This is a genomic window from Oribacterium sp. P9 (assembly GCF_046365365.1).
Classification (GTDB): Bacteria; Bacillota; Clostridia; order Lachnospirales; family Lachnospiraceae; genus Oribacterium.
This window is the reverse complement of record NZ_JBKEIS010000001.1, coordinates 57,672-173,014: the sequence shown is the minus strand read 5'-3', so window position 1 is coordinate 173,014 and position 115,343 is coordinate 57,672. Positions and strand designations below refer to the sequence as shown.

The following is a 115,343-nucleotide window of genomic DNA, read 5'->3' as shown; positions in this document are numbered from 1 at the left end:
CGTTGACGATCGACTCGATGATCTTCTTCGCCTTCTCGAGCGCGTTCTTATCGATGCCGGAGATGGAAACCATACCGCTGTCGTCGATGTCGATCTTTGCACCGGTCTCGTCGATGATGCCGTTGATGGTCTTACCCTGCTTACCGATGACATCACCGATCTTCTGCGGATCGATCTGCATGGTGATGATCTTCGGAGCGTACTCGGAAAGCTCGGCACGCGGAGCGGCGATGGCATCCTTCATAACGCCATCCATGATGACGAGACGTGCCTCGTGAGCTCTGTGGATCGCCTCGGTCACGATGTCTCTGGTGAGACCGTGAATCTTGATATCCATCTGGATCGCGGTGATGCCCTCATGTGTACCGGTTACCTTGAAGTCCATGTCGCCGAAGAAGTCCTCGAGACCCTGGATATCGGTCAGTACGATGTAGTCATCATCGGTGTCACCGGTTACGAGACCGCAGCTGATACCGGCTACCGGCTCCTTGATCGGAACACCGGCTGCCATCAGAGACAGGCAGGATGCACAGGTCGAACCCATCGAAGTCGAACCGTTGGACTCCATGGTCTCGGATACGGCACGGATCGCATATGGGAACTCCTCAACGGAAGGAAGAACCGGAAGCAGTGCCCTCTCAGCGAGTGCGCCATGACCGATCTCACGACGTCCCGGTCCACGGCTGGCCTTCGCCTCACCGACAGAGTAGCCAGGGAAGTTATACTGGTGAAGGTAACGCTTCTCGGTGATGTACTCATTGAGTCCCTCCACCTTCTGAACCTCGGAAAGAGGTGCCAAGGTGACGATATCGAGGATCTGGGTCTGGCCACGCTTGAACATCGCGGAGCCATGGACTCTCGGAATCAGATCCACCTCTGCCTCGAGCGGACGGATCTCCTCGATCTTACGACCATCCGGTCTCTTATGATCCTTCAGGATCATCTTACGAACGGTCTTCTTCTCATACTGATATACAGCATCTGGAAGCTGCTGAAGGGCATCCTCGTCATCCGCGAGTGCCTCCTCGAGCTTTCTGGTCACCTCGGCCATGTTGGCATCACGCTGCTGCTTATCATCGGTGAATACCGCGTTCTCCATCTCCGCCTCTGGAACGATGGACTTGATCTTATCGAAGAGCGCCTGCGGAACCGCATAGCTCTCATACGGAGTCTTCTCCTTACCACACTCGGCGATGATGGAATCGAAGAAGCTGATGATCTGCTTGTTGATCTCATCTGCCTTGTAGATGGCCTCGATCATCTGATCATCGGAGATGCAGTTTGCACCGGCCTCGATCATGATCACCTTATCACGGGTGGAAGCAACGGTCAGGTTAAGATCGGATACGGTCTTCTCTGCGTTGGTCGGGTTGATGATGAACTCACCGTTGATCATGCCGACCTGTGTGGAAGCGCATGGACCATCCCATGGAACGTTGGAAATCGCGGTTGCCAGGGAAGAACCAAGCATCGCAAGAAGCTCTGGTGAGCAGTCCTGATCGACGGACATCACGAGGTTGTCGAGCAGAACATCGTTACGGAAATCCTTCGGGAAGAGTGGTCTCATCGGACGATCGATGACACGGGAGGTGAGGATCGCATTATCGCTTGCGCGGCCCTCTCTCTTCTTAAATCCACCCGGGAACTGTCCTACGGCATACATCTTCTCCTCATACTCCACCTGGAGCGGGAAGAAATCGATACCGTCACGTGGCTGTGCCGATGCGGTACAGGTGGACAGAACGGTCGTATCACCATAGTGCATCAGTGCTGCACCATTTGCCTGGGCACATACACGGCCGATATCGACGGTCAGTGTTCTGCCGGCGAGTTCCATTGAATAACTCTTGTACATTCGTACCTCCTTTTATATAGACAGGGAGGTCCAAAAACACTGATCAGGCTCCCTTTTCGTGCGGGTCGGGCTCCTGCTGAAAACCGGGCCTCATCAGTGGTCTCGGATACTTCCCTGTCGATGATTTCGATAAATCCATGTGCACGATCGCAGAAAGGCACATAGTCCATACGATTATAGTATAAAAAAAGGACGGAGAAAAGTATCTCCGCCCTTTTTCTTTATGAGTTTTAGATTACTTTCTGATGCCGAGCTTCTCGATGAGGGATCTGTAGCTGTCCAGATCGTTCTTCTGAAGGTAAGCAAGAAGGCCTCTTCTCTGACCAACCATCATGAGAAGACCACGTCTTGAGTGGTGATCCTTCGGGTTCTTCTTAAGGTGCTCAGTGAGCTCGTTGATACGTGCAGTCAGAATGGCGATCTGAACCTCTGGTGAACCTGTGTCACCAGCCTTACGGCCGTACTGCTCGATGATCGCTGTCTTTTTCTCCTTGGAAATCATGGTAAATCCTCCTGATGTTAAACTATGTCACGCATGGTGACGACTTACGTTAACAGAGCTGCCGGATGGAGTTCCGCGCAACCATGCCAACGCGCATACGAATGTACTTTAACAGAAGTGCCACGGCTTGTCAATCGCCCATTGAGCGAAATACCGTCTTTTTTCGTGTTATTTCAGCCTGCCCGGGTCGAGCTCCATCGGCCAGGCTGCCGTGGCTGCGACATCCCTCTGAAGCTGCGCCTTCAGCTCGTCGATCGAGGCGAACTTATGCTGGTCACGAAGCCGGGTCATAAACTCGACGCGGATCTTCTTTCCATACAGGTCGCCATGGTAATCGAGGATATAGGTCTCGATGGAGGTCGGATTATCGTCGGCGATGGTCGGGTTATTTCCGACGTTCGTCATGCCACGATACAGCTGTTGCCCGATCAGGACACGGGTGATGTAGACGCCCGGCTTCGGATTCAGCTTTCCTTCCTTCGGGAGGATATTCGCGGTTGGGAAGCCGATCGACGCGCCGATCTCCTTTCCGCGCATCACGGTGCCGCTCAGCGCTACATGACGGCCGAGCAGTTCGGCGGCCTTTTCGACATTGCCCTTCTCGATCTCCTCGCGGATGAAGCTGCTGGAGATCTCGCGCTCCTGTCCGTTCTCATCGAGGACTTCCTTTTTCTGAATCACATGGACCGCGTAGCCGTACTTCGGTGCACGTGCTTCGAGGAGCGCGGCAGTACCCTGCGCCTTATACCCGAAGGAACAGTCCGTGCCCACGACGATATCCGACGCGTGCATCCCCTCGACCAGGACGGTGCGCAGGAAATCCTCCGCAGAGACACCCATGGTCTCCTGGTTCACAGGATAGGAAAAGACATAGTCGAAGCCGAGGTTCCGAAGGCGTGTCAGGTGCTCTTCGCTGCTCGAAATCGTATCCTGACGGACGCCGGTGAGGACGTCCGTCGGATTTGCGCTGAAGGTCAGGAGCGCCGTCTTCCGGTGCTTTTCCTTCGCGATACGGAACATGTTTTCGAAGATGAGCTGGTGCCCGAGATGGCTGCCGTCGAACTTTCCGAAGGAAACGACCGCCGCCTCCGGGACGTACATCGGTGGCTTCACGATACGGATCAGCTCGCCCCGCGCCTCATAACCGGCGATCTCCTCGATGGTCCGGCTGTCGGAGATCGAGAACTGACCGACACGTGTACGCTTCAGTGCAGACATCGCGGCACCACAGCCGAGCTTCTCCCCGATATCCTTGATCAGTGTACGGATATAGGTGCCCTTCGAGCAGGTGACGGTCATCCGTACGTATGGGAGGTCAATGCTGTCGACCGTGATGTCGTGGATGGTGATGCGGTTCGGCTTCCGCTCGATGACCTTTCCCTGCCGGGCGAGGTCGTAGAGCTTCTGTCCGTTCACCTTTTTCGCACTGTACATCGGCGGAATCTGGTCATAAGAGCCGACGAAGCTCTGCGCGGCTGCGCGGAGCTCCTCTTCGCTGATATCGACCGGATGCTCGCTGAGAATCGTTCCGGTCGTATCCTCGGTATCGGTCAGGATGCCGAGCTTCATCTCCGCCTCATAGACCTTTTCCGTCGCTTCGATCGAGGAGACCAGCTTCGTCGCCGTGCCGGCACAGATCACCAGTACACCCTCGGCCATCGGGTCGAGGGTGCCGGTATGTCCTATTTTCTTTTCATGAAGGATGGCACGAAGCTTCTTCGTGACGTCGAAGCTCGTCCAGCCCTTCTCTTTATAAACATTGATAATTCCGTCCATAGTTCCCTTAAAGCCGATTGGATACGAAATCCGGTGCATCCATCTGCTTCGAAAGCTCCTTCGTAATGTTGTTCATCACATCATGGTAGGAGCCCTGAAGTGTACAGCCGGCGGCCATTTTGTGGCCACCACCACCGAAGGTCATCGCCACCTTCGCTACATCCAGCTGGTTATTATTACTCCGGAGACTGACCTTGAAGTTCTGATTGCTCATTTCATACATGAACATCGCACAGTCGATGCCTCTCGTCTCCCGCATGGTGCTGACGACACTGTCTACATCCCGGGAGGTGACCTGGTAGAACTTCATATCCGTACAGGTCAGCCAGCCGGCGATACAGCGATGATCCATCAGCATCAGGCTTTCCATCAGTACGCGACCAAGTACCTGCTGCTGTGCATAGGTTTTCGTATAGTAGCTGTCGTCGACGATCCGGCAGAAATCGATGCCCTTCGCCATCAGGAAGCCGGCGATTTCCATCGTATGCTGCGAAGTGCAGCTGTACTTGAAGATGCCGGTATCATGTGCGATGCCGAGATAGAGGCACTCGGCTACCTTTGCATCGATGTAGCTCGTATCCATCAGATCATAGACGACCTCGGAGGCACTCGAAGCATCCGGGCGGATGGAGCCATGCGGGAACTGCTGTGCGCCCGGAACGTGATGATCCGCCACAAACAGCTCCTTCGCATTCTCTGCGAGGCTTCGGAAATCGCCGACACGATCATAGCCGTTACAGTCACAGATAATACAGAGATCATACTTCCGATCGGAAGGTGTATGCACGATGGTATCGATGCCCGGAAGGAAATCATACTTTTCGTTTGCAATCTGCAGGTAAACATTCACCTTCTTATCAGGATACTGATTCAGAATATAATGCTTCGTGCCCAGGGTTGAGCCGAGACAGTCCCCGTCCGGGTTCGTATGGCCCAGGATGCAGATACTGTCTGCCCTATTAATCATCTGCTGAAATTCATTCATCAATCGTACCTTCTCCATATATCAACATATCAAGCGTGATTACGCTTCGTCCGACGGCGCTTCCGAAGAATCCTCTGTATCCTCTGCGGATACCGAAGCGTCCGCCTCCAGACTGCGCTTCGCTGCATCCTCTTCATTCACCTTACGGATCAGCTCGTCCATATGCGCTCCATACATGATGGAGTGATCAGCGACGAACTGAAGCTCTGGTGTGTGCCGGAGATTGACGGTCTGTGCAAGCTCACGGCGCAGGAAGCCACTGGCGGCCTTCAGGCCCTCCATGGTCTTCGCAAGCGATTCCTCACTGCCGAGCACAGAGATATATACCTTACAGTACTGGAGGTCCGGTGTGACCTCGGCGTCGGTGACCGACGTCATCGGGGACACACGCGGATCCTTCAGGTCACGGATCGCTACGGAAAGCTCTCGCATGACCTCTGCGTTAATTCTTGTATTTTTTACAGAACCTTTTTTCAACGCTTAACCTCTTCCATTACATATGCTTCAACATAATCCTCAAGCTCGATCTCATTGAAGCCCTCGAATACAAGACCACACTCGTAGCCGGCCTTGACTTCCTTTACATCATCCTTGAAGCGCTTTACAGATGCGATTGCGCCCTCCCAGATCTTATCCTGCTTCGGGCCGCGGAAGATGCGGGCCTTGGCACCTCTCTGTACGAGACCGTCCTTGACCATACATCCTGCGATGTTGCCGACACCGGACGCCTTGAAGATCTGACGGATCTCGGCGTGGCCGATCACCTTCTCCTCGAAGACAGGGGCCAGCATGCCCTTCATCGCATTCTCGATATCCTCGGTTGCCTTATAGATGATGTCATAGAGACGAACATCGACATGCTCACGCTCTGCGATTTCACGTGCGGTCGCATCCGGCTTGACATCGAAACCGATGACGATGGCGTTCGACGCACTTGCGAGTACGACATCGGACTCGTTGATCGCACCGACACCGGAGTGGATAACCTTTACGGCTACCTCCTCGTTTCGGATCTTCTCAAGCGCATCCTTGACGGCCTCTACAGAACCCTGAACGTCGGCCTTGACCACGAGCGGAAGCTCCTTGATCTCGCCGGCCTTGATCTGATCGAAGAGTGCATCGAGGGATACCTTCTTCTTGGACTCCTCGACCATCTTCTGCTTGCTCTCCGTGACGAAGGCGGCAGCATAGGCCTTGGCCTCCTTCTCGTTGTCCTTCACCTGGAAGATCTCGCCCGCATTTGGAACAGAGCTGAGACCGAGGATCTCACACGGCTGTGAAGGTACGGCCTTCTTGATGCGCTTACCCTTATCGTCGGTCATCGCACGAACCTTACCGTATGCAGAACCGACGGCGACGACATCGCCCTGGTGAAGCGTTCCCTTCTGCACGAGGAGACGTGCAACCGGGCCCTTGCCGCGGTCGAGCTCTGCCTCGATGACAACGCCATACGCTGCACGGTTCGGGTTTGCCTTCAGCTCCATCACATCCGCCTGGAGAATGATATTCTCGAGCAGGTCATCGATGCCCATACCGGTCTTCGCAGATACCGGAACACAGATGACATCTCCGCCATACTCCTCCGGGATGAGGTCATACTTCATCAGCTCCTGCTTTACCTTATCCGGGTTTGCCGTCGGCTTATCCATCTTATTGATGGCTACGATGATCGGTGTGTTGGCGGCCTTTGCGTGGTTGATTGCTTCCACGGTCTGCGGCATGACACCATCATCCGATGCGACGACGAGTACAGCGATATCGGTCGACTGTGCACCACGCATACGCATCGCGGTGAAGGCTTCGTGGCCCGGTGTATCGAGGAAGGTGATGACTCTGTCTTCGTCATTTACATTGACCTTTACCTGGTAAGCACCGATGGACTGTGTGATACCACCGGCCTCGCGTGAGGTCACATTTGTATTACGGATGGCATCGAGGATGGAGGTTTTACCATGATCGACGTGACCCATAACGCAGACGACAGGCGGTCTGGTGACCATCTCGTCATCGGAGTCCTCGACTTCATCCTTTACGAGCTCGGCGATGACATCGACCTTCTCCTCCTTCTCGCAGAGGATCTCATAATCAACCGCGATGTTCTCTGCATCCTCGTAGGAGATCTCTGTGTTCAGGGTAACCATCTTACCCTGCATAAAGAGCTTCTTGATGATTTCAGCCGCCTTGATGCGCATCTTGTCCGCAAGATCCTTGATGGTGATCACCTCAGGAATCGTGATGGACTTGATCTCCTCCTCTACCGGCTTCACAACCTCCGGCTTGATGAACGCGCCCTTGCCGGTCTTCTTCTTGTAGGAGACCTCATCGGCTCTCTCGTAGGACTGCTCTGCCGTATACTTGTTCTGCTTACGGTTGTTCCGGTTCCGCTTTGCTGCCTCTGCCTTCTCGTTATCGAAATTCTTATTTCCGAAGGTCTTTCCGGCCACCGGCTTATGCGCTACGCGGTTCTGAGTCGGCTTCGAAGCGACATCGACGGCTGGTGCAGCACCTGCGCCTGCCGGACGTCTCGTACCGAAACCGGCACCTGCCGGACGCTGACCCGGTCTCTGCTGACCATTGCGGTCGCCGAATGGACGGCTGCCCTGCGGACGATCACCGCTTCTCTGGCCATTACGATCACCGAATGGTCGCTGCTGACCATTGCGATCACCGAAGGAAGGGCCATCCTGCGGACGATCACCGCTTCTCTGACCGTTACGGTCACCGAAGGAGCGTGTCCCCTGCGGGCGATCACCGAAGCTGCGGCCACCCTGTGGGCGCTCTGCCGGACGTGCCGGGCGCTCTGCGGCTGGCTTCGCCTGCGCTTCCTTCGCATGCTCTGCGAGGGCCTTCGCGGCTGCGGCTGCCTTTGCAGCTTCTTCCGCCGCCTTCCGTGCGGCCTCTTCCTCTGCAGACTTCCGTGCCGCCTCTGCTCTTGCCTCCTCGGCCTCCTGACGCTTCTGGATCTCATTGAGCTCCTTCAGCGGTGTTACGCGTGCGGTTCCAGGTGGCAGCGGACGACCATTCGGGCTGGCCTTCCGTGCCGGCTTCTCTGCCTCCTGCGACTTCCGTGCGCCCTGAGATGCAGCGGTGCCGAACTTCGAGCCCAGTGGGCGATTTTTATGATTTGCGGAATTCTGCGAATGGAAAACAACAGCAAGTTTCTTTTTCTTAGGCGCATCTCCTGCCTTCGACTTATCCTTACTTCCTTCCCTGCTGTTCATTCCCAAATCTTTCTGGTTATCATCTGACATTCACATTACCTCCGTCAATATATTTGATCATCGCCTGGGCGAAGCCCTGATCTTCAATGCTTATCGACGATCGTTCGGATCGTCCCAGCTGGTGCCCCAGCGTTTCCTTGGTGCCCAGTTCCTGATATGGCACACTGCGATAGGTGGTCATATTTTTAAACTTCTTTTTCGTATTATCGGATGCATCCTCCGGGATGATCACGAGAAATGATTTGCCACTTTTGATGGACTTCTCCACGGCGAACTCACCGCTTTTACATTTCCCGGCCCGCTGACACAGTCCGAGCAATCCATAGATTTTATCTGTCAAGCTGCTCCAGTTCCTCTCTCAGTGTATCCAGGGTCTCCTTCGTGATCGCTTCCTTAAAGGACCGCTCCAGAGCCTTCCGCCGGAATGCCTTCTCGAGGCACTCCGGATTCTTACAGATGTATGCGCCACGACCATTCTTCCGGCCGCTCGGATCGATCGAGAAGCTGCCCTCCGGCTCATGTACGATCCGGATCAGCTCCTTCTTCTCTTTCTTTTCACCACAACCGATACAGGTTCTCTCAGGTACCTTCTTCATCTTCGTTACTCGTTCTCATCCTCCGAAGTCGTCTCGTCGTATGCGATATCGTCCTCATACTCGCCCTCGGCGCCCTCACTCTGATAGTCGATACCCATCTCGTCGAAGATGCCCTGCTCCTGTGCCTGGGACTCCGACTTGATATCGATCTTATAGCCGGTCAGCTTCGCGCTGAGACGTGCGTTCTGACCCTCCTTACCGATGGCCAGGCTCAGCTGATTATCCGGCACGATAACCATCGCCTCGTTGTTATCCTGATCGGCGATGACCGCGATCACCTTCGCCGGTGACAGTGCGTTCTCGATCAGGTACGCCGGGTTCTCATCATAGTTGATGATATCGATCTTCTCACCGTGAAGCTCATCGACGATGGCGTTTACACGGGAACCGTTCAGACCGACGCATGCACCTACCGGATCGACATCCGGATCGTGGGACATGACCGCCATCTTCGTTCTGGAGCCGGCCTCACGTGCGATTGCCTTGATCTCGACGGTACCGTCACGAACCTCGGCGACCTCATCCTCGAACAGACGCTTTACAAGCTCCGGATGCGTTCTCGAGATCATGACACGCGGACCACGCGGCATATCTCTTACCTCGACCACATACACCTTGATGCGCTCGTTCGTCACGAGGGTCTCGCCCTTGATCTGCTCGTTCTCTGCGAGATAGCCATCGACCTTGCCGAGATTTACGATGACAGAACGTCCGGTATCCCGCTCGACGGTACCAGTCACGACCTCCTTCTCCATGGAGTAGTACTCCTTATAGAGCACCTTACGCTCCTCCTCACGGATCTTCTGTACGATCACGCCCTTTGCGTTCTGGGTCGCGATACGTCCGAAGCTCTTGGAATCCACCTTCACCGGAACGATGGAGCCCAGCGTGTAGGCCGGATTGATCAGTCTGGCATCGGCGAGTGAGATTTCTGTGTTCTTATCGAAAACTTCCTCTACGACGGTCTTATCCGCGATGACGGAATAATCACAGGTGTCCGGATCTACGTTGACACGCACATTATCGGCAGAACCGAAATGGTTCTTGCATGCAGTCTGGAGTGACAGCTCGATCGCCTCGATGAGAGACTGCTTCGAGATTCCTTTCTCCTTTTCCAGTAAATCGAGTGCTTCGCTGAGTTCAGTGTTCATTAGTTTTTACCCCTCCCGGTAAGTGTATCTTCATTTGTATCTTCATGGCTGTCTTCGGAATCTGCAGCGGCGCCTTCATCGACCGCCGCTTCCTCCTCTTCGACATCCTCTGGAATCACATCTTCATTGCCAGGCTGATCCTTGAATCCGAGCGAACATACCTCCAGCATGTACTGCTCATCGATGAAATCCTCCTGGTCCAGCCATTTGGAAAGCCGTCTGGATACCTTCGCACAGTCGTTTACGGTCATGTCCACCTCGTCGAGACGATAGATGAACGCACGCAGATACCACTCATTATTCTCATAAGTGAAGGTAACGCTGTCGACTCCGTAGCCCTCCTTTGGACAGAAGCTGTCGAGGTACGTTTTTACTCTTTCAGTATAGTTGCCCTTTGCCTGCATTGAATTTTCCTCTAAACTTAAGTTAAAGGAGCGGGCGAAACGCCTGCTCCTTTAACTAGTCAACAAATACTCTATATTTATAGCACGGTCCTCAGGACAATGCAAGGCTTTTCGTGTGATTCAGCGAACAGCTCAGAGCAGTCCCTGGATCAGAATGATCAGAATCAGTACCGGAAGGACGAACTGGAAGTACGGCCGGATGGCGGCCGGCAGCTTCGGGCCCTCCCCCTTGTTGCACTCTGCGAGGTAGTGATCGAAGCCCCAGCCCCAGCGGCTCACACAGAACAGAAGGTAGATGAGCGAACCGGCCGGAAGCAGGATGTTTGATACGATAAAATCCTCGGAATCCAGGACGCCACGGGCACCGATGATATGGAGATCTGACCAGAGATTAAAGCCCAGAACGCACGGCACACTGGCGAGCAGCACGAAGATGCAGTTCAGGTAGACAGCCTTCTTTCGCTCCCATCCGAAGTTGTCGATGGAGGTCGAGAGCAGATTCTCGAAGACGGTGATGACGGTGCTGAAGCTTGCGAAGCTCATGAACAGGAAAAACATGGCGCCCCAGAGGCGTCCACCCGCCATATTCATAAACACCTTCGGCAGGGTCAGGAAAATCAGACTCGGACCGGCATCCGGCTGCACGTTAAAGGCGAAGCAGGCCGGGAAGATGATCAGACCGGACATGATCGCGACGAAGGTATCAAGCACGCAGATACGCGCAGACTCGCCGACCAGTGTATAATCGTCCGACATATAGGAACCGAAGATCTCGATGCATGCGATGCCGAGGCTCAGTGTGAAGAAGGCCTGATTCATCGCGGCGGAGATCACGGAGCCGAGTCCCTTCAGCATACTGCCGCCGCCCTGCTCTGCGACACGCGCGAGGCTCGGAACCAGGTAGAAGCGTGTGCCCTCCGCCGAGTTCGGAAGCGTCAGGCTGTGGAAGGCCAGTACGACGATGAGTGCGAGCAATGCCGTCATCATAACCGTCGTCACCTTCTCGAGACCCTTCTGAAGGCCGAAGGAGCAGACCAGGAAGCCGACCAGTACGGTCACGGCCATGCTCAGCATCATCTCTTCCGGAGCGTTCATCAGCTTCGCAAAGACCTCATCAGCGGCTTCCGTGCGGATGCCATCGAAGACGCCCAGGATGAACTTGAAGAAGTAGGACAGCATCCAGCCGGATACCGTCGTGTAGTACATCATCAAAAGATAGGAACCAGCGGTCGCAAACCAGCCATGAATATGCCACTTACTTCCCTTCGGTTCCAGTGCCTCATAGGCGCGCACGGCACTCTTATGCGATGCCCGTCCGACGGCGAGCTCCATCGTGAGCACCGGGATCCCCATGATGACCAGAAAAATCAGATAGAACAGCACGAAGATACCGCCGCCGTTCTGTCCGACGAGATAAGGAAACTTCCATACGTTTCCGATGCCGATGGCACATCCGGCACTGACCAGGATGAAGCCGATGCGGGACTTAAAGCCTTCCCGTTTACCCATAGTGTTTTCCCCCATAAAAAAAGTGTATCTGTCATTCCATATCTGAAACATCGAAGGTAAAGCGATATTTCAGATAAACTCAGACAGATACACTATTTTATACAGTTTCTGATTATTTTGCACTAACCATTTTCAACATTTTTCGTTTTGTCCAGGACAGCCGGGATCTCAGCGAGCGATACGATGCGATAGCGAAGCTCTGCGCGTGGTCCGGTCAGCTCCTTCAGCTTCCGTGCGAGGCGCTGATAGATGATGCTGCAGTCCTCCTTTTTCGTACCGATCAGCAGGAGCAGATACTGGCTCGAGCTGTACTTCGTAAACACATCGCCCTGACGCAGTCCTTCATACAGTGCCTGCTTCAGCGCCTCAGAGCGTGCGTTCAGCTTTTCCGGATTCTGAATCGGCTTTCCCTCGTAATCGACGAGGGTACAGAGCATCATGAAGATGCTGCTGCCACGGCGGGACATATTCCGACGAAGCACATTATAGACATCGATGAAGCTTGCGTACGCACAGTAGTAGGAACCGGTCCGCGGCTCCGTATCCTCACCGCTCTTCAGTGCCGCATCCCGCTTCAGAATATCCGCCTGGATATCTCCGATGTTCTCCGACACGACCTTCAGCTCCTCATAGATGCGGGCGTAGCACTGCACGAGCTCATCCGGAAGTGGAACCTCCAGCTCGTCCAGATAGTAGTGGGCGGTTTTATTATACAGCTCATAGGCTTCCTTCGTCTGTTTCTTCAGAATCATCGCATCGATCAGCTGAATCTGCCAGCCGCTCTCCGGGTAAATCCGGGCCGCCTGGGCATACAGCTGGTATAAATGATCATAATCCTGCTTTTTACGGTAAAAATCACCGAGGAAGCGTACCAGCTCATCATAGCTTTCCTTCAGTCGGATAGACTCGACGATGACCCAGTTTTCGGTCGCAAAATCCGGCAGAAGCTCGCCCTGGTACAGCGCACCAGCCTGCTCGTAGAGGGCCGCCTTCTCTTCCGGTGCGACGGCCTCCTGGGCCCTCTGACAGAGTCGTCGGAAGTCTGCGAAATCATACGAAAAGCGATAGCCCTCCGGCCGCTCTGGTGTATATATGCCCTTCTTGCCTTCGATATAGCGCTTCCCTGGCATCCCGCTTTTTTTCAGCTGCGTCCGTGCCTGATGAAGCAGATTATTCAGGCTGTTGTTTTCATCCAGCAGCTCCTTATAAGCGAATACATAGTCGATCAGCTCCCGCTTCGCGATTCCGGTCTCATGATGTAAGAAAATCACCTGGATCAGCTTCAGAAAATTCGCCTTACTGTTTTCTCCGAAGTAGAGCTGCTGCCCATCTACCGAAACAGCAAACTGCCCCAGCATCTGTATAACGATACGCTTTTCATCTGTCGGCATACGTCTTCCCGCCCTTCTCTTTCTGATTGAAAGTTCTTATATTTATAGTAGTCGGCTGGAATCAAAAAGTAAACGAAAAAATTAAAAGCGCATCCGTATTTAAGATTTTTACGTATCCGTCATCAGAATACGATGCCCAGATACTCGATCACGAGCCCCCAGAAGACACCGAGCCCATACAGCATGATCGTAATCCGGAGATTCTCATTCGGATGATCATTCGTACGGAACAGAACGAGCAGTCCGACACCGGCACCGACCAGGAGACCGGCCATCATCTGCCCGGCGTTCAGTATCCCCATCAGGTACAGCTGGGTGATGCTGACGGACGCAGCACAGTTCGGGATCAGACCGACGACGCCGGCCAGGAAGACACCGACGATCGGCTTTCCGGAGAGGAAGTGACCGAGGGCCTCGGCACCGATGCCCTCGACGAGGAGCGTGATGATCAGGGTGATGAAGAAGATGAAGCCGGTGATCTGAACCGTATGATGGAGTGCCGGCATGGCGATGCCCATGAAGCCCTTCTGATGATGGTGATGATGATGTCCTGCATGGGCGTGGGCAGCTGCATGCTCGTGGCTTTGGTGCTCCTCTGCGACATGACGATGTGTGTGGTCGTCTGCATTGGCCTCGTGCGTATGCGCCGCCTCTGTATGAAGCTCTTCCTCTTCATCATCGTCGCAGTCACAGTGCTCATGCACACAGAGATCGTGAATATGCTTCTCCGGTGCCTTCGTATGGCGGCCATGCCGCATGAAGACGTCGAGCAGGAAACCACTGATGAGACCCAGGATCGCCTTCGTCGCCAGAATCCGCAGCATCGTCGCCGGATGCACACCCTCCGAGATAAAAATCGGCAGCATCTCATCGGAGGTCGACAGGAAGACGGCGATCAGGGTGCCGACCGAGATCACGCCGCCCGCAAACAGACTGGAGGCTGCCGCCGAGAAGCCACACTGCGGCAGGATACCCACAGCCGCTCCGATCAGCGGACCGAAGTGACCGGCCTTCTCCAGCATCCCCGTCGTATGCTTCTCTGCCTTATGCTCGAGGTACTCCATCCCCATATAGGTGATCAAAAGGAACGGAATCAGCTTCGCTGTATCCAGTACCGCATCGAACAACGCGTCTAAAATCATTTCCATCTAATGTTTACTCTCCTTTATGTCATTCTTTATCGCGTTCTCTAGAATAACACAGGTGTCAACACGTAAATCATCATATGAACACACGTAAATATAAAAAGGGCCCCGAAGGGCCCTGAGTGAAAATTATCTACGAAGAGACGCCTCGATGAGACCGCGGAACAGCGGATGCGCGTTGTTCGGGCGGGACTTGAACTCCGGGTGCGCCTGGGTAGCGACGAAGTACGGATGATCCGAAAGCTCGATCATCTCTACGATATGGCCGTCCGGTGACTGACCGACGAGCTGCATACCGGCTTCCTCGAGCTCTGCGCGGAAGTCATTATTGACCTCATAACGGTGACGGTGACGCTCGGAGATCTGTGTCGTACCATAGAGGGCATGGGCCTTCGAACCGTCGCTCAGTACGCACGGATATGCGCCGAGACGCATCGTGCCGCCGAGATCCGTGACGCTCTTCTGCTCCGGCATCAGGTCGATCACCGGATGCTCGGTGTTCGGATCGAACTCCGTCGAGTTGGCATCTGCCCAGCCGAGCACATCCCGCGCGAACTCGATGATCGCAATCTGCATACCGAGGCAGATGCCGAGGTACGGAATCTTATGCTCACGCGCGTACTGTGCTGCCATGATCATGCCCTCGATGCCACGGGAGCCGAAACCGCCCGGAACCAGAATACCATTGACTCCGGCGAGCAGCGTCTCTGCGCCGGACTTCTCGAGCTCTTCAGAATCCACCCAGCGGATCTTCACCTTCGCACGATTGGCGATGCCACCATGCTTCAGGGCCTCCACGACACTGAGGTAGGCATCATGCAGCTGCGTATACTTGCCGACGATGGCGATGACCGTCTCACGGCTCGGATGACGCAGATTCTCGACCATATGTGTCCAGTCGGAGAGATCCGGCTCCGGGCACGGCAGGTGGAGACACTCGAGGACCGACTGCGCGAGATGCTCGTGCTCCATCATGAGCGGCACCTCGTAGATGAACTCCGCGTTCGTGTTCTGCAGTACATGGTTCGCCGGCACATTACAGAAGAGGCCGATCTTCTCACGAATCTCCTGTGGAATCGGATACTCGGTACGGCAGACGAGGATGTCCGCCTGGAGGCCGAGTCGCTGGAGCTCACGTACGCTCATCTGCGTCGGCTTCGTCTTCAGCTCCTCCGACGCATGCAGGTACGGAATCAGCGTCACATGAATCATGATGGCATTCTCATGACCGACCTCCTGCTGGAACTGACGGATCGCCTCGAGGAACGGCTGGGACTCGATATCACCGACGGTACCACCGACCTCGATGATGGCGATGCGATCCTCGTTCTTGTCATCTGAATGATAGAAATCACTCTTGATCTCGTTCGTGATGTGCGGGATGACCTGCACGGTGTGTCCCTCATACTCGCCGTGGCGCTCCTTGTTGAGGACCGACCAGTAGACCTTACCGGAGGTGACATTGCTTCTGTGATCCAGAGACTCGTCGATGAAACGCTCGTAGTGACCCAGATCGAGGTCCGTCTCCGTACCATCATCCGTGACGAAAACCTCACCATGCTGAATCGGGTTCATCGTACCCGGATCGATATTGATATACGGGTCGAACTTCTGCATGGTAACCTTATAGCCACGGGCCTTCAGAAGACGACCGAGCGAAGCGGCTGTGATACCCTTTCCGAGTCCGGAAACGACGCCACCGGTGACAAATACGTACTTGATCATATGCTCCCCTTTCATGATCCCCCATGAAGCAGGCCAATGCCTCATGCGCCATGCAATCACCACCCACAGTAACGCCGGCAGCGATGCACAAAAAAAGAGGTGACCTAACGCAGGGACACTCTTCCTTGCCCCTGTGACGCCATTGCCACCTCACATCATATTAAATATAGATTCGTTTTCCGGCATCTGCATCCATGCATCGCTCAGAAAATAAAAACACAAAAATAATACCACCGCTCCCCCCGAATTGCAAACAGAAACTTCACGAAAAACGGCCAGTACCGGCCTCTCGTCAATGAAAGGGGTCTGACCCCGTTTATCGGGGTCAGACCCCCTTGTGTACCGGAACGTCGTGAAAGAGGCGCACAGAATACGTGTGCATCAATCCGAGCGGAGCGCGTCGATCGGGTTCAGCGCCGCGGCACGACGGGCCGGAAGATAGCCGAAGATGAGACCGATCATCACAGAGACCATGAAGGAGACCAGCACCGAAAGGAAGGTCGGCGAGGCATCGATCCCCATGATTTTTCCGGCAGCACTCGTGCCGACGAAGCCGACGGCGATGCCGATGAAGCCACCCAGGGAGCTCGTGACGGCGGCCTCGATGACGAACTGCGAGAGAATCGTCCGACGCTTCGCACCGAGGGCCAGCGCTTTATCGTGCGTGATCATGACGACGGTCGTTCCGTCCTGATTGATATCCTGTAAAAAGCCCATGACCTGGCGGGAGGTTTTCGTGTCCAGCGCACCGGTCGGCTCATCCGCGAGGATGAGCTCCGGATCACCGGCGAGGGCACGCGCGATAGACACACACTGCTGCTGACCGCCGGAGAGCTGGGCCGGATGCTGCATCCACTTGTCCGCGAGGCCGACCCGCTCGAGCTGCTTCATCGCACGCTTCCGCTGATCCGACTTCGAGAGTCCGGCATAGAGGAGCGGCAGGGAGACATTGTCCACGAGATTATCCTTCGGAAGCAGGTTGTACTGCTGGAAGATGAAGCCGATCTTATGATTCCGGATGGCGGCGAGCTCGTCGTCTGCCATGTGGGAGGTGTCGACCCCCTGAATCAGATACTCTCCCTTCGTCGGCACATCGAGGGCACCGATGATGTTCATGAGGGTCGACTTGCCAGAACCGGACTTGCCGACGATGGCGACGAATTCCCCATGGTAGATGTTTACGCTGATACCGTCGTTCGCATGCACCTCCTCGGAACCCATCTGGTAGATTTTGTAAATGTCTTCGAGCTGCAGGAAAGGCACCTCCCCGTCATGCTCCGGCGGGATATAGGGACCGGCTGCACCATCGACGCCCTGGGCCGCCTGCGCGGCCCGCAGCTTCGCGATTTCCTCGTGATTTTCGGCGTATTCGTCGACTTTATTGATCACACTCATAGCATCACCTCCGTTTAACCCATCGGAGCGCCGCCACCTGGGTTAGCGCCACCCATGCCGCCGCGATTACTACTGCCGCCAGCGTTAGCACCACCCATGCTGCCACCACCTGGGTTACCACCACCCATGCCGCCGCCCATGCCTGGCATCATCGTGTCAGTTGAGCTGCTGACGCTGGACTGTGAAATATAGACTTCATCGCCTTCGGAGAGATCACCGGACAGGATCTCGACGTACTCGTCGGAGGTGAGACCCGTGGTGACCGCAACTTCGTGGAAGCCCTCCGGCACATTGCTGCTCTTCGTATTTTGATCGCCGGACGTTTCACTCTTACCGGAGCTCTTTGTATCCGTCGACTTCTCGGCATTCGTCGGCTTCTCGCCCGCTGCATTTCCTTCCGGCTGGCCATCTGCTGTACCTTCCGGCTTTCCATCACCTGCAGCAGCGGTACCCTGAGTGGAAGGCTCGGCCTTCTTCGACGTCGTGGAATCCTTTACATAGACCTTGTTGCCACGCTGGAGTGCATCCACCGGAATCGCGAGTGCATCCTCCGCCTCATCGAGGTTGATGACGCCGGTGACGTTCATGCCCGGGAGCAGATCACCGTACTCCGTCATCGTGACGGTGACCGGATAGTAGGTGACACCGTTCGCCGCCGTACCCTCCATGGACACCTTCGTGACGGTGCCCTCGAAGGTCTGATCCTCGAAGGCATCTGCCGTGACCTCGACCTTCTGTCCGACCTTCACGTTCGAGATATCGAGCTCATCGATGTTCATCTCGAAGGTGACCTCGGAAAGGTCATAGATGACGGCCAGTGCGGTCGCAGAGTTTCCGTTCTGCACATTCTCGCCGACATTGACGTTCTTCGTCGTGACGGTACCGGAAATCGGTGCGGTGATCGTATAGTTTTCGTAATTGTCGGTCGTCGTGTCGAGGTTCGACTGTGCATTCTCGAGGGAGGACTTCGCATCGGAGACCTTGTTCTTGTAGGTCTTCAGGATGTCGCTCGCATCCTCGGCGTCCATCGAGAAGATAGCCGTACCGACGCTCACATAGTCACCGGCACGGACGAGCAGCTTCTTGACGCTCACGGAGCAAGACGATGAACATACTGCTTCCGTTCTTCCGTGTACTGATCGACGCGGATGGGAAGATCGTCGACATGGATGGCGACTACTATGATCTGACGCGGGAAGGCTCGGAAGCCGTCCTCGAGGAGCTCGTCAGCGCGGCGACCGCCAGTGAAGAAAAGGTCGGCGACCTCCGCGACTATAATCTCCGCTACTATCGAAGCGGCGCGAGGAAGTGGTCTTACGGAAAAACGCCGGACAGAAATCCGGTGCCGGAGACGGCGCCGACCGCCGAAGCGACCTCGTCGTCTGCCGGTGAAGACGCCCCTGCAGACAGCGACGGCGGAGCTGAAGTTCACGTGCCGGACAGACCGGCGGAGGCCGAACCTGCGTCCACGGATGGCCAGATCATCATCTTCATGGATATCTCCTCCGAGATCGCGACGATGCAGAACCTCTACCGGACCTGCGTCATCATCGGCCTCGGCAGCTTCGCCAGCTTCCTCGTCATCAGCATCTTCTTCGCGCGCTGGGCGGTACGCCCGGTCGACGAAGCCCGTGCGATGAATCACAGCTACGGCCTCGGCCTCTCCATCGCCGAGAACATCGTAAAAAATCATAAAGGCCGTATCTGGGCCGAATCTGCCGAGGGCATCAACACCTTCCGCGTCGAGCTCCCGATGGCCTGATAGACAGAACCTCCGGCGACCAGCCTTTTAGGGGCTGCCGCCGGAGGTTCTGTTTCTTCAGGCTTCCTCGAACGCGCAGAGGATATCGTTGTTCACCGGGGTGTAGAAGCCCTTTCGGATCTGTGTGTAATCCTTCGGATAGCGTGCCATCAGGTACATGAGCTTCGTGATCGTCGCCTCGAGGGTCATATCGTAGGCCTCGATGAGATTGAAATCCTTCTTCACCTTCTGACCGACCTGGTAGATCTCCATGTTGGAGCCCTCATTCACGACCTGCGTCGCCATCACGATGAACTTCCCCTTCGCTGCCCACTTCTCCATCTCGGCATAGAACTTGTCGAGCAGCTGGTCCGGGATACCGCCGACGCCGAAGGACTCGATGACGATGCAGTCATAATTATCGAAGAGGTACGCCAGCAGCTCCGGCCGCGAGCCCGGGATCAGCTTCATGATGCAGATCGCATCCGACACTGTCTCCTGAAACTCGACCGGCTTCCGGATCGGCTCATACGGGATATAGCGGATGATATGTCCATCCTGAATCCGCGCCAGCACCGGGAAATTCACACTGTGAAACGCGTTAAACGAGCGCGCCATCATCTTCTTCGCCCGCGTACCGGCGATGACATTGCCGTCGAACACGAGTGACACGTTCTGAGAGTAGCTGTCGCAGGCATAGACGATACTGTCCCGCAGATTATCCTTCGCGTCGGTGCCGTCGATGTTGATCGGCTTCTGAGAGCCCGTAATCACAATCGGCTTCCGCGCATTCTGAATCATATAGCTGAGCGCCGCCGAGCTGTAGGCCATGGTATCCGTGCCGTGCGTGATGACGAAGCCATCGTAGCGGTCGTAGTTTTCATTGACCGCATGCACGATCTGTCCCCAGACCTCTGGTGCCATGTTGGTCGAGTCAATGTTGCAGACCTGGAGCACATCCACGTCGCAGAAGCGCTTCACCTCCGGTACGTAGCTCAGCAGCTCCTCCGCGGTCAGCGCCGGCTTCAGGCCGTCCTCTGTCTTCACCGAGGCGATCGTGCCCCCGGTACATAAAAGCAGTATCTTCTTCACGCTCTCGGCTCCTTTCCGTCCTTAAAGAGACACATCATCTCATTCGTCAGACTGAAATCATCCGGCTGCAGGACGATCTCCTCCCGCTTAAACCAGGAGGCCAGCTTCAGCTCGCTCTGATCCATCGTGATCGTCGGATCGCCATCCACATCACAGAAAAAGCCCATCAGGATATCATCGACGATGCCCCACGGCTGTGACTTATAGTAGCGGATGTTCTTCACCTTGAGCCCCACCTCTTCCATCACCTCCCGCTGCACGGTTTCCTCGAGGGTCTCCCCGATCTCCGTAAAGCCGGCGACGAGCGCGTAGTGCGCGAAGCCGCGCGCATACTTCGTGAGGATGATCTCATCTCCGTGGGTGATGCCGACGATGACCGCCGGCACGATACGCGGATAGATGATGCGTCCGCACTCCGGGCAGCGGATCGCACGCTCGATCTTTCCGAGCTTCGTCCGGGAACCGCAGCTGCCACAGAAACGGTTCTGATGATACCAGTTGCTGAGCTGCAGTGCCGTGCTGTTGATGAACTGGCGCCACTTCGGACCGGCCAGGGACTCGCGCAGATCATGCAGGGTCGCCCGCGTATAGCCCGGAAGACTCAGCTCGACCTCTGGCAGGAGGAAGTAATCATCCTCGTCCACCGTGAACAGATAGATCAGATGACTCGTCTCGACCGGGATGTTTCCCTGCGCCTGCACCTCCTGAAAGGTCGGGAAGGTGAAGCTCGTCGTATCCAGCATACGCAGTAAGACGGCATCCCGGCGTGCACCGGCGAAGTTCAGTACGAAGCTCTCCGGCTTCGCCGTCTTCGATGGATCGTAGTGATTGATCAGCTTATGTGGGTAAATATCCTGAATCATAGGGCTCCTCCAAATATATACATAGTTATAGAGATGACGAGATACGATCGCATCCCAGTGCGCAGCAGGGCAATGCTTCTGCCGACACCCGGTGGCCTCACGCCTAGCTGTGTTCTTCTGCCGGATGCTCGATCACCGAGTGTGACAGCCACTTCCCACTCATGAAACGATACAGGAAGAAGGCACCACGTACACACCAGTCGCTCGCCATACCGATCCAGACGGCGATCGGACCCATCCCGCATACACGGATGAGATAGGTCACCATCGCGACTCTCGTGATCCACATGGACAGTGAAGATACGATCATCGTAAATCGTACATCACCTGCGGCGCGTAGTCCATAGGAAGGAAGAAAACTCGGTACCCAGATGAAGATTTTCGAGATCGTGATGAAGATGACCATATCGTAACAGATCTTCGCGGCCGCCGGCTCCATCCCGGCGAGCCACATCACCGGCTTGCAGGCGACGAAGGTGATGGCACAGGAGAAGATGATGATCCAGTTCGAGATATCCATGAGGTGGACGATGTAGTACTTCGCCTCCTCCTTCCGCCCGGCACCGAGTGTCTGCCCCACCATCGTCATGAGGCCGATGCCGACCGCGAGTCCGCCGATCCCGTTGATGTTCTCGAAGATGATGGCCATGGCCTGTGCCGCGATGGCGGTCGTGCCGAGGGTCGATACCGAGGACTGGATGGCGAGCTTACCGAACTGGAACATGCTGTTCTCGATACCGGACGGGATACCGATGGCGAGGATACGCGCGATCATATCGAAATCCGGTTGGATCCGGTAATCCCGCAGCACGATGACCTGCTTCGGCTTCCGCAGGAACACGAAGAGGATGATCGCCGCCAGGATACGGCTCAGCAGGGTCGAGAGCGCTGCACCGGCGACACCCCAGCCAAAGCCGAAGATGAAGATGGCGTTTCCGATGATGTTCATCACGTTCGAAATCACCGAAACCTTCATCGGGAAGCGGCTGTTTCCACCGGCACGGTAAAAGGCGGCACCGATCTGATAGAGCCCGAGGAACGGGAAGGAGGCTGCGGTAAAGCGGAAGTAGGTTTCCGCCGCGGACAGTACCGCCGGCTCCACGCTGCCGAACACGAGTCGGAGGATCTGCGTGTTCAGGGCCTCCGAAAAGAGCGTGATGACGATGGCGATCGACGTCATCGATAACACGACCTGGCGGGCAGCTGCATTGGCCTTCTTCGGGTCACCGCTGCCGATGTACTGCGAGCAGAGAATCGTGCCACCGGTCGCCATCGCGGAAAAAAGCTGGATGACGAGGTTGTTGATGGAATCTGTGAGGGAAACGGCCGAGATCGCTGCACTGCCGATTCGGGTGACCATCATGGAATCCGCCATACCCATGAAGCTCGCGAGCAGATTTTCGATCATCAGCGGGATCAGCAGCTTCCAGATCGCCGAACGGTCGAACATCATATGGTCCCAGTCGATCTTAGCTGCATCATAAACACGGTTTTTCAGTTTCAGTAATTTATAGTACATGGCCTGCCCCATTCCCTGTAAGCGTTTTCATAGCGTTCATTATAGCGGATTCGAACGCGCATTTCCATAGTCCGGGCAGGGATTTACAGAGCCGCGTCGAGAGCGGGGAGCGTAACCGCTTCCCCGACATCCCATGTCCCCATGACAATAGAAAACCGCCCGGCACACCACAAAAGTGCCGGGCGGTTTTTATATGCGGCAGTGTCCTGGCTGCTTATACCTGACAGCTGCCATCACGAGCGGAAACGTAGCTAGTGCTTCCACCCGCATAGCTAAAGTTTCTGTAGGTTGGAGAGAAAGGGAATCCCACTGTGAGGGGGTCACAGTGTTGATTCACTCCAATGTACAGAGCACTTAAGCGTCTCATGAGACTTCTCCTCGTATTTCTCCTCGATCTGATCGATGAGGATTTCGGCGGCCTTCTGTCCCTCCTCGTAGGCAGGTTGGACGATGGTCGTGATTCTCGGGCTGGAGAAGGAAGCCCATTCGGTATTATCGAAACCGATGATGCCGAGCTTCTGCGGAATCCGATCACGGAGCGGCTGTAATGCATCACAGACCTCCGGAAGTGCCCAGCAGTTCGGAACATACACCAGGGTTGCATCTGTATCCTTCAGATTTCTCTGCACGAAGGAGAGAATATCTGCATGGTTGATCGCGCCATCGCGGATCTCCAGACTCTGGAAGCTGAGACCGCTCTCCGTGATACAGTCGATGAAGCCGGAGGAACGCTCGATACGTGTACTCAGCTTCGACGGATCGGCACCGATCATCAGGAAGTTCCGATAACCGCGCGCGATCAGCTCCTGCATCGCCTTATGGGTCGCCGTATAGTTATCGGTCTTCACCCAGAAGGAATCATCCTCATACACCTTACTGTCGAAGTAGACGAACGGTTTCTTAAGATCCGTGATCAGCTTCGAGGTCTCATGGAAGCCCGGGGTCGGCTGGATGATGAAGCCATCCGCACCGAGGGTCAGCATACGATTCACGTAGCTGGACTCCCGCCTCGGATCATAGCCTGAATTTCCGATCAGCGTCTGGTAGCCATGCTTTCGAGCGGTATCCTCGATCCCCTTCACGATTTTATTTGAGAAGGTGTTCGTGATATCACCGATGATGACACCGATGAGGTTCGTTTTCTTCTGGTTCAGTGTACGGGCAGCAACATTCGGACGGTAGTTGGTTCGGAGGATGATCTCCTGAATCTTCATACGGGTTTCCTCAGACATCTTCTCGGTTTTCCCGTTCAGATAGAACGAAACCGTCGTCTTCGAAACCCCAGCCATCTCGGCGATGTCCTTAATGGTTATTTTTCCATCACGTCCCATCGTCTTCCCCCATTCGACATGCTGCTACAGTTAACTGGTTTAATCAACTGAATATATTTTACTAGTATTTTAACGAAAGTCAACAAAGCAATCAAGCCCTGGCCGTGCTTTTCTGTCATGTCTGTCCATCTTTCACCAGATAACGCCCCTCTGCGTTTAGAGCTTCGATACGGACATATTCACTATCGCTTATCCCGGTCGATGAACTCGAGACTGATGATACCGACCACGATGGCGACGAGGCCGATCAGCAGGATGACGCCCCAGCTCTTCAGGATGTTCTCCACGGTGCCGGCATAGAGCGGATTCTGCATCTGCTTCGCGCAGAGGATATCCATCTTCATGCGGAGATCCGAGGACTGGATGTAATCGACGATCTTCTGCACCTCCGGAATGCTCCGAAACTGATAGATCGAGGCGAAAAGCGCATGGCTCGGCAACGCGTTGTAATCGGCGATAGAGCAGATCGCGACGGTGCCCCAGTGGCTGATGGTCAGCTTCTCAACGAGCTCTGCGGCGCCTCCGTCAAACGGGAAGATGATACCGGCAAACACGAGCTGCACGATGAGCAGGAACGGCATGACGGTCATCGCTGAGGTCGTAGTGCGCACGATGCAGGACACCATCAGTGCGACGAGGTCAGCGGCATAGGTGATGATCCAGAGCGTCATCGCGAAGTCGACCAGGAAGTTTCCTGTGACAATGCTGCCGACCGGGAAGCGGATGCCGTACCAGACATAGATGCCGACGGAAATCAGAACCTGCAGGAGGCAGATCAGCGCCTGGTACAGCATGTGTGCCATGATATACGCACTGATATGGAGTCCCGCGCGGTGCTCCCGCTTGATGATCGCACGCTCCCGGCAGACGACCTGGATGGAATTGAAGAAGCCGTTCCAGATGCAGACGCAGACGAGGGCAAAGGCACCCGCCTGCAGGCGCTCCATATTGGCAAACAGGCTCTTCCCGACGACGAAAGCCACCATGAGTGAGATGATGGCCGACAGCGGGAGCAGTACCCAGTCGTGCTCATGGATGAAGAGACGGAACAGCTTCCCGAGGTAGATCTTCACCTGGGCCGGACGGCGGGTATGCGTCGGTCGATAGGTATCCGCGATGCCCTCCTGCCGTGCCGTCGTGGTCGTGCTTTTCGTCTCCTTCGCGGCTTCCGCCTCACGATAGGCCCGGAAGGCCTCGATATAGTGATCCGCGAGTCCCTCGCCGCCTTCGTTTTCCGGATTGATGGCGAGGATGATGTCCTCCATGGTGTCGCGCCCGAAGAACTGACGCGCCTCCGGAATCGTTCCATAGAAGGCGAGCTGTCCGGTATGCTGACTGTTCTTTGCGAGGACGATGACCTTATCGAAGAGATCGATGACACGGTCCGGCGTATGGGTGATCACCATGACGATCTTCTGCTGATTCGCGATCTTCCGAAGCTGCTCCATGAGATCACGTGCCATGACACCGTCGAGACCGGAATCCGGCTCGTCGAGCACGAAGAGACTTGGGTTTGAGATGAATTCAACGCAGATACTTAAGCGCTTCCGCTGCCCGCCGGAGAGTTTATCGACCAGCTCATCCTTCACCGGCGTTAGGCCGAAGAGCGCGAGAACTTCCTCAACCCGCTTTTTCCGCTCCGCCGTCGGTGTGCCCTCCGGGAGGCGCATCTGCGCTGCATTTGTCAGGGTCATGATGACGGTATCATCGCCACGCAGAAGCTCCTGCTGCGGCACCATACCGATCTCATATTTCATTCGGGAATAGTCCTCATAGACGTCGAGGTCGCCCTGCTTTATCTCCGCATGGGCCTTTTCATAGCCGGTGACGGCATTGATGAAGGTCGTCTTCCCGGAGCCGGAACCGCCGAGGATCAGCACCATGCTGCCCGGCTCGATGCTGAGCTTGATATCCTTCAGGAGCAGTCGCCGCTTCAGAAAGCTGCCGACCGAGCGATTATCGATGTGGATCTGGAGATCGTGGTTCCGGAAGGTTGTGTGGTTGTACGCGAGATAATCGCCGGCGAAATAAAAGACGGTGTCACCGATGTTGATGACGTCGTTCGGCGAGAGGACCATGACGCCATCGACACGCTTCTGGTTGACATAGACGCCACGTTCGGTCTTAACATCCTCCACCTGCCAGTGACCGTAGATGTAGCGGATCAGCGCATGGTGCTCATCCGGCTTCTCCAGGCTGTCCACTTCAGGAGATGAGAGGCCTCGCCCGACATGGCTGTAGATATGGTAAACCGACTGCTCCTTCCGGAGCGGCAGCTTCTTCCAGACGAGCTCACCGTCGAAACGGAGCAGGAACACGAGAATCAGCTGCTCGCCCGCCTTCTGGATGCGGATGATGTCGCCGTTCTGAAGCAGACGGTCCTCTCCCTTTGGCAGCGCAACACCGTTGATGCTCGTCGTGTTGGCATTCGTCAGATTCTCGTAGTGCCACTCGCCGAGATAGTGGGCGAGCTTTCCCTGCGTATGTGCGAGGAAAGGATACTCAAGCGCGATCTCGGCCTGGCTTCTGCGACCGAACAGACGTCGCCGCCCGAGGGTCAGGCCCCTTTCCACCTTAAACTGAACCGATTCGCCGCCGACGCTGATCGCGACGAGCTCTGCCGGCTCCACGAGATCCCGTAAAATATCGCTCATAGCTGCCTCCCGGACATTTCGTCCATCCCTCACTCTATTGTATTTTTATTCACGATTGCAAAATATTTCATATATAATTTTTCGCAAGCTACACTTAATCCGGTTTCGTGCAAAGGATAATAGGCTTCACCCAAAAGTTCCGGTGGGAGAATTCGAACCAGCACCGCCGATGAAAGGCGATAACGCCACTGCATATAGGTGTACACATCTGCCATCCAGTCTGACAGAATCCCATCCATATAATTATTTGTGTTTGGAGGTACCGTTTCTATATCTACCGAATGATAGAGCTGCCTGATTCCTTTATTTAACGCCGACCAGCTACCCTGATCCATCTTCAGGCGAATCGGAGACTTCTCCATGTACAGTTTCACGGCTCCATGAAAATCATGACCGGATTTTATAAATTCATGAAACAAAAAGCGTGTTAATTTCATGACACCGCTTAAGTAAAATCTGTCATAAGCATAGTTTTCTGTTTTTTGCTCAGGCTTCAGGCTTCTGTTCACCCGATATTTCATCGGTTTATTTTCGTTGAGATGATAGTACTTATATGCTTGATCATATACGTATTTATTCTTTAAAACATCCTGCACGGTCATGCCACTTGGTTGGAAGCCTTCAAGCTGAATCGCCTTTCTGCGTTTATTAAGAAAAGATTCTACTTCTCTTCTTGCCTGTGCATCATAATCCTGATACTGAATCGTCTCCACTACAGGTTCATATCCTATAAATTTTATAGACTGAAAAGCTCTTTGACTTTTTATAAAAACCTGCTCTCCCAACTCTGCTTTTCTAAAGAAACGTTCAACTTCATCTGCCGTCAGCTGATTTTTCAAAAAGGAATCGATGACTTTGATATAGCTGTCGTCTGCACGATACCCTATGATGACATCATATTCTGCGGTGTCAATTTTATACATATCAACCAGCTTTTCAGCGATATAAAATGTATCTTCATCGATCACTCCGCGATGCGCTGTCACTTCCGCAATCCATGTCAGAACGCCATAGTCATCCAGATGGAGTACATTCAGTTCCTTCATCGGAAGTTCATATGCGTTACAGTATGCATTTTCAGTTCCATTTACCACTGCCCATGCATTCGCTTTATCTTTATCTTCTGTCAAATAGAAACCTGTCCCATAATCATTATCTTCTTTGCCTGCACCAAACACAGGCTGCTCCACGATCTGATCACTGCCATGATAAACAATCATTATTTCACCTCCAATCTGCTATCGCTATTTCACGGTTTCAAGATTCATAATTATATTATAAGCCCTGGTTCAGCGAATGAACCAGGGCTTATAATATAAAAGTATTTTTGTATCTATTTCAATATGCTATTTCGCGTACTGGCTGTACAGGGCGGCATGAGCGGATACGACGTTCCATGCGCCGGAGGTTTTTCCGGTGACGCAGATGTAGTGGCGTCCGGAGGCGGCGGTAAAGTAGGAAACCGCGCAGTTGCCGGCCTTCGCGACGTAGCCGGTCTTCGCGAAGTTCACCTGCCCGCCGGTCGTCTGTGTATCGATCCGCTTCAGGAAGAGGTTCGAGAAGCTGAGACCAGTGGTTCGCTTATTGTTCGCCTGTGTCGTGTAGCTTCGTGTCGTGAGGATCGTGGCAGCGACACTGTTCTGCGCTGCAGCCCGCATGATGATGGCCATATCTTCTGCTGTCGAGTAGTGGTTATCGTTATACAGTCCGGTGCAGTTTGTGAAGTGCGTCGTGGCGGATATACCAAGCTGCTGTGCCTTCTGATTCATGAGCGCCACGAACTGCTCCTCGGAGCCGGCGATGCGGCGCACGAGGGCGAGGGCGGCATCCGCACCACTCGGGAGGATGAGGCCATAGAGGAGATCCAGCATCGTCACCTGCTCGCCCGCCTTGAAGCCACAGTTTGATGCCCCCTCCTTCTTGACATAGTCGACGATGTCCTGGGTGATCTCGAGCTTTTCACTGAGATCCGTGATGTGCTCACAGGCCACCAGCAGGGTCATGACCTTCGTCATGGACGCCGGATACATTTTCGCGTTGCCGTTCTTCTCAGCAACCACTAGGCCGGCATCTGCATCGACGAGGATCGCGAAGTTCGCGTTCACCTCCGGCTTCAGGGTCATCGCGGTCCGCAGGAAGCCCTTAGACGGCTGCTGGAAATAATTCGTCGTCTGCTGTGTTGCCGCGGCGATGGTCTGTGTGCTCTGCTGCGCGGAGGCCGCTGCCTGTGCAGTAGCTGAACTCTGCGCGGTCTGATTTGTGGCTGCCGTACTGCTCTGCTGTGCAGAAGCCGCTGCCTGGTTGGCGGCAGCCGCCAGGGCGGCACTGTCTGCGGTCGTCGACGTCGTCTGGTTCGCTGTGTCTACCGCGGTGCCTGTCGGGCCGGTGAGGCCGGTCAGAGTGCTCATGGCATCGGTGCCCTGCACGACCTGTGCGCCTGCGCTGCTGACTGACGCAGCGGTTTCCGTCGTCGTGGCGGTTTCTGCACCTCTGTTCTGAACGCCGGCAGCGGCCGACGCTGCGAGCGGCCCCTCATCTGTGATTTCCACGAAGGTACTGCTGTCGGCCAGCGCGGTGGTGGACAGACTGGTCGCACTGAGCGCGGCGATCAGGAGTCCGGCGACGATACGATTTCTATAAAAATGATGTCTCATAAAGCTCTCCCGGATAAAATGTATCCTTATCTTACCACAGGAAGCCCCGTGATTTTCTTACTAAAACTTTACAGTTTGTTACGATTCAGGCAGGGCCCCGGAGTGACTACCGTTTCCTCTCACCGCGTCGTCTATTATGACCGGAGGAGGCGGTTTTCGTGGTGGTCTTCCGTGGGCGGATGAGGCAGCTCGGGTCGAAGCCGATGAGGTCTTCACGGTGCTCCCGGAGGAGCGCTTCCTTTACGAGCTCGTAGTTCTCCGGATTCCGGTACTGGATGAGAGCACGCTGCATCGCCTTTTCATGCGGATTTCGCGGCACATAGACCTTCTCCATCGTGAGTGGGTTGAGGCCGGTGTAGTACATGGTCGTCGAAACGGTGCCAGGGGTCGGGTAGAAATCCTGCACCTGCTCCGGGATGTAGCCCATGTCGCGGATGTACTCCGCGAGCTTGATCGCATCCTTCAGTGTGGAGCCCGGGTGACTGGACATGAGGTACGGCACGATATACTGCTTGAGTCCCAGCTCGCGGTTGATTTTCTCAAATTCCTTCACGAAGCTGTTATAGACCTCGACCTTCGGCTTGCCCATCTCCTTCAGTACGCCGTCGGAGACGTGCTCCGGTGCCACACGCATCTGACCGGAGACGTGATACTGGCAGATCTCGCGGAGAAACTCCTTATTCGGGTCTGCCATGAGGTAATCAAAGCGGAAGCCGGATCGGATGAAGACCTTCTTCACCCCCGGCAACGAACGCACTTCGCGGAGCAGCTTCACATAGTCGCTGTGATCGACCTTCAGGTTCTTACACGGCTCTGGCCAGAGACATTTGCGACCGACACAGGTGCCCTTCGTGAGCTGCTTCTCGCAGGATGGTCCACGGAACTCGGCGGTCGGACCACCGACGTCAAAGATGTAGCCCTTGAATTCCTTATCCTGCGTGATCTCCTTCGCCTCCGCGAGGACGCTTTCGTGGGAGCGGCACTGCACGATACGCCCCTGATGCATGGTGAGGGCACAGAAATTACACTCGCCGAAGCAACCGCGGGCCTGGGTGATGCTTTCCTTGATCTCACCGAAGGCCGGGATGCCGCCTGCCGCATCGTACATCGGATGCCATGCACGCATGAACGGAAGCGAGTAGACATCATCCATCTCCATCTGTGAAAGCGGTGCTGCCGGCGGGTTCTGAACGACAAACATCGCGCCGTCATAGCACTCGTAGATACGCTTCGCGATGATCGGATCCGTGTTCCGGTACTGGATGGCAAAGCTCTCCGCGTACTTCCGCTTATCGGCGGTGATCTCCTCATAGTCCGGGAGGCGGATGGCATCGTAGATTTCATCCTCGTAGCGCGTCTTATAGACCGTACCGGAGATCCAGGTGATGTCCTTCACCTCGAGGCCGGAATTCAGGGCATCTGCGATCTCGACGATACTGTGCTCGCCCATGCCGTAGGACAGAAGGTCGGCACCACTGTCGAGGAGCACGGAACGGCGTACGCGGTCGGACCAGTAGTCATAGTGTGCGAGCCGACGCAGACTCGCCTCGATACCGCCGATGATGATCGGAGTATGCTTATAGCTTTTCCGTATCAGGTTACAGTAAACCGTCACCGCGCGGTCTGGACGCTTGCCCATGACACCGCCCGGTGTGTAGGAGTCGGTCTTCCGATGATGCTTCGCGACGGTGTAGTGATTCACCATGGAATCCATGTTGCCGCCAGACACGAGGAAGCCGAGCCTCGGCTCCCCGAACTCCATGACGGACGAAGGATCGTTCCAGTCCGGCTGCGGCAGCATCGCGACCTTATAACCGTGTGCCTCGAGCACACGGGAGATGATGGCGGGCCCGAAACTGGAGTGGTCCACATAGGCGTCACCCATCACATAGACGAAATCCGGCTGTGTCCAGCCACGCTCCAGCATATCCTCCCGGTTGACCGGTAAAAATCCTTCGTACATAGAAATCTCCGTTAAATCAAATGGTAATCGGCTTTGCGCCCTCTTCGATCGGGCATACGTAGCCGCTCTCGGTGCGCTTCTCAAACTCTGCTCTCGCTTCCTTCAGCAGCTCCGGCTTCTCATAGAGGTCGATAGCGCTGAGCGCGAGGACCTTACCGGCGAGAAGCAGGGCCTTGTGGCCGATGCTCGAACCGCCGCAGGAAACATTCTGCCAGCTGTGGCCTGGTGCGCCGCTGACGAAGCCTGCGCATTGGATCTGAGCCGTCGGTGTCTGCCAGGAAACATCCCCGACATCCGTGGAGCCGGCGCAGAACGCCGTGCTGTGGTAGAGCGGCATGAGGTAGTTGTTGATCGGTATCGTACCGTGCTGTGACTTCTCCTCACTGTATGCCCGAATCTCCTCGTCGAGGGTCGGTGCGAAGCCCGGTGCAGTATTGACCGGACAGGTCGCATGCACCTTTCCGGCAAATGCGAGCTCCTCCTCGGTATAGGTCGGAAGCTCTACCTGCGCGAAATTATCGTAGAGTACCTTCTCCAGTGCGAAGTTCGGCACCAGATCCGCCGTACCATCGATGAAGGTACGCTCGAAGGTTGTCTCGGTCATCAGGGCTGCGCCCTCCGCGATCTTATCCACACGCTTCTGAAGCTCCACACAATTCCGTACCTTACCGGCACGCACCATATAGAGCACCGTCGCATGATCCTGCACGACATTCGGTGAGATTCCCCCGGCATCCGTGATGGCATAGTGCACGCGGCACTCGGACTTCATGTGCTCACGCAGGTACTGCACGCCCGTGTTCATGAGCTCCACCGCATCCAGTGCCGAGCGGCCATTCTCCGGATCGCCGGCCGCATGCGCGGAGCGTCCGTGGAAGGTATACATAACCTGAATCGTCGAGTTGTTCGTACCGGTCTTCACCTCATTGACATCCTCCGGATGCCAGCAGAACGCCGCATCGAGGGCGCGCCACATGTTGTCACGCGCCATGAAGGCCTTCGCCGCACCGCCCTCTTCACCCGGGCAGCCATAGAAGATTACTGTGCCCTCGTGACCACTCGTCTCGAGGTAGTTCTTCACCGCAAACGCCGCGGCCAATGCACCTGCACCTAACATATTGTGGCCACAGCCGTGCCCAGCGCCACCCTCTACGAGCGGCTGATGCTCCGTCGCACCACACGCCTGACTGAGACCGGACAGTGCATCGAACTCACCGAGGATACCGATGACCGGATGACCCGAACCATAGCTTCCCGTGAATGCCGTCTCGATCCCATCGACACCCTTCTCCACCGTGAAGCCACCCTCCTCGAGCACCTTCTCATAGTACGCCGCACACTGGAACTCCTTCAGACTGAGCTCCGGATGCGCCCAGACGTAATCCGCCACACCAGTAAATATATCCTTATGCTGCTCGATAAACGAAAGAGCAGCCCTCTTCTGATCCTCCATGATGAAACCCTCCTTATAAATTTTCATATAGTAGTATATACAAAAGCGACGCCTGCGAAAACAATGCAAACGCCGCTTTGTTATAAAATCAAACCTCGAGGACCTTCCCGAGGAAGTCCTTCAGACGCGGGCTCTCCGGATGCTCGAAAATCTGCTCCGGTGTCCCCTGCTCGACGAGCTTACCATCTGCCATAAAGACCACGCGGTTGCCCACCTCACGGGCGAAGCCCATCTCATGGGTGACGCAGACCATCGTCATGCCTTCGTGTGCAAGTTCCTTCATAACCTCGAGCACCTCGCCGACCATCTCCGGGTCGAGCGCACTCGTCGGCTCATCGAAGAGCATCACCTCCGGGTTCATGCAGAGTGCACGCACGATCGCGACACGCTGCTTCTGACCACCGGATAACTGCACCGGGTAGGCCGCCGCACGATCGCGGAGACCAACACGCTCCAGGAGCTCCAGGGCCTTCTTCTCGGCCGCCTCCTTCGACTCGTGCTTCACGATCATCGGTGCGAGGGTCAGATTCTCGAGGATCGTCTTGTGTGGAAAGAGATTGAAGTGCTGGAACACCATCCCCATCTTCTGACGGTATTGATCAAGATTGATCTTCTCGTTCACGATGTCCTTATCTTCGAAGATGATACTTCCATCGGTCGGCGACTCGAGGAGGTTCAGGCTCCGGAGGAAGGTGGACTTACCGGAACCGGACGGTCCGATCACGACCATGACGTCGCCCCGGTTGATATCGATGTCCAAGCCATCAAGGGCCTTGATCTTTCCGTAGTTATAGTACATTTTCAGGCCACGGACCTGAATCATTGGCTTATCGGTTGTCACTTTGACGCATCCTCCTCTCGATGTACTCGATGATCTTACTGGTCGGGAAGCACAGGCAGAAGTACAGTAAGGTCGCCATAATGAGCGGCTCTGCGATGATGAAGGTCGCGGACTGTACACTCTTTACGTTAAACATGATGTCCTGTACACCGATGGTGTAGCAGACAGACGACTCCTTGATGATCGTCACGAATTCGTTCGCAACGGCCGGCAGGATGTTCTTCACCGCCTGTGGCAGGATGATATGGAACATAGTCTGGGACTTCGTCATGCCGAGGGAACGAGCCGCCTCGGTCTGTCCAGCATCGACGCCCTCGATACCACCACGGATGACCGCACTCATATATCCACCGGAGTTGAGTGCCATCGCGACGGCTGCCGGGAAGAAACGCTCGAACTGGATGAAGCCGAAGAATGTGAATTTCGGCAGGGTGACGAATCCGAAGATGATGTAGTACACGAGGAAGATCTGAACCAGCATCGGGGTGCAACGTACGAATTGGACGTAAGCATTAGCCAGCAGATGTACCGGATTGAACGCGGCGATGCGGTCATAGCGCTTTTTCTTCTGAATATCCTCCGTCTTGATCTTCTCGAGATGACGGAACGGACGTACATCCGACAGCAGCATCAATGCAAGTAAAAATGCAAGGATGAAGCCGAAGAATACGGTACAGGCTGCCAGAAGGATGGTGACGATCATTCCCTGCTGGAACATGGTGCCGTATTGAAATAACTTCTCAAAATTGGCCCAGCTAATGGTCATAGGTAAATCCTGCCTTTCATAAGTAGTGATATGTATACTCTACATCGCGATGCGCTTTGAGTATATACGTAGGACGCTGAATGTGCATTTATCATAAGAAACATGGCGCATACGGATCATCGCGAAACGCATGTGTATTTTCCGCTGTCGTACACCTCAGCATGCTGAGTATAGACTCAAAAATCTCCCCGGGGAAGCCCCCCGGAGAGAAAAGAATCAGTTTTTGTGTCGCAGTCCGCGTTTAGTTGGAAGCAACCTTGCCATCTGCGTCGAGCTGACCCTCATAGACATTGCCCTCATCCGATGCAAGCTCCTGAGCGTCGGCTACGTACTGGTCCATGGAACCGTCGGACAGTGCGTTGTTGATGACGGCATTGACAGCCGGAAGGAGATCGCTCCCCTTCTTGAGAGCGATGGCAGAACCCTCCGTATCATACGGAACATCCCATGCGATTTCAAGCTCCGGATAGTTCTTGATGTACTGCTCTGCGACGGCAGTCTCGATGAAGCCACCTTCGAGCTTACCGGAAACGAGCTCAGAAACGATATCGGTTACCTTTGCGAGACCGATGATGTTTGCGTTCGGCGTGTTCTCCTTTGCGAGATCCATCTGGATGGAACCGTTCTGTGCACCTACCGGAAGCTTATCAAATGCAGCATAGTCCTTATACTTATCATGATCTGCCTTGCGGATGACGAAGGACTGACCACCCTTGTAGTAAAGGTCGGAGAAGTCGAAGGTATCTGCACGCTCCGGGCTCGGGGAGAAACCAGCCATGCCGAGGTCGACGTTTCCGCTCTGAAGCTCCATGAGGATGCCATCGAAATCCATCGGTACGAACTGAACCTCGAGGCCGAGATCCTCAGCGATTCTCTTTGCGAGTGCGACATCGAAGCCGGAAAGCTCTGGTGTGCCATCGGCATTGATGTGGTAGAACTCATATGGTGCGAAGTCCGGAGAGGTCGCAACGGTCAGCTTGCCAGCGTTTACGGTCGTGAAATCCTTCGGAACTTCGACGATCTCTCCGTTTCCCTCTGCAGCGCCCTCGGACGCTGCCTCCGTAGCGGCAGCAGTGGTGTCCTCTGCTGCGGCGGTCGTCTCTGCAGCGGCAGCGGTGGTGGCAGCCTCGGTCGCAGCGGCGGTTGTCGTCGCCGGTGTGCTGGATGATCCGCAGGCTGCCAGAGAAGCAGCTGCGAGAACAGTGGTCATCAGAATAGCTAAGTTCTTCTTCATAATAATCCTCCTCAAACCGAATCATATATTACGGTTATAAATCAAAAGCGTTTTCATAACCTCTCGCTTTTTGACTATGAGGAGATTATAATCCATTTTTCAGAGAATGCAAGTATTTTTATGCATCAAATTGTATTTAATCGCATTCTTATGCATGCTACTCATGAATAAATGCATTTATACATGCATATTATGCAATCTATACAAGTCCTTTCACTCGCGACGGTCTTCTGCCGCACATCAGCTAAGAGTTACATTGGTTCAGACGTGGCTCGGCGGACAGCCGTCGGAAGCACAGTACTACGTTTGAACAATACAGCTAAGGAATATCATCCGGATGCAGGTCTTCCTGCTCCGGTGAGTCTGCGCCGTTTTTATTGAGGCGCATCACTTCGGAAGCTTCAGATCCTCGAGGTACACGTGCCGGCCATCTTCCACACGGAACACGCGGATCTCGCAGTTCCGCGGCTTCGGTCGCCAGTAGATCCCGTTCCTTCGATCCATGAGGTATCCGCTGAGGGCCCGCATGATACCGCCGTGACAGGCGATCAGCACATGCTCATAGTCCTTCTGCTCCAGCTCCTCGAGAAACGAGCGGCTCCGTGCGACAAGCGATGCGATGCTCTCCACCCCGTCCTTCTCCGGGCACGGAAAAAGCTCCGGCAGCGCCCAGTACAGCGACATCGGCAGACTCATCTTCGTGTACCCCTTCTTCTCGAAGCGCCCGAAGTCCGCCTCGATCAGCCGCTCATCGATGATGACCTCATCCATCGGTATGTCGCCCATGATAGCGCCCGTTTCGATCGCACGCTGCAGAGGACTCGCATAGACCGCATCGAAGTGCATATCCCCGAGTTGCGCCCGCGCTGCCCGTGCCTGGGCACGGCCCGTCTCGTTCAGCGGCTCATCCGTCCGCCCCTGCATAAGATGCTGCTTATTCAGATTTGTCTGCCCATGACGCGTTAACCAGATGGTCATAGAGAACCTCGCTTTCGTTTTCTTCATTATAATATTTCTATACTATAGCGTAGCTTGCGTGGTTAATACAGTTATATTTATCTCTGATTATTCAGGTAACAGGTTACTGTTCATTCGCAGCTCGGCGGACGGCAGCCGAAGGTTCAAAAACTTATATGAATCCAGTCGTCTTTTCGACTGGATTTTCTGCTTGCAGGAGGTATATTTTCGGCAGATGCAGGCGACGATCTACATGATTCGATAATTTACGATTTTGTGTATATGAAAGTTGCGCTCAAAGCTGGACTTGGAAGAGAAACTATACACGGAAGGAATTTTTCAGAAATCGTGTCTATGAGAATTACGCTCCGAAACTGGATTCAGGAGAGAAACTATACATGGAAGGACTTTTTCGGAAATCGTGTCTATAAAAATCGAAATCAGATGCTGATTTTCGCTGTCAATCGCCGATTAAATATACACGATTTCAGAATGAGAACGTCCGTGTCTATTTTACCTGTCGATTTTCGATTTCAGGCAGGAAATCCATATACACGATTTTCGAAAAAAGCATCGCATGTCCAGTCGTTACTGTTCGGGCAAGGCGATGTCTTCATCCTCGTTTGATTTTCATGAGACGCCTATGCCGAGCGTCTCTTTTTGTTTGCCCACCCCATTCGGCTGCCTTTATCTATTTACATATCGGTCCCGCCCCGTGCAAACAAACAAAAAAATCGACCATTTTTTCTTTGCGTGCGGATGCCGCGCTGGAATACTGCTCGATTTTCAGACCATCATCGAGCGCGGCCCGGAAATTTTTACTGGCGAACCGGGTGAAATAATAGTAGATAGTTTGCAGCCATCTGTCATGCTTACAGTCAAAAAACATATCCAGTATTTTTATCATCAAACCATATTGGATAGTAACGTTGGCCAGAGGCAGCGAAGGGGCGGCAACAGAGTACTGTTCCTACGTTGCTACCCCTCCGGCTCCTGCCTGAATCCAGTTGACGAGTGGACAGTAACGGCAACAGTTCACCCATCTGTTAAATTCGTAACATTCCTCTTTAGAAATCCTTCGCACGATGATATAATGAAAAACGGTTTGCTTGCGATGTGGCCCGGCCGCATCACTGAAAAAGTACCTTATGGAGGAAATGACGATGCTGAATTGGAAGAATCTTGATACGCTTTCATCCTATGCAGAGCTGCAGAAGGTGAAGGCAGTGAACCTGAAGGAAGTCATGACCGGCGAGAATGGTGCCGCTCGTGTAAAGAACTATTCTGTGCCGATGGCAGAGGGAATGGCATACAACTACGGTGCGAAGGCTGTCGATGAGGATGTCCTCGCAGCACTCGTGAAACTGGCGTCGGAAGCACAGCTTGCAGAGAAGTATGAGGATCTCTACAACGGTGATATGATCAACACTGGTGAGAAGCGTCTCGTACTTCACCAGCTGACCCGTGGACAGCTCGGTCAGGATGTTGTGGTAGACGGTGAAAACAAGCGCGCATTCTACGTTGAGCAGCAAAAGCGCATCGCCGCATTCGCGGAGAAGGTTCATTCCGGTGAGATCGCCAATGCAGCCGGCGAGAAGTTTACCACGGTCGTTCAGATCGGTATCGGCGGAAGTGACCTCGGTCCACGCGCGATGTACCTCGCGCTTGAGAACTGGGCGAAGACGAAGGGTCTCCTCAAGATGAATGCACAGTTCATCAGTAACGTCGATCCGGATGACGCAGCCGCTGTTCTCCGCAACATTGACGTCGCTCATTCCCTCTTCATCCTGGTTTCCAAGTCCGGCACGACGCTTGAGACTCTCACGAACCAGACCTTCGTGATGAACGCGCTTCGGAAGCTCGGCCTCGATCCTGCGAAGCACATGATCGCCGTTACTTCCGCAACTTCTCCGATCGCCACCAGCCCGGAGTATCTCGCAGCGTTCTATATGGATGATTACATCGGTGGACGTTACTCCTCTACCTCAGCGGTCGGCGGCGCGGTTCTGTCCCTCGCCTTCGGTCCGGAGGTCTTCGCAGAGTTCCTCGAGGGCGCTGCCGCAGAGGATAAGCTCGCTGCAGAGAAGGATCCGATGAAGAACCCGGATATGCTTGACGCACTGATCGGTGTATATGAGCGTAACGTGCTCGGCTACGAGAGCACCGCGATTCTGCCGTACTCCCAGGGCCTCAGCCGCTTCCCGGCACATCTTCAGCAGCTCGACATGGAGTCGAACGGTAAGTCAGTAAACCGCTTCGGTGAGCCGGTGGACTATCCGACCGGTCCGGTTATCTTCGGTGAGCCGGGCACCAACGGCCAGCACAGCTTCTACCAGCTCCTGCACCAGGGCAAGGACATCATCCCGCTCCAGTTCGTCGGCTTCCGTGAGAACCAGATCGGCATGGATGATACCATCCAGGGCAGCACCAGCCAGCAGAAGCTCTGTGCCAATGTTGCCGCCCAGATCGTTGCCTTCGCCTGCGGTAAGGAAGACGAAAACCGCAACAAGAACTTCGAGGGTGGCCGTCCTTCCTCTATCATCATCGGTCAGCAGCTGAATCCGAGAACCCTCGGCGCACTGCTCGCACACTATGAGAACAAGGTGATGTTCCAGGGCTTCTGCTGGAACCTGAACTCCTTCGATCAGGAGGGCGTACAGCTCGGTAAGGTCCTTGCGAAGAAGGTACTCGCACACGAGACTGACGGCGCACTGAAGGTATACAGCGATCTTCTGAATATCTGATCGCACAAGGAAGATGCAGAGCATATTCTGAATAGTATATTTCGACATTAATTAAGAGCCAGCGCAGTTGCGCTGGCTCTTTTCTAGTGGTGTTTATACAATGCTGCCTTTTCTTTCAAACGCTGTCTTGGTACAGCATCACTCGCTTGGACAGCACTGGCGATGCCTGGTCTGCTGCTCACTCCGAAATCCCTGCCAGTTTCCTGAATTTTTTATCAGACAGTATGCCCTGTGTCAGGAACTGTCCGTCCCGGAACAGGGCGTAGGTGGTGACCGGCGCGGGCACGTTCTGCGCGGCTTCTCTGTCAGTGATGTGGATGGCCTTAAACGGAACGCTGTGTTCCTCCGCGATCTCCAGAATCTTCGGTACCCAGTAGTATGTGAACGGGCACTGGTCGGTGTAGTAGAGGACGAATCCACTCTTCTCTACCTTCGGGTGTCGCGCACAGTCCTTGAATCTCGGTGGCGCTGCATTATCTGCAAGGGGAAGGTACATGAGATTGATTCCGCAGTCGGAGATGTCTGCCACACGAAACCCCTTATAGGTCAGGAATTTCGGGTCAGCGAGAAATTCCCGCTTCCGGCCCTCCGCGCACAGAATACAAATGCCGTTCTTCTCCTGCGCCCTGGCATCGCGGATGCACGCCTCCAGCAGATCATTTGAGTATCCATGTCCCTTCATGGAGCCGGATACCCAGAGGCAGTTAATGTAGAGATATTCGTCTGCCTCAATCGGCACCCATGCATTTTCGACCGGTATATATTCGATAAAGCACTTCCCGCGCTCCTCGCTCCGATAAAAAACCAGACCCTCGTCGAAGCGCTGTCTCATCCACTCTTTTTTAGCAACGCTCTGCTTGCCAGACATGGCGCAGCAGATATGCTCCTTATCAATATTTTCTTTTGTGATTCGAATATAGTTCATCCGTCATCCAACTCCTCATAAAAAAGTAACCGCTCGGTAACTCTAAGTATAGTTACCGAGCGGTTACCTGCCAATAGATTTCAGGGATGCCCATTCATAAAATGTCACCTATTCGTAACTGTTCGGGCAGGGGATCCGGAGGGGCGTCAACGAAGGCACAGTACTCCGAGTTCACTGCCCGAACGGTTGCACCTATTAAAAAACAGCACCCGTTTTCCGAGTGCTGCGTCTTCTTACAGTATATTCTTGTATCGTCCGAGGAAGCTCTGCATACGTTCGTTCTCGGAGTTAAATACGTGCTCCGGAGTGCCTTCTTCGACGATGACACCGTCGGCCATGAAGATGACCTTATCGGAGATGTCGCGGGCGAAGGCCATCTCGTGGGTGACGATCACCATCGCGATGTGCAGGTCCTTCAGGGACTTGATAACCTTCAGGACTTCCCCGGTGAGCTCCGGGTCGAGGGCGCTGGTCGGCTCATCGAAGAAAAGAACCTTCGGATTCAGCGCCAGGGCGCGGGCGATGGCGACACGCTGCTGCTGTCCGCCGGAGAGCTGGTACGGATAGTACTTCTCCTTATCCGCGAGGCCCATCTTTTCGAGGAGCTCGCGGCCGATCTTCTCTGCCTCCTCCCGGGACTTCTTCTGCACATGGATGACCGCGTCGGTCACGTTCTGAAGCACATTCCAGTGTGGGAAGAGGTTGAACTGCTGGAAGACGAGGCCGTAGACCTGCTTGATCTTCCGGAGTGTTTCCTTATCGGCGTATGCTGCACGCCCGTCGGAAGCATTGTCCGCAACCACCGTATCCTCATACTTCAGTGTACCGGCGTCCATCCTTTCGAGCAGCGTGGCGCAGCGAAGCAGGGTGGACTTGCCGGAACCGGACGGGCCGATGATCGACACGATCTCGCCATCCGCGACGGTCAGGCTGATGTCCTTCAGGACCTGGAGGTCGCCGAAGCTTTTCTTCACGTTTTTCATTTCGAGCAGATTCATCGCTTACCTCCTTACTTATAGTAGTTCATCTTCTTCTCGATGCGCTCCATGAGGAAGGCGACGATGAAGTTAAAGACATAGTAGAACACGCCGGCGACGATGAGCGGGGTCATCGATGTCTGGCTGGACGACAGGGCTTTCGCCTTCGTGAACATCTCCATGACCGAGATGGAGAACGCGAGCGAGGTGTCCTTGACGAGGGTGATGACCTCGTTCGTGATGGACGGAAGGATGCGCTTCATCACCTGCGGCAGGATGATACGGAAGAAGCTCTGCACGCGGCTATAGCCGAGGATGTCGGCGGCCTCGTACTGTCCGACCGGCATGGACTGGATGCCCGAGCGGTAGATCTCCGCGAAGTAGGCAGCGTAGTTGATGATGAAGCCGATGTAGACGGCGGAATTACGGTAGGTCGGGCTCAGCTTGATGTGGCAGAGGTAGTACGGACCGTAATACACGACGAAGAGCTGTAGCATCAGCGGAGTTCCACGCATGATAGAGATGTAGGCCTTCGTGAGTCCGCTCACGACGCCGTTTTTCGACATACGCCCGAAGGCCACCAGCAGGCCAAGCGGCAGGCTGAACAGCAGGGTGATGGCGAAGATCTCGACCGAAACGCCAAGACCCTTCAGTAATTCCAGGATGATCTGTGACAGTGCCACGGTAATTCCTCCAAAAAGCATAATTTGATGGTTTTAACAACCAGTCTTCATCATATCATATTCTCGCGAAAACCAAAGCCGAGAACACAGCTTCCTGCATAAAAGTGGCACATCCGAAGCAACGCTCCGGAAAGCCCTTAAACGCAAAGATGAACCTGACAGGAGTCTGGCCGGTATCCGCCGGAGCCTTCTTCTGTCAGGTCCCATGTCTACACTCGCATGTATCACTTCAGGGTGAATACGTCGGAGCCGAACCAGTCGTTCGAAATCTTCGCTACGGTTCCGTCGTCCTTCATCGCCATGAGGGTGTCATAAACCGCCTTCGCAAGCTCGTCCTCACCCTTCTTGAAGCCGATACCGTACTCCTCTGCAGAGAGGGTATCATCGAGGATCTTCATATCCTTACCGGAAGACTTGATCTGGTAGCCGGCGACGATGCTGTCCATGCAGACCGCATCACAGGCACCGGACTCGAGATCCATGAGTGCCGTGTTATAGTCCGCAACCTCGGTCATCGATCCGAAGCTCGCACTGAGCTCTGCGTCACCCTGCAGTGCAGCGAGTCCCGAAGAATCCTTCTGAACCTCGACGGCCTTGCCTGCGAGATCCGCCTTCGACGCGATATCGCTGTCGGCAGTCACGACGAATACCTGATTGTTCGCCATATACGGGCCTACCCAGGTGTAGGCGTCCTCACGTCCCTGCATCGTGAAACCGTTCCAGATACAGTCAATGTTGCCGGAGTCGAGTTCCATGTCCTTCGCATCCCAGTTGATCGGCTGCGGTACGAACTCGAGGCCGAGACGGGAAGCCACTTCCTTCGCGAGATCGAGGTCGAAGCCGGTGAACTGTCCATCATCACCGACGAAGCCCATCGGCGGGAACTCCTGATCGAAGCCGACCGTGAACTTGCCGCTCGGCGTTTTCACCGTTCCCTCTGCAGCTGCTGCGGTATCACCCGCCTCGGTGGTGGCTACTTCTGTGGTGGCTGCCTCCGTCGCTGCTGCGGTTGTCGCTTCCGCTGTGGTCGCCACCGGTGTCGAACTGGAAGAACCGCAACCCGCAAGCGCACCCGCTACCATCATCGCCGCTGTCATCATCGCTAAAGTCTTTTTCATAATTATCTCCTCCTGCACTTCCGTGCGACGAGCCGGCCTCCGGAGGCCCCTCGTGAATCCCTCTTATGATTCAACACTCTACCATGGTAAAGCAGTGATGTCAACCATGAGTTTTTCGAAAAGATGAATCGCAAATTACTACATCGTAAAAAACTTTGTTATAAAAAAGTTCTTTACAATTTATTAAGCGAGTGCCTGCAAGATGTAAAGAGCAACTGACATTATGCATTTCACAAATCAGGCTTCTGGCGAGGATGTGACCACAGGGAAATTTCCCTGATTTGTGAAAAAATGGAGTTTACTCAGCTCAGCCCAGATCGATAACGCAAGAAATCTATAGAAAAAGAGGAACTGCCGACTCGGCAGTTCCTCTCCATCGATATGTTTTATACTCTAGCGACGCCGCTTTTCCGCGCTGCTTCTGCAGTGGCACTGGCGACCGCGTCACGTACGCGTGGATCGAAGGCCTTCGGGATGATGTACTCTGGGGTGAGCTCGTCGTCGGATACGAGGCCGGCGATGGCATACGCGGCGGCTTCCTTCATCTCGTCGTTGATGTCGGTTGCACGTACATCGAGGGCGCCACGGAAGATGCCCGGGAAGACAAGGACATTATTGATCTGGTTCGGGTAGTCGGAACGACCGGAACCGATGACGGCTGCACCGGCTTCCTTACTATCCTCCGGCATGATCTCCGGGGTCGGGTTCGCCATCGCGAAGACGATACCGTCCTTCATGCTTCTGACCATCTCCTTCGACACGAGACCGCCGCGGGAAACGCCGATGAAGGCGTCCGCACCATTCAGTGCATCGGCGAGTGTGCCGTGGATGTGATCCTTATTTGTGATGTGGGACATCTCCTCCTGACCGAAGTTGAGGCCCTCATCACCCTCGCAGATGATGCCATGAATGTCGCACATGATGACATTGCCGAAGCCCATCTTCACGAGAAGCTTGCCGATCGCACAGCCGGCCGCGCCCGCACCGTTGATGACGATCTTCAGCTCGCCCATCTTCTTGCCGGTGACCTTTACGGCATTCAGAAGTGCCGCAGCTACCACGACCGCGGTACCGTGCTGGTCATCGTGGAATACGAGGATGTCGCACTTTTCCTTCAGCTTCTTCTCGATCTCGAAGCAGCGCGGAGCCGCGATGTCCTCGAGGTTGATGCCACCGAAGGAGCCAGCGAGCAGGGAGATCGTGTTCACGATGGTGTCCACATCCTTCGAGCGAATGCAGAGCGGAATCGCGTCCACGCCACCGAACTCCTTAAACAGTACGCACTTGCCTTCCATAACCGGCATGCCGGCCTCTGGACCAATATCACCGAGGCCGAGAATCGCGGTACCATCGGTCACGACCGCGACGGTGTTCCAACGGCGGGTCAGCTCCCACTGCTTCTCCGGATCCTTCTCGATCTCCTTGCAGACCGCAGCCACGCCCGGTGTATAGGCGAGGGACAGCGCCTCGGAGCTGTCGACCTTTGCGCGTGACGCCACCTCGATCTTACCCTTTAACTCATAGTGCAGCTTGATAGACTCTGCAGATACATCCTTTGCCATCGTTGTGTCCTCCTCGATGTTTATTTCTTTTTTATTGATTTGATAGACGGAAATCTTCTTATAAGCCCGCGCAAGTGTTTATAAAACCTCGCGAAAATGGCTTAAAATCAAGGTTTTCTGCATATCGTCATTTATCTTGCCATATCTCCGTATAAGATGATTTTGTAAGACCGGGCACCATTTTGGCACCACAAATTATAGGAGGACGACATGAAAAACGTACTTTTAGACAAGGGTATTATACTCCCGTCCGGCGAAATCAGCAAGGATAAGGTAAACCTTGTAACCGGAGCAATCACGCAGCCATTCGCAGAAATGGTATGGGTAACGACAGGCGGCGACATGGAAACCGTAAACCGCTTGACCGACGTACTTGTTACCATGAACACCCCCGCCGACCGGGGGAAGCTGTTCAAAATCATAAAAATGCTCTATGGGCTTATGGGCTTGCCCTTTTCCGAGGAAGCCGAGCCTATGGACGCAGACCCCGCCGTTTTGGAATACTTCATTTTTTCCTTTACGGCAGACTTTGGCGAAGTCATACAAGACCTCATAGCCGAAGAAGCAGAATAACGCACCGCACAGGCGGCGTTTCTCACTTCCCACAAGGAAGAACAGGAACGCCGCTTTTTTCATGCCCTTTGTTACGCAGTAGGCATGAAAAAGCCCTTGATTTACGCGGCTTTGCGGACGCGGTTTTCAGCGGATAAGGGATTGATACCTAAACCCTCAAAATCGCGTTTCTATTGCGTAACAGGTATGCAGCAAAGGAGTGATGAAGCTATGGCAGTTTTCAGAGTGGAGCGCAACAAGGGCTATACGGTTATGAGCAACCACCACTTACGCAATAAGGAGCTATCCCTAAAGGCAAAAGGGCTGTTATCGCAAATGCTGTCCTTGCCAGAGGATTGGGACTACACCCTTGCGGGGCTGTCCTTTATCAACCGGGAGAAAATCGACGCTATCCGGGAAGCCGTTAAGGAACTGGAACGCGCCGGGTATATCGTGCGTTCAAGGGAACGCGACGAGAAAGGACGCTTGCGCGGCGCAGATTATGTGATTTTTGAGCAGCCACAGACCCCGCCTGTATCGGATTTACCTACATTGGAAAATCCAACATTGGATAATCCAACGTTGGAAAAACCTACGCAGAAAAAACCTACGTTGGAAAATCCAACGCAATTAAATAAAGATATACAAAAGACTAACTTACCCAAAAAAGAAAAATCAAATATAGATTTATCAAGTACCGATTCCATTCCTATCCATTCCCTAAATCCCTTGCCTTACGACGGGGAAGCGGCAGAGCCGCCGGAACGGAAACGAAAGGAAGCGACAGACGCATACAGCGTTTATGAGGAAATCATCAAGGACAATATCGAGTACGACCATTTTGTACGCTACGGGCAGGTAGACAAAGACCGTCTGGACGAAATTGTTTCGATTATCCTTGAAACGGTATGCAGCAAGAGAAAGACAATCCGTATCGCCGGGGACGATTACCCGGCAGAGCTTGTCAAGGCAAAGTTTATGAAGCTCAACAGCAGTCACATTGAATTTGTCTTTGACTGCATGAAAGAGAATACCACCAAAATCCGCAACATCAAACAGTACCTTAAAGCGGTGCTGTTCAATGCGCCGAATACCATTGACAGCTACTATACCGCCCTTGTCGCTCACGACATGGCGACAGGCAAAATCTAAAGGAGGATTACCACATGGCACAGAAAACAGGAGCTTTGATTTTTGACGAACAGACCGACCGCTACGACATTCGCTTTGACATTGCCGACTATTACGGCGGCTTGCATTGCGGAGAGTGTTTCGACGTATTCACAGGCGGCAAATGGAAGCCGACCCGCATTGAAATGAGCGCGGCGCAGGAATGGTACCTTGTGGGTATCCGCGCCGAGGATTTGAACGGCTTGCGCGTCCGTATCTAAAGCTTATGGGCGGCTACCGCAGCGGCGTACCACCCTAACACTATCAGACTACCGCGAAAGGAGGACGGTAAATGCAAGATGAAATCAACGAAAAGACCATAGCCCTTTACATCAAGACCGGGAAGCTGACCGCGCAGACACTTCAAAAGGCTATGAAAACGCTGCTTGCACAGATGAAGAAGCAGAAAGACAAAACGCCGCAGGGCAAGCAGACCTTAAAGCAGCTTATGAAGCAGAACGCGGGAGTTTCCAACATTGAGATTACCGAGGGCAATATCAAAGCCTTTGAGAGTACGGCGAAAAAGTACGGTATCGACTTTGCGCTGAAAAAGGACACGACGGAAAACCCGCCCCGCTACCTTGTGTTTTTCAAAGGCCGCGACGCTGACGTGCTGACCGCAGCCTTTAAGGAGTTTTCCGCAAAGAAGCTGACACAGGAGAAAAAGCCCTCTATCCGCAAGCTGCTTTCCTCTCTGAAAGAAAAGGCGGCGGGCTTGAACGCGCAGCGGGACAAGGTAAAGAACAAGGACAGGGAGGTATCGCTATGAAGCAGGAAGTCAAAAAGCTGCTTATCCTCAACCTGCCCTATCTGCTCTTTGTCTATCTGTTTGACAAGATAGGCGCAGCAATACGCCTTACCCCCGGCGCAGACGCAAGCGAAAAGCTCTTGCAGCTTGGGACGGGCTTTGCCGCCGCCTTTTCCAGTATCGCGCCGAGCCTGCACCCCGCCGATCTGCTTATCGGCATTGCGGGGGCGGTCATTATCCGGCTTGCCGTTTACATGAAAGGCAAGAACGCGAAGAAGTACCGAAAAGGCATGGAATACGGTTCTGCACGTTGGGGCGGCGCGGAGGATATAAAGCCGTATATCGACCCTGTATTTGAAAATAATGTGCTGCTGACGCAGACCGAAAGGCTGATGATGAGCAGCCGCCCGAAGCAGCCGAAGTATGCAAGAAACAAAAACATTCTTGTTATCGGCGGTTCCGGCAGCGGCAAGACCCGCTTTTTCGTAAAGCCCAACCTTATGCAAATGCACAGTTCTTATGTTGTTACCGACCCGAAAGGCACCGTCTTAATCGAGTGCGGGAAGCTCTTACAGCGGGGCGGGTACAAAATCAAAGTGCTGAATACGATTAACTTCAAAAAATCCATGAAATACAATCCCTTTGCCTATCTGCGGAGCGAAAAGGATATTTTGAAGTTAGTCAATACCATTATCGCCAACACCAAAGGCGACGGGGAGAAATCCGGCGAGGATTTTTGGGTAAGTGCGACACGTTCGCCAGCGGTAAGAAGCTGGCGGACACGCAACGTATGTTGCGTGGATAACTGATAGTTTGACAGGTGGAATGATGGGGTAACGCCCTGAAACGCCTGCCCTTGGCGGGCATGCATCAGCTGTAAAGGCTCTTGTATGAAGCCCCGCGACAACGGCCGAGAGCAGCCGTACTGGCAGCCAATGCCGGCGAAAGCGCCCCAGAGGTGGGGTGTGCTGCCTATAGGCCAAGGGTCTATAAGACGCCCATGGTTAGAATGTTCGCCTTGGCGGGCGGACTGACGAACCCGCGAATGTACAGGTCTAAAAGAAGACCCGGTAGAAATGCCGGGGTGCGTTAAAGCGCAGTCGGTGTGGTTTAGTAAGAATTTTTCCTATGAACGACCATGCTGTGTTACAGGCACAGGCAAGCCGACAGGACTATAGTGGGAACCTAAAGGCGCGTATGTACAGATAGAACTATCGGAACGTGGAAAGGTACCGGGTTCCGCAAGGAATAGCCTGACGAAGAACAATAAGCAGGTGAACCGGTGCTGAAAAGCCGTGATCGAACCTATGACAGCCCCTGTAATGGGGGAAAGAGGGATGGTCACCAGTCGGTTGGTCTAAGCAGGCATTATTCAGTCCAAGATAAGGATTCGAGTAAGACCAAAAGGGTCACTCTCTGAGAGGAGGTGATGCCTTATGCCAGGAGAAGCAAAGAGTCTATGTGTTGACGACCTTCGGCATGCAGAGTATTACGGCATGCAACCGGTCTTTGATGAGCTTTACCGAAAAAGCAAGAGCGGAGAAATATTTACAAACCTGATGGAGATCATCCTGCGGCGCGAAAATATCCTGCTTGCCTATCGGAATATCAAAACCAACGGAGGAAGTTACACGGCAGGCACAGACAACAGAAACATCACAGACATCGGGAGCAGGACTCCCGAAGAAGTCGTGGAGAAAGTGAGGTTTATTGTCACAGGGAGTCGGCACGGCTACCGGCCCAAACCGGTCAGACGCAAAGACATCCCGAAACCGAACGGCAAAACAAGGCCGCTCGGCATCCCTTGCATCTGGGACAGGCTGATACAGCAATGTATTAAGCAAGTCATGGAACCGATCTGTGAAGCTCAGTTCAGCGACAACAGTTACGGCTTTCGACCGAACCGATCGGCGGAGCATGCCATAGCGAAGACTTATTCGCTGATGCAGGTGACGCATCTTCACTACGTCATTGAGTTCGACATCAAGGGCTTTTTCGACAACGTGAATCACAGCAAGCTGATCAAACAGATATGGGCAATGGGAATCAGGGACAAGCAGTTGATATTTGTAATAAAGCGGATTCTGACTGCGCCGATTCGCATGCCGGACGGCACAACTATCCTACCGGACAAAGGCACGCCGCAGGGCGGCATCATCTCGCCGTTACTGGCAAATATCGTGCTGAACGAACTGGATCACTGGGTAGAGAGCCAATGGCAGAACAATCCGGTGGCTGTAGCCCGAGGAAGATACAGGACAATCGGCAAAAACGAGGTGTTCGACAAGAGCCATGGGTACAGAGCCATGAAGAGCACAAATCTGAAGGAAATGTATATCGTAAGATATGCTGACGATTTCAGAATCTTCTGCCGCTCGAAGGATGATGCTGTAAAGACAATGGAAGCTGTGACGCAGTGGCTTGAAGAAAGACTGCGGCTTGAAGTTTCCCCAGAGAAAACACGGATAGTGAATGTGAGAAAACGCTATTCGGAATTCCTTGGGTTCAAGATACGGGTCAGACAGAAAGCAAAGAAATACACTGTACAGTCCCACATATGTGACAAGAAGTTTGGAATAGAGCGGGAAAAGCTCGTGGAACAGGCAAAAAGAATAGCCAGACCATCCGAAGGCAAAACGCCATTAGGAGAAATCCGGACTTACAACTCGATGGTAATGGGCATCCAGAACTACTTCGAGATCGCCACCTGCATCAGTCTTGACTGCAGGATCATCCACAGGCAGGTAATGACCGTTCTTACCAACAGGCTGAACTCAGAGAAAGGGTGCAGGCTTCAACGCGAGGGCGGAACTATGACCCAGACGGAGAAGGAGCGATACGGAAGGTCGAAAATGGTGCGTTACGTTGCCGGGATCGATCAACCGATCTACCCGCTTGCATTCGTAAAAAACAAGATACCACACTCGAAGCGGTCTGCCGTATGTAGCTACACGGCAGAAGGCAGAAAGCCAATACACACGAATCTCCGATTGAACCCATTTGTTCTTGAAGGATTACGGTCGATGGCATCGGGCGGACACAGCACAGAATACGCCGACAGCAGAATTTCTTTATTCTCTGCCCAAGGCGGCAAATGTGCGGTCAGCGGAGAGGAATTCGGAAGTGCATCCGAAATCGCCTGTTGGCTGAAAAAGCCAAAGAATGACGGTGGGCAGGAGCGCTATCAAAACATGACTCTTCTGCATTACAGGTATCTGCCGCTGTTGGAAACGACAGACACGGCAAAGCTCAAAGCCTTAACCAAAACACTCAACATGACGAAAAAGCAAGTTTCAAAGGTAAACAGACTGCGGGAGCAGGCTGGTCTGGCGGCTATAGATTAAAAAGCTATTTTGGTGACTGATTAAATGCTTGCGAAAACAATCGTTGGAACGCCGGATGCGGTGAAAATCGCATGTCCGGTGTGAAGTGGGGGAAAACCCGGAGATTACTTCAAAGGGTTACCTATCACTATAAGCTGAAAAGCTCTACTATACCGCGCTTATCGGCTATATCTGGTACGAAGCCCCCGACGAGGAAAAGAACTTTACGACGCTGCTTGAAATGATAAATGCGTCGGAAGCCCGCGAGGACGACGAGGACTTTAAGAACCCGGTAGACCTCATGTTTGAACGTCTGGAAGAAAAAGACCCGGAACATTTTGCGGTCAAGCAGTACAAGAAGTACAAACTTGCGGCAGGCAAAACGGCAAAGTCAATCCTTATTTCCTGCGGCGCAAGGTTAGCCCCCTTTGACATACGGGAACTGCGCGAACTCATGGAAACCGACGAAATGGAGCTTGACACTTTGGGAGATAGAAAAACGGCATTGTTCGTTATCATCTCCGACACCGACGACACTTTCAATTTTGTTGTTTCCATTCTCTACACGCAGCTTTTCAACTTGTTATGCGACAAAGCCGACGATGTTTACGGCGGGCGGCTGCCTGTTCATGTGCGCTGCCTGTTAGATGAATTTGCGAATATCGGTCAAATCCCGAAGTTTGAAAAGCTCATAGCGACCATACGAAGCCGCGAAATATCGGCTTCTATTATTTTGCAATCACAGTCGCAGCTAAAGGCAATCTACAAGGACAACGCCGATACCATAGTCGGCAACTGCGACACGACCCTTTTCTTGGGCGGCAAGGAAAAAACGACGCTCAAAGAAATATCGGAAATCTTAGGCAAAGAAACGATTGACAGCTTCAACACTTCCGAAACCAGAGGGCGGGAGCTTTCGCATGGGCTGAACTATCAGAAGTTAGGCAAAGAGCTTATGACGCAGGACGAAATCGCGGTCATGGACGGCGGGAAATGTATCTTGCAGCTTAGAGGTGTGCGCCCGTTCTTCTCTGATAAGTACGACATCACGAAGCACCCGAAATACAAGTACCTGTCCGACGCAGACCCGAAAAACGCCTTTGACATGGAAAAGCATATCAAACGCCGCCCCGCTATCGTAAAGCCGGACGAAGTATTTGACTACTACGAAATCGACGTACAGGAGGACGCAGCACCGTAAAGGGAGGTGGTAATCTATCCGAACTGTAAACACGGGCTATATGGTACGCGCCCCTACTTGGAGCGTGGCAGGAAGCCGCAGCGTATCAACCCTTACAAAAATGACAACTGAATACCGCCGCGCCGCAGCAGTTTAAGCAGCGCGGGGACGCAGCCGCCGAACACAGGCGGCTTTTTTCATACCCAAAACCAAAAACAAACAATTTTTATCGCCGCAAAACGGCAGAAAGTGAGGAAATTATATGGCATTTTTCAACAGCGCAGTAAACGTATTGCAGACCCTTGTTATCGCTCTTGGAGCAGGCTTAGGCATTTGGGGCGTTATCAATCTTCTGGAGGGATATGGTAACGACAATCCGGGTGCAAAAAGCCAGGGCATGAAGCAGCTCATGGCTGGCGGCGGCGTTGCCCTTATCGGCATGACCCTTGTACCGCTGCTTTCCGGGCTGTTCGGTTAAGATAAGCGGGTAAAGGCTTATGCAGAGCATACTTGACGCGATTAACGAATGGATAAAGGAAATCCTTATCGGAGCCATAAACGGTAATCTGTCATCTATGTTCGGGGACGTAAACGAAAAAGTCGGCACTATCGCCGCAGAGGTAGGCAGGACCCCGCAAGCGTGGAACGCAAACGTATTTTCCATGATAAGGACGTTATCGGAAAACGTGATTGTCCCGATTGCGGGGCTTGTCATTACCTATGTCCTATGCTACGAGCTAATCAGCATGGTAACGGAAAAGAACAATATGCACGATATTGACACGTTCATGTTTTTCAAGTGGATATTCAAGGCGTTTGTCGCAGTCTATCTTGTTACGCACACCTTTGATATTACTATGGCGGTGTTCGATATGGCGCAACACGTTGTTTCCGGCGCGTCGGGGGTAATCGGCGGCAACACGAATATAGACGTTGCCGCCGCCCTTGGCTCCATGCAGGACGGGCTTGAAGCAATGGAAATCCCCGAACTGCTCTTACTTGTCATGGAAACAAGCCTTGTGAGCTTGTGCATGAAAATCATGTCCGTATTGATAACCGTTATCCTCTACGGCAGAATGATAGAAATTTACCTTTACTGTTCGGTATCGCCTATCCCGTTTGCAACAATGACAAATCGAGAGTGGGGACAGATAGGAAACAACTACCTAAAAGCCCTGTTCGCTATCGGTTTTCAAGGCTTTCTGATTATGGTATGCGTCGGCATTTATGCGGTTTTGGTAAACAGCATGATTATAGCGGATAACCTGCACAGCGCGATTTTCTCCCTTGCAGCTTACACCGTTATTCTCTGCTTCTCCCTGTTCAAATCCGGCGCACTGGCAAAATCCATATTCAACGCACATTAAAAGACCGCGGGGCTTTTCCCCGCAGAAAGGAGGTTTACGCTTGGCGTATGTACCCGTACCGAAAGACTTATCCAAAGTCAAAACAAAGGTTGCTTTCAACCTTACAAAACGGCAAATCATTTGTTTTGCGGTTGCCCTTATCTTAGGACTTCCGCTTTTCTTTTTGCTCAAAGACAGCGCAGGCACAAGCCTTGCGTCGGTGGTAATGATTGCGGTCATGCTGCCCTGTTTCCTGTTCGCCATGTATGAGAAACACGGGCAGCCCCTTGAAGTGGTGGCAAAGCACATCATACAGACAAAATTCATTGCCCCCAAAGAGCGACCCTATCAGACACAGAATTTATACGCCGTATTGGAACGGCAGAGAAAATTGGAAAAGGAGGTATCAGAGATTGCAAAAGGAACCTACAAAAAAGGCAGCGGGAAAAAGAAACACCGGGGCTAACCCGCCCCGCAAGCTCTCCCGCGCCGAGAAAAAGCAGATTGCCGAGGTTATCCGGCAGGCAAAGGGCGACGGGAAAGCCCACACCGCGCAGCAGACAATCCCCTACCTTACCATGTACCCGGACGGGATATGCAAGGTATCGGAAAAGAAATACAGTAAATCCATTGCCTTTGAAGATATTAACTATCAGCTTGCACAGGCAGACGACAAGACCGCCATTTTTGAAAACTGGTGCGATTTTCTCAACTACTTTGACGCTTCCGTTTCGGTGCAGCTTTCTTTCATCAATCAAGGGACGCAGCGGGAGCAGGCAGAGAAAGCTATCAATATTCCCGCGCAGGACGACGCTTTCAACTCTATCCGCACCGAGTATTCGGATATGCTGAAAAATCAGCTTTCCAAAGGCAACAACGGGCTTGTGAAGCACAAGTACATCACATTCAGTATCGAAGCAGACAATCCGGCGGCGGCAAAAGCCCGCCTTTCCCGTATTGAAACCGACGTGCTGAACAATTTTAAGGTACTTGGCGCGTCTGCCCGACCTATGACGGGCTATGAACGGCTGAACGTGCTGCATGGCGTATTCCACCCGGAGGGCAAGCCGTTTTCCTTTGATTTTTCATGGCTTGCCCCGTCCGGGCTTAGTACAAAGGACTTTATCGCCCCGTCCTCTTTCCATTTTGGCGAGGGACGCTATTTCCGCATGGGTAGAAAAATAGGCGCGGTATCATTCCTTGAAATCCTTGCGCCGGAACTGAATGACCGTATGCTTGCCGACATTCTGGACTTGGAAACGGGCGTTATCGTCAATCTGCATATCCGCAGTATCGACCAGACCGAAGCAATCAAGACTATCAAGCGGAAAATCACAGACCTTGACAAGATGAAGATTGAGGAACAGAAAAAAGCAGTACGCAGCGGCTATGACATGGATATTATTCCCTCTGACCTTGCTACTTTCGGCAGCGAAGCGAAAAATCTCTTACAGGATTTGCAGAGCCGAAACGAGCGTATGTTTCTTCTTACGTTCCTTGTGGTAAACATGGCGGACACGAAGCGGAAACTGGAAAATGACATTTTCGCAGCGGCGGGCATTGCACAGAAATATAACTGCGCTTTGACGCGCCTTGACTATCAGCAGGAAGCGGGGCTTATGTCCTCTATCCCTCTTGGGGAAAACCTTATCCCTATTCAAAGAGGGCTGACGACAAGCAGCACCGCTATTTTTATCCCCTTTATCACGCAGGAGCTTTTCCAGACAGGCGCAGCCCTCTATTACGGGCTGAATGCTCTTTCAAACAACATGATACTCTGCGACCGCAAGCAGCTTAAAAATCCGAATGGGCTTATCTTGGGAACGCCGGGAAGCGGGAAATCCTTTGCAGCGAAACGGGAAATGACAAATGCTTTCCTCATTACGGACGACGATATTATCATCTGCGACCCGGAAGCCGAGTATTTCTCCCTTGTGCAGCGTCTGAACGGTCAAGTTATCCGTTTGTCGCCTACGGGCAAGGGCATTGACGGGAAGCCCCAGTATGTGAACCCTATGGATATTAACCTCAACTATTCCGAGGACGACAGCCCCCTTGCGCTGAAATCTGATTTTATCCTGTCCTTGTGTGAGCTTGTCATTGGCGGCAAGGAGGGCTTGCAGCCGATTGATAAGACGGTCATTGACCGCGCTGTAAGAAACGTGTACCGCCCGTTTTTAGCAAACCCCGACCCGGCAAATATGCCGATTTTGGGCGACCTCTACGACGAGCTTTTACGGCAGCCGGAGCCGGAAGCGGCGCGGATCGCGTCGGCGTTGGAGCTTTATGTATCGGGAAGCCTTAACGTCTTTAACCACAGGACGAATGTAGAGCTTTCAAACCGCCTTGTCTGCTTTGATATTAAACAGCTTGGAAAGCAGCTTAAAAAGTTGGGTATGCTCATTGTGCAGGACCAGGTATGGAACAGGGTAACGGTCAACCGGGCAGAAAAGAAATCCACACGCTACTATATGGACGAATTTCACTTGCTTCTGAAAGAGGAACAGACCGCCGCTTACAGCGTGGAGATTTGGAAGCGTTTCAGAAAGTGGGGCGGCATACCCACAGCCATTACGCAGAACGTTAAAGACTTACTTAGCAGCCGCGAAGTGGAAAATATCTTTGAAAACTCTGATTTTGTCCTCATGCTCAATCAAGCGGCAGGCGACCGGGCTATCCTTGCAAAGCAGCTTAACATTTCCCCGCAGCAGATGAAGTACGTTACCCACACCGAAGCGGGCGAGGGACTTATCTTCTACGGAAACGTGGTACTGCCCTTTGTAGACCGCTTCCCGAAAGATACCGAGCTTTACCGGGTAATGACGACGAAGCCGGAGGAAGTGGGCGAAGCATGACAGAGGAATTAAAGACGGACATTATCATCAACCGGGACGCGCTCTTTGCTCTTAGGGAACTGCCCGACGAAAGCGTGAATTGCTGCGTAACAAGCCCGCCCTACTATGCACTTAGGGACTACGGGCTTGACGCACAAATTGGGCGGGAGGACACGCCGGAGGAATACATAGAAAGGCTTGTTGCCGTATTCCATGAGCTAAAGCGCGTCTTGCGTTCCGACGGTACCTTTTGGCTGAATATCGCAGACACCTATTGCGGCACCGGGAACAAAGGTTACTATGCCGACCCAAAGAACCCGAAAGGCAGAAACGGACAGCAGACTGCTAAAAATGCCCGCGCTCCCGGCTGCAAGCAAAAGGATTTAATCGGTATTCCGTGGCTTTTAGCCTTTGCCCTACGCGCTGACGGGTGGTATTTACGGAGTGATATTATCTGGCAGAAAGAAAACCCTATGCCGGAAAGCTGCAAAGACCGACCGAGCCGCTGCTATGAACATATCTTTTTGCTTACAAAGTCAAAGAAATATTTTTATGACGCTGCCGCCATTGCGGAGCCTATCGCTGCCACAACAGCGGCGCGTTACCGCACCGGGCGGGGCGCGGGACACAAGTATGCTGATGAAGTACCCGGACAAGGGAAAGTACAGGGTATCAACCGCACAAGAAGCGGCGGCTACTATGACGAAGCACTTATACCGACCATGCGGAACAAGCGGGACGTGTGGCTTATCAACACGGTACCATACAGCGGCGGGCATTTCGCCGCCTATCCTCCGAAGTTAGCGGAAACCTGTATCAAGGCTGGCTGTCCGAAAGGCGGCGTTGTCATAGACCCCTTTTTAGGCAGCGGCACAACGGCGGCAGTCGCAAAAAGCCTTGACCGACACTATATCGGTATCGAACTGAATATTGAGTATTGCGCCCTTGCAAGGGCGCGGATTGGAGGTGTGCAGCCATAAAACAATATAAGCCGCGTGATAAAATCACGCAGAAAATGACCCGCGACGGACTTATCGAGGTCAACGAAACCAAAGAAACCGCCGAGCGTGTAAGCCGCCGGGAACAGGAAGCGGATTTTTCAAAACCGCAGGAGCAGCCCGCGCCGCAGGCTGCACAGGAAGCGGCGGCGCAGAACGTGGCAGAGCTACCCCCTGTTTCTCCTGACGCTTCCCCGCTTCCTCTTGCGCCAGAGCTTCCCCACAGGCAGGACACCGCTACCGCCGAGCGCGTCATGGAGCGCGTTGGCGCAGCCCAGACCCGGAAAGCGAGTAAAAAGGCAGCGCAGAAAGCACAGCGCGACGCTACGGTAAAAGAGAAATCTTCCCGCTTGCAGTTTACCGAGGAAGAATTAAATACGCCGGAGCTTGAAACGTATATCAAAAAATCCGATAAAGCCGCCGACCGTCTGGACGCGGCAAAGGCAGCTATCCCCAAAGAAAAGAAACTTGTAGGGGAACGCACCTTTGACGAAGCCACAGGAAAGGCAAAGACCCGCTTACGCTTTACCGAGCAGGAAAAGCCGATAAATGGCGGCAAAGCCCACCCTAACCCGCTATCCCGCCCCGCGCAGGAAGCGGGTATTTTCGTCCACAACAAGATACATTCCGTTGAAAAGGATAATTCCGGCGTGGAGGGAGCGCATAAATCCGAGGAATTAGCGGAGAAGGGCGCAAAGTACGGGACGCGGAAAATCCGGGAGGGCTACCGCAGCCACAAGCTGAAACCCTACCGGGCGGCGGCAAAGGCTGAAAAAGCAGCGGAGAAAGCAAACGTCAATTACCTGTACCACAAGACGCTGCATGAGAACCCGCAGCTTACAAGTAACCCCCTATCCCGTTTCATGCAGAAGCAGCAAATCAAGCGGCAGTATGCTAAGGCAGCAAAGACGGGCGGCGCAGCTACCGCAAAGAAAGCCGCCGAGAATACCCGCAAGGCAGCGAAGAAAACCGCCGAGGAAACAAAGAAAGCGGTTGCTTTTGTGGGGCGGCACCCGGCGGGCGTTGGTATCGCCGTTGCCGCGCTGCTCTTATTCATCATGGTATCAGCGGGACTTTCTTCCTGCGGGGCTATGTTTTCCGGCATGATGAACGGCGTTCTTGGGACGTCCTACACGTCGGAGGACAGCGACCTTGTGGCAACGGAAAACAACTACGCCGCAAAGGAAACCGAGCTTCAGCAGCGGATTGACAATATCGAGCGCGACAATCCCGGCTATGATGAATACCGCTACGACCTTGACAATATCGGGCATAACCCGCATGAACTGGCTTCTTACCTTACCGCCCTTTTGCAGAGCTACACGCCCCAGAGCGCACAGGCAGAGCTAAACCGCGTCTTTGATAAGCAGTACACCTTGACACTGACGGAAGAAATCGAAGTGCGCTACCGCACCGAAACCCGCACCGACACATGGACGGACGAGGACGGGAACAGCCACAGCGATACCTATACTGTTGAAGTACCCTATAACTATTACATTCTCAATGTCAAGCTGACAAACAGACCGATTAACAGCTTTGTATCGGAGCTTTTGACCGCAGAACAGCTTGAAATGTACCAGGTGTATCTGGAAACAAGCGGCAACAAGCCCTTGATTTTCGGCGGCGGTTCTCCCGACGTTTCCGCGTCCGAGGATTTAAGCGGCGTACAGTTTGTAAACGGGACGCGCCCCGGAAATACCGCGATTGTAGATATAGCGAAGCGGCAAGTCGGCAACGTGGGCGGGCAGCCCTATTGGAGCTGGTACGGCTTTAACAGCCGCGTGGAGTGGTGCGCCTGCTTTGTGTCGTGGTGCTACGGGCAAATGGGCTTATCCGAGCCGCGTTTTGCCGCCTGTCAATCACAGGGTATTCCGTGGTTTACTTCACGCGGGCAATGGGGAGCGCGGGGCTATGAGAATATCGCACCCGGCGACGCTATCTTTTTCGACTGGGACTTAGACGGAAGTGCAGACCATGTAGGGCTTGTTATCGGCACAGACGGAAGCCGCGTCTATACCGTCGAGGGCAATTCCGGCGACGCCTGCAAAATCAAAAGCTATCCCTTAGACTATGCCTGTATCAAAGGGTACGGGCTGATGAACTGGAACTAACCGCAAAAATGAAAGGAGTATTGACATTATGGCAATGAGTAAGATTGAACGTATCGACCGGGAAATCCAGAAAACCCGCGAGAAAATCACAGAGTATCAGAACAAGCTGAAAGGACTGGAAGCGCAGAAAACTGAAGCGGAAAACCTTGAAATCGTACAGCTTGTGCGCTCCATGCGCTTAACCCCCGCAGAGCTTAACGCTATGCTGTCCGGCGGCGGGATTCCCGGCATGGCTGCCGCCGTTCCCGAAGAAACCACAGACTATGACGAAGAACAGGAGGACACCGAGAATGAATAAGAAAATCCTTAGAACGCTGACCGCATTTTGCGCCGCCCTTATGCTCATGGGCGGCTTTTCCGTTACTGCTTTTGCACAAACGCCGGAGCAGCCCGCCGCTGACGCGACCAACGACAGCGGCGTTATCTATGAGGAACCCGAAGAAACCGCACCCCTTACGCCGGAGGGGAACGCGACCCTTGTTGACGATTTCGGCGGCAATAAGCAGCTTATCACAGTTACGACCAAAGCCGGGAACTATTTTTATATCCTCATTGACCGGGACGACGAGGGCGAAAACACCGTCCATTTCTTAAATCAAGTGGACGACGCAGACCTTTTCGCGCTCTTGGAGGACGGGGAAAACAGCGAAGCGCAGACCCCCGCTGTCTGCACCTGTACGGAAAAATGCGAAACCGGGAAAATCAATACGTCCTGCCCGGTATGCTCTACCAACATGACCGCTTGCAGCGGCAAAGAAGCCGAGCCGGAGCCGGAAGAACCTACCGAACAGTCGCAGGAAAAAAGCAATACCGGTGGGCTTGTGCTTTTCCTTGTCGTGGCACTTCTTGGCGGCGGGGGCGCGTTCTATTACTTTAAGTTTATGAAACCGAAGCAGAGCGTCAAAGGCGGCACCGACCTTGAGGACTTTGATTTTGAGGACTACGACGAGGACGAGCCGGAGCCGGACGACGCAGACGGGGACGCTTCCGAAGATGATACGGAGGACGAGGACGCATGACCCTGTTTACCGACAATCCCTTTGAAAAGATGATGATACAACGACCATGCGGGCGGCGCGACAATACGCCGCCTGTTTTCAAATCCCCGGCCTGCGCTTCCTGCCCCTATAAAGGGCAAGCCCCTTGTGTGGGCTACTGTCTGAAACAGGTACAGGAGAAACAGGGCGCGGAGCCGGAACGCGGAAAGGAGGAACTTTAATTGATTTTAGTTATCGCTGAAAAGCCGAGCGTGGCGCAGACTATCGCCGCCGCGCTTGGGGCAAAGAAGAAACAGGACGGATATATCGAGGGAAACGGCTACCTCATTTCATGGTGCGTCGGGCATTTGGTACAGCTTGCCGACGCTGCCGCCTATGGGGAGCAGTACAAAAAGTGGAGCTATGACAGCTTGCCGATTTTGCCGCAGAAATGGCAGTATACCGTTTCCGCAGATAAGGGAAAGCAATTCAAAATCCTAAAGGAGCTTATGCACCGCACCGACATTTCCGAAGTCGTCAACGCCTGCGACGCGGGACGTGAGGGAGAACTCATTTTCCGTTTTGTCTATGAAGTCGCCGGGTGCAAGAAGCCTATGCGCCGCTTGTGGATTTCCTCAATGGAAGAAAGCGCAATCAAGGCGGGCTTTGAGAACTTAAAGGACGGGCGGGACTATGACGCGCTCTTTGCGTCTGCCCTCTGCCGCGCAAAGGCTGACTGGATTATCGGCATTAACGCCACCCGCCTTTTCTCCTGCCTGTATAACCGCACCTTGAACGTGGGGCGCGTCCAGACACCGACCTTAAAAATGCTTGTAGACCGGGACGCTGCTATCAGCACTTTCAAGAAAGAAAAATATTACCATGTGCGGCTTGATTTATCCGGCGCAGAAGCCGCAAGCGGGAAGATCTGCGCCGCAGAGGAAGCAAAGGAACTGAAAGCGGCCTGCGAAGCGTCGCGGGCTGTCTGCACTTCCCTTGTGAGGGAAAAGAAAAGCGCAGCCCCGCCGAAGCCCTTTGACCTTACCTCTTTGCAGCGGGAAGCAAACCGTATTTTCGGCTATACCGCGAAGCAGACACTTGACCTGGCGCAAGCCCTGTATGAAAAGAAGCTGCTTACTTATCCGAGGACGGACAGCAGCTATCTGACCGACGACATGGAGGAAACAGCGGCAAAGGTTATCGCCCTGTTATGCGGGACGCTGCCCTTTATGGAGGGCATGAGCTTTTCGCCGGAGATTGCAAGGGTGCTGAACAGCAAAAAGGTATCAGACCACCATGCAATCATTCCTACTATGGAGCTTGCAAAGACCGACCTTGCCGCGCTGCCGGAAAGCGAAAAGAATATCCTTACCCTTGCGGGGGCGCGTCTTTTGTTCGCTACTGCCGCGCCGCACATCTTTGAAACGGTTACGGCGGTTTTCTCCTGCGCCGGAGCCGACTTTACCGCGAGGGGAAAGACGGTGCTTGCGGGCGGTTGGAAAGACCTTGAACGCCGCTACCGGGCAACGCTGAAAAACAAGCCCGAAGCAGACGACGAGGACAGCGCAGACGGAACGCTGCCGGAGCTTGCCGAGGGACAGAGCTTTGATAATCCCGCAGCAAAGGTAACGGAACACGACACAACGCCCCCGAAGCCCCACAATGAAGCGTCTTTGCTTTCGGCTATGGAACGCGCCGGGAATGAGGACACCGACCCGGACGCAGAGCGCAAAGGGCTTGGAACGCCCGCCACCCGCGCCGCTGTCATTGAAAAGTTAGTGAGCAGCGGTTTTGTAGAGCGCAAGGGAAAGCAGCTTATCCCCACAAAAGACGGGAATAACCTTGTGTGCATTTTGCCGGACAATCTTACTTCCCCGAAGCTGACCGCAGAATGGGAAAACAATCTGACGCAGATAGCAAAGGGAGCAGCCGACCCCAACGAATTTTTATCCGGCATTGAAGCTATGGCGCGGGAGCTTGTGAAATCCTATCCATTCCTTTCCGACAGCGACAAGGAGCGTTTCAAAACGGAAAAGCCGGAAATCGGCAAATGCCCCCGCTGCGGTTCCCCCGTCCATGAGGGCAAGAAAAACTACTACTGCTCTAACCGGAACTGCGCTTTTGTCATGTGGAAAAATGACCGTTTTTTTGAGGACAGGAAAGTAGCCTTTTCCCCGAAGATTGCCGCCGCACTTCTGAAATCCGGCAAAGTGAAAGTCAAAGGGCTGTACTCTCCCAAAACAGGTAAAACCTACGACGGAACGGTTATTTTAGCCGATACGGGCGGGAAGTATGTCAACTATAAGATTGAGCTACCGAAGAAGAAATAACTTGAATAGCAAGCATAGGAAGCGGGTACCCACTTCCGTAAATCCCTGTCCTGCCGCTTCACGCGCCGGACGGGGATTTTGCTTGTTGGGAAGTTTCCCAAACCCTCTAAAAATCTTCAAAAATCTTTGGCAAAATGCGCGAGCGCACCGTAGTAGGACTATGTAACCATTACCGCAGCGTCCGCGCTGCCATACGCGAAAGGAGGTTTTACACATGGCAAGTTTACGCGACACCGTAAAGGAATATCAAGAGGAACTTAGGGACGGTATCGCATGGGTGGCGTTCTGGAAAGAGGGGCATTCTTGGAACGCCGAGCATTTTCATCTTGAAGTGGACGGCACCTTAGACCCGTTTGACAGGAGCCGGTTAGAGGAAATCAAAACGGCTGACCCCGCCGCCGTTATCTTGAACGGCTACTACTGCGGGCAGTTGGGCGAGGACGTGAGCCTTGACGAGCTGACCGCCGGAGTGCGCTATCACTATGAAAACAGCAGGAACGATATTGACGGTTTTATCGGGGCGCACGACGACAGGCTTCCCCCGGAGGTTATTGATGAGGCGCGGGCTGCTGCTCATGCCGCCGGGCTTCCCTTTTCCGAAAAGCCCTACCGGGACGGGGAAGAATTTGACCCTTATGTATTTGACGGGAGTATGAGCATTGAAGATTACGAGCTTATGCACCGCATGATTGAACAGGAAAGGAGCGAACAAATGGCAGAACCGATTTTAAGCGGCTATCTTTCCAATCTTGGGAAGTACACCGAGGGCAGACCCGCGGGCGAATGGGTGACATTCCCCACGACTGCCGAACATCTGAAAGAAGTCTTTGACCGTATCGGGATTGACTTCAAGAACTATGAGGAATGGCATTTCACAGAATATCAATCTTCCGTTCCCGGCTTGACGGAACATTTAAGCGAGTATTCCCACCCCGACGAACTGAACTATTTAGGGAAGCTCTTGGAAATGCAGTTTGACGACGACCGGGAGAAATTTATTGCAGCCATTGAATACGGCGACCATACGGACAGCTTGCAGGACATCATCAACCTTGCACAGAACCTTGACTGCTACTGGGGCTATCCGTCCGTCCATAATGAAGAAGAATACGGGCATTATCTGGTTGATGAACTGGAAGAACCCGAATTGCCCGAAGAAGCAAAAAAGTATTTTATGTATGAGGAATACGGGCGGGACGCTTCCATTAACGACGGAGGTATGTTTACCGAACAGGGATATATCTACAATAACCGCAACACCTTTACAGAATGGTATGACGGGCGCGACGTACCGGAGGAATACCGGATAACGCCACAGCCCCCGCAGCCGGAAAGACCCGACCCGTCAAAAGTGGAAATGGACGCAGCCGCGCCGGGAGTGAAAACAGTACAGGCCACAGAGCAGCCGCAGGAGCCGCGCCCGGTTATCCCGATTGTGCTTACCTCTGAAAAGCCCGCCGAGAAATTGAAAGAGATAACCGACCGACTGGAACAGGGCATTGCGGAGCTGTTCGACAGCGAGCGATACAAGGAATATCTGCGCGTCATGTCAAAGTTTCATAATTACAGTTTCAACAATACGCTGCTTATCGCCATGCAGAAGCCGGACGCTTCCCTTGTGGCGGGCTTTTCCGCTTGGAAAAATAACTTTGGGCGAAACGTGATGAAAGGACAAAAGGGTATCAAAATCATTGCCCCATCGCCGTTCAAAATCAAACAGGAAATGGAGAAAATCGACCCGCATACCCAAAAGCCCGTTATCGGCAAAGACGGGAAGCCCGTCACCGAGGAAAAGGAAATCACGATACCCGCCTACAAGGTGGTATCTGTCTTTGACGTTTCCCAGACCGAGGGGCGCGAACTGCCCGACATTGCAGTAGACGAGCTGACGGGTGACGTTGACCGCTACAAGGATTTTTTCGCCGCCCTTGAAAAGACTTCCCCCGTTCCTATCGGCTTTGAGAAAATCGAGGGCGGCGCACATGGCTACTACCACTTGGAGAACAAGCGCATAGCCATTGACGAGGGCATGAGCCAGCTCCAAACCTTAAAGACCGCTATCCACGAAATCGCACACGCAAAGCTGCACGACATTGACCTTAACGCCCCAAAGGACGAGCAGCCCCGCGTTGACAGGCGCACCCGCGAAGTCGAAGCGGAAAGCGTCGCTTATACCGTCTGCCAACACTACGGGCTTGACACGTCGGACTATTCCTTTGGGTACGTCGCCGGGTGGAGCAGCGGGCGCGAGCTTGCCGAACTGAAAAGCTCCCTTGAAACGATCCGCAGCGCAGCCGCCGAGATTATCAATTCCATTGACGCTAATATCGCAGAATTGCAAAAGGCGCAGGATAAGGAGCAGACCGCCGGACAGGAGCAGCCGGAACAGGAAGCAGAAAAAGCCGCCGAGCCGGACAAAGACACCTTTTCCATTTATCAGCTAAAGCGTGGGGACGAAACGCGGGACTTCCGCTTTGAGCCTTACGACCGCCTGCAGGCGGCGGGGCTTAGTGTGGAAGCGGCGAACTATGACCTTATCTACACCGCACCCCTCACGCCGGATATGACCCTTGAAAGCATTTGGGAGAAATTCAATATCGACCACCCCAAAGACTTTAAGGGACACAGCCTTTCCGTTTCCGACGTGGTAGTGCTTCATCAGAACGGACAGGACACCGCCCACTATGTAGACAGCTTCGGCTATAAGAATGTGCCGGAGTTTTTACAGGAGCAAAAACAGCTTACCCCCGACGAGTTGGAAACAGGCGAAACAATCAAAACGCCGCGAGGTACTTTCTATGTAACCGATATGAGCCACGAACAAATGGAAGCCGCCGGATATGGCTTTCATCATCAATCCGATGACGGAAAATATTTCATCATGGGGAATGGAACGCGGGCGTTTGCCATTGCCGCAGAGCCGCCGGAAAACTACTTAAAAACAGCCGAGCAGACCACAGAACAGAATTACAACATGATTGACGGACAGATAAATAACACCCCGACGGTTGACGAACTGGAAGCAAAGGTTAAAGCAGGAGAAACTATTTCCCTTGTTGACCTGGCTAACGCGGTCAAAGCCGATAAGGAGCGTGGCAAGGCAAAGCCGGAAAAGAAGCCCTCTATCCGGGCGCAGCTTCTGGCAGATAAGGAAAAGGCACAGAAGAAACCCGCAAAGCAGAAGTCACAGGACTTGGAAAGGAGCTGAACGATTGGAGAAATTGAAAAAATTTGAAGATGTGGACGTTATCGCTTCCCTTGAAGCGATTATGAAGCAAAACACCGCTTTTTATCAGAGCGACTTTGATATAGATAAACGGATTTTACTGGAAGCGGCGGCAAGACCCGTCGCCGAGGATAAACGGCTCTTGTGGTTCTCCCGCCCGTCCGGGACTTGCTGCGTCCGGGAACGCGACGTTTTCCTAAAGGACACAAGGCAGCACAATACATGGAGATTCTACGGCGAACAGACCCGTGACAAAATCCTTGCCTATGCGGTGGAACTGACAGGCACAGAGCGCGGAAAGCTCAAAGGCAACCTCTATGAACTTGACTACCCGCAGCATTTCCGGGATGTAGCCGAAAAATCCATACTCGCCGACAACTATACTTTGATTTATGAGCATGGGGAACGCTCACAGCCCGCCGGACAGTATTTTGACGGGAACCCAGACCCGCAGCTTGGGAAGTTTGAACGCTTTGAAGCACAGCCCAACGACCTGGAAGCACTGAAAGCCTTGTTGCGGGAGCAGCAGCACAGCCGCAAGCAGCACAGGCCGGGGGACTTCAAGGAGCATATCGCCGCGTTGCATGACTGCCGGATTGAAACGGAAGCCCACCGCGTGGTGGAGGAAATGAAGAAATTCGATAAGCCGAACAGCCCGGACAAAAGCCATTTTTCCGCAGAGCTTTCCCCGTATTTTCTCCGGCTTGCAACGGATAAGGACATGGATCGCCTGTTTTCCATGCTGCCGTATAAGAGCCTTTCGTTCTCCGCTATGGAGGGCAAGCATGGCGTGTATGCGCTGATAAGCAAAGACGAGAACAGGGACAGGAGCATAAAGAAGCCCCGCCCCTCTCTTCGGGCGCAGCTTGAAGCAGACAAAGCAAAGACCACCCCGAAAAAGGCGGCGGCAAAATCGAAAAATCATGAAATGGAGGTATGAGCATGAATAGATTTACCGTTGAGGAAACAAACCTTATGAGCATTTACAGCGAGGGCGGCAAGCGTGAGGTTATGGAAAACATCAACGCCGCCATGCCGTATATGGACGGAGATATGCGGGAATTGGCAAAGCGCACCCTTTCCAAAGTGGACGGGCTGACGGAAAACGAGTATGCGGAGCTTGCTATTTTCGCCGCTGATGAAGTATGACCGGGCTAAAGCGGCTTTCGCCGCCCCAAAGCCGGAAAGTCAACAGCCTTGTAAAACGGGAATGCTGCAACTGCGATAGCGGAAACTGCATTTTGCTTGACGACGGAGAGGAATGTGTCTGCCCGCAGCTTATTTCCTATTCGCTTCTTTGCAAATGGTTTCTGACTGCTGTACTTCCCATTGATAAGCTGCTCTACGCGGAGCTTTTCAAGACCGAGGATAAAAAGCGTTGTACCGAGTGCGGCGCGTTCTTTGCTTCAAAGTCGAACAGCGTCAAATACTGCCCGGACTGCCGGAAACGCATTACCCGTAGACAGGCAGCCGAGCGCATGAGAAAAAAGCGTACTCTTGTTACGCAGTAAGGGCAAAAACAGCCTGGATTTATATGGTTTTCCGAGCGTGAAAACCACTTAGGCGATACTTGATACCTTTTCCCCTTAAAATGGCGTTCTATTGCGTAACATTTCAAAACAGCACCCATAAGAAAACCGGGGCGCAGATAGTCTTTACCGACTGTCTGCGTCCCGGCTTTTTGTTGTTATAGGAGTTAAGTATTATAGTGTTTGTCAATCACTCTAAACAGTTTATATGCGCCATGTCCAATTAGATAACAAGCAATACCAAAAATAAGGACTTTCCACCAAACAAATCCTATAAGCAATGGTGGACCCAAAAGCAAACCAATGGTAATAAGTACTATCCAAACAATTCCTTTTACCATGTACTTCATTATTTCCCTCCTGTATTTAGAAATGCATATTATCTGTAGCATTATACACATTCCAATATGCTCTTAAACAAACATTACATTGTGTACCAACTTGGGTAAGCAATACTGCCGCTGTACCTGTAGCGCCTGTCGCTGCTACGATTGCTGTAATCGCTCCCGGTGTTAAAATTCCACCACTTGCAACTGCCATACCAGAAATAAAGCCTGCTGCGGCACTTGTGACTAAAGCGACACCGTAGCTTGAAACTGCTTGCCATTCCTTGTCATTTAATGAGTTGACAGCATTAAACCAGCTATCTAACTGACTGCTATTCGAGGAATTTTCGTACACCATAAAATAATTTTGTCCAGAGCCAGTTTCTTTAGGGCGTTCTAAATTCCATTCATTTGGACTTCCAGTATAAATATCATACTCGTAATTACAAAAAGTATCTTGATGAATTTTTGAACGAGCACTTACGAGTGAATTTTCAGTTATCTCCGTAGATTCTACAGTGCCATACTCAACAAGACCAGTATTATTATCTTTTTGAGCAACACAAATTGAATTGTTTACTGTATCATATGTAACAATATATGTCAATTCACCATCATTAAGAGAAACTGTTCTTGTTCCATTTTCTTCAACAATTTGCAGTTCATCTGTTGTACCGCTTTCTGCTGCAAAAGCTACTGTATTTAACGAGAAAAGCATAGAGAGTGCCAAAAGAATACTTATAATTTTTTTCATAGTAATACGTCCTTTCTTTAACTGTCCATAAATTTGTTCCCAAAAAAATAAAGCGCATAATCCAATAATAATTTCTCTGGATTATGCGCTATACTTACGGTTTTAATTCTTTGCCTCTAAAACTGAAAGTGGCGGCAACTCGATTTGCGCATAAAATCACATGACGGATATAATACTTTAATCATCGTTTACCACCTCTCTCAATTCGTTTTCTAAATCTTATTTGTATGTACTCACAGTATACACTATATGAACTAATAAATCAATATCAGAAATATCTTATGATTGTGCAAAACATAATTTATCCGCGCTCTGTTTCCTTGCCCCGTTCCGGCTCTCTGTCCTGTCTTAAAATACTGTCAATGTTCTGCTTGATAACGTCGTATTCCCGGACTTGCTTTTTGAGCTTGCCATAGTCGGCGTAAAGGGCTTCTTTCTGCGCTTGGAGGGCTTCATACTCTGATTGCAGCGCAGCGAGGTTGGGGAACTTGGTAACGCCCGCCGCTTTCATAGCCCTTGCAGCGGCTTCATGGAGGATAATATCGCGCTCATGTGCGGCGCGGTATTTCTCTTTATTCTTTGCCTTACGGTATGCGTCATAAACAGGTTTTGTCTTTTGGTAGGTGGAAATATTCTTGATAAAGACCGCCATATCCGTAAGACGCTTTTCGACGTTCTTCAATGCGTCTGCGGCCTGTTCGCTCTCTGTCTGGATTTCCGCTATCCTTGCCGTTAAATCCGCATACTGTTCAATCTTATGTTCCGTCAAGAAATTCATGGTCTTAGCTGCCTGTTTCAGATTATGGATTTTCGCCCATTGTTCATAACCTTTGCTCTGCGCTGCTTTGATACTGTTCTCAATATCAATAAGCAGACTGACGCCGCCCCGATCTGCGCGTGGAGCTTTCCCGGCGCGGGCGCGTTTGCCGCTTATCCGTTCCCTTATGGCTTCCTCTGTATAATCTGCGCCGAGGGTTTTAAGGCGGGTAAACCGTTCCTGCCCCGGAGCGCGGCACGATACATATTTCCCCGGTTTTATCTCATAGCCCGCTGCTTGCAGCCGTTGTAGTAGTTCCTCAAAACTTGATACTTGGGGAATGAGTGCGTCAACGGCGATTTTCAGCTTGCCTTTCCAACTGGTTCCCGTTTTCTCTGCCTGATACTCTGCATAGCTCTTTCCCTTACTCCCTTTGCCGGGAACGACAACAGACAATCCATTTTCCCGGCACAGCTTGTCGCTCATGTTCCGTATGCCGTAATAGCTGCGCTTATTGGAATTGTATTTGTGGTGGTCTACGAAATTGACCGCGCAGAAAATAATGTGGTTATGAACGTGTCCTTTGTCAATGTGCGTCGTCAAGACATATTCATGCTGCCCTTTGGTTACTGCGTCGGCAAGCTGCCGCCCGATTTTGTGGGCGGTTTCATAATCCACTTCCCCCGGCTCAAAGGACTGTATCAAATGAAAGGCTAAATTGTTGCCCTTTTGGAGAGCTTGCGACAGGGTATATTCAAACTCAATGTCTGCCGTTTCATAGGCGCAGCCGAAAGAGGACACAAGCATTTTCCCGTCCGTCTTATCTGGATTTTGGATATAGTCAAGGGCTTTGCTCAACGTGCTTTTAACAGGCTTAATCTTTGTAACCGCCATATCTCCGCAAGCACCCCCTTTATTTCCTCTATGTCCTCTTGGTAGACGCTGCCCGTCGCGTTGACACGCTTTGCAATCTGATTGACGTTGACACCGATTTTCTGTATTTCCGCTGTCATTGCCTTAATGTCGCTATGGTCTACTTGAATGATGTACCCGTCAATGGCAATCTTCCTAAGATATGCCGCCATGTTCCGGGTGGGTATGAGCTTCATTTTTTCAAGAATTAAATCCCGTTCTGCTTCCGTTACTCTGAATTTGATTTGTACCGTCCTTTTGCGCCCGTCCATGCTTTCGCTCCTTTCCGTTCCGAGGGTTTGGGACACTTCCCAACAAGCAATTTTCAACCGACGCGCCGCAGCGCAGGAGGGCGAAAATACGGAAGTGGGTACCCGCTTCCTATGCTTGCTATGAAAGTTTTTCCTTATTCCCTACTACAACGGAAAGCCCCGTTTTGCCAAACTTACGCAAAAGAAAAACGCTGCAATCTCAAAAAGATTACAACGCTTCCTAAGCCTATTCAGTTTTCGTTTTCGACTTCTGCAATTTCTTTCGCTGTTGCGGTAACAATCCGTATGCCCTTATCGCTCATGCTGTCAAGCAGCGTGTCGAGCTGCCGCCTTTGCGTCGATTTTTCCGCTGTCTTATCCGGGAAAAAGAATTGGTCTACGGATATGTCATAACGGGTTACAAGCTCATAAAAGATTTGCAGGCTTGGCTGTTGCCCTTTGTTTTCAATATTCGCAAGGTAGCGAGGGGAAATGTTCATTTCGTCGCTTACTTTCTTGCGGCTTTCATTTCTGCCTGTCCGCGCTGCTTTTATGGCTTGCCCGAAAGCTGCAAAGTCATACAAAGGTACTGGTCTTTTTGCCATAATAATTCACCCAACTACATTTTACTGTTCCTTTCTTTGCTTGGATATGCTTACACAGTACCTACTATTAGCCAAAATAATTCATATTATTGCCGGATAAAAACATATTGACAAATTTCAATTTGTGTATATAATAGTTTATAGAAGCACGTCAACAGGAGGTGAGATTATGGAACTTGATGAAAAAAAAATACCAACGATTTTCAAAGCATTTTGTGATGAAAACCGTGTTAAAATTTTGAAACTATTGCTTACAGGAGAGAAGTGTGCTTGTGTACTATTAGATGATATGCACATTACGCAACCAACGCTTTCCCACCACATGAAAATACTTTGTGATTCTGGTATAGTGATAGGACGCAAAGAGGGGAAATGGATGCACTACTCTATTTCAGAGAATGGCGTGCAGTATGCAATAGATTGTCTACAAGCGCTTATGATTACAAGTGCAGCATTTGAAAATAAGTCGTGTTGTGATAGGTAAGTTTACTTACTTTTCCGCACGACTTATCAAAACATCAACATATAGACAAATTTCAATATTTCTATTTCAAGGAGGCTATTTATGGATATGCTAAAAACAGGTTGGAACTTCTTTCAAAATGAAGTTTTAGGTATGGCATGGCTTAATCGTCTAATAGGTAATTTAATTAACGCTTGCGGATTAGACGCAACGAGCAAAATCGGTGGTAGTATTCAATTTTTTGTTTACGACACAATCAAAATCATGGTGTTGTTAGGGGTTCTGATTTTAATTATTTCATATATTCAAAGCTATTTCCCGCCGGAACGGACAAAGAAAATTCTTGGAAGGTTTCATGGTATCGGCGCAAATATAATTTCTGCGCTCCTTGGTACGGTAACGCCTTTTTGTTCTTGTTCTTCCATTCCTCTGTTTATCGGTTTTACAAGTGCAGGTCTGCCGCTTGGAGTTACTTTTTCTTTCCTGATTTCTTCTCCAATGGTTGACCTCGGTTCGCTTGTTCTGCTAATGAGTATATTTGGGTGGAAGATAGCCGTTGCTTATGTCGTGCTTGGGCTTGTGATAGCCGTTGCAGGTGGTACATTGATTGAAAAACTACATCTTGAAAGCTACGTTGAGGATTTTATAAGGGGTGGAAACAGTCTTGATGTTCCGCAGGAAGAACTACACTTCAAAGACCGTATCAAATACGCATGGGAGCAGGTTTTAGCAACAGCAAAAAAGGTTGCCCCCTATGTACTGATTGGCGTAGGTATCGGTGCATTTATCCATGATTGGATACCCGAAGATTTTATTGTCAAAGTGCTTGGTACGGGTAATCCCTTTGGCGTAATCCTTGCGACGATTGCGGGCGTTCCCATGTATGCGGATATTTTCGGCACAATTCCGATTGCAGAAGCCCTACTTGCAAAGGGCGCACAGCTTGGCGTTGTCCTGTCCTTTATGATGGGCGTTACCACGCTTTCGCTCCCGTCCGTAATCATGTTGCGAAAGGCAGTTAAGCCGAAGTTGCTCGGTATCTTCATTGCAATTTGTACCATAGGAATTATTCTTATAGGCTATTTTTTCAATGCAATTTCTTACTTGTTAATATAAGCGAATATAAAATTTTTTGGAGGTAATTATTATGACATTATTTGGTTTTGGAAAGAAGAAAGAAAAAGAAATAAACGCTCCTGTTTGTACTTGCAATGGTAACTGTTCCGTGTCTGAAACAGTTGAACCGGAAAATTTGAATAACTGTTGTCAAGACATACAAGGCAGAATTTGCTGTATCAAGGTATTAGGTTCAGGGTGTTGTCATGCTCTTTATGAGAACACACAATCCGCCGTTAAAGCAATGGGGATTTCCGTAGAAGTAGAATATATTACGGACTTGAAAAAGGTTATGGAATATGGCGTTATGAGTGTACCTGCTCTTGTTGTCAACAACAAAGTAGTATCTACGGGGAAAGTGCTGAAAACAGAAAACGTGCAAAAACTGTTACAAAAAATCGTTTCCGAAAAATAAATTTAATATCAAATTTACGCCTTATTATCAATAATTCAAATAGCGATTTAATGCTATGTAAAACAACAAAACTGCCGAATGTAGGCAGATAAAACGGCGGTTTTGAAATATTTACTCAAAACCGCCGTTTTCTTTTTGAAAAATAAGATAACGGGGGGTGTATTAAAGTCGCCCTTTTTTGAGGATACGGCGGTATCAAGGAGGTATCGCCATGTCCTTTTTCTATATCGCCATATCTTTTAGCTTATCAAAAAAAGCCCGACCGCCGCCGGGAACACTTCTACCCTCATATATGAACTGTCAAATCATCTAAATACCGCTTACAATTCCTTTGCGCTTGTCTGCATCTTGCAGACAGGCGCATTTTGCATTTTCGGGAGGTTTTTTCAAAAAAGTTTCGCTTTCATTCGGCGTTTGGGAAATGCCCGTTATCTTAGGCGGGCTTTACGGTATGCGCCGTTCTGAAATCCTGGGCTTGCGTTGGCGCAATGTGGATTTGGAAAACAACACCTTTGACGTTTCCGAGCAGCTACCCTTTAAGGTACCGCCAAAAACAAAAGTCATTGAGGAAATGGCACCGCCGAAATCCAACGGGCGAAAGCTGCCTATCACAGAGCTTGCCCGCCCGTTCTTTCTCAAACAGTTTGCTATGCAGGAAGCGCAGCGCGAACAGGCAGAAAAGGACGGAAAGCCTTACTATGACAATGACCTTGTTGTAGCGAAGCCGGACGGTTCCCCTATCTCCGCGTCGTGGGTATCTTCCCAGTTTGGAAAGCTGCTTGAAGATTTGGATATGCCGCATATCCGCTTTCACGATTTGCGCCATACAGCAGCTACAAATATGCACCAACTGACAGGCGACTTCTACACCGTAGGCGAAGTGTTAGGACATACACTTGCGGGTATCGGCGTATCGCTTGGGCTGTCTATGAACTTTGAAGCTGTTACCGCCCGTTATGTGGACGTGCGGCTTGAACGCAAAAAAGAAGTCTTAGACGCTTATCATGGGGCGGTCAAACAGGCAGACCCGGCAAAGGCAGAGAAAGCCGAGCCGAAGAAAGCAAAGAGCGCGGCAAAGAAAAAGAGCAGCGATTTAGAGCTTTAACCGCTGTATCTCTTTACCGCTTCTTATACCGTTTTATAGCCCCGCGTGGGATTTGGGCACCATTTGGGCACCATTTACCGAAAAAGCACCACTAACACAGGCGATAAAAGAAACGCCGAGAACGCGCAAAAACATAGAGTTTATGCGGGTTTCCGGCGTTTTCTAATCCCTCAACCGACCTAAAATCATCTTGCGGCAGAGAGAAAAATTCTACTATTTTTTATTTTATATTCGGCCAATGCTTCCGACGGAGCAGCTATCTCCAGCCGGTCAGCATTGGCACCGGATACTTCTGTGGTCAATGTCTTCGGCGGAGCGATGATTTTCAGCCTGACGGCATTGACACCGTACAGCATAGATGCTGATGTTAGACCATCTTCTCCGGCCGTACCGCCTCGTCATACTCGCTCTCCGACAGGAAGCCAAGGGCGAGCACCGCTTCCTTCAGGGTCGTGTTTTCCTCGAAAGCCTTGTGCGCGCAGGCAGCCGCGTTCTCGTAGCCGATGACCGGGCTCAGACAGGTCACGAGCATGAGGGAGTTGCGGAGATTTTCATTCATTTTTTCCTTCTTCGCCTTGATGCCGCGGACGCAGTGGAGCTCGAAGGAGACCATGCCGTCGCTTAGGAGGCGGATGGACTGCATCATATTGTAGGCGAGCACCGGCATGAAGACATTGAGCTCGAAGTTACCCTGGGATGCGCCGATACCGATCGTGCTGTCGTTGCCCATCACCTGGATCGCGATCATCGTGATCGCCTCGCACTGGGTCGGGTTGACCTTACCCGGCATGATGGAGCTGCCCGGCTCGTTTTCCGGGATGGAGATTTCGCCGAGACCGCAGCGCGGGCCGTTCGCGAGCCAGCGGATGTCGTTCGCGATCTTCATGAGGTTTGCAGCGAGGCCCTTCAGTGCGCCGCTCGTGAAGACGTAGCCGTCCTTCGAGGTGAGCGCGTGGTACTTGTTGCTGCTCGGCGTGAAGGTCTGTCCGCTGAGGCGCGAGATTTCTTCACAGCAGGCCGTGTCGAAGCCCGCCGGGCAGTTAAGACCGGTGCCGACCGCGGTACCACCGATGGCGAGCTTCCGAAGATGATCGGAGGCCTCGAGGATCTGTGCTCTCGACTCCTCGAGCATGCCGCGCCAGCCGGAGATTTCCTGACTGAAACGGATCGGAACGGCATCCTGCAGATGCGTGCGGCCAATCTTCAGCACATCATGATTCTCCTCCTCGAGACGCTTCATCGTCGCGATCAGCGTGTCGATCGCCGGGATGAGCTGCGCGTGAATCGCAAGCACCGCGGCCATGTTCATCGCTGTCGGGAAGGTGTCGTTCGAGGACTGGGACATATTGACATGATCGTTCGGATGGATCTTCAGCTCCGGATGATCATGCATCGCGATATGTGCGATGACCTCGTTCATATTCATGTTCGACTGCGTGCCGGAACCGGTCTGCCATACCTTCAGCGGAAACTCCTTCGGGTACTTGCCGTCACAGATATCGCGGCAGGCATCCGTGATGGCCTGCGCCTCTGCCTCTGGAAGCTTGCCGAGGGCGTGGTTCGCGGTCGCCGCGGCGGACTTCAGCACCGCGAAGGCGTGAATCACCTCGCGTGGGATCGTCTCCGTGCCGATGCGGAAATTCTCCAGCGAACGCTCGGTCTGCGCACCCCAGAAATGCTCTGCCGGCACACAGACCTCACCCATAGTGTCATGTTCGATACGATATTCCATGTATTTCCCTCACTTATATACTTAAATCTCTGTTCATTATAATCCCCGGAAGGCTGCGAGGCAACGGCGATTCCGGCGTCCGGGTGATTTCGAATCACCAGCGGGTAACCGTTCAGACCGGGGCCCTTTCATCTTTACACCATCTTAATACCATCCTTTATTCCCTTATCCCTCCTTTAACTCCTGCCTGTTATCATAGGTGCAATTCTGAGAAAGGGAGAATTTCTATGACTGAAGAACAGCTTCGGCGGATGCATCGTCTTTCGTCGTTTCAGATTATCACCGGGGGCTTCGCCTGCGTCATCCTCGTGGGTGCGCTGCTCCTGATGCTGCCGATTTCGTCGGCGGGCGGCCTCTGGACGCCGTTCCACGAGACGCTGTTCACGGCGACCTCGGCGGTGTGCGTAACCGGCCTCGTCGTGCAGGACACCGGCACCTACTGGTCGAGCTTCGGCCAGGCGATCATCCTCATGCTGATCCAGATCGGCGGACTCGGCATCATCACGGTCGCCGCCGCCTTCGCTCTTCTGTCCGGTCATAAAATCTCGCTCATGCAGCGCAGCACCATGCAGGACGCCATCTCGGCTCCGAAGGTCGGCGGCATCGTCCGGCTCACGCGCTTCATCCTGTGCGGCACCTTCCTCATCGAGCTCCTCGGCGCACTTGCCCTGCTCCCGGCCTTCTGCCGCGACTACGGACTCCTCGGTATCTGGTACGCCGTCTTCCACTCGATCTCGGCCTTCTGCAACGCCGGCTTCGACCTGCTCGGCCGTCCCGGAAATCTCTATCCGTCGCTGACCGCCTACACCGCGGATCCCGTCGTTAACATCACCATCATGCTCCTCATCGTGATCGGCGGCATCGGCTTCCTGACCTGGGAGGATATCTGCACGAACCGGCTCTGCTTCCGACGCTACCGTATGCAGAGTAAGGTGATCCTTGTGACCACCCTCGCGCTGATCGTGCTTCCGGCAGCGCTGTTTTTCGCCAATGACTACAGCGGTCTTCCGCTCGGTGAGCGTCTGCTCGCCGCCACGTTCCAGTCGGTGACGCCCCGTACCGCCGGCTTCAATACCACCGATCTCACGAAGCTCTCGGGCGCTTCCCGTGGTGTCATGATTCTTCTCATGCTGATCGGTGGTTCACCAGGATCCACGGCCGGTGGTATGAAGACCACCACCTTCACGGTGATGATGGCGAACGCCATCGCGACCTTCCGTCAACGTGAGAGCGTGCAGCTTTACGGACGACGCGTCGACTGCTGTACCGTGCGAACCGCCGCAACGATCATGATGATGTACCTCACGCTCTTCTTCGGAGGCGCCCTCGTCATCAGCATCTATGAGGGGCTGCCTTTTTCCAGCTGCCTCTTCGAGACCGCTTCCGCCGTCGCAACCGTCGGACTGACCCTCGGCCTCACACCACATTTACACATTCTGTCGCAGCTGATCCTCATCGTGCTCATGTACATGGGCCGTGTCGGAGGCCTCACCCTCATCTACGCGACCGTTTCGAGCCGAAAGACCATCGTCGCCAGACTGCCACAGGAGCAGATCACCGTCGGATAAAAAATCCAAGCGTTCAGCTAAGGGCACCCGGAGAGACGGCACCGGAGGCAACGTAATACGAGACCGGGGAAACCTGAGCCGGGGACCCGGATATGAACTCAAAAATAAAGGAGTAAACTACTATGAAGAATATTTTATTAATTGGTGCAGGGCGTTTCGGTCGTCATCTCGCGATACAGATGATGCAGCTCGGTCATCAGATCATGGCCGTGGACATCTCGGAGGAGCGCATCAACTCAGTGCTTCCGTATGTCACCACTGCGCAGATCGGTGACAGCACGAACGCGGATTTCCTCCGCTCCCTCGGCATCGGTAACTACGATGTCTGCTTCGTCACCATCAGCGGCAGCTTCCAGAACTCGCTGGAAACCACCTCGCTTCTGAAGGAGCTCGGCGCGAAGTGCGTGGTCTCCCGTGCAGAGCGTGACGTTCAGGCGAAGTTCCTGCTTCGTAACGGTGCTGATCAGGTCGTCTATCCGGAGAAGCAGCTCGCACAGTGGGCCGCCATCCGTTATACTGCTGACCACATCTTCGATTACATCGAAATCGATAAGCAGCATGTCATCTTCGAAGTCCCGATCCCGAAGAACTGGCTCGGAAAAAGTATCGGTGAGCTCAATATCCGAAAGCTCTACGGCATCAACATCCTCGGCGTGAAATCGCACGGTGAAACGAATGTCACGGTCACCCCGGATATCATCCTCACGGACGACGTTACGATTCTCGTCATCGGCGAGTACAAGGCACTGCAGAAGTGCTTCCAGCTCTAGGAGGTGCGCCATGGATGTCGATGGGATCCTTCTGATCATCGCCCTGCTTCTCTTCTTCCGCTTCGGGATCTACCTCGTAGCCGAGGAGGACCGCGTGGTACGCTACCTCCGAAAGCATGGCCGTAAGCCATAATATCTGTGCCTTTAAGGCATCGCTTCTGTTCAGACGTATCTTGGTGGGCAGCAGCCGAGTCACGTCTGAACACTAACCAGGCATCACAAGTCCGATCAGGGCAACATGGGAAGTCGAACCTCAGGTCCGGCTTCTTTATGTTATAATGGCTTTTGAAACATATAGGATAGCTTCTTTCCGAGATGCTATTCGCAGCATGAAAATCTGGGAACAGCCCATAGAGAACAAACGTAAAAGATCATCGTATGGCAAAAGCAGAAACAAAATCCAGTAACCCATCAAATGAACATATCCTCGTCTGCCTCTCCCCCTCGCCGTCGAACGAGCGCATCGTCCGCATGGCAGGACAGATGGCGCAGGCCTTCGGGGGCACACTGACCGCACTTTACGTACAAACGCCGGGGAACCAGGCGCTGAGCAGCGAGGATGAGGCGCGTCTCCAGACGCACGTCCGCCTCGCGACGGAGCTCGGCGCGGAAATCGTCACCACCCACGGCGACGACGTCCCGACACAGATCGCCGAGTACGCGCGCGTCTCCGGCATCACGAAGATCGTCCTCGGCCGCAGCGGCGCGGAACGCCGGCACTTCTGGAGCCAGCCGTCCCTGACCGAACGCCTCACCGAGCTCGCGCCCACCGTCGAGATCCACATCATCCCGGATGCAGAAGTCGTCCGCCATACACAGCGGCCAATGCTGGCGATCGCACCGTCGATACCCACCCTGCGGGATCTCGTTCTCACGCTCGTCATTCAGGCAGCGGCCACCATCATTGGCTTCCTCTTCTTCCGCCTGCACTACACAGACGCGAACATCATCACGATCTATCTCCTCGGCGTACTGCTGACCTCCGTCAGCACAAACGGCTACACCTGCGGACTGCTGGCGTCGGTCCTCAGTGTCTTTCTCTTCAACTATTTCCTGACCGAGCCGCGGCTCACGCTCGTCGCCTACGGGAAGGACTACCCGGTGACCTTCGCCGTCATGCTCGGCGCATCCATCCTCGCCGGCACCCTCGCCGCGAAGCTGAAGGCCCATGCCGAGCTGTCCGCGCGGGATGCCTATCGTACGAAAACCCTCTTCGACGCGAACCAGCAGCTGCAGAAGGCCGAAACGCCGACCGACATCTACCGCACGACCGCGACGCAGATTCAGCGTCTCGTGCAGCGCGATATCCTGGTCTATCCTGCGATGCAGCTGGATGTCCCATACGGACAGACCACCGGTACAGCGACTGCTATGCAAGCAGCGGATGCCGCCACGCCATCACCGTATGCTCCGGCATCTGCTGCTTCGATCACAGGCACCAGCCCATCTGGTGGTGTCGCCTCGTCCCGTTTCTGGGATGGCTACCTCTTCCCTGCGAATGGCGGTGCGCCACGCAGTATCCCGGAGAATGCCTGTGAGCCAGAGGTCGTCGACTGGGTCTTTCAGCATCGGAAGCGTGCGGGTGCGAGCACCGAGAAGTTTCAGAACGCACACTGCCTCTACCTTTCGATCCGCACCGGCCAGCAGGTCTACGGCGTGGTCGGCGTGCCCTGCTCAGCGAAGGCTCCTCTCGACGCCTTCACTTCCAGCATCCTCCTCTCCATCCTCGGTGAGTGTGCCCTCGCGCTTGAGAGCCTTCACAACGCTGAGGAGCGCGAGAAGGCCGCCGTACTCGCGAAGAACGAGCAGCTGCGGGCGAACCTGCTTCGCTCCATCTCGCACGATCTTCGAACGCCGCTCACTTCGATTTCGGGCAATGCAGACGCCCTGCTCCACAGCTACCAGGCGCTCGACGACGACAGCCGGACACAGATGATCACGGATATCTACGATGATGCGCAGTGGCTGACGGAGCTCGTGGAGAATCTCCTGGCGGTCACGAAGATCTCGGATGGCAGCGTGAAGCTGCAGCTCTCCGACCAGGTCGTGGATGACATCGTGGCGGAGGCACTCCGGCACATCGACCGCCACGCGACGGAACACCACATCACGAGCGACTGCGGTGAGCTGCCGCTCCTCGTACGGGCAGATGCGCGCCTCATCATGCAGCTTCTCATCAACCTCGTGAACAACGCGATCAAATACACCCCGGCAGGATCACATATCGAGATCCACGCCTTCCGTGAAGCGGAGCATGCGGTGATCGAGGTCTCCGACGACGGCCCGGGTATCCCGGATGCGCAGAAGGCGCAGGTCTTCGAGATGTTCTATACCGGGAGCAAGCGCGTGGCAGACAGCCGCCGAAGCCTCGGCCTCGGGCTCTCCCTCTGCCGCTCCATCGTGCATGCACACGACGGCGAGCTCTCGCTCCGCGATCATCAGCCACACGGCTGCGTCTTTTCCTTTACATTGCCGCTCAGTGAGATTAATCTCAATATGTAAACATGAACAAGCCAGTGAAGAGGCGACCACTCGCAGGCCTGACGATGATGTACATCCCTAGGCATTGGCCTCACTCGTGTATATAGAAACCCGAATGATATGAGGTGAATAGAATGAATAAAGCACTGATCCTCGTGGTGGAGGACGATACGCCGGTCCGGAATCTCATCACCACCACGCTGAAAACCCATGATTATAAATATCTTTCCGCACCGGATGGCACGAGCGCCATCCTCGAGGCGTCGTCTCATAATCCGGACATCGTGCTGCTCGATCTCGGGCTGCCGGACATCGACGGCGTAGAGGTCATCCGGAAGATCCGCACCTGGTCGAACATGCCGATCATCGTCATCAGCGCACGCACCGAGGACAGCGATAAGATCGAGGCTCTCGACGCCGGTGCCGACGACTACCTGACGAAGCCCTTCTCCGTCGAGGAGCTCCTGGCACGCCTCCGTGCGACGCAGCGCCGCCTCGGCTTGATGAAGTCCGAATCCGGACAGGAATCTCCGATCTTCACAAACGGCGAGCTGAAGATCGACTACGCCGCCGGCTGCGCCTATATGCAGGGCGAGGAGCTGCACCTCACCCCGATCGAGTTCAAGCTCCTCTGTCTCCTCTCCCGGAACGTCGGGAAGGTCCTCACCCACACCTACATCACCAAGCAGATCTGGGGAAGCAGCTGGGATAACGACGTCGCCTCCCTCCGCGTCTTCATGGCGACCCTTCGCAAGAAGCTCGAGCGCGGCGAAAACGCCCAGCCGTACATTCAGACGCACATCGGCATCGGCTACCGCATGCTGAAGGTCGAGTAAAAAAAGCTTTCCGGTTGCCCGGAAAGCTTTTTCTGTCTTCTGCGAAGCCGTACGGGGTCAGACCCCCGCGTGGCGTCATCAATCTCCTTACGCTATTCATAAGGGAGTCTGACCCCCATCAGCAGATTTATCCATCCGCTTCCATCTTCAACGGTGCGCCGCAGTGCGGGCAGGTGCCGATCGTACCGGCGTAGTAGGTACAGCCACAGTAGTCACACTTCAGCATCTTCGGCTTACCATCGATCTTATAGGTCCGGATGCCCTTCTTCTGACCATCCAGATAGTTCGCACGGACCGCGATGGCCGTACCGACGAAGGCACCCACGAGGATCAGACCGAAGAAGAACTCAGCGAAGCCGCCGCCCAGGTTCTCCATATCGACCGTGAAACCCTTCGCCTCGTAATACGCGAGATAATCATCGAAGGTCGTCGCCATCGCGTCGCCGACATTATCCCCGTTCGCACGGGCGAGGTTCTTCTGAAGCAGATCGATGAGCTGATCCTCATCCTTCTTCTTCGCCGTCTTTCCGAGATCATCACCCCACATCGTATGGTAGTGGAACTCGTTGAAGCCGGTCTCCGGATTCTCCGCACCGTAGCCGTAGGTGATCAGCACGTGGTACTCATCATCGAAGTTGTAGATGTACTCGTTGTACGCGAAGCTCTCCATATCATCGTAGTCCAGCTCCCAGGCGGCATCGTTCGTAAACTCAACGGCCGGGATGATACCGGTGTGATCCCGGAACGCGCTGAGACTCTGATCGAGCCGGTCCAGCTCTGCATCCGTCAGATGCCCGTAGTCGTCCTGGATGAAGATCGACTGATCCACGTACCCCGGCACAACGGTTTTCTTATACCCGATGGAGAACGCGGAAAACATCGTGACGAGACCGAGCAGCATGATCGCAATCCCCGGGATACCCGCGATGATTGCAAATACGACCGAACGGATATACTGCCCCTTTGTCGTCTCCTCGTGATAATTCGGCTCATCGGTATAGACGACCTTCGGCTCATTCATCCGATTATAGATGACGAACGCCCGACCGCCGGTGAACGGCGTACTGGAATGTCGGTAGCTCTTCGCACTGCCACCGGATCCGCCACTGGAGCCTCCTGAATAACTGCTTCCACCTGAATGACTGCCGCCCCCTCCTGAATGTGGCATGGTGCACCTCCTTCTCAAAACGCATCAAAGGATGCGAGTATTCCGAACCATCATAGATACTATTATTTTAACCTGTTCGACCCGTGTTTCGCAATACAAAAGGGGCTGCGGTCTGCATCAAGGGCCCAAAATCGACTTCATCGCGATCTTCCATTTTCCTGCATTGACACCGGATATGAAATGACGATAATTACGGATGTAAAACGTGAATGATTTATCAAAAATAAATGGGGGTATTCTTATGTTACCATCCAGCGTGGATTTACTTGCATTTATGGGTCAGAGCAACATGGCGGGCCGTGGTGTCGCGGCACAGGCGCCAGCCGTCCCGGAGGGTCACGGTTATGAGTTCCGTGCCATCACGGCACCGGATCGTCTCTCACCGCTCGTGGAGCCGTTCGGCCAGTATGAGGATAAACCAGATGGCATCTACGAGCCGGGCATGAAGTCCGGCTCCATGGTGTCTTCGTTCGTCAATGCTTACTACGCGAAGACAAGTACCCCGGTCGTCGGTGTATCGGCAGCGAAGGGTGGCTCTGCCATCGCGGAGTGGCTGCCGGAGGGCACGTACTACCGGGATGCGGTCGAGCGTGTACAGCGCTGTGAGCTCTGGCTTTCTGCACGCGGTGTAAACATAGCGCATCGGAATATGGTCTGGTGTCAGGGCTGCACGGATGGTGATCTGCATACCGATCCGCAGCTCTACTATGAGCGCACGAAGCTGGTGCTGACCTCCTTCATGCGGGACTGTGACCTCGCGTACTGCTTCCTGATCCGCATCGGAAATCACCGGGACGATCCGGCGCTCTATGTACCGATTCAGAAGATGCAGGAGAAGCTCGCCGCGGATGTACCGAACATCGTCCTCGTGAGCCAGTGTCTCGCTTCCTTCGCCGCAAAGGGCCTCATGAAGGACGAATTCCACTACCTGCAGGAGGGCTACAACCTCGTCGGCGAGGAAGCCGGCAAGGCCAGCGGCGCATTCGTTCGCACAGAACACTGACGACAGGCGTAAGCCAGGGGCCCCTGGCTTAGCGCTTACAGCGTCGGAAATTCCTTTTCGAACTCAGAGCTCAGGATGAAGCGGTCGATCATGCCGTTGTTGAGATACCACTCGTAGTCTGCGCCGCCCTGCTTCGCCATCAGGACGAGCCGGATGCCGGGGTTCAGGCGTCGGATGATTTCGCAGAGCTCGATGCCGTTCATGGTCGGAAGCCTGTACGCCGTGATGACCATATCGTAGGCGTCTGGCGCCTTCTGGATGCGATCGATCAGTGCCGCCGGATGACCGTAAAAATCGATGGCCTTTTCGGATGCGCGGACGAGCGATTTCCACGTCTTCTGTCGCTCTTCCCGGACGACAAAAGCGATCTTCGCGATCGCTTTCGGATGTTTCTGGTCGTACACGCTTCCAGTGGCAGACGTTTTTCCGACCGTAACGCCCGTATTCCCGTCCGGGCCCCGGCGATCCGCTGCATCCTTTCTCTGCCCTTCGGCTGTACCACGGTCAGATGCAGTGCGTGCATCCTCGTCATTCTCTTCATCCTCACAGAGCGGTATCTCCATGGTAAAGCAGGTCCCTTCACCGAGCGTGCTCTCGACGTGGATCGTACCGCCGATCGAGCCGAGGATGTTCCGGACGACGGACAAGCCGAGGCCGGTACCATGACGGGAGCCCTTCGTCGTATAGAACGGCTCGAAGATCTTTTGCTGTACATCCTCACTGATGCCACAGCCGGTGTCACGGACGCGGAGAATCAGATGTCCATGCCCGCCCATCAGCTCGATCCCGAGCTCCTTCCGCTCCGTCTTTTCCATTGCCTGAAAGGCATTCTTGCAGAGGTTCATGAGGATATGCTCCGCCATGCCCTTTCGTCCGAGGATATAGAGCGGCTCCTCTGTGATGTCTGTATGCACGGTGATCACCGCCGGTGCTAGCTGCTCGACGATACCGACTGCATGCCGGACCTCCTCCGTAAAGTTCAGCTGCTCCAGACGTACGCCGGTATCCTGCCGTGCGAAGGCCAGCAGCTGCTTCGAGAGGTCCGAGGCCCGATCGACCGATACCAGCATCTCATGGATCATCTCCTTATTCTCCGTCGAGATATTCGCATCGTTCTCGAGCAGCTCCGCGTAGATCATGACGGGCGTCAGATAGTTATTGAACTCATGCGCGATGTGGCTCGACATCATGCCGAGCGACTGGATACGCTGATAGTGCCGGATCTCCTCGTTCTTTCGGGCCACCGTCTCCATGCCCCGGTTGATTTCCTTCAGGTACGTGATCTCCTTTTCCTGGGCTACTGCCTGAAAATGGCTCTGCAGCACGAACACCACGATGATCCCGAGCAGCATGATATAGACGAACACGATGCCGATCATCGTCATCATCATATCGTCGAGCGGCGCCGAAAGCTCCGTCACCGGCAGCGTCGAGTTCACGATCCAGCGCTCTCCCTGGATATAGATCGCCTGAAAGGCCACCACACGCTGTATCCTCGGATGCGTCTCATCCGACCAGTCATAGGTATCGATCACACCGGTTCCGGAATCCTCGGTCTCCTGCTTCTCCAGCCACGCATGCATGCTGCTGTAATTGAGCTCCGGATACAGACGCTCACGTCCATAGAGCGCATCGAGGCCGATCTGCGATTTCGCATGATGCATGATGATGTACAGGTCCTGATCCTTCACCACCGAATAACCGTTTTTTCCGATTTTGACCTTTGCCACGCTGTTCTCGTACAGTGCCTCCATATTCATCGCGAAGCACAGCTGATAGGTGCCCTCCTTCGTATCGATTTCCTTCTGGATATACAGCTCATACCAGCCTGTAACCGATGAGATTTTTTTCCCCGTGATCCACGCCGCATGCTCGGTGCCGGCATTGGCCTCCGAAATCGCCCCGCGATCCGTAGCCCCGCTTCCTGTGCGCATGCTTCCGCCGCTCATCCGATGGCCGCCCGCGGTCGCTGTCGCTGCATCCGAGGAGCTCGCCTCCGCGTCGTCCAGAGAACGTTCCGTCTTCCCGCTTCCGATCTTCGTCACCATGGTCGACTGCCCCGGCGCATAGCGCGTCACCGTCCCGTCGGGTGCCGTCACCGTCACCCAGTTATACAGCGCGCCGTTTTCCTGCAGAAAGAAGTCCGTTCGTTCACGCATTCCATTATTTCGGATCCAGTCCTCTGGCATGCCCGCATTCCGATAGATGAGGTCGATCTGATGGATCTTCTGCTCGAGATAGGAATCGAGGTTATCACCCACGATACCGGCGATCGTCAGCAGCTGACTCCCCTCCATGGAGATCGCCTGCCGCCGATAGTTCTGGTAGTAGCGAAAGCCGGACAGCGCCGCGATCATCGAGAGCAGCAGAAAGACGACCACCGCTCTCAGCTCTGTCTGTTTATTCGTAAGCCCGTTCCGGATACGTTTCATCTCACTCTGCCCTTTCTTCCTTCTGCTTTCATCCTGCACCCGCCGTGCGTTCGTCCTCCTCTCAGTACGATGAACTCACTCGCCACCGGGCCGGGCGATATCGGGTCACTCCTCCACGGTCAGCATGTAGCCGATGCCGCGCACAGTCTTCAGGTACTTCGGCGACTTCGGGTCCTCCTCGATCTTGCTGCGGATACGCTTCACATAGACCGTGATCGTGTTGTCGTCGACGACCGATTCGTTCCACACCTGCGCATACAGCTGCTCCTTCGTGAACACCTGTCCCGGATGCTCCAGCAGGAAGCGGAACAGCGCCTGCTCACGCGCCGTGAAGTTCAGCGGCTTCTCATCTTTCAGGCACTCCATCTTCAGCATATCGACCGCAAACGGACCGCGGCGAATGCCGACATCGGACACCTCCTGGCTGTAGACCTGACTCCGCCGTATCAGCGCCTTCGCGGTCTGAATCAGCACCGCCGTATGAAACGGTTTCGTAAGGTAGCTGTCGGCGCCGAAGCCTAGGCCGAGCACCTGATCCATCTCATCCGACTTTCCGGACAGCATCATGACCGGCGTGTGGTCTCCGGCTGCACGCATCTTCTGCAGCACCTCGTAGCCACCGACCCGCTCCATCATCACATCGAGGATCACCAGCTGATATTTCTCTTTTTTCAGAAGTGCGAGGGCCTCGAGTCCATCCGACGCCTCCGTCACATCCATGCCCTCGCGCCGAAGCGCCATGCGGACCGCAAGCCGGATCGCCTGCTCATCGTCCACCAGTAACACTCTGTTCATATATTCATCTCCTGTCATCACGGACTGACCTGCCTTTCTTCATTTTAGCACAAAAGAGCGAAATCAACACTGTCGCGCTGATTTCGCCCTTTCGCGTTTGTTATTTTATAGGAGTTTATCTAAAAAAATATTAGATAACATAGATGAATATACGGTGACTTTGTGATGACAAATCTGTCATTTCATCATTCGTCTCCAAAGCCTTCGTCCAGTCTGTGCTCAGCTTACGATCAGCTTATTCGTCTGTCGGATATACTTCGCCGGGATCTCCGCCGCGAGCCGCCATGTGATGTTCATCGGGTTGCTGCCGGTATGCTGTACGTAGTCGACGAAGCCAAGCACGCTGTAGGATGCGGTGCCGCCCCAGGCGTCCTTTTTTGCATCGCGGACACAGAGGAGGATACGGCTGCCCTGTGCGCGGTGATGGATGTAGCGCTGTCCGGTCTTCGAGCGGTCACTGGTCGTGCTCTGGCTCTGCCAGTGGAACAGCGTTTTATTGATGGAGTAATCCTGATACATCGTGGTCGGCGAGTAGTCCTTATCCGACTTGTTGAGCGTCACGAAAAGCACATCCAGCTTCTTCTCCGGAAGCCACTTCACGCCCTCACGGACGGTCGACGGCTTCATGAAATCCAGTGCCACGAGCAGCTGGTCACGCGAGTAGGTGCAGTGCAGGTCGATCGGACACGTGAAGTCGAAGTCGAGCGGCTGATCGAGTATATCGATATGCGCATAACGATACTGCATGAGCGCGCGCATCTCGTCGCAAATCACCGGACTCGATGCCAGTGTGTGCAGATGCCGGTACGCCGCCTCCGGATGTGCGAAATCGATCACGTCCATCCACACCGTCACATAGAACATCTGCAGCATACGCTTCTCCAGCATGTCGAGTACCTCGAAATCGAGACGGTCCAGCATCGGCAGAAGGCGGATGATAAACTGCAGCAGACGTCGTGAATCGATCGATGCCAGTCGTGCCAGCGCCTTCGTAATTTCCTTTTCCTCCGGCTCTTCGAAGTCCTCCTTCACGCCGGCATAGACGCAGAGCCGTGCGAAATTATCCTTCTTATAGATCGCGCGCGGATCCATACGGTAGCTGTCGAGGAAGTTTCCGAGGGTCAATGCTTTTCCCGTGTCCTCTTCATAGGACGCGATCTTCGCCACGATACCGTTGCGGGTCTCGATGGAGCTCCGGATATTCTGAAGCACGTATTCACTGGCCTTCTTCTCGAGGTAGATGTAACAGCCCTTCGGTACCGAAACGAAGCCCTTCTTCAGTTCATACTCCACACTGTGCTTCGTATTCGAAAGAAGCGCCGCAAATTTCTCCTCATAGTTGTACTTTTTATTCGCCTGTCCGATGAAATCCAGAACCGTCAGGCAGTCCTTGCTCTCATCCAGTCGCAGTCCTCGACCGAGCTGCTGCAGGAAAATCGTCAGGGATTCCGTCGGTCGCAGGAACAGCACGGTGTTGACGGCGGTGATATCCACACCCTCGTTGTAAAGATCCACCACGAAGATCACCTTAAGCTCACCGCTTTCGAGGCGCTTCTTCGCGGTCGCTCGGTCTTCCCTACTGGAATCGGAATCCAGCTCGAGTGCCGGGATCGCATGACGATTGAAGAAGTCTGCCATGAACTTCGCGTGCTCCTTCGACACACAGAAGCCGAGAGCCTTCATATCCGCCACCGACGTGGTGTACTTTTCAACATTGGCGATCACATGCTGTGCACGCTTTTCAGCGACTGCACCGCTCAGCGAATAAATGTCACTCAGCGCATGCCGGTCATAGCCGCCGCGCACCCAGCGCACGTCCTTCAGATCCACAGTGTCGGACACGCCGAAGTACTGGAACGGACAGAGGAGCTTCCGGTCAATGGCCTCCGGAAGACGGATTTCCGCCGCGATGCGGCCGCCGAAGTACTGGAGGATATCCTCGCCATCCATACGTTCCGGCGTCGCGGTGAGGCCGAGCAGGATTTTCGGATCAAATGTGTGCAGTGGCTCCTGATAGATGGCGGCGGCCGCGTGATGGAACTCATCCACGACGATGAAGTCATAGTAATCCTTCAGCAGATTCTGATAAAACTTCGTCGAATTCAGGGTCTGAATCGATACGAAGAGATGGTCGAGCGCTTCCGGCTTATGGCTGCCGACCCACAGGTCTCCGAAATTGAGATCGTGGAGCACACCGCGGAAGGTTTCAATGCTCTGCTCAAGGATCTCCTCCCGATGCGCCACGAAGAGGAGGCGGTTCTGTTCGCCCGGATGCGCCTTGCAGAAGCGTGCATAATCGAAGGCGGAGATCACTGTTTTTCCACAGCCGGTCGCGGCAACGACCAGATTCCGGGTGTGACCGAAAACCTGCCGCTCGACCTCGAGCTTATCGAGGATTTCCTGCTGATAGGCATATGGACGGATATCGAAGACAAACTTTCGATCCGTGCCCTCGCCGACATACTTTTCATTTCGAAGCGCCTGGATCAGACGATCCCGCTGGGAAGCGTCATACAGTACGAATTCACTGTCGTTCCAGTAGCTTGCAAAGGTAGCCCGGACCTTCTCGATCGTATCCGCCATGTCCTTTTCGGCCGCCTTCACATTCCACTCGAGACCACTCGTAAGGGCTGCGTTCGACATGTTGGAGGAGCCGATATAGGCCGTCGTGAAGCCGGTATCGCGGTAGAAGATATACGACTTCGCATGCAGGCGCGTCCGCTTCGTGTCGTAGGATATTTTAATCTCGGTGTTCGGCAGCTTGTCGAGCTCCTCGACCGCCTTCACATCCGTCGCGCCCATGTAGCTGGTGCAGATGACACGCAACCGGCCACCATGCGCAGTGAAGGATCGAAGCTCCTCCAGAAGCTCGCGGAGTCCGCTCCACTTGATGAAGGACACGAGCATATCGATCCGATCTGCAGAGACGATCTCCTTCTTCAGCTCCGTCAGCATCTGCGGCTCGCGGGAGGCACCCGTGAACAGACTGCTGTACGCCATCGAGGTTTCTGGACGCAGTGCGTCCTTTGCCTTCCGCCCGAGCAGGCGCTGCTCATCCTTCTCACTGAGAACACTCAGAAGCTGCTCTCCCGGATGCTCGATCTGTAGCGCCCCATCCGTCTCCACATCCATCGAGCCGATGACCTTATTGATATAGGCGATCTGATCACTCAGCGCCTGATCGCCCGAGGCTTCATACATCGCATCCATCTTCCGTTTCATGAGCTCTGCCGCGTAGGTCGCAAGCACCCGTGATGCTTCCGCGGAATCCACCTTCTCCTGATAGCGGCACTCCTCCGGCACCGACGCCAGCTCCTCGTTCATCTGCTTATTGATAATCTGCTCATATAGACCGGGTCTCATATTCTTCCCTCACACATTTTTATCGGAAGTTAACAATCTTTAATAAGATTTTTCTTCAATGCATCGATGATCGTCCGATCCGCCGGCAGCCACTGCACACTCTCCAGCATTTCCTTCGTCAGCCACCTGGCATCCTCTGCTTCCTTCAGCACCAGCCGACCGGCGACGACCTCCGCCCAGAAACAGTCCATGCTGAGGTGGAACGTCGGGTAATCGTACTCGATTGTATCGATCAGCTCACCGACCCGGATCTCCGTATCCAGCTCCTCATGAATTTCCCGCACCAGCGCCTCCTCGGGTGTTTCCCCGGCTTCGATCTTTCCACCAGGGAACTCCCACCAGCCCTTGTATTCACCATAGCCGCGCGCCGTCGCGAAGATCCGATCGCCATCGCGGATCACCGCCGCCACTACTCTTACTATCTTCATTTAATGCATCTCCATGTATTCGCCACCAAATAGTCTGTCACGCCTTCTTCATTTCAGCAAATCCGCTAGATAGAGTTCATCCTTCTGGTGCTTTCCTTTTAGCTGCTTATATCGTTTAATTGTATTCACCAGTAGATCAATTTGCCCACCGTAATAATCACGATAAAAAGCAGTACTGTTATCATATCGTTTTCCATTGAAACTCACTTTTTCTTTAGCGAATGATTTCGGACTTTTCCTTGATTTTTCCTTTTCAAAATCTGCCTGCAGTTTTTCAGAAATAATCAGCAGCATTTCTAATTCCGGTTTCGTACAGTACTTTTCGATGCACTTTATTTTTTCTTTATACTCTTTCGGTATCTTCAGCTCTTCGTTTAACTTGTCACCGATTCTCAAAACATGAACATCGCCATGATAGAGATTCAGTGCCGCCTTTACCGTAGGATTGCTGGCGATCTGCCTTGCATGGTAAGGCACCAAGTTCAGCAGATCATCCTCTGTAAAAATCAGCTTATCGTACTCCAGCAGTATCCTGATAATCTCAAGTTCATTAGGGCCCTCACACATAATCAGATACTTCATCTCATCAACTCCTTCTTCAGTGCCATGAGATCGTCGTAGTTCACGGAAGTATCAAAAGCGTTATTATAGAACTGACGGCTCTTTAAAAGCTCTGGTCGGATATTGTAAGTTTCATACATATTATTCAGTCGGATCTTACTTTCAGATTTTGCGACCCAGATGTTATCCTGCCGGTTAAACAGATCCAGGACTTCACAGTAGTGCGTCGTAAACATAAGTGTCGCAGATTTTTTATTCACGGTCTTATCCTTGAACAGGCTGATCATGTTCTCCACCAGCGTTTTATGGAAATGATTTTCCACTTCATCGATCAGTAAATCGAATCCATTTTCCAGTGCTGCCACAACGAAAATATAGAGCAGTACGCCTTTGGTCGTACCGCTGGAAAGCATATACACCAGTTCAGAATCTGAAAGCTCTCTGACATGATTCTGGTAAGTGAGCTTATAATGCTTTTCGTCCATCATTTCCAGGCTCTCAATCTTATCATCAAAAATCTTCATCACTTTCGTCAGAACTTCTCTGGAAATATTATATGTCTTCATCGCTCTGAACATCAGACGATACGTATCCGCGCCTTCTCCGTCACAGTTAAAGTAAACGCCACGAGTCGCTTTTTTCTTCAGGACGAAGAATACGATGGAGGTATCTTCCGGAAGCTCGCCCAAATCCTCAATCTCTTCAAACCCGTCTTCTGAGTAAATGTCTTTCACCTTGGATTTGTAGTATTTTTTTCGATAGATATGCTGCTCTGTAAAATCAGCTATGCTGCCTAGATTCGGATCCTCTTTTAAAACGGTGTTGTACTTATAGATCGAATCCTCATGGAAGAAAATGATTTCCAGTTTCACATTATCATAATTATAGTGTTTGTCTTCCAAGCGAAATTCACTGAGAATCGAATAAGCGCATTCCATCAATTCAATCGCCGATGTTTTTCCGGACGCGTTTTTACCGACGAATGCTACCGTATTGAAAACATACAGCTCGTCCGCGATTTCCTGCAGCTCATACTCTTTATCTTCACTTGTTTTTTTAGACTTTGCGACGAGATCGATTGTAAAATCATCCACGCAGTTTTTATAGTTTGATGCACGTACCCTTAACAGTTTCATAAAAGACACCTTCCTTTGCTACGGTCTATCCTTATTATAGCAAAGTCACGTGAATTAGAACATATTTTTTGTTCTAATTCACATGTCATTTCAGAATTGCCAGGAATACTCATGTTTCTCACAGAATCGAAGCGAAGGAAAACGTTGATATTTCAGTTTGCTTGCATAGGGCGGGCCCAAAATAAAAATAGGATAGTTCATCGCCCTCGGCGGATCGATTTCTGGATTTAATTATTCAGCCGAAGAATAGATAAACGGATCCGTACGCCTTTTTTATTCTCGATAAACTCCAGTATAGCACCCTGATGTCAGCATTGGCCTGATCTTCACTGTGATGCTGATTATACCAGACTCGGGGACATATTTTTGCACATCTCGTGTATACAAAAAGAGCCATGCCGGGACATGACTCTGTACGTATATTTTTATATGTTGTTTCCGATGTCGCCGTTTAGCTGATGGGCCTCCGTGCCAAGGACTCCACCTTCGCGTTTCGATCAGAAGGATGGCGGGGTGATGGCAAAGATGACGCGGGCTTCGGTGGTGCCGCGGTTATGCCATACGTGGGCGGCATACGGCGGGATGCGCACGCTGTCGTCTGCGGTGAGCGGGAACTCGGCACTGTTCATCTCCAGGACGACGCTGTCGCCGGAAATCAGATAAGCGACTTCCTCACCTTCATGGCTGCGAGCGTCGCGGTAGGAGCTCATGCCGGCCGGGATGATCATCATGCAGAACTCGATGCTGCCCTTCGTGTCCGGTGTCAGCAGTTCATAGCGCACATCCGGAGCGCTTTTGAAGCCGAGGGAAAGGCGGTCCTCCGGGTGAACGACCGGAGATTCATGGTCTTCTTCGCGGAAAAACATGTAGATCGGTGTGTCCAGCGCAGTGGCGATGCAGCGAAGTGTATTAATCGATGGATTAACCAGGTCGTTCTCGATCTGGCTCAGCATCGACGGTGTAATCTCTGCGAGATTTGCCGTTTTACGCACGGAAAAGCCCTTCGCCGAGCGGATTTCCTGTATCTTTTTTCCAAGACTAAGTCCATTCATATAGTCGATCTCCCTATGTGCCGTATAAAAAATCAGCCGTTTAAATTATCCCACACTAACTTGATGAAGTCAAACAATAGTGAAGTGCGTTTCTCATTCCCAATGGTTATATACGCCATCCGGCAAAGTTCCCACCAACGTATGGGATCGTCATCGGCGTGCAGATCACGCTTCCGCCGTCCACGTCTTTCCGTGATCTTTCGAACAGAATGTGATGCCGTCACTCTCTGCGGAGCCGGAGGTGACGGTCATACGGAGGGTGGCGCCGTCATAAGTCGGCATCGTGAGATAATGGTAGTCGTCAAGCGTCAGTCCATAGGATTTTCTAGGTTCCGGGACCTCTGTGATCTGGTCCATCGGAAGCTGTATTTCCGTGAAGCTGATGCCGCCATCCTCGGTCATGAAGATGCTGGATCCGTCGCCGGATGCGCTCTGCAGTCCGATGAAGCCGAAGCTTTCATCGAAGAATTCGATGCCCTCCGCGACGCCGGCACTGCCGTCAAATGGATCTTCATTGATACTGGTCCACTGCTTTCCGGCATCGGTCGACTTTTCGAGACCGTAAAAGCGAGACCCCAGTGCGGCATCCGTCACCACCAGCCGGTAGCCTGCATTGGCGTCGGACTGTGCGAAGGTATAGACGGAACCGTCGGCCTGATCCACGGTCCATCCGCTCTCCTGCTGCGCCGTCTCGACGATCTGATCCTCGTGCTGCGCGTCCAGCATGCTCTGCGGGATGTACTCCGGCTCCATGATATAACGCTCCGGTGTGATTTCCGGATGATCCGGCATGTAGAGCGACATCTCGTAGCCGCTCACCTCACCACCGGCATTTACCATGTAGATGGCATCGGCGGTACCCGGAACGCCGTCTCCATCGGCATCCCCCTCGATGAAACGAAGGCCTTCGTCCGTCCGGAAGCTGCGCTTTCCATAATAAAGGATTTCGAACGTAGCATCCGCGTCCGCCACCGCCCAGCTGCGCACCGTCGCTTCGGTATCCGCTTTTGAGAGAATATCCGGAAGCGGCGACCACAACAGCGCAGGGTCGAACGAGGTATGCGCCGCACCGTCCGTCCATTAATCGATCATTTTCTTCATAAGAGTCCTCTGTTTCTTCATTGTTATTTCTCTGATTCTATAGTGTAGCGCAAAAGATAGACGGATAAACAGACGAATTCTTTTCGATTTTAGAAGTTCTTTTGCATGGATTTCTGATCCTACATATCTCTATTCAGACGCTGCCCACCGGGCCACGTCTGAATGGACTTGTGTATGACCATGCACAGCGTATAGAACATACTGGGAATTGTGCTATATATAGCATCATGTTATAGTAATAAAGTTAAACCAGCATATATAAGGAATAAAGGATGTAGAAATGACGACTACCGAAACCATGAAGGAAAATAAAATGGGCGTGATGCCTGTAAAGAAGCTGATCATAAATATGTCTGTACCGATGATGATTTCCATGCTGGTACAGGCGCTCTATAACATCGTTGATTCGATTTTCGTCGCACAAATCAGCGAGAATGCACTCGCGGCTGTTACCTTTGCCTTCCCGCTGCAGAATCTGATGATCGCGGCAGGATGTGGCACCGGCGTCGGCATGAACGCGCTCCTGTCACGTTCGCTCGGCGAGGAAAATTTTGAGTGTGCAGATGATGCCGCAAATAACGGACTCTTTCTGAGCATCGTAAACTTTATCATCTTCCTGCTCGTCGGCATCTTTGTGACGAAACCGTTTATCCAGAGTCAGACGAGCGTTCCGGAAATCATCCAGGCGGGTGACACCTACCTCAGCATCGTCTGCATGTTCTCGGTCGGACTTTTCTTCCAGCTGACCTTCGAGCGCCAGCTGCAGTCGACTGGTCAGTCCGTGCTTTCCATGTGCTCTCAGCTCACCGGTGCTATCCTGAATATCATCTTCGACCCGATTATGATTTTCGGTCTCTTCGGCTTTCCATGCCTCGGCGTAGCCGGTGCCGCCTATGCGACTGTATTCGGTCAGTGCATCGCCGCAGTCCTCGGACTTTTCCTGAACCTACATATGAACAAGGAGCTGCACATTTCGCTGTCCCGGATTCTTCATCCGAAGAAGGAAATCATCGGTCAGATCTACTATGTCGGTGTTCCATCGATTCTGATGATGGCGATCGGTTCCATCATGACCTACTGCATGAACCTGATCCTCGCCGCTTTCTCCACGACGGCAGCCGCTGTATTCGGTGTGTACTTCAAGCTGCAAAGCTTTTTCTTCATGCCGGTCTTCGGCCTCAACAACGGACTCATCCCGATTCTCGCCTACAACCTCGGTGCTCGGAAGAAGCAGCGCATCAACGAAGCACTGAAGTTTGCCATCACACTCGCGATCTGCATCATGCTCTGCGGCACACTCGCCTTCGAGCTGGTGCCGGAAGTACTTCTTCGTTTGTTCAATGCTTCCGACGATATGCTTGCGATCGGAACCCCGGCACTTCGCATCATCGCGTTTCATTTTCCGCTGGCCGCCTGTGGCATCGTCATGGGCTCGATCTTCCAGGCCTTCAGTCAGAGCTTCTACTCCCTGATCGTTTCCCTCGGACGCCAGCTCGTTGTACTCATCCCGGTTGCCTGGCTTCTCTCCCTCAGCGGCAACGTCAACAACGTCTGGTGGTGCTTCCTCATCGCTGAAGGCGTAGCTATGGTCCTGTCCACCTTCTTCTTCCGAAAAGTATATCGGAAGAAAGTTGCGCCACTGTAAGGAGAAGATCCAACTTCATTCTATTTTTCTCATTCCTTTAAAACGCAAACTATTGTATTATAAAAGGGATATAAATGCCGCTTTTCCGCATGGAATATGCAGTATCCGGCGAGGTAAAGGAGTGACAGAATGGCGAAATTCACCAGGCAGGCGATCATGTACAGCACGCTGAAGCTCTTGCAGGTAAAACCGATCGATAAGATCACGGTGCGTGACATCTGTGATCAGTGCGAGCTTACACGAAATACGTTTTACTACTATTTCAGTGATATCTATGAGGTGGTGGAGGAGCTTCTGAAATTCGAGACGGATAAGTCGCTTTCCGAGCAGCAGGAGTTCGACAGTCTGTATGATGCGTATCTTCAGAAGTATCATCTCGTGCTGGAGTATAAGAACGCAGTCTATCATCTATACAACTCGAAAAACCGAGACATGATCCTCCGTTATCTCTATGACATCACGGATGATTTTGTCGAGAAGTACGTACGGAACGAGGTCCGTGGGCACCACTTAAGTGAGGACGATATTCACTTCATCACCCGCTTCTACAGCTGTTCGATGGTCGGCAGTATCCTCCGCTGGCTGCAGGAGGGCATGAAGGACTCGCAGGAGGAGATCATCTATAAGATATCGATGGTCTACCAGGCGACGATCCAGACGCTCATCCAGCAGATCGAAGCGTCGAAGAAGACAAATTAAATATCTGCCCGCTCATTTCCGGGCAGCCACGGGGTCAGATCCCCGCTGAGATTTTTTCATCCCCTGGCACCTGGCAGAAAGGGGTCTGACCCCTGTCCATCCATGCACGACTTGAACTGAATCTGGCTGACAATCTGATAGCAAAAAAGGAGCCGCAATCTGCGACTCCTTTTGTTCAGTCTACGACACCACCCTCAACGACCATGGAATCCGGGTTGGTATCCTCACCGAATACGGCCTTCAAGGTCTCATCATAATCCTTGTGGAAGAAGTTTTCCTCACCGAGTGTCTTGATCTCATCGTTCAGGAAATCGAGCACGGTGCTGTTGCCCTTTGCGACTGCGGCTGCGATGGTGTCATAATCGCCGAGGGTCTCGATACCCACTGTGAAGCCAGGATTTGCCTTCGCCCATGCGATGACCTCTGTGTTATCGGTGGAGAATGCATCGCCTCTGCCATCGAGGAGCGCGTTGTACGCATCGGCATACGCATCATACTTCTGGAGCTTCACCTCCGGGTAGTTCTTCTCGAAATAGGTCTCTGCCGTGGTTCCCTTTGCGACGATGAGGGTCTTATCCTTCAGCTCATCGATGGAGCTGATGACCGCGCTGTCCGGTGAAACGACGCCGAGTGCGACCTTCATGTACGGAAGTGCGAAGTCGACCTGCTCCTTTCTTTCCGGTGTCACGGTGAAGTTTGCGAGGACAATGTCTACCTTACCGGTCGCCACGTACTCTACGCGAGACGCAGGGTCGAGGGAGGTGAACTCTACGTTTACGCCGAGGTCATCTGCGATTCTGTGTGCATAGTACACATCATAGCCCTGGTACTCACCCTTATCATCGACATAGCCGAATGGTGCCTTATCTGAGAAAACGCCGATCTTTACGGTTCCGGACTGCTTGATCTCGTCAAGTGTACGGAAATTACCGCTTGCAGCTGCGCTGGTCTCAGCCGCCGCTTCTGTTGCGGCAGGGGTAGTTGTGTCTGTCGCAGCCTCTGTGGCAGCCTTCGCCGCGGCAGTGGTTGCGTCCGGTGTAGAGGAAGCGCCGCATGCAGCCAGACTCGCTGCTGCTACGATGGCGGTAAATGCTGCAAATACTGACTTTTTCATAATTTTTCTCCTTTTTTGATATTGTTCAGCATCTTCATGTCGATCTGTCAGATTCGCTACGCCAGGCGTCCTGTAACAGGGGCTTCTCCTGAGCGTCGACCATCCTTCTCTGATCGGTCATGCGCTGAACGGCTGATTAGAATGTTATGTAAATGTATATATGTTCATCTGCGTTCGCTTTCCGGACAGCTGCCGCAGGATAAACCACCTCACTCCACATCGTTCTTTCGCTTCTTCGCGACGAACTCGAAGTTCTCGAGGAACTCCTTCGCACGTTCGCTCTTCGGACGGGTGAAGAAATCTTCTGGCGTCGCCTCCTCGACGATATGACCGTCATCCAGGAAGATGATCCGGTCGGCGATGGCTCTCGCGAAGGCCATCTCATGAGTGACGATCAGCATTGTCAGACCCTGCTCCGCGAGCTCGAGCATAACGTCGAGTACCTCACGAACCATCTCCGGGTCCAGCGCCGCGGTGACCTCATCAAACAGCATCATCTCCGGATGCATCTCGAGGGCCCGCACGATCGCGACACGCTGCTTCTGTCCACCGGACAGCATACGCGGATAGGCGTTTTCCTTATCGGCGAGTCCGACGCGCCGAAGAAGCTCTCTGGCCTCCTTCTCCGCATCCGCCTTCGAACGCTTCTGCACCTTCTGCGGTGCCATCGTGATGTTATCGAGGATCGTTTTATGTGGGAAAAGATCATAGCTCTGGAACACCATGCCGATCTTCTGCCGGTACTTCGACATCTCCGCACTGCTCTTTCCCGAGATTTCCTCTCCGTCGAGGGCGATACTTCCATGATGGATCGTCTCGAGACCATTGATGCAGCGGAGCAGTGTCGACTTTCCGCAGCCGGATGGTCCGAGCAGGACGACGACCTCGCCCTTCCTTACGTCGAGATCGATCCCCCGGAGTATCTCGAGCTCGCCGAACGATTTATGCAGATCTTTAATTGAAAGCTGTATGTCAGCCATATCACCTGTTTCCTTTCTACGGGAGTTTATGGGGTCAGTTTACGTGAGTTTATGGGGTCTGACCCCATTAAATTTTTCTAAACAGAATCTAAACCGGAATTTATGGGGTCAGACCCCCTTACGAAAACCTTAATTTTTCCAGCGCTTCTCGAGATAGCGGGCCAGCATTGAGATCGGCCAGCAGGAGAAGAAGTAGAGGAAGAAGACGACGCCGTAGATCGGGAGCGCCGCGGTCGGGTAGGCGAAGCGGTTCGCGTCGATGATCTGCTGTCCGGTCTTCAGGACCTCCACGACGCCGATCAGGACGATCAGGGAGGTGGTCTTGATCATACGGGTGATGAGGTTGATCGCCAGCGGGATCAGGCGGCGCAGCGTCTGCGGGATGATGACGTAGAGGCTGGTCTGCAGCGGGGTCATCCCAAGCGCCGCTGCACTCTCGTACTGGTGCTTCGGGATACTGATGAGGGCGCCTCGTACGAGGTCTCCCATCTCTGCGGTGCCCCAGAGGACGAAGACAATGACGGCACTGAGCTCACCGGAGAGATTGATTCCGAAGGCCCGGGTCGTGCCGAAGTACACGATGAAAAGTAATACCAGCTGCGGCATGATACGGACGAAATCGAGGTACACGCGGCTCAGTGCCTTCGTGACCGGATTCTTCCTCGTCATGAGCATACCGAAGAGGATGCCCAGTGGGATGGAAATCAGTACGGCGATGAGGGAGATACGGATGGTCACCCACAGTCCGCCCAGCAGTCGGATGAAATTATTTCCCTTAAACAGGATCGAGATCGCCGGTGCCTTCTTCTGGTCTGCGGCCGCCTGTGCGGCGGCGATGGCCTCCGGTGTGGCAGCGGCCAGCAGCTTCATCCCGAGGCCGCGGAAGCTGTCCGCGAAGTGCAGAAGCTCGAGGCCGAACGCATTGGCAACGTGATTAATGGCCGAATCCAGCATAGCGCAGCCTCCTTTCAAGTACGGTTCCGAGGATGGAAATCGGAAGCAGGATGATGAGGTAGGCGATGACCAGCATGCCGAGGGCTTCCGGGGTCTTATAGTAGAGACCGATGAGGTCCTTCGCGACGTACATAAGGTCCGCCAGGGCGATGCCGCTGAACACGGAGGTTTCCTTCAGAAGGAAGATGACATTCGCCACGAGAGACGGCACCGAAACGGCCATGGCCTGTGGGAGAATGACACTCCACATCGTCTGCACCGGAGTCATCCCGAGGCTGAGTGCTGATTCCTTCTGGATCGGCTCGACGGTTTCGAGACCGGAACGGAAGGCTTCGGTCATGTAGGAGCCGCCGAGGAAGGCGAGTCCGACGATACCGCAGAGCTCCGCGGACCAGCGGATGCCGATCTTCGGAAGACCGAAATACAGGAAAAAGAGCTGTACGAGCAGCGGCGTGTTGCGGCTGAGCTCGACATAAACGGAAACGATGTGGCGCAGCACCGGGATCCGGTAGTACTCGACCGCGCTGCACAGGATACCGACGACGGTCGCGAGCACGATGCCCAGGGCACCAATCGTAAGCGTCAGTCGCGCAGCCTCGACGTACATCGGAATGTACTGCTGAATAAACTGAAAATCCAAACTTTTGCTCCTCTCACAGATCTGCTTAACCTTGGATGCCCGTAAGAAATATTTTCCATTTCTTACAGTTTTTACGGTCGTCGAGGAAAGCTACCGTCGCTTTTCTCACCACTTCTGTAAAAAAGAAAAAAGGACCCGCGATGTGCGAGTCCTCTTCGTCCCAATCAAAACAGATCCTCTATTTCTAAATAGATCCTATCTTCCCGGATGAAATTCAACGCACATCAAAGACGCCCTATGGCAAGCCATACAGCAGCAACAGCAACAACATGTATTCATATTACGGTTGCTTCTGAACGTCATGTGCGTTTCCTCCTGAAAGATTTTTCCGGCAGGTCTAATTCCTACTTCCCTACTGGAATTTGCTTAACTTTATCACCATGAAGTGCTGCCGTCAATGCTTTCGACCGGATTCTGCTATCACCATTCGGAATAGAAGTGAAAACCCCGACGGTGTGTATGCGCACGGATCTCTCTTGAAAAAACTGCAGTACACTGGTACTCGCAGCCTGTACTGAATCCGAAAACTTGAAAACCCCGACATGCCATGCACGCCGGGGTTTTCAGGTTCATTTTTCAGGATAATAGTAAAAAATACTGAAAACAGTATTTCATCGCGATTACAGAATGTCGATGTGCTCACCGGCGAGGGCCTTGTTCATGCTGCGGACAGCACAGAATTTACCACACATACTGCAGGTATCGCTGTGGTCGTCCTCCGGGAGACGGTCATTACGGATCTTCTTTGCGGTCTCCGGATCGAGTGCACACTCGAACTGTGCGTCCCAGTCCAGGGCCTTACGTGCATCGGCCATCTTATCGTCGATGTCACGCGCGTGCGGGATCCCCTTCGCGATATCCGCTGCGTGGGCCGCGATCTTCGAAGCGATAATGCCCTGCTTTACGTCCTCAAGATTCGGAAGTGCGAGGTGCTCTGCCGGTGTGACATAGCAGAGGAAGGATGCGCCGTTCATCGCGGCGACAGCACCACCGATGGCTGCCGTGATGTGATCATATCCCGGTGCGATATCCGTCACGAGCGGTCCGAGAACATAGAACGGTGCGCCCATGCAGAGGGTCTTCTGTACTTCCATATTTGCAGCGATCTGGTTCAGTGGCACATGACCCGGACCCTCGACCATGACCTGAACGTTATGTGCCCATGCACGCTTCGTGAGTTCACCGAGACGTACGAGCTCCTCGATCTGGCATACATCGGTCGCATCCGCGAGACAGCCCGGACGGCAGGCATCGCCGAGGGAAATGGTGACATCATACTCCTCACAGATATCGAGGATCTCGTCGAAGTACTCGTAGAACGGGTTCTCCTGACCGGTCATACTCATCCATGCGAATACGAGGCTTCCGCCACGGCTGACGATGTTCATCTTACGCTGGTGCTTGCGGATCTGCTCGATGGTCTTCCGGGTGATACCACAGTGCAGGGTTACGAAGTCGACACCATCCTGTGCATGCAGACGGATGACGTCGAGGAAATCCTTCGCGGTCAGGGTATCGAGGTCACGCTGGTAATGAATGACGCTGTCGTAGACCGGCACGGTACCGATCATCGCCGGGCACTCCTTACAGAGCTTCTGACGGAACGGCTGCGTATTTCCATGGCTGGAGAGATCCATGATGGACTCCGCACCCATACGAACAGCACTCATCACCTTCTCCATCTCGAGATCATAATCCTTCATATCTCTCGACACACCGAGGTTTACATTGATCTTCGTCCGAAGCATCGAGCCGACACCCTCCGGATCCAGGCAGGTATGGTTCTTGTTTGCGCAGATCGCGACCTTACCCTCTGCCACCAGCTGACGAAGCTTCTCCTCCGTCATATGCTCCTTCTCTGCGACGATCTTCATCTGCGGCGTTACGATACCCTTCCGCGCCGCATCCATCTGTGTTGTATAATTCTGCATATTTTCTCCTTTTTTTCTCCTTTTTCTGATTCGGGATCAGCCATCATCTGTTCAGCCGCCAGACCATGACTCTGGAAAACAGCGTTTCCGCATCCTCAGGATGCCTCGCATCATGGCCTTTCTTCTGAACATATAAAAAGAGAACACCCGCAGGTGTTCTCTCAGATCCATAAACGTACAGAAGACGTCTCATCCTAAGTATTTACCTACGTTGGCATTATCCAAATCAGGTTGCGGGTCGAGATTTCTGAATCTCCTCTCAGCCGACAGCAGTCAGCTCCCCTCTTTATAATTTTGCATTTGTTAAATTATAGAACGCCTGCCTCCTGTTGGCAAGGCCAGGAAGAAAAAAGATTCAGCAAAAGATTCAGCATCCGTCTTCCTTCGCCCAGCCGTAAGCATACTTGACGGCCTTGTTCCAGCCCTTGATCTTCTTCGCTCTGTCCTCGTCAGAGATCTTCGGCTCGAAGGTCTTATCGATCGCCCAGTTCTTGATGACGTCTTCCTTGCTGGTCCAGTAACCGACGGCGAGCCCTGCAAGATAGGCTGCGCCCATCGCGGTGGTCTCTACGCACCGTGGGCGCTCTACCGGAGCATCGATGATGTCAGACTGCGTCTGCATCAGGAAGTCGTTGGCACTTGCGCCACCGTCTACCTTGAGGGCTGCCAGCTCGATACCGGCGTCTGCCTTCATGGCGTTCAGCACGTCATTTACCTGATACGCGATGGACTCCAGCGTTGCACGGATGATGTGATATTTATTCACGCCACGTGTGATGCCGACGATGGTTCCTCTTGCGTACTGATCCCAGTGCGGCGCGCCGAGGCCGGTAAATGCCGGAACGACATAGCATCCGTTGGTATCCTTTACCTTCTTCGCCATATACTCGGAGTCCGGTGAAGAATCGATGATCCGAAGCTCATCTCTCAGCCACTGAACCGCTGCACCTGCGACGAAGATGGAACCCTCGAGTGCGTAATTTACCTTGCCGTCGAGTCCCCATGCGATGGTGGTTACGAGACCGTTCTTAGAGAAGATCGGCTTCTCACCGGTATTCATCAGCATGAAGCAGCCGGTTCCATAGGTGTTCTTCGCCTCACCAGGATGGAAGCAGGTCTGTCCGAAGAGCGCCGCCTGCTGGTCACCGGCTGCACCTGCGATCGGGATCGCGCCACCGAGGTACGAAGGATCTGACTCGCCGTATACGCAGCTGGACGGCATCGGTGTCGGCAGCATGCACTTCGGGATATCGAGCTCTGCGAGGATCTCATCATCCCACTCCAGTGTGTTAATGTTAAAAAGCATCGTACGGGAAGCGTTGGAATAATCGGTTACATGAACGTGGCCCTTGGTCAGCTTCCAGATCAGCCATGTCTCGACGGTACCGAATAAGAGCTCACCCTTCTCTGCTCTTTCTCTTACACCCTCTACGTGATCGAGAATCCACTTCACCTTCGTGCCTGAGAAGTACGCATCGATGACGAGACCGGTCTTCTCTCTGAACTTATCGGTGAGGCCCTTCTCCTTCAGACTGTCACAGTACTCGGAGGTTCTGCGGCACTGCCATACGATCGCGTGATATACCGGCTCGCCGGTTTCCTTATCCCATACGATGGTGGTCTCTCGCTGGTTGGTGATACCGATACCTGCGATATCCTCTGCAGTGGCACCGATCTTATTGATCGCCTCGACGGCTACACCGAGCATGCTCGCCCAGATCTCCTCTGCATCATGCTCTACCCAGCCCGGCTTCGGGAAGTACTGTGTGAACTCACGCTGTGCCACGCTGCACATCTCACCCTTCTCGTTGAACAGGATACACCGGTTACTCGTCGTTCCCGCATCCAGCGCCATTACATACTTCGCCATCTCTTTTCTCCTTGTGAGGTCATGTCACATGTAGTCTACGGATAACCAGCTTAAGATAAACTGACAGGAGAATGATACCACAGATATCACTGCAAAATCAAAATCCGGCTATTTCCTCAGTTCTGCGATTCGGCGGTTCAGGGTGCTTCGGGAAATCGAAAGACTTCTGCAGATTTCTTTCTGCGTCTTTCCGGCCTCCAGGAGCTCCCGTATCTTTTTCATCTCATACTCTTTTGAAGAAATGTCTGGACGCTCGTCTTCAGAATGTGCCACAAATCCATCCTGCAAAACAGCCATCTCGAGCTGGGTATTCAGTTCATTGATCTCCAGTCCCATCAGCCGTTCATAATCCTCAGGCGCAATCGACAGCACAGGTCGTGCCTTTTCATGGAGACGTCCGTAATAATCCAGCATACTTTTTGCATAGCGCAGAAACAGCGCACGGTCTGTATGAACCGTGTGTACCGGCTTCAGGCAATGTTCCTTCATGGTCTCATACAGTTTCCAGCTGAACATCCCGGTCTGACAGAGCTCCTCCAGATTTTTATCCGTGCAGAACATGATCCGCACAGATTCCAGATCCCTCCGCTTTTTCCGATTCGCAATCAGTTTCGCGAGATACTCCTGATAGCAGAGCTGCATTCGCTCTGGATAGTGGATGACGACCGTTCCCTCATTGTTATTCTGCAGCAGCCCATCTTCTCCGAACAGATAATCCGACAGATAATCCTGGTAAATGCTGGAACTGCGCATGATCAGGATATCCTTCAGTTTGCGGCTCGATTCGTTGTGAATCGCCTTCGCAAGAAGCTCATTGATCTCCATGTCATCGGTATTGATCAGAATGGTGTCGTGATTTTCCAGTGCATAGTTCCTAGCCTGTTTCAACAGATCCGCATCGCAGATGTTTTCGAGAAAATCGAAGGTGATGTAGCTTCCATTGGCAAACTGCACTGACTCCTTCTGAATCTCACTGTATTTACGAAAGGTAAACAGCATGGTCGCGCCGTGCTTATGCTCAAACGTCGGTTTGACGTTGATGATTCCATAGAAATGGTTTCGCTGAATGGCCGCTTTCACCATCTGGCCTTTTCGCTCCGGTGTCCGGAACGTTTCCTGAATCGACTCATACGGAAACAACTCCTGGATCCGTTTTCCCAGAAGCGGCTCCGTGATCCAGAACTGCTTTCGAAAAGCCTCGTTTGCAAACAGAATATTTCCATAATAATCCGTGTACACCAGCGCCGTATCATTGGCATCGAGGATACTTTTCAACTCGTCATTTTTCTCTTCTATGATCCTGGAGTACTGGCTGTCCGTAATCTTGGAGGCGATCAGATCGGCCATGCTGTGCATGAAGGTAACCGTGGATGTAATCTTTTTAAACAGCGCTTTTCCTGTGTCTTTCGGAAGAATCAGGGCGATGACACCGATGGTCCGGTTATCGAGGCGAATCGGCACGCCCACAAAGGATTCCATCTTGCAGTTATGATATTCCGTACACTGTCGGCAGCTTTCTTTATCTTTCTTCCGTTCGATCAGCAGATCCTTATTATCATAAAAAACCTCCGCGATCAGCGAACCGATTTTGATATCCTGATACAGGGAAAAATACTGGAACGCGCTACCGATGACATTCATGTCTGCGTCGGTGATGATGACATCGGTTTCCAGCACATCTGAGATGGTCCGTGCGAAATCATCAAATTCTGTCTTATGCTCACCCTTAAACTTCATTTCATTCTCCGTAATACAGGTAAGCCCGGGAAAGCCACTCAGTGGCTTTCCCGGACCTTCCTCATCTCATGTTGTTATTTTGTGTACTCCGCCGTAATCTGACGAATCAGCTCTAATCTCTCTGGCGCAATATCCGAAGCGATGGTGCAGTCCGCGCCGATGGCAACGCCCTTTGTTCCTGCCTCATCGAGAATCTTCCTGATTTCCGCTCTTAACTCTTCCTCTGTTCCAGTATAGAGGATGCTTCCCTCTGCATTGTCGAAACCACCGATGACCGGCTTGTCACCGAGGATCTTCTTTCCTTCGCCGAGGCTGATTCCCTCAGAATATACCGCCCAGTTGTACGCAGCAACCGGATAGTCCTTATACCAGCTTAAGTGATTGGTATATTTTCCATATCCGCAGATATGAAGGATGGTATTATCTGCAAACTGGTTGATGTAGTTTAATACATCCAGGTCCAGTGGCTCTACCAGCTTCTTATGACCATCGTGTGTCAGCATCTTATCCTGTACACACTGTACACTGTAGTAAATACCGTCGATGGAGGTCTCCTCGAACAGCTTCTTCACGAGGATCTTGGTGTCCTCTGCGATGCATCTCGCCGCCTTCTCCATCACCTCCGGGCTCTCGTGGAACAGTCTGACGAACTTCTTGAAGTCCTCGTCATACTCCTCGAAACGAAGACGGATGTACTGAAGCGGGGAGAAAAGGTTGTAATACTTATAAATATCATCTCCTGCATACTCGCAGATCTCCTTCACATACTCAACCTGCTTTGTGATCCACGGATGATCTGCTCCCACAGACTCCACCTTATCCAGATCCTCCACCGAAGTGATGGTCTTGCGGCAGACAGATGGATGGCCGAAGAAACCATCGGACATGATCTTTAAGAAGTCCGGCTTTACCTCGTCGATGTACTTCTTCTGCTCCGTTACGACGGTGTTGTAGATGTCCGGATCCGCACCGCTGTAATGGTTATGGAAAGATACGAAGTGATGCCAAAAGGCTGCCGGTACTCGATCTTCCGTTTCGTTCTTTAAAAATGCCTCAAAAACCGCTTTTCTATCGTCTGTCATACAATTCTCCTTTTCCTTCACCTGCCTTGAAATCCAGTGAATTCTTCCATCATTGATATTATTCGGAATCGAACAGTCCGCACCCATGATGTAGCCACGATGTCCGTTTTCCCGGATGAGCTGATTTACAAATCTGCAGACCTCTTCCTCGGTGCCTCTGTCGATCAGGGTATCCGGGTTGTTGTCAAAGCCGCCCAGCACGCACTTGCCTGGGAACAGCTTACGGCCTTCCTCGATGCTGATACCCTCGGTGAAGGTCGCCCAGTTATATGCCTTAGCCTCATAATCCTGATACCAGCTCAGGTTGTTTGTGTGATGCGCGTATCCGCAGATGTGGAGGATATTGTAATCACTCAGCTTGTTTGCGGTCTCCAGCACACGGGTCTCGGTCGGGCGGATCAGACGGTCATAGGTCTCACGGTCATACATACTGCTCTGTACATTCTGTACGCAGTAGTAAATTCCGTCAAGCTTTGTCTCCGTCAGAAGCTTCGTCACCAGGATCTCCAGGTCTTTCTGAATCTCCATGCCGGCCTGATGAAGTTCCTCCGGGAAGTGCTCTGCGAGGTATACAAAGCGGTCATATTTCAGATCATAAAAGTCCAGGCGGATTCGGATGACCTGAAGCGGAGCGAACACGTTGTAGAAGGTCATGACCTTATCGCCGAACATGTCGACCAGGCGGCGCACATGCTTCACCTGCTCCGTAATCCACGGATGATCCGGTCCGATGCTCTTGATGGCCAGAAGATCTTCCGCTGTTTCCAGATGGTTGTTCATCACTGGCGGATATCCCATGAAGCCCTCGTTCATGAGCTTCATCATATCCGGCTCGATCGTCTCAAAATAGCGCTTGTGGCCTTCTACGATCTTTTCAAGAATCTCTGGATGCTCCAGTCCCTGGAACTGATCTTTCCCGAGTACAAAGTGATGCCAGAATCCCATCGGAATACGGTATGTCTCTTTATTGTCCATGGCATCTTTCAGAAGCTGCCGTTTATTCTCGCTCATAGATGCGACTCCTTATTTTCTTATTCTGTGATTTTTCCAGCTGCGTAATCCATCAGTGTAGCGATCTGGTAGGACATCGTAACTGCGCCCGGATCCAGATTGCCCAGTCCGCGGTTTGCCTGATAGCTTGCGCGGCCTCGGATAGCTTCCATATTCTTGGTATTCTCTGCGCCGTCTTCAGCAGCCTTCTTTACAAGTGCACATAACTCTGCAGACGGCGTTCCGTTTGCGAGGCACTCCTCGTAGGTCTTCACTGCTGGTGCCAGGGAGTCGATCATGGTCTTGTAGCCTTCCTTTGCCTGGCCTCTTGCTACGATGGCATCCAGCATCGCCTTTAATACGGTGCACAGCTCTGCATCATGAAGAACCTCCACACCCTTTAATGCCTTCGCCGCAGCGATGTAAGCACTGCCGTACAGAACGCCGGAAGAACCGCCGATAACTGACATCATGATCTTACCGATCTCCTTGAACTCATCCGAAAGCTCCATGACTTCCAGACGATCGATGTTCTTTACCAGGTTCTCAAAGCCCATGTTGATGTTGGTCCAGTGATCACCATCACCGGTAATGCTGTCCAGCCCGGTAATATAGTCACCCTTTGAATGGATCAGCTCATAGGCCAGCTTAATATACTCTGTATAATCTTTTGCAGTTAACGTAAACATGATTTATTTCCTCCATCAGATCTTAAGTGCCGGCGTGTCACACGGAGCATCCAGCAGTTCCTTCAGTTCATCATCCAGCTTCATCAGGGTAACCGATGCACCCGTCATATCGATGGCGGTGCAGTAGTTTCCTACGAAGGTACGGTAGGCCTTGATGCCCTTTTCCTTCAGAAGCTTCTGTACTTCCAGATTCAGGATGTAAAGCTCCATCAGCGGCGTTCCACCGAGGCCGTTCACTAATACAGCTACCTCGCTCCCTGTGTAATCATAATCCGCCAGAATGCGGCCAACCAGAATCTCTGCGATTTCCTTTGCAGTCTTGATCTTGGTCGTCTCAACACCCTGCTCTCCATGGATACCCATACCGATCTCGATCTCATCGTCTGCAATCTGGAAACCAGGCTTGCCGACGGCCGGAAGGGTGCACGGCGTCATGGCCACACCCATGGTACGGATATTGCGCACCGCCTTCTCCGCTGCTTCCTTGACTTCTGCGAGACTTGCGCCCTGCTCTGCCTTTGCACCTGCGATCTTATGTACGAATACAGTACCAGCGATGCCTCTTCTTCCGGTTCCCTCTTCTCTGTCCGGAACAGCCACATCGTCCTTTACAACGACCTGTGCCACCTCGATATCATCCATTTCTGCGAGGTCTGCGGAAAGACCGAAGTTCATGATATCACCGGAATAGTTCTTGATGACCATCAGTACACCCTTACCACAGGAAACCTGCTCGATCGCGCTTCCGATACGGTCTGGACTTGGTGAAGAGAAGACGTTACCGGAAATGGCCGCATCCAGCATACCCTTTCCTACGAAACCTGCGTGCAGTGGCTCATGACCTGCGCCACCGCCGGAGATCACCGCAACCTTGTCGGTCTTCTTTTCTTTTCTGCTGATGACTTCCATCTTCGGTGTGTACACCAGCTTATCCGGGTACGCTGCCTGCATGCCCATCAGAGCCTCACTTACTACGTCTGTCGGATTGTTAATAATCTTTTTCATAACATACATCCTTTCCTGATTTTTGCCTTATGCCATACCGAGATAAGCTTTCTTTACCATCGGATCATTTGCAATGTCGCTGGCCTTGCCAGACATACTTACGAGACCGTTTTCCAGTACATACGCTCTCTGAGAAACCTGAAGTGCCATATTCGCATTCTGCTCGATCAGAAGAACCGTAACGCCCTGCTCGTTGATCTTTTTGATCATGTCGAAAATCATCTCTACGAAGTTCGGCGCAAGTCCTAAGGACGGCTCGTCCAGCAGAATCATCTTCGGGTTTGACATCAGTGCCCGTCCTACCGCCAGCATCTGCTGCTCGCCGCCGGACAGGGTACCTGCCTGCTGTGTGATACGCTCCTTCAGACGTGGGAATAATTTATATACTCTCTCATAGGATTCCTTGATCTTATTCTCGTCCTTCACAACGAACGCACCGATACGCAGGTTTTCCTCTACGGTAAGCTCCGGGAATACCTCACGTCCCTCCGGCGAAATACCAATGCCTGCTTTCGTCATTGCATGTGCAGGTAGATGCGTGATATCTTTTCCGTCAAATGTAATCGTACCGCTGCTCGACTTGACGATGCCAACGATCGAATTTACAAGCGTTGTTTTTCCGGCGCCGTTACTGCCGATCAGGCAGACGATCTCGCCCTCATCTACTTCCAGGCTGATGCCCTTTAAGGCGTGGATCGCGCCGTAATTGGTGTGCAGATCATCAATTTTTAGCAGCATTATTCGAACCTCCCAGATATACGTCGATAACCTTCTGATTCTTTGCGATCTCTTCCGGAAGTCCTTCCGCGATCGGCTTTCCATGGTCGATGACATAAATACGGTCCGAAATATTCATAACTACACTCATATCATGCTCGATCATAAGAACAGTGTAACCCTGCTTCTTTAAAAGTCGGATGAACTCCATCAGTTCGTGCGACTCCTGCGGGTTCATGCCTGCTGCCGGCTCATCAAGCAGAATCAGCTTTGCACCGGTAGCGATTGCACGGGCGATCTCCAGCTTTCTCTGATCGCCGTAAGGAAGGTTCGATGCATAATCATCCTTCCGGTCGTAAAGGCCTACTTCCTTCAGAACCTTCAGTGCATCATAGGTAATTGCATCTTCCTCTTCTCTGAATTTCTTTGTTCTGAAAATAGAAGAAGCAAAGTCATATTTTGTTTTGATATGTGCACCAACAAGTACATTTTCGATTACCCGCATATCCGAGAAAAGGCGGATATTCTGGAATGTTCTTGAGATACCTTTTTTTACGATATCTCTCGGGTTTATGCTCTGGATTTCTTCACCCTTAAACTTGATGGTACCCTCATCTACTTTATAAACTCCGGTCAGCATGTTGAATACGGTCGTTTTTCCTGCTCCGTTCGGTCCGATAATACTGATGACCTCACCCTCGTGAACCTTGAAGCTGACATTTTCCACCGCAACAATGCCACCGAATCGTTTCGTTATTCCCTTGACCTCTAATAACAAATCTTCTCTAGCCATTGTGCCTCCATCCGTTCCCAACTCGTTCTATTACACGTTTGCCTCTTCACCGTTCATCTTCGCCTGCACCTTCTGAGATAATTTATAAGGTAAGGTCGATTTCCATCCCAGTAATCCTTCTGGACGGAAACGCATCATCAGAACCAGGATGACGCCATAGAGAACGAAGCGGTATTTCATAAGGCTTCTGGAAATCTCCGGGAAAGCAACCAGAACGATTGCTCCTACAAACATGCCTCTGAGAGTTCCCATACCGCCTAAAATAACGATACTTAAAATCAGGGTTGAAACATCAAAGTTAAATGTATTCGGATCGATATAACCGATCAGGGAAGAATACAATGCTCCGCCCAGTGCGCAGATCATGGCCGAAATAACAAATGCCAGGATCTTATATTTTGTGATATTGATTCCCATCATGGTGCTGGCCATCTCATCGGTTTTGATCGCTCTGAGCGCTCTTCCGGTCTTCGACTGGATCAGTGCTCTGCAGAACAGAGCGATCAGCACGATCATGATCAGAATCAGGAAATACATACCATTGTTTGCCACCGTCAGCTTCATGCCGAAGATCTGTGGCTTCGGGATATTTTTTACGCCGAGTGTACCATTCGTTACACTCTGCCAGTTCATCAGAACCATCTTGACGATCTCACCAAATCCCAGGGTGATGATGGAAAGGTACGTTCCGGTTACACGTAATGTAGGCAGTCCTACCAGCACGCCGATGACGGCAGCCACCAGCATTCCGATGATCATCGCTGGGAAAAAGGACCATCCCAGGGTGACAGCTAAAAGTGATGCTGTGTAAGCTCCGATGGCGACGAAGCCTGCATGCCCCAGCGATACTAGACCGGTATAGCCGGTCAGGATATTGAGACCCAGTCCAAGGATCGCGTAACATCCGATTTTTGCAACGACCGTCAGAAAATACTGGTTCTTTGCCACGAACGGCAGTGCAATCAGAAGAACAGCCAGAACGCCCCAAAGGATCTTTGCGTTCTTCGCTGTAAACTGTTCGAACGAAGAAAGCAGTGTACTATTATCTTTTTTCATCTTTATCCTCCAAGTATCGTTACGGTGTCTTATACCTTGGTGATGCCCTTCTTACCAAACAGACCGTTCGGACGAATGATCAGCACCAGGATCAAAATGATAAATGCTACAGAATCGCGGTAGGTAGAGCCGAAGAAGGCAACCGCCATACACTCGGAAACACCGATAATCAAACCGCCCAGGATCGCGCCCGGAAGACTTCCGATACCGCCGAGAACGGCCGCTGCAAAGGCCTTTAAGCCGGCCATGAATCCCATGTTCGGATAAACGATTTCGTAATAACCGCCAACCAGCGCACCGGCGAGTGTTGCAGATACACCTGCGAGGAAGAATGTAAAGCTGATGACAAAGTTTACATCGATGCCCATCATCTTTGCGGCCTTTGCATTCTGCTGACTGGCTCTCATCGCAAGACCGATCTTGGTTTTAAATACGATGAATACGAGGATCAGCATCAGCACGACCGACACCACGCACATCATGATCTGTGTCAGTGTGATGGAAATAGAACCGATCTTGATCATGCCGTAACCGAAGATGTTCGGGAAGTTTCTTTTCTCTGAACCGAGAAAAACAATCAGGAGGTTGGTGATGATGTTGGAAATACCGATGGTCGTAATCAGAGATGCGATTGGCGGTGAGCCCTTTTTACGAAGCGGCTCCAGTGCGATCTTATCGATCATGATACCTAACGCACCGGTTACGAACATACTTAAGAGAATCCCTGGTACGATGCCGAATTTCATACTTACGATGAATACCATGGCGATTTCCGCGCCAAACGCGTAAATGGAACCATGTGAGAAATTGACCAGTCGAAGGATTCCGAATATCAGCGAATAACCGACCGCTATTAACGCATATCCCATGCCCAGGGCTAAACCATTAAAAACCTGTTGAACAAGCATTGAGGCTCCTTTCGAAGATATAGTGAGAGCCGGAAAGCACGCTTTCCGGCTCTCTCAGATGTACTTACATAAATTTTTAAGTTTGCTTATTTCATTTTAACGAACTTGCCATCTTCGATGGTTACCTTTACGAATGCCTTATCTACATCACCCGTTGCGTCAAACTTAGTCTGACCGGTAACGCCTGGATAATCCACGTTGTAAAGCGCATCCTTCACCTTATCGGACTCCGTAGTGCCTGCAGCTTCGATTGCGGTCAGCAGCATGCCTACAGAATCATATGCCTGAGAGGTCAGTGCAGATGGTGCGCTGCCGTACACATCGGTATACTGCTGTACATATGACTTAACCTCAGGATCATCAGAATCTGCAAAGAAGATAACCGGGAAGCATACACCGTTTACGGCGCTTCCACCAAGCTCCAGGAGCTGCTGGCTGTAGGCGTTAGAGAATGCGATGATGGCAACATCCGGATTCACCTGCTTGTACTGCTTTGCAACTGGTGCTACGAGGTTATACATACCACAGCAGATAACAGCCTCTGCCCCTGCCTCGTTCAGCTTTGCGATTGCTGCAGAATAGTCATCGGAGCCTTCCATCACTTCCTCATGTGCTACGACAGAAACGCCCTTATCGCTCATACCGTCGATGATGTCGGTGATGATCTTCGAGGTATTGGTTCCCCAGTCGGTCATGATGGAGATGATACCAATCTTCTTCTTGCCGAGGTCGTTAACTGCGATATCTACACTCGCACCACCCTCCTTGGAAATGACGGTGTTGTTTCTGAAGATATAGTCACCGATGGAAGAATAGTCCGGGTGAGAGGAAGACGGGGAAATCTCGATCACACCGTTTTCCTGGTAGATCGGCGCTGCGGTCATACATACGCCAGAAGCGAAATGTCCGATGACGCCGGCGATGTTGTCCTTATCCGATACGATCTTCTGTGCGATGGTGGTTGCTTCCTCAGAAGTATTCTTATCATCGTACTCAACGATCTTTACTTCTCTCCCCAGGCATCCGCCGTCCGTGTTCCACTTCTCTGCCATTAACTTGGCTGCGTTTGCGAATCCGATACCGTACTCTGAGTTGTCACCGGTCATCGGTCCTGCAACTGCGATGGTAATCGGATTCGATGTGTCCAGATTACCGCTGCCACCCTCTGCTGCTGCAGAAGTCGCTGCCTCTTCCTTCTTCGCTGCTGTGGTTTCCGGAGCCTTACCGGAACCGCCGGAGCACGCTGTCGTCAGCGCCATCGCTGCAGCGAGTGTTAACGAAAGTGCAATATGTCTTTTCTTCATATCTGTTTCCTCCTGATTTCGTGAACTTTCCCTGTTCACCTTTTCGCTTGTGATGTAATAATTTTACTTTTTTTCATCAGTAGAGTCAATGTATTTTGTGCATTATACTTATTTTTGCCGTTTCTCCATGACGATTATTTGTTTTATTTGTACATCTTGTTACATTATTACAAAGCTTTTTTAGATAGATGTGTCATTTTGAGACAAGCAGTAAACCGTGCACTTTAGAATTCTTTTGATTCATACCTAGCAGGCGCTCCTTTCATAATAAAAAAAGCCATCACATCCCTGTTTCAGGAACATGACGGCTTTGCCACCTAGTTATAATTTATATAAGGCTACCGTTATCAGTGCTGTTATCAATAACCTTATTTTTATCATTTTTATACTAAAGTCAACATTCATTGTCAAGCATAATTGATTTCTGCCTTTCATTCGTATATTATGCCACTATCCACACTTACATCCGAAGCAACAGTTCCTTCGCGACGACGTCACCGCCCTCCAGGTAGTAGCGCGGCACGCGCTTGCTGACCGCGCAGATGAGCTCGTACGGGATGGTGCCGGCGAGCTCCGCGAGCTTCTCGACCGGCTGCTGTGTGCCGAAGATCTCCACGACACTTCCGACGTCAACATTGGTCTTATCCGTAAGATCGATCATGCACATATCCATGCAGATCTTGCCACGCTGAGCGGCCGGACCATCGACGGTCATCAGGCTGCAGCGGTTCGACAGTACACGGAAGAAGCCGTCGGCATAGCCATACGGCACGACGCCGATGCGCTCCTTTTTCGTGGTCGTGTAGATGCCGCCGTAGCTGATATGCGTACCGGCCGGATAGATTTTAATCGTGCTGACCGTCGTCTTCAGTGACATGAGGGGCCGGAGGCCGAGCTTCTGCGCGAACTCGCCATAGCCGTACAGCAGGAGGCCCGGGCGCACCATATCGAGCCAGGTCTCCGGATAATACACGGTCGCACCGGTGTTGGCGCAGTGCCGGAGGAGGAAACGGTGCCCCCACTTCGCCTCGGCAGCTGCG

General features: G+C 52.8%; 99 protein-coding genes, 3 pseudogenes and 1 riboswitch (2 of these 103 cut by a window edge). Of the genes and pseudogenes, 36 read left to right on the top strand and 66 right to left on the bottom strand.

Translation table 11 applies throughout. The features are described 5' to 3' along the window. From ACK8P7_RS00735 to ACK8P7_RS00660, 16 genes and pseudogenes are all read right to left on the bottom strand, one after another. Window positions 1-1,855, bottom strand: partial view of a polyribonucleotide nucleotidyltransferase gene (locus ACK8P7_RS00735; RefSeq protein ID WP_410042308.1) — the 5' portion only. Its footprint begins 239 nt before the window's first position; the window shows 1,855 of its 2,094 coding nt (coding positions 1-1,855); the start codon lies at window positions 1,853-1,855; its stop codon lies off the left edge, out of view. A 235-nt stretch (window positions 1,856-2,090) separates the two neighbouring features. Then, window positions 2,091-2,357, bottom strand: coding sequence for a 30S ribosomal protein S15 (rpsO, locus tag ACK8P7_RS00730; protein WP_410042307.1), 267 nt, complete (start codon window positions 2,355-2,357; stop codon window positions 2,091-2,093). A 168-nt stretch (window positions 2,358-2,525) separates the two neighbouring features. After that, the gene (locus tag ACK8P7_RS00725) at window positions 2,526-4,133 is read right to left on the bottom strand and encodes a bifunctional riboflavin kinase/FAD synthetase (protein ID WP_410042306.1); all 1,608 of its coding nucleotides are present in this window, start codon (window positions 4,131-4,133) and stop codon (window positions 2,526-2,528) included. Window positions 4,134-4,140: 7 nt separating this feature from the next. After that, window positions 4,141-5,118, bottom strand: a complete 978-nt coding sequence (locus ACK8P7_RS00720; RefSeq protein WP_410042305.1) for a DHH family phosphoesterase — start codon at window positions 5,116-5,118, stop codon at window positions 4,141-4,143. A 39-nt stretch (window positions 5,119-5,157) separates the two neighbouring features. Then, entirely contained in the window at window positions 5,158-5,595 is a 438-nt protein-coding gene (gene rbfA / locus ACK8P7_RS00715) for a 30S ribosome-binding factor RbfA (RefSeq protein ID WP_410042304.1), read from the bottom strand. Then, on the bottom strand, window positions 5,592-8,369 hold the full coding sequence (infB, locus tag ACK8P7_RS00710; protein ID WP_410042303.1) for a translation initiation factor IF-2: 2,778 nt from the start codon (window positions 8,367-8,369) through the stop codon (window positions 5,592-5,594). The genes rbfA and infB overlap by 4 nt, the downstream gene beginning before the upstream one ends. Beyond that, window positions 8,359-8,679 (bottom strand): L7Ae/L30e/S12e/Gadd45 family ribosomal protein, encoded by a 321-nt coding sequence (locus ACK8P7_RS00705; protein WP_410042302.1) that lies wholly within the window; start codon window positions 8,677-8,679, stop codon window positions 8,359-8,361. Before ACK8P7_RS00705 ends, infB begins: the two co-directional genes overlap by 11 nt. Next, window positions 8,669-8,935: an RNase P modulator RnpM gene (gene rnpM, locus ACK8P7_RS00700; protein WP_410042301.1), complete on the bottom strand. Its 267-nt coding sequence runs from the start codon at window positions 8,933-8,935 to the stop codon at window positions 8,669-8,671. Before rnpM ends, ACK8P7_RS00705 begins: the two co-directional genes overlap by 11 nt. Before the next feature lie 5 nt (window positions 8,936-8,940). Next, on the bottom strand, window positions 8,941-10,086 hold the full coding sequence (gene nusA / locus ACK8P7_RS00695) for a transcription termination factor NusA (RefSeq protein ID WP_410042300.1): 1,146 nt from the start codon (window positions 10,084-10,086) through the stop codon (window positions 8,941-8,943). After that, a complete protein-coding gene (gene rimP, locus ACK8P7_RS00690; protein ID WP_410042299.1) occupies window positions 10,086-10,490 on the bottom strand; it encodes a ribosome maturation factor RimP in 405 nt (134 codons plus the stop codon). Before rimP ends, nusA begins: the two co-directional genes overlap by 1 nt. 132 nt (window positions 10,491-10,622) lie before the next feature. Beyond that, the gene (locus ACK8P7_RS00685) at window positions 10,623-11,999 is read right to left on the bottom strand and encodes a sodium-dependent transporter (RefSeq protein WP_410042298.1); all 1,377 of its coding nucleotides are present in this window, start codon (window positions 11,997-11,999) and stop codon (window positions 10,623-10,625) included. A 122-nt stretch (window positions 12,000-12,121) separates the two neighbouring features. Then, window positions 12,122-13,390, bottom strand: a complete 1,269-nt coding sequence (locus ACK8P7_RS00680) for a BTAD domain-containing putative transcriptional regulator (protein ID WP_410042297.1) — start codon at window positions 13,388-13,390, stop codon at window positions 12,122-12,124. A gap of 122 nt (window positions 13,391-13,512) precedes the next feature. After that, window positions 13,513-14,538, bottom strand: a complete 1,026-nt coding sequence (locus ACK8P7_RS00675) for a putative manganese transporter (RefSeq protein WP_410042296.1) — start codon at window positions 14,536-14,538, stop codon at window positions 13,513-13,515. Window positions 14,539-14,664: 126 nt separating this feature from the next. After that, a complete protein-coding gene (locus ACK8P7_RS00670) occupies window positions 14,665-16,260 on the bottom strand; it encodes a CTP synthase (RefSeq protein ID WP_410042295.1) in 1,596 nt (531 codons plus the stop codon). A gap of 381 nt (window positions 16,261-16,641) precedes the next feature. Next, window positions 16,642-17,481, bottom strand: a complete 840-nt coding sequence (locus ACK8P7_RS00665) for an ATP-binding cassette domain-containing protein (protein WP_410042596.1) — start codon at window positions 17,479-17,481, stop codon at window positions 16,642-16,644. A 188-nt stretch (window positions 17,482-17,669) separates the two neighbouring features. Continuing rightward, window positions 17,670-18,620 (bottom strand): annotated as a pseudogene (locus ACK8P7_RS00660) (efflux RND transporter periplasmic adaptor subunit); the annotation flags it as partial. 140 nt (window positions 18,621-18,760) lie between these two features. Between ACK8P7_RS00660 and ACK8P7_RS00655 the strand changes: the two are divergent. Further along, complete coding sequence (locus tag ACK8P7_RS00655; RefSeq protein ID WP_410042294.1) at window positions 18,761-19,417, top strand: hypothetical protein; 657 nt, start codon at window positions 18,761-18,763, stop codon at window positions 19,415-19,417. A gap of 57 nt (window positions 19,418-19,474) precedes the next feature. On the opposite strand, the gene ACK8P7_RS00650 is transcribed toward ACK8P7_RS00655, so the two are convergent. The 13 genes from ACK8P7_RS00650 to ACK8P7_RS00590 all read right to left on the bottom strand — a co-directional run bounded on the left by ACK8P7_RS00650 (window position 19,475) and on the right by ACK8P7_RS00590 (window position 36,744). After that, complete coding sequence (locus tag ACK8P7_RS00650) at window positions 19,475-20,488, bottom strand: asparaginase (RefSeq protein WP_410042293.1); 1,014 nt, start codon at window positions 20,486-20,488, stop codon at window positions 19,475-19,477. Next, window positions 20,485-21,351, bottom strand: coding sequence for an NAD(+) diphosphatase (gene nudC / locus ACK8P7_RS00645; protein ID WP_410042292.1), 867 nt, complete (start codon window positions 21,349-21,351; stop codon window positions 20,485-20,487). The genes ACK8P7_RS00650 and nudC overlap by 4 nt, the downstream gene beginning before the upstream one ends. Before the next feature lie 103 nt (window positions 21,352-21,454). Continuing rightward, window positions 21,455-22,870: an MATE family efflux transporter gene (locus tag ACK8P7_RS00640; RefSeq protein ID WP_410042291.1), complete on the bottom strand. Its 1,416-nt coding sequence runs from the start codon at window positions 22,868-22,870 to the stop codon at window positions 21,455-21,457. Window positions 22,871-23,190: 320 nt separating this feature from the next. Then, on the bottom strand, window positions 23,191-24,201 hold the full coding sequence (locus ACK8P7_RS00635; RefSeq protein ID WP_410042290.1) for a LacI family DNA-binding transcriptional regulator: 1,011 nt from the start codon (window positions 24,199-24,201) through the stop codon (window positions 23,191-23,193). 182 nt (window positions 24,202-24,383) lie between these two features. Further along, on the bottom strand, window positions 24,384-26,855 hold the full coding sequence (locus ACK8P7_RS00630; protein WP_410042289.1) for an ATP-binding cassette domain-containing protein: 2,472 nt from the start codon (window positions 26,853-26,855) through the stop codon (window positions 24,384-24,386). Between the two features lie 29 nt (window positions 26,856-26,884). Continuing rightward, a complete protein-coding gene (locus ACK8P7_RS00625; protein WP_410042288.1) occupies window positions 26,885-28,075 on the bottom strand; it encodes a DUF3990 domain-containing protein in 1,191 nt (396 codons plus the stop codon). A gap of 126 nt (window positions 28,076-28,201) precedes the next feature. Beyond that, a complete protein-coding gene (locus tag ACK8P7_RS00620) occupies window positions 28,202-29,509 on the bottom strand; it encodes a D-alanyl-D-alanine carboxypeptidase family protein (protein ID WP_410042287.1) in 1,308 nt (435 codons plus the stop codon). 106 nt (window positions 29,510-29,615) lie between these two features. Continuing rightward, the gene (locus ACK8P7_RS00615; RefSeq protein ID WP_410042286.1) at window positions 29,616-31,472 is read right to left on the bottom strand and encodes a YgiQ family radical SAM protein; all 1,857 of its coding nucleotides are present in this window, start codon (window positions 31,470-31,472) and stop codon (window positions 29,616-29,618) included. A gap of 16 nt (window positions 31,473-31,488) precedes the next feature. Continuing rightward, entirely contained in the window at window positions 31,489-32,925 is a 1,437-nt protein-coding gene (locus ACK8P7_RS00610) for a M20 family metallopeptidase (protein WP_410042285.1), read from the bottom strand. An 88-nt stretch (window positions 32,926-33,013) separates the two neighbouring features. After that, the gene (locus ACK8P7_RS00605) at window positions 33,014-33,748 is read right to left on the bottom strand and encodes an amino acid ABC transporter ATP-binding protein (RefSeq protein WP_410042595.1); all 735 of its coding nucleotides are present in this window, start codon (window positions 33,746-33,748) and stop codon (window positions 33,014-33,016) included. Between the two features lie 4 nt (window positions 33,749-33,752). After that, window positions 33,753-34,532, bottom strand: a complete 780-nt coding sequence (locus ACK8P7_RS00600) for an amino acid ABC transporter permease (protein WP_410042284.1) — start codon at window positions 34,530-34,532, stop codon at window positions 33,753-33,755. 241 nt (window positions 34,533-34,773) lie between these two features. Then, window positions 34,774-35,766 carry a transporter substrate-binding domain-containing protein gene (locus tag ACK8P7_RS00595; protein WP_410042283.1) on the bottom strand — a complete coding sequence of 331 codons (993 nt, stop codon included), beginning with the start codon at window positions 35,764-35,766 and terminating at the stop codon, window positions 34,774-34,776. Window positions 35,767-36,153: 387 nt separating this feature from the next. Continuing rightward, a complete protein-coding gene (locus ACK8P7_RS00590) occupies window positions 36,154-36,744 on the bottom strand; it encodes a histidine phosphatase family protein (protein WP_410042282.1) in 591 nt (196 codons plus the stop codon). Between the two features lie 556 nt (window positions 36,745-37,300). On the opposite strand from ACK8P7_RS00590, the gene ACK8P7_RS00585 reads away from it, so the two are divergent. After that, on the top strand, window positions 37,301-37,909 hold the full coding sequence (locus ACK8P7_RS00585) for a hypothetical protein (RefSeq protein ID WP_410042281.1): 609 nt from the start codon (window positions 37,301-37,303) through the stop codon (window positions 37,907-37,909). After that, window positions 37,887-39,467: a glucose-6-phosphate isomerase gene (locus ACK8P7_RS00580; protein WP_410042280.1), complete on the top strand. Its 1,581-nt coding sequence runs from the start codon at window positions 37,887-37,889 to the stop codon at window positions 39,465-39,467. Before ACK8P7_RS00585 ends, ACK8P7_RS00580 begins: the two co-directional genes overlap by 23 nt. A gap of 178 nt (window positions 39,468-39,645) precedes the next feature. Here ACK8P7_RS00580 and ACK8P7_RS00575 read toward each other — a convergent pair whose 3' ends face one another. From ACK8P7_RS00575 to ACK8P7_RS00555, 5 genes are all read right to left on the bottom strand, one after another. Next, a complete protein-coding gene (locus tag ACK8P7_RS00575; protein WP_410042279.1) occupies window positions 39,646-40,392 on the bottom strand; it encodes a YoaP domain-containing protein in 747 nt (248 codons plus the stop codon). A 233-nt stretch (window positions 40,393-40,625) separates the two neighbouring features. Then, window positions 40,626-41,390, bottom strand: a complete 765-nt coding sequence (locus tag ACK8P7_RS00570; RefSeq protein ID WP_410042278.1) for an amino acid ABC transporter ATP-binding protein — start codon at window positions 41,388-41,390, stop codon at window positions 40,626-40,628. An 11-nt stretch (window positions 41,391-41,401) separates the two neighbouring features. Further along, window positions 41,402-42,073 carry an amino acid ABC transporter permease gene (locus ACK8P7_RS00565; RefSeq protein ID WP_410042277.1) on the bottom strand — a complete coding sequence of 224 codons (672 nt, stop codon included), beginning with the start codon at window positions 42,071-42,073 and terminating at the stop codon, window positions 41,402-41,404. 203 nt (window positions 42,074-42,276) lie between these two features. Next, complete coding sequence (locus ACK8P7_RS00560; protein WP_410042276.1) at window positions 42,277-43,170, bottom strand: amino acid ABC transporter substrate-binding protein; 894 nt, start codon at window positions 43,168-43,170, stop codon at window positions 42,277-42,279. 386 nt (window positions 43,171-43,556) lie between these two features. Next, window positions 43,557-44,732 (bottom strand): NADP-dependent malic enzyme, encoded by a 1,176-nt coding sequence (locus ACK8P7_RS00555; RefSeq protein ID WP_410042275.1) that lies wholly within the window; start codon window positions 44,730-44,732, stop codon window positions 43,557-43,559. A gap of 210 nt (window positions 44,733-44,942) precedes the next feature. Between ACK8P7_RS00555 and ACK8P7_RS00550 the strand changes: the two genes are divergently transcribed. The 21 genes and pseudogenes from ACK8P7_RS00550 to ACK8P7_RS00450 all read left to right on the top strand — a co-directional run bounded on the left by ACK8P7_RS00550 (window position 44,943) and on the right by ACK8P7_RS00450 (window position 67,041). Next, a complete protein-coding gene (locus ACK8P7_RS00550; protein ID WP_002584990.1) occupies window positions 44,943-45,305 on the top strand; it encodes a hypothetical protein in 363 nt (120 codons plus the stop codon). 210 nt (window positions 45,306-45,515) lie between these two features. Next, complete coding sequence (locus tag ACK8P7_RS00545) at window positions 45,516-46,436, top strand: DUF6017 domain-containing protein (RefSeq protein ID WP_002584989.1); 921 nt, start codon at window positions 45,516-45,518, stop codon at window positions 46,434-46,436. 14 nt (window positions 46,437-46,450) lie between these two features. Beyond that, complete coding sequence (locus tag ACK8P7_RS00540) at window positions 46,451-46,675, top strand: DUF5348 domain-containing protein (protein WP_002584988.1); 225 nt, start codon at window positions 46,451-46,453, stop codon at window positions 46,673-46,675. A 71-nt stretch (window positions 46,676-46,746) separates the two neighbouring features. Beyond that, complete coding sequence (locus tag ACK8P7_RS00535; RefSeq protein WP_058351589.1) at window positions 46,747-47,223, top strand: PcfB family protein; 477 nt, start codon at window positions 46,747-46,749, stop codon at window positions 47,221-47,223. Then, a pseudogene (locus ACK8P7_RS00530) lies at window positions 47,220-47,957 on the top strand (type IV secretory system conjugative DNA transfer family protein); the annotation flags it as partial. The gene ACK8P7_RS00535 and the pseudogene ACK8P7_RS00530, both read left to right, overlap by 4 nt. A 681-nt stretch (window positions 47,958-48,638) precedes the next feature. Beyond that, on the top strand, window positions 48,639-50,546 hold the full coding sequence (gene ltrA, locus ACK8P7_RS00525; RefSeq protein ID WP_410042274.1) for a group II intron reverse transcriptase/maturase: 1,908 nt from the start codon (window positions 48,639-48,641) through the stop codon (window positions 50,544-50,546). A gap of 133 nt (window positions 50,547-50,679) precedes the next feature. Beyond that, window positions 50,680-51,726 (top strand): annotated as a pseudogene (locus ACK8P7_RS00520) (VirD4-like conjugal transfer protein, CD1115 family); the annotation flags it as partial. A 241-nt stretch (window positions 51,727-51,967) separates the two neighbouring features. Further along, entirely contained in the window at window positions 51,968-52,183 is a 216-nt protein-coding gene (locus tag ACK8P7_RS00515) for a Maff2 family mobile element protein (protein ID WP_131009387.1), read from the top strand. A gap of 19 nt (window positions 52,184-52,202) precedes the next feature. After that, a complete protein-coding gene (locus tag ACK8P7_RS00510; RefSeq protein WP_070470234.1) occupies window positions 52,203-53,072 on the top strand; it encodes a VirB6/TrbL-like conjugal transfer protein, CD1112 family in 870 nt (289 codons plus the stop codon). A 40-nt stretch (window positions 53,073-53,112) separates the two neighbouring features. After that, on the top strand, window positions 53,113-53,517 hold the full coding sequence (locus tag ACK8P7_RS00505; protein WP_410042273.1) for a PrgI family protein: 405 nt from the start codon (window positions 53,113-53,115) through the stop codon (window positions 53,515-53,517). Then, on the top strand, window positions 53,465-55,906 hold the full coding sequence (locus ACK8P7_RS00500; RefSeq protein WP_410042272.1) for a VirB4-like conjugal transfer ATPase, CD1110 family: 2,442 nt from the start codon (window positions 53,465-53,467) through the stop codon (window positions 55,904-55,906). Before ACK8P7_RS00505 ends, ACK8P7_RS00500 begins: the two co-directional genes overlap by 53 nt. Continuing rightward, the gene (locus ACK8P7_RS00495) at window positions 55,903-56,865 is read left to right on the top strand and encodes a DNA-methyltransferase (protein WP_070470229.1); all 963 of its coding nucleotides are present in this window, start codon (window positions 55,903-55,905) and stop codon (window positions 56,863-56,865) included. Before ACK8P7_RS00500 ends, ACK8P7_RS00495 begins: the two co-directional genes overlap by 4 nt. A gap of 35 nt (window positions 56,866-56,900) precedes the next feature. Next, window positions 56,901-58,997, top strand: a complete 2,097-nt coding sequence (locus ACK8P7_RS00490; RefSeq protein ID WP_256138893.1) for a CD1108 family mobile element protein — start codon at window positions 56,901-56,903, stop codon at window positions 58,995-58,997. A 28-nt stretch (window positions 58,998-59,025) separates the two neighbouring features. Beyond that, on the top strand, window positions 59,026-59,295 hold the full coding sequence (locus ACK8P7_RS00485) for a DUF4315 family protein (RefSeq protein WP_070470223.1): 270 nt from the start codon (window positions 59,026-59,028) through the stop codon (window positions 59,293-59,295). Then, window positions 59,288-60,016, top strand: a complete 729-nt coding sequence (locus ACK8P7_RS00480; protein ID WP_070470222.1) for a DUF4366 domain-containing protein — start codon at window positions 59,288-59,290, stop codon at window positions 60,014-60,016. The genes ACK8P7_RS00485 and ACK8P7_RS00480 overlap by 8 nt, the downstream gene beginning before the upstream one ends. Then, a complete protein-coding gene (locus ACK8P7_RS00475; RefSeq protein WP_070470217.1) occupies window positions 60,013-60,216 on the top strand; it encodes a hypothetical protein in 204 nt (67 codons plus the stop codon). Before ACK8P7_RS00480 ends, ACK8P7_RS00475 begins: the two co-directional genes overlap by 4 nt. Then, complete coding sequence (locus ACK8P7_RS00470; protein WP_070470214.1) at window positions 60,217-62,304, top strand: DNA topoisomerase 3; 2,088 nt, start codon at window positions 60,217-60,219, stop codon at window positions 62,302-62,304. Between the two features lie 214 nt (window positions 62,305-62,518). Then, window positions 62,519-65,512 (top strand): antirestriction protein ArdA, encoded by a 2,994-nt coding sequence (locus ACK8P7_RS00465; RefSeq protein ID WP_070470211.1) that lies wholly within the window; start codon window positions 62,519-62,521, stop codon window positions 65,510-65,512. A 4-nt stretch (window positions 65,513-65,516) separates the two neighbouring features. After that, a complete protein-coding gene (locus ACK8P7_RS00460) occupies window positions 65,517-66,470 on the top strand; it encodes a hypothetical protein (RefSeq protein ID WP_070470208.1) in 954 nt (317 codons plus the stop codon). Window positions 66,471-66,472: 2 nt separating this feature from the next. After that, window positions 66,473-66,679 (top strand): transposon-transfer assisting family protein, encoded by a 207-nt coding sequence (locus tag ACK8P7_RS00455; protein ID WP_033120026.1) that lies wholly within the window; start codon window positions 66,473-66,475, stop codon window positions 66,677-66,679. Then, a complete protein-coding gene (locus ACK8P7_RS00450; protein ID WP_033120025.1) occupies window positions 66,676-67,041 on the top strand; it encodes a cysteine-rich VLP domain-containing protein in 366 nt (121 codons plus the stop codon). The genes ACK8P7_RS00455 and ACK8P7_RS00450 overlap by 4 nt, the downstream gene beginning before the upstream one ends. A 185-nt stretch (window positions 67,042-67,226) precedes the next feature. On the opposite strand, the gene ACK8P7_RS00445 is transcribed toward ACK8P7_RS00450, so the two are convergent. The 5 genes from ACK8P7_RS00445 to ACK8P7_RS00425 form a co-directional block, all read right to left on the bottom strand. Beyond that, a complete protein-coding gene (locus ACK8P7_RS00445; protein WP_033120024.1) occupies window positions 67,227-67,409 on the bottom strand; it encodes a hypothetical protein in 183 nt (60 codons plus the stop codon). 16 nt (window positions 67,410-67,425) lie between these two features. After that, window positions 67,426-68,139, bottom strand: coding sequence for a geobacillin-26 family protein (locus ACK8P7_RS00440; protein WP_410042271.1), 714 nt, complete (start codon window positions 68,137-68,139; stop codon window positions 67,426-67,428). Window positions 68,140-68,440: 301 nt separating this feature from the next. After that, window positions 68,441-69,790 (bottom strand): relaxase/mobilization nuclease domain-containing protein, encoded by a 1,350-nt coding sequence (locus ACK8P7_RS00435; RefSeq protein WP_070470199.1) that lies wholly within the window; start codon window positions 69,788-69,790, stop codon window positions 68,441-68,443. Further along, entirely contained in the window at window positions 69,751-70,080 is a 330-nt protein-coding gene (locus ACK8P7_RS00430) for a plasmid mobilization protein (protein ID WP_033120022.1), read from the bottom strand. Before ACK8P7_RS00430 ends, ACK8P7_RS00435 begins: the two co-directional genes overlap by 40 nt. A gap of 230 nt (window positions 70,081-70,310) precedes the next feature. Further along, window positions 70,311-70,664, bottom strand: coding sequence for a helix-turn-helix transcriptional regulator (locus ACK8P7_RS00425; protein ID WP_070470197.1), 354 nt, complete (start codon window positions 70,662-70,664; stop codon window positions 70,311-70,313). A 169-nt stretch (window positions 70,665-70,833) separates the two neighbouring features. Between ACK8P7_RS00425 and ACK8P7_RS00420 the strand changes: the two genes are divergently transcribed. From ACK8P7_RS00420 to xerC, 4 genes are all read left to right on the top strand, one after another. Next, window positions 70,834-71,148, top strand: coding sequence for an ArsR/SmtB family transcription factor (locus ACK8P7_RS00420; protein WP_070470194.1), 315 nt, complete (start codon window positions 70,834-70,836; stop codon window positions 71,146-71,148). Window positions 71,149-71,229: 81 nt separating this feature from the next. Further along, window positions 71,230-72,243 (top strand): permease, encoded by a 1,014-nt coding sequence (locus tag ACK8P7_RS00415; protein WP_070470191.1) that lies wholly within the window; start codon window positions 71,230-71,232, stop codon window positions 72,241-72,243. A gap of 31 nt (window positions 72,244-72,274) precedes the next feature. Then, window positions 72,275-72,658: a thioredoxin family protein gene (locus ACK8P7_RS00410; RefSeq protein ID WP_070470188.1), complete on the top strand. Its 384-nt coding sequence runs from the start codon at window positions 72,275-72,277 to the stop codon at window positions 72,656-72,658. 451 nt (window positions 72,659-73,109) lie between these two features. After that, on the top strand, window positions 73,110-73,763 hold the full coding sequence (xerC, locus tag ACK8P7_RS00405) for a tyrosine recombinase XerC (RefSeq protein WP_410042270.1): 654 nt from the start codon (window positions 73,110-73,112) through the stop codon (window positions 73,761-73,763). A gap of 185 nt (window positions 73,764-73,948) precedes the next feature. On the opposite strand, the gene ACK8P7_RS00400 is transcribed toward xerC, so the two are convergent. Together ACK8P7_RS00400 and fumC are read right to left on the bottom strand one after the other, a co-directional pair. Next, the gene (locus tag ACK8P7_RS00400; RefSeq protein ID WP_410042269.1) at window positions 73,949-74,119 is read right to left on the bottom strand and encodes a hypothetical protein; all 171 of its coding nucleotides are present in this window, start codon (window positions 74,117-74,119) and stop codon (window positions 73,949-73,951) included. A gap of 11 nt (window positions 74,120-74,130) precedes the next feature. Then, complete coding sequence (gene fumC / locus ACK8P7_RS00395; protein WP_410042268.1) at window positions 74,131-75,495, bottom strand: class II fumarate hydratase; 1,365 nt, start codon at window positions 75,493-75,495, stop codon at window positions 74,131-74,133. Window positions 75,496-75,722: 227 nt separating this feature from the next. On the opposite strand from fumC, the gene ACK8P7_RS00390 reads away from it, so the two are divergent. From ACK8P7_RS00390 to ACK8P7_RS00370, 5 genes are all read left to right on the top strand, one after another. After that, entirely contained in the window at window positions 75,723-77,063 is a 1,341-nt protein-coding gene (locus tag ACK8P7_RS00390) for a TrkH family potassium uptake protein (RefSeq protein ID WP_410042267.1), read from the top strand. A gap of 122 nt (window positions 77,064-77,185) precedes the next feature. Next, window positions 77,186-77,833, top strand: a complete 648-nt coding sequence (locus ACK8P7_RS00385) for a potassium channel family protein (RefSeq protein ID WP_410042266.1) — start codon at window positions 77,186-77,188, stop codon at window positions 77,831-77,833. Between the two features lie 10 nt (window positions 77,834-77,843). After that, the gene (locus tag ACK8P7_RS00380) at window positions 77,844-77,966 is read left to right on the top strand and encodes a hypothetical protein (RefSeq protein WP_410042265.1); all 123 of its coding nucleotides are present in this window, start codon (window positions 77,844-77,846) and stop codon (window positions 77,964-77,966) included. 245 nt (window positions 77,967-78,211) lie between these two features. Next, complete coding sequence (locus tag ACK8P7_RS00375) at window positions 78,212-80,335, top strand: DUF4118 domain-containing protein (protein ID WP_410042264.1); 2,124 nt, start codon at window positions 78,212-78,214, stop codon at window positions 80,333-80,335. A gap of 113 nt (window positions 80,336-80,448) precedes the next feature. Further along, window positions 80,449-81,150 (top strand): response regulator, encoded by a 702-nt coding sequence (locus tag ACK8P7_RS00370; RefSeq protein ID WP_410042263.1) that lies wholly within the window; start codon window positions 80,449-80,451, stop codon window positions 81,148-81,150. Window positions 81,151-81,277: 127 nt separating this feature from the next. Here ACK8P7_RS00370 and ACK8P7_RS00365 read toward each other — a convergent pair whose 3' ends face one another. Further along, window positions 81,278-82,318 carry a hypothetical protein gene (locus ACK8P7_RS00365; RefSeq protein ID WP_410042262.1) on the bottom strand — a complete coding sequence of 347 codons (1,041 nt, stop codon included), beginning with the start codon at window positions 82,316-82,318 and terminating at the stop codon, window positions 81,278-81,280. Between the two features lie 241 nt (window positions 82,319-82,559). Between ACK8P7_RS00365 and ACK8P7_RS00360 the strand changes: the two genes are divergently transcribed. Next, on the top strand, window positions 82,560-83,321 hold the full coding sequence (locus ACK8P7_RS00360) for a sialate O-acetylesterase (RefSeq protein WP_410042261.1): 762 nt from the start codon (window positions 82,560-82,562) through the stop codon (window positions 83,319-83,321). Between the two features lie 35 nt (window positions 83,322-83,356). Here the strand turns inward: ACK8P7_RS00360 and ACK8P7_RS00355 are convergent, their stop codons facing one another. From ACK8P7_RS00355 to ACK8P7_RS00320, 8 genes are all read right to left on the bottom strand, one after another. After that, a complete protein-coding gene (locus ACK8P7_RS00355; protein WP_410042260.1) occupies window positions 83,357-85,753 on the bottom strand; it encodes an ATP-binding protein in 2,397 nt (798 codons plus the stop codon). Between the two features lie 105 nt (window positions 85,754-85,858). After that, window positions 85,859-86,548: a response regulator transcription factor gene (locus ACK8P7_RS00350; protein WP_410042259.1), complete on the bottom strand. Its 690-nt coding sequence runs from the start codon at window positions 86,546-86,548 to the stop codon at window positions 85,859-85,861. Between the two features lie 219 nt (window positions 86,549-86,767). Beyond that, window positions 86,768-89,911 carry a DUF3427 domain-containing protein gene (locus tag ACK8P7_RS00345; RefSeq protein ID WP_410042258.1) on the bottom strand — a complete coding sequence of 1,048 codons (3,144 nt, stop codon included), beginning with the start codon at window positions 89,909-89,911 and terminating at the stop codon, window positions 86,768-86,770. Window positions 89,912-89,940: 29 nt separating this feature from the next. Continuing rightward, window positions 89,941-90,339, bottom strand: coding sequence for a (deoxy)nucleoside triphosphate pyrophosphohydrolase (locus ACK8P7_RS00340; protein WP_410042257.1), 399 nt, complete (start codon window positions 90,337-90,339; stop codon window positions 89,941-89,943). Window positions 90,340-90,387: 48 nt separating this feature from the next. Then, window positions 90,388-90,921 (bottom strand): GNAT family acetyltransferase, encoded by a 534-nt coding sequence (locus tag ACK8P7_RS00335; RefSeq protein ID WP_410042256.1) that lies wholly within the window; start codon window positions 90,919-90,921, stop codon window positions 90,388-90,390. Next, window positions 90,918-92,036 (bottom strand): AAA family ATPase, encoded by a 1,119-nt coding sequence (locus ACK8P7_RS00330; RefSeq protein WP_410042255.1) that lies wholly within the window; start codon window positions 92,034-92,036, stop codon window positions 90,918-90,920. Before ACK8P7_RS00330 ends, ACK8P7_RS00335 begins: the two co-directional genes overlap by 4 nt. A 497-nt stretch (window positions 92,037-92,533) precedes the next feature. Next, window positions 92,534-93,088 carry a cupin domain-containing protein gene (locus ACK8P7_RS00325; RefSeq protein ID WP_410042254.1) on the bottom strand — a complete coding sequence of 185 codons (555 nt, stop codon included), beginning with the start codon at window positions 93,086-93,088 and terminating at the stop codon, window positions 92,534-92,536. A gap of 165 nt (window positions 93,089-93,253) precedes the next feature. Continuing rightward, window positions 93,254-94,126, bottom strand: a complete 873-nt coding sequence (locus ACK8P7_RS00320; protein WP_410042253.1) for a WD40/YVTN/BNR-like repeat-containing protein — start codon at window positions 94,124-94,126, stop codon at window positions 93,254-93,256. A 343-nt stretch (window positions 94,127-94,469) separates the two neighbouring features. On the opposite strand from ACK8P7_RS00320, the gene ACK8P7_RS00315 reads away from it, so the two are divergent. After that, window positions 94,470-95,834, top strand: coding sequence for an MATE family efflux transporter (locus tag ACK8P7_RS00315; protein WP_410042252.1), 1,365 nt, complete (start codon window positions 94,470-94,472; stop codon window positions 95,832-95,834). Window positions 95,835-95,963: 129 nt separating this feature from the next. Then, window positions 95,964-96,533, top strand: coding sequence for a TetR/AcrR family transcriptional regulator (locus tag ACK8P7_RS00310; protein ID WP_410042251.1), 570 nt, complete (start codon window positions 95,964-95,966; stop codon window positions 96,531-96,533). 175 nt (window positions 96,534-96,708) lie between these two features. On the opposite strand, the gene ACK8P7_RS00305 is transcribed toward ACK8P7_RS00310, so the two are convergent. From ACK8P7_RS00305 to alr, 16 genes are all read right to left on the bottom strand, one after another. Continuing rightward, window positions 96,709-97,647 carry a cysteine ABC transporter substrate-binding protein gene (locus ACK8P7_RS00305; RefSeq protein WP_410042250.1) on the bottom strand — a complete coding sequence of 313 codons (939 nt, stop codon included), beginning with the start codon at window positions 97,645-97,647 and terminating at the stop codon, window positions 96,709-96,711. 209 nt (window positions 97,648-97,856) lie between these two features. After that, window positions 97,857-98,627 carry an amino acid ABC transporter ATP-binding protein gene (locus ACK8P7_RS00300; RefSeq protein WP_410042249.1) on the bottom strand — a complete coding sequence of 257 codons (771 nt, stop codon included), beginning with the start codon at window positions 98,625-98,627 and terminating at the stop codon, window positions 97,857-97,859. A 129-nt stretch (window positions 98,628-98,756) separates the two neighbouring features. Beyond that, window positions 98,757-99,581 carry an amino acid ABC transporter permease gene (locus ACK8P7_RS00295; RefSeq protein ID WP_410042248.1) on the bottom strand — a complete coding sequence of 275 codons (825 nt, stop codon included), beginning with the start codon at window positions 99,579-99,581 and terminating at the stop codon, window positions 98,757-98,759. Beyond that, entirely contained in the window at window positions 99,562-100,221 is a 660-nt protein-coding gene (locus ACK8P7_RS00290; RefSeq protein ID WP_410042247.1) for an amino acid ABC transporter permease, read from the bottom strand. The genes ACK8P7_RS00295 and ACK8P7_RS00290 overlap by 20 nt, the downstream gene beginning before the upstream one ends. A 620-nt stretch (window positions 100,222-100,841) precedes the next feature. Further along, a complete protein-coding gene (thiC, locus tag ACK8P7_RS00285; RefSeq protein ID WP_410042246.1) occupies window positions 100,842-102,152 on the bottom strand; it encodes a phosphomethylpyrimidine synthase ThiC in 1,311 nt (436 codons plus the stop codon). Window positions 102,153-102,338: 186 nt separating this feature from the next. Next, window positions 102,339-102,446, bottom strand: a riboswitch (TPP riboswitch). A 73-nt stretch (window positions 102,447-102,519) separates the two neighbouring features. Then, window positions 102,520-104,022 (bottom strand): glycerol kinase GlpK, encoded by a 1,503-nt coding sequence (gene glpK, locus ACK8P7_RS00280; protein WP_410042245.1) that lies wholly within the window; start codon window positions 104,020-104,022, stop codon window positions 102,520-102,522. A 108-nt stretch (window positions 104,023-104,130) separates the two neighbouring features. Then, on the bottom strand, window positions 104,131-105,759 hold the full coding sequence (locus ACK8P7_RS00275) for a GAF domain-containing protein (protein ID WP_410042244.1): 1,629 nt from the start codon (window positions 105,757-105,759) through the stop codon (window positions 104,131-104,133). 74 nt (window positions 105,760-105,833) lie between these two features. Then, on the bottom strand, window positions 105,834-107,852 hold the full coding sequence (locus tag ACK8P7_RS00270; RefSeq protein ID WP_410042243.1) for a uroporphyrinogen decarboxylase family protein: 2,019 nt from the start codon (window positions 107,850-107,852) through the stop codon (window positions 105,834-105,836). 20 nt (window positions 107,853-107,872) lie between these two features. Further along, window positions 107,873-108,520, bottom strand: coding sequence for a dihydroxyacetone kinase subunit DhaL (gene dhaL, locus ACK8P7_RS00265; protein WP_410042242.1), 648 nt, complete (start codon window positions 108,518-108,520; stop codon window positions 107,873-107,875). Window positions 108,521-108,535: 15 nt separating this feature from the next. Continuing rightward, window positions 108,536-109,525, bottom strand: a complete 990-nt coding sequence (gene dhaK, locus ACK8P7_RS00260) for a dihydroxyacetone kinase subunit DhaK (protein ID WP_410042241.1) — start codon at window positions 109,523-109,525, stop codon at window positions 108,536-108,538. Window positions 109,526-109,552: 27 nt separating this feature from the next. Then, window positions 109,553-110,260 (bottom strand): ABC transporter ATP-binding protein, encoded by a 708-nt coding sequence (locus ACK8P7_RS00255; protein WP_410042594.1) that lies wholly within the window; start codon window positions 110,258-110,260, stop codon window positions 109,553-109,555. After that, window positions 110,247-111,035 carry an ABC transporter ATP-binding protein gene (locus tag ACK8P7_RS00250; RefSeq protein ID WP_410042240.1) on the bottom strand — a complete coding sequence of 263 codons (789 nt, stop codon included), beginning with the start codon at window positions 111,033-111,035 and terminating at the stop codon, window positions 110,247-110,249. Before ACK8P7_RS00250 ends, ACK8P7_RS00255 begins: the two co-directional genes overlap by 14 nt. A gap of 30 nt (window positions 111,036-111,065) precedes the next feature. Further along, window positions 111,066-112,091: a branched-chain amino acid ABC transporter permease gene (locus tag ACK8P7_RS00245; RefSeq protein ID WP_410042239.1), complete on the bottom strand. Its 1,026-nt coding sequence runs from the start codon at window positions 112,089-112,091 to the stop codon at window positions 111,066-111,068. Window positions 112,092-112,120: 29 nt separating this feature from the next. Then, on the bottom strand, window positions 112,121-112,999 hold the full coding sequence (locus ACK8P7_RS00240) for a branched-chain amino acid ABC transporter permease (protein ID WP_410042238.1): 879 nt from the start codon (window positions 112,997-112,999) through the stop codon (window positions 112,121-112,123). Between the two features lie 86 nt (window positions 113,000-113,085). Next, on the bottom strand, window positions 113,086-114,303 hold the full coding sequence (locus tag ACK8P7_RS00235; RefSeq protein WP_410042237.1) for an ABC transporter substrate-binding protein: 1,218 nt from the start codon (window positions 114,301-114,303) through the stop codon (window positions 113,086-113,088). A 460-nt stretch (window positions 114,304-114,763) separates the two neighbouring features. Beyond that, a protein-coding gene (gene alr, locus ACK8P7_RS00230; RefSeq protein ID WP_410042236.1) for an alanine racemase crosses the window boundary here: on the bottom strand, window positions 114,764-115,343 show its 3' portion. The gene runs 605 nt beyond the window's last position; only the last 580 of its 1,185 coding nucleotides appear in the window; the start codon falls outside the window, past its right edge — the gene reads right to left on this strand; the stop codon is at window positions 114,764-114,766.

Bases quoted from the DNA above. Each gene is read 5' to 3' on its own strand.
- ACK8P7_RS00350 (WP_410042259.1), bottom strand. From the start codon at position 86,548: ATGAACAGAGTGTTACTGGTGGACGATGAGCAGGCGATCCGGCTTGCG.
- ACK8P7_RS00635 (WP_410042290.1), bottom strand. From the start codon at position 24,201: ATGGGACGTGATGGAAAAATAACCATTAAGGACATCGCCGAGATGGCT.
- ACK8P7_RS00625 (WP_410042288.1), bottom strand. From the start codon at position 28,075: ATGATTGTTTATCATGGCAGTGATCAGATCGTGGAGCAGCCTGTGTTT.
- ACK8P7_RS00615 (WP_410042286.1), bottom strand. From the start codon at position 31,472: ATGTACGAAGGATTTTTACCGGTCAACCGGGAGGATATGCTGGAGCGT.
- ACK8P7_RS00550 (WP_002584990.1), top strand. From the start codon at position 44,943: ATGAAAAACGTACTTTTAGACAAGGGTATTATACTCCCGTCCGGCGAA.
- xerC (WP_410042270.1), top strand. From the start codon at position 73,110: ATGCGCCGTTCTGAAATCCTGGGCTTGCGTTGGCGCAATGTGGATTTG.
- ACK8P7_RS00465 (WP_070470211.1), top strand. From the start codon at position 62,519: ATGGCAAGTTTACGCGACACCGTAAAGGAATATCAAGAGGAACTTAGG.
- ACK8P7_RS00580 (WP_410042280.1), top strand. From the start codon at position 37,887: ATGCTGAATTGGAAGAATCTTGATACGCTTTCATCCTATGCAGAGCTG.
- ACK8P7_RS00570 (WP_410042278.1), bottom strand. From the start codon at position 41,390: ATGAATCTGCTCGAAATGAAAAACGTGAAGAAAAGCTTCGGCGACCTC.
- ACK8P7_RS00435 (WP_070470199.1), bottom strand. From the start codon at position 69,790: ATGGCGGTTACAAAGATTAAGCCTGTTAAAAGCACGTTGAGCAAAGCC.
- ACK8P7_RS00510 (WP_070470234.1), top strand. From the start codon at position 52,203: ATGCAGAGCATACTTGACGCGATTAACGAATGGATAAAGGAAATCCTT.
- ACK8P7_RS00610 (WP_410042285.1), bottom strand. From the start codon at position 32,925: ATGGAGGATCAGAAGAGGGCTGCTCTTTCGTTTATCGAGCAGCATAAG.
- ACK8P7_RS00560 (WP_410042276.1), bottom strand. From the start codon at position 43,170: ATGAAAAAGACTTTAGCGATGATGACAGCGGCGATGATGGTAGCGGGT.
- ACK8P7_RS00300 (WP_410042249.1), bottom strand. From the start codon at position 98,627: ATGGCTGACATACAGCTTTCAATTAAAGATCTGCATAAATCGTTCGGC.
- ACK8P7_RS00365 (WP_410042262.1), bottom strand. From the start codon at position 82,318: ATGCCACATTCAGGAGGGGGCGGCAGTCATTCAGGTGGAAGCAGTTAT.
- ACK8P7_RS00400 (WP_410042269.1), bottom strand. From the start codon at position 74,119: ATGCTGTACGGTGTCAATGCCGTCAGGCTGAAAATCATCGCTCCGCCG.
- ACK8P7_RS00325 (WP_410042254.1), bottom strand. From the start codon at position 93,088: ATGAATGGACTTAGTCTTGGAAAAAAGATACAGGAAATCCGCTCGGCG.
- ACK8P7_RS00585 (WP_410042281.1), top strand. From the start codon at position 37,301: ATGTCCAGTCGTTACTGTTCGGGCAAGGCGATGTCTTCATCCTCGTTT.
- ACK8P7_RS00725 (WP_410042306.1), bottom strand. From the start codon at position 4,133: ATGGACGGAATTATCAATGTTTATAAAGAGAAGGGCTGGACGAGCTTC.
- glpK (WP_410042245.1), bottom strand. From the start codon at position 104,022: ATGGCGAAGTATGTAATGGCGCTGGATGCGGGAACGACGAGTAACCGG.
- ACK8P7_RS00475 (WP_070470217.1), top strand. From the start codon at position 60,013: ATGACCCTGTTTACCGACAATCCCTTTGAAAAGATGATGATACAACGA.
- ACK8P7_RS00540 (WP_002584988.1), top strand. From the start codon at position 46,451: ATGGCACAGAAAACAGGAGCTTTGATTTTTGACGAACAGACCGACCGC.
- ACK8P7_RS00480 (WP_070470222.1), top strand. From the start codon at position 59,288: ATGAATAAGAAAATCCTTAGAACGCTGACCGCATTTTGCGCCGCCCTT.
- ACK8P7_RS00620 (WP_410042287.1), bottom strand. From the start codon at position 29,509: ATGAGACATCATTTTTATAGAAATCGTATCGTCGCCGGACTCCTGATC.
- ACK8P7_RS00565 (WP_410042277.1), bottom strand. From the start codon at position 42,073: ATGCTTTTTGGAGGAATTACCGTGGCACTGTCACAGATCATCCTGGAA.
- ACK8P7_RS00455 (WP_033120026.1), top strand. From the start codon at position 66,473: ATGAATAGATTTACCGTTGAGGAAACAAACCTTATGAGCATTTACAGC.
- ACK8P7_RS00310 (WP_410042251.1), top strand. From the start codon at position 95,964: ATGGCGAAATTCACCAGGCAGGCGATCATGTACAGCACGCTGAAGCTC.
- ACK8P7_RS00270 (WP_410042243.1), bottom strand. From the start codon at position 107,852: ATGAGCGAGAATAAACGGCAGCTTCTGAAAGATGCCATGGACAATAAA.
- ACK8P7_RS00340 (WP_410042257.1), bottom strand. From the start codon at position 90,339: ATGAAGATAGTAAGAGTAGTGGCGGCGGTGATCCGCGATGGCGATCGG.
- ACK8P7_RS00375 (WP_410042264.1), top strand. From the start codon at position 78,212: ATGGCAAAAGCAGAAACAAAATCCAGTAACCCATCAAATGAACATATC.
- ACK8P7_RS00665 (WP_410042596.1), bottom strand. From the start codon at position 17,481: ATGGGTTCCGAGGAGGTGCATGCGAACGACGGTATCAGCGTAAACATC.
- ACK8P7_RS00410 (WP_070470188.1), top strand. From the start codon at position 72,275: ATGACATTATTTGGTTTTGGAAAGAAGAAAGAAAAAGAAATAAACGCT.
- ACK8P7_RS00370 (WP_410042263.1), top strand. From the start codon at position 80,449: ATGAATAAAGCACTGATCCTCGTGGTGGAGGACGATACGCCGGTCCGG.
- rnpM (WP_410042301.1), bottom strand. From the start codon at position 8,935: ATGAAGAAGGTACCTGAGAGAACCTGTATCGGTTGTGGTGAAAAGAAA.
- ACK8P7_RS00420 (WP_070470194.1), top strand. From the start codon at position 70,834: ATGGAACTTGATGAAAAAAAAATACCAACGATTTTCAAAGCATTTTGT.
- thiC (WP_410042246.1), bottom strand. From the start codon at position 102,152: ATGCAGAATTATACAACACAGATGGATGCGGCGCGGAAGGGTATCGTA.
- ACK8P7_RS00545 (WP_002584989.1), top strand. From the start codon at position 45,516: ATGGCAGTTTTCAGAGTGGAGCGCAACAAGGGCTATACGGTTATGAGC.
- ACK8P7_RS00440 (WP_410042271.1), bottom strand. From the start codon at position 68,139: ATGAAAAAAATTATAAGTATTCTTTTGGCACTCTCTATGCTTTTCTCG.
- fumC (WP_410042268.1), bottom strand. From the start codon at position 75,495: ATGGAATATCGTATCGAACATGACACTATGGGTGAGGTCTGTGTGCCG.
- ACK8P7_RS00330 (WP_410042255.1), bottom strand. From the start codon at position 92,036: ATGAAACTGTTAAGGGTACGTGCATCAAACTATAAAAACTGCGTGGAT.
- ACK8P7_RS00355 (WP_410042260.1), bottom strand. From the start codon at position 85,753: ATGAAACGTATCCGGAACGGGCTTACGAATAAACAGACAGAGCTGAGA.
- ACK8P7_RS00425 (WP_070470197.1), bottom strand. From the start codon at position 70,664: ATGGCAAAAAGACCAGTACCTTTGTATGACTTTGCAGCTTTCGGGCAA.
- ACK8P7_RS00335 (WP_410042256.1), bottom strand. From the start codon at position 90,921: ATGAAGTATCTGATTATGTGTGAGGGCCCTAATGAACTTGAGATTATC.
- ACK8P7_RS00380 (WP_410042265.1), top strand. From the start codon at position 77,844: ATGGATGTCGATGGGATCCTTCTGATCATCGCCCTGCTTCTCTTCTTC.
- ACK8P7_RS00675 (WP_410042296.1), bottom strand. From the start codon at position 14,538: ATGGAAATGATTTTAGACGCGTTGTTCGATGCGGTACTGGATACAGCG.
- rimP (WP_410042299.1), bottom strand. From the start codon at position 10,490: ATGCAGGCAAAGGGCAACTATACTGAAAGAGTAAAAACGTACCTCGAC.
- nudC (WP_410042292.1), bottom strand. From the start codon at position 21,351: ATGATTCAGGATATTTACCCACATAAGCTGATCAATCACTACGATCCA.
- rpsO (WP_410042307.1), bottom strand. From the start codon at position 2,357: ATGATTTCCAAGGAGAAAAAGACAGCGATCATCGAGCAGTACGGCCGT.
- ACK8P7_RS00555 (WP_410042275.1), bottom strand. From the start codon at position 44,732: ATGGCAAAGGATGTATCTGCAGAGTCTATCAAGCTGCACTATGAGTTA.
- ACK8P7_RS00490 (WP_256138893.1), top strand. From the start codon at position 56,901: ATGACCCGCGACGGACTTATCGAGGTCAACGAAACCAAAGAAACCGCC.
- ACK8P7_RS00600 (WP_410042284.1), bottom strand. From the start codon at position 34,532: ATGACCATTAGCTGGGCCAATTTTGAGAAGTTATTTCAATACGGCACC.
- ACK8P7_RS00590 (WP_410042282.1), bottom strand. From the start codon at position 36,744: ATGACCATCTGGTTAACGCGTCATGGGCAGACAAATCTGAATAAGCAG.
- ACK8P7_RS00575 (WP_410042279.1), bottom strand. From the start codon at position 40,392: ATGAACTATATTCGAATCACAAAAGAAAATATTGATAAGGAGCATATC.
- ACK8P7_RS00630 (WP_410042289.1), bottom strand. From the start codon at position 26,855: ATGAGCGATATTTTACGGGATCTCGTGGAGCCGGCAGAGCTCGTCGCG.
- ACK8P7_RS00485 (WP_070470223.1), top strand. From the start codon at position 59,026: ATGGCAATGAGTAAGATTGAACGTATCGACCGGGAAATCCAGAAAACC.
- ACK8P7_RS00315 (WP_410042252.1), top strand. From the start codon at position 94,470: ATGACGACTACCGAAACCATGAAGGAAAATAAAATGGGCGTGATGCCT.
- ACK8P7_RS00450 (WP_033120025.1), top strand. From the start codon at position 66,676: ATGACCGGGCTAAAGCGGCTTTCGCCGCCCCAAAGCCGGAAAGTCAAC.
- ltrA (WP_410042274.1), top strand. From the start codon at position 48,639: ATGCCAGGAGAAGCAAAGAGTCTATGTGTTGACGACCTTCGGCATGCA.
- ACK8P7_RS00640 (WP_410042291.1), bottom strand. From the start codon at position 22,870: ATGTACTATAAATTACTGAAACTGAAAAACCGTGTTTATGATGCAGCT.
- ACK8P7_RS00250 (WP_410042240.1), bottom strand. From the start codon at position 111,035: ATGGCTAGAGAAGATTTGTTATTAGAGGTCAAGGGAATAACGAAACGA.
- ACK8P7_RS00655 (WP_410042294.1), top strand. From the start codon at position 18,761: ATGAACATACTGCTTCCGTTCTTCCGTGTACTGATCGACGCGGATGGG.
- ACK8P7_RS00430 (WP_033120022.1), bottom strand. From the start codon at position 70,080: ATGGACGGGCGCAAAAGGACGGTACAAATCAAATTCAGAGTAACGGAA.
- ACK8P7_RS00295 (WP_410042248.1), bottom strand. From the start codon at position 99,581: ATGCTGGATTCGGCCATTAATCACGTTGCCAATGCGTTCGGCCTCGAG.
- ACK8P7_RS00495 (WP_070470229.1), top strand. From the start codon at position 55,903: ATGACAGAGGAATTAAAGACGGACATTATCATCAACCGGGACGCGCTC.
- ACK8P7_RS00305 (WP_410042250.1), bottom strand. From the start codon at position 97,647: ATGAAAAAGTCAGTATTTGCAGCATTTACCGCCATCGTAGCAGCAGCG.
- infB (WP_410042303.1), bottom strand. From the start codon at position 8,369: ATGTCAGATGATAACCAGAAAGATTTGGGAATGAACAGCAGGGAAGGA.
- ACK8P7_RS00245 (WP_410042239.1), bottom strand. From the start codon at position 112,091: ATGAAAAAAGATAATAGTACACTGCTTTCTTCGTTCGAACAGTTTACA.
- ACK8P7_RS00685 (WP_410042298.1), bottom strand. From the start codon at position 11,999: ATGGGTAAACGGGAAGGCTTTAAGTCCCGCATCGGCTTCATCCTGGTC.
- ACK8P7_RS00445 (WP_033120024.1), bottom strand. From the start codon at position 67,409: ATGAAGTACATGGTAAAAGGAATTGTTTGGATAGTACTTATTACCATT.
- ACK8P7_RS00720 (WP_410042305.1), bottom strand. From the start codon at position 5,118: ATGAATGAATTTCAGCAGATGATTAATAGGGCAGACAGTATCTGCATC.
- ACK8P7_RS00240 (WP_410042238.1), bottom strand. From the start codon at position 112,999: ATGCTTGTTCAACAGGTTTTTAATGGTTTAGCCCTGGGCATGGGATAT.
- ACK8P7_RS00360 (WP_410042261.1), top strand. From the start codon at position 82,560: ATGTTACCATCCAGCGTGGATTTACTTGCATTTATGGGTCAGAGCAAC.
- ACK8P7_RS00515 (WP_131009387.1), top strand. From the start codon at position 51,968: ATGGCATTTTTCAACAGCGCAGTAAACGTATTGCAGACCCTTGTTATC.
- ACK8P7_RS00415 (WP_070470191.1), top strand. From the start codon at position 71,230: ATGGATATGCTAAAAACAGGTTGGAACTTCTTTCAAAATGAAGTTTTA.
- ACK8P7_RS00535 (WP_058351589.1), top strand. From the start codon at position 46,747: ATGCAAGATGAAATCAACGAAAAGACCATAGCCCTTTACATCAAGACC.
- ACK8P7_RS00345 (WP_410042258.1), bottom strand. From the start codon at position 89,911: ATGAGACCCGGTCTATATGAGCAGATTATCAATAAGCAGATGAACGAG.
- dhaL (WP_410042242.1), bottom strand. From the start codon at position 108,520: ATGTTTACGTTAACTGCAAAAGATTATACAGAGTATATTAAGCTGGCC.
- ACK8P7_RS00235 (WP_410042237.1), bottom strand. From the start codon at position 114,303: ATGAAGAAAAGACATATTGCACTTTCGTTAACACTCGCTGCAGCGATG.
- ACK8P7_RS00680 (WP_410042297.1), bottom strand. From the start codon at position 13,390: ATGCCGACAGATGAAAAGCGTATCGTTATACAGATGCTGGGGCAGTTT.
- dhaK (WP_410042241.1), bottom strand. From the start codon at position 109,525: ATGAAAAAGATTATTAACAATCCGACAGACGTAGTAAGTGAGGCTCTG.
- ACK8P7_RS00385 (WP_410042266.1), top strand. From the start codon at position 77,186: ATGAAGAATATTTTATTAATTGGTGCAGGGCGTTTCGGTCGTCATCTC.
- ACK8P7_RS00595 (WP_410042283.1), bottom strand. From the start codon at position 35,766: ATGAAGAAGAACTTAGCTATTCTGATGACCACTGTTCTCGCAGCTGCT.
- ACK8P7_RS00670 (WP_410042295.1), bottom strand. From the start codon at position 16,260: ATGATCAAGTACGTATTTGTCACCGGTGGCGTCGTTTCCGGACTCGGA.
- ACK8P7_RS00390 (WP_410042267.1), top strand. From the start codon at position 75,723: ATGACTGAAGAACAGCTTCGGCGGATGCATCGTCTTTCGTCGTTTCAG.
- ACK8P7_RS00275 (WP_410042244.1), bottom strand. From the start codon at position 105,759: ATGAAGTTTAAGGGTGAGCATAAGACAGAATTTGATGATTTCGCACGG.
- ACK8P7_RS00605 (WP_410042595.1), bottom strand. From the start codon at position 33,748: ATGATTCAGGTCCGTGGCCTGAAAATGTACTATAACTACGGAAAGATC.
- nusA (WP_410042300.1), bottom strand. From the start codon at position 10,086: ATGAACACTGAACTCAGCGAAGCACTCGATTTACTGGAAAAGGAGAAA.